Below are 107,376 nucleotides of genomic sequence, written 5' to 3'. Positions count from 1 at the left end.
GATATTCCCGGCCACAAGGACTACCAGGACTCATTGAAGAGCAAGCTACGCGATCTACGGGACAAAATCGACGAGGCCCTGGATCAAGGCAAACATCCCAAAGACATCAAGAAGATGATCACCCGCCGCCTCGACGACCTTTCGGGCATCCTACTGGACAAGACCAAGCGAATGAGAGCCGGCGAGAAGCTTCAAGCAGTCAATTGGAATTCACCATGAACCATACCTATTACACCTTCAAGAACAGCCACGATCCACGCGCAGCCGAGATTGTGGAACTACCCGACAAGGTTGAAAAATACTATTATTTAAAGCGGGGCAGAACCATGAAACCTCATTTCCCTCCTTCGACAGCGCTCTGTCTGTACGAAGAAGCAGGGGACATGCTCACGGACTTCATCAGTAACCCCGATCGTGTGCTCTACGTGTCTCGTCGCACCCAGGAACTCCTGGTTCGCAACGGACTCCCGGACGACTCCATCGAGTACCTCCCCTTTGTGCTCCACGACAAGCGCGGCCGGGTCGTCCGGGAGCAGTATTATATCGCCAATCCGCTCATGTGCATTTCGTGCTTCGACCTCAAAAGCTCACGCTATTGGCTCGAATCCGATGAGCCACCCGAGATAGGAGACGTCGAACAACTCCGCCTGCGAGAGGACCAACTCCCCGCTGATGCCAAGCTCTTCCGTGTCGCCGAGTTCCCGAGGCTCATGGTCATCCGCTCCGATCTGCTGGAAGCCATGCGCCGAGAGGGGCTGACGGGCCTCAACGTCCAACCCGTGGGTGAGTCGCTGAACTGAGCCCTCCTTCTCCCTCGCAGGCCCCGATGATGGACAGCATTCTCGACGGCATTGCATTCCTCCTGAGCGAGCGGCTCCCTCTCCTGAGCAGGGGGAAGCCAGACGCCAGGCTAACACTGGAGACCGCACGGCTCTTCAGACAGTACGGCTGTGGATTGCTGTTGTCCGGACTTGACGAGGACGGATTCCGGGACAGCCTGCGTCAAGCCGCTACAACATACTCGGAACTCCTCAAGCGCAAGCAGGAGTGCTCCGAGTACGACCAGTACTATCTTGCGCGTAGCAAGGGGGAGCCGCTCTTCGATGCCATCGCAGCGGGAGAGTCAGAGCTGGCCCGAAACATCGCCTCGCGGATGTCCACTCATTGGATGGAACGGATGGAGCCCGAGGAAGACTTCCATTACATTGGTGCCCTTATCGGGTTGCTGCAGGAACGCGGCACGGAAGGCGAGCTTGCCGCCTTCGAGCGCTGCTTGCAGGGGGGCGAGTCCTATCGCTTGGAGGCGGCGCGGGCACTCGCCACTCGAGATGCTGAAAGATTCGAGCAAGGTTTATCGGGGATGATTGAGGAACAAATAAACTGGCGCGAGCGGCAACGGCGCTCCGGGGTCTTCGACCCCTATCTTCACAAGACGGAGGCCTTCATTTTCGTGGAGGGTGTAGCGCTCATCCATCTGGCCAGGGCTCGTGGCATGAGCACTCGCGAACGCTACCCGCTGATTCCCGAAGCAGCCCTGGGAAGCCCGACCTCGCCAAGCGCGGGCTGATTTCCGCGCTCGCGCCGCCTGCCTGCTACTCCTTCTCGACGTCGCGATCCCACAGCTGCACGCGGGGGTGGTCGCCCACGAGGCGCTTGCGCAGCTCCTCGGCGATGGCCACCGAGCGGTGCTTGCCGCCCGTGCACCCCAGCGCCACCGTCAGGTACGCCTTGCCTTCCTTCTGGTAGCGCGGGAAGAGGAAGCGGCAGAGGTCCACCACCTTCTCCACGAACTGCTGCGTCTCCTCGCGCTCCAGCACGTACGACGCCACCCGCGGATCCTTGCCCGTGAGCCCCTTGAGCTCCGGGACGAAGTACGGGTTGGGCAGGAAGCGCACGTCGAACACCAGGTCCGCCTGCGGCGGCACCCCGTGCCGGAAGCCAAAGGACATCACGGACAGGGACGGCCCGCTCGCCGGCTCCGGGTTGAAGCGCGCCTGCACCATGCGCTTCAGGTCGTGCACGTTGAGCACCGACGAGTCGATGACCTGATCCGCCAGCTCGCGCAGGTCCTTGAGGGCCTCGCGCTCGGCTTGAATCCCCTCGGACACGCTGCCGGTGGGCGCCAGGGGGTGACGGCGGCGCGTCTCGCTGAAGCGGCGGATGAGGCTCTCGTCGCTGGCGTCCAGGAAGAGCACCTCCACGTGGTGCCCCGCCCGGCGCACCTCGTCGAGCACCCGCGGCGCCTCGTGCAGGAAGATGCCCTCGCGCGCGTCCACCACCAGCGCCAGGTGGGAGAACTGCCCGCCTCCGGCCAGCTCCGTCAGCTTGGGCAGGAGCAGCACCGGCAGGTTGTCGATGCAGAAGAAGCCGACATCCTCCAGCGCACGGATGGCGGTGGACTTGCCCGAGCCGGACATGCCCGAGATGATGACGATGTGCTTGGCAGGGGCCGTGTTCACTCGACTTCCTCACCCATGGAGCGGCGCATCGCCCCTTCGGCGATGGCGCGGTTGAGACGCTCGGCGAACTCCCTCGCCGAGTGGTGACCCTGCTGCTTGAGCAACTGGTTGCGCGCGGCCACCTCGATGATGGTGGTCATGTTGCGGCCGGGGCGCACCGGCACCACCGACAGCGGGATGTCCACGCCCACGATGTTCATGAACCGGTCCTCCACCCCCAACCGGTCATACTCCTGTTGCGGGTCCCACTCGTGCAGTTCAATCACGAGCTCGATCTTCTTGCGCTCGCGCACCGAGGCCACGCCGAACAGGTCCTTGATGTTGATGATGCCCAGGCCGCGGATCTCCATGTGGTGGCGGATGACGGGGTTGCCCGCGCCATACACCACGCCGGGCCGGCGCCGCGTCACGTCCACGATGTCGTCCGCCACCAGCCGGTGGCCCCGCATCACCAGGTCCAGGGCGATCTCACTCTTGCCGATGCCGCTCTTGCCCAGCAGCAGGATGCCCACGCCGAACACGTCCATCAACACGCCGTGCAGGCTGCTGGCCTCGGTGAGGGCCTCCTCCAGGAAGGCCTGCACCTGCTGGATGAACTGGCTGGAGAGCAGCGGGGTGCGCATCAACGCCAGCCCGGCCTTCTCGCACGCCTCCCGCAGGGCCGGCGGCGGGATGATGTCCTTGGTCACCACCACGCAGGCCAGCTCCTCCTGGAAGAGCGAGTCCAGCACCTCGCGCTGCCGCTCCTCGGGGAGGGTGAGCAGGTAGGACACCTCCGTGTTGCCGAACACCTGCACCCGGTGCGGATGGAGGTGCTCGGTGAAGCCCGTGAGCGCCAGCCCTGGCTTCTGGATGCGCGAGGAGTTGATACGGTGTTGCACCCCACGCTCGCCCGCGACGAGGGTGAGCCGGAGGTCGTACTCGCGATCCTCGAGAAGCTGTGAGACCCGGATTGAGTTCATCGGCACGTGTGGAATATCACCCGCCGGACTTTTTGCGTGGTGATCCCTCATGTCCGCTTCCCCGCTCCCCTCCGAAACGCCCGCCGAGCGGCTCCTCGCCCGGGCCGTCCTCGTCCTGCTGCTGGGGGTGGGAGCCATACTGCGAGTGTGGTTGGCGCTCGGGGATGACGGCGTGGCCTGGCCGGATGAAATCTACCAGAGCCTGGAGCCGGCCCACCGGCTCGTCTTCGGCTACGGGATGCAGGCCTGGGAGTTCCTCGAGGGGGCCCGAAACTGGACCCTGCCGGGGCTGGTGGCCGCCCTGTTCAAGCTGTCCGGCCTGCTGGGCCTGGAGGAGCCGCGAGGGTACCTGGGCCTGACGAAGGGGGCCTTCGGGCTGGTGGGGGCCGCCACGGCCTGGGGAAGCTGGAAGCTGGCCCGGGCGTATGGTGCCTCGCCGCTGGCGGCCAGCGCGGGGGCCTCGCTCTTCGCGCTGGCGGCCGTGCCGCTCTACTTCGCCCCCCGGGCCATGAGCGAGAACGCCTCCGCGCTCCCGGTGGTGCTGGGGCTGGCGTTGGCGCTCGCGCCGGGAGCCTCGCGCCGCGCGGGGGTGGTGGGGGCCTCGCTGCTGGGGCTGGCCGTGCTGCTGCGCCTGCAGAATGGCATCTTCTGCGTGGGCCTGCTGGCGGTGCTGGCGGCACGGCGCGACTGGCGGGCCGCACGGGACGCGCTGGCCGTGCTCGCCGGGTGGGCCTTCCTCTTCGGACTGCTCGACAAGCTCACCTGGGGCCGCTGGTTCCACTCGGCCCTGGTGTACCTGGAATTCAACTTCGTGAAGAACGGAGCCGCTGGCTGGGGCACCGAGCCCTTCAGCTTCTACAACCGCGTCCTGTTCCGGGCCATGGGCGGCGTCACCCTGGTGATGGCGGGACTGGCGCTGTTCGCGGCGCGGAGGGCCCCGGGCCCGCTCGGGGTGGCCGCCGCCTTCTACCTGCTCCACGCGCTGCAACCCCACAAGGAGCTGCGCTTCCTGGTGCCTGTCCTGCCCGTGTTCGCCGCGCTCGCCGGCGTGGGACTGGACACGGTGCTGCGCCACCTGCCGCCCTCCCCCGTCCGGCTCGCCCTGCCGCTGGCGGTGGTGGCGGTGGCGGGCGTCTCCGGCCTGCGCGTGGGAGGGCTCACCTTCCGGGACATCGGGCAATACCCGGGGCCGAAGTCCCTCCAGAACGCCTGGGATGACTTCGGCCCCGCCAACCGCCTGCTCATCACCGCCGGCAAACTCCCGGACGTGTGCGGTCTGAAGGTGGAGGCGGCACACCTGGCCTGGACGGGTGGCTACAGCTACTTCCACCGCGACGTGCCGCTCTACTCGCACCTGGGGCCCGGGCGCGAGTCCCAGCGCTACAGCCACGTGCTCACCGGGTCCGGCGGCGTGGCCAATGGCGAGGTGGTGGCCTCCGAGGGATCCTTCGTCCTGGTGCGTCTGCCGCACGGCCGCTGCACGCCGGACCCGGCCTGGTCCTCGCGCCTTCCGTGAGCCAACGCTTTCCCACCGGGAGCATTTCCCCCCGGACACGGCGCTGCTAAGCCGGGCCGCCTATGTCCGACTGCATCTTCTGCAAGATTCGCGACGGTCACATTCCCGCGAGGCTCGTCCACCGGGATGACCACTGTCTGGCCATCGAGGACATCAACCCCCAGGCCCCCACGCACCTGCTCGTCATCCCGCTCGAGCACATTCCCACGATGAATGACGTCACCGTGGAGCATCGCGAGATGGTGGGCCACCTGCACCTCACCGCCGCGAAGCTGGCGCGCCAGCGAGGGCTCGCCGACAGCGGCTACCGGCTCGTCCTCAACACCCGCCGCGACGCCGGCCAGACGGTGTTCCACATCCACCTGCACCTGCTCGGTGGACGCCCCATGGAGTGGCCGCCGGGGTAGTGGCGTCGGACCCGGGTGTCACCGCGTGACTCACAGGTCCGGGTCACACGTCCAGGGGTATTTCTCGGAGTAGCGGTAACACTTGTAATGGGGTCCGCAGGCATCGGGCACGGCCGGGTCACAGGACTTCCTGCAATAGCTCATCTCGCAGACGAAGCCCTCGGGGCATGCAGGCGTGTGTTCCTCACCACAACGGATGAGACACGTCCCCCAGGCCTCGCGCGGATGGCTGAAGACATTGCTCATGTAACACTTCTGCCCCATGGGACAAGGCGTCTCCTGGCAATTCTGGCCATGAACCTGTGCACACACCGACACGTCCTCATTGAGATCGGGCCGGATGCAGTGCTGGCCCTCGGGGCACGCGCGGCCCTCACACGTGGGCAGACAGGAAGGGCCATTGAGGCCCTCCCGGCAGAAGAATCCCTCGGGGCAACTCCCGGGCTCTTCCACCCGGCACGGCCGTCCGCACCGGTAACCCTGGCACAAGAGACCGCGTTCGCATGCCGCTTCACGCAAAGGAGACATGTCTGCGCAAGGCTCCCCCTCCTTCCGCACTCCCACGAGCGTACAATAACGGATGTGAGGCCCCGCTCTCGAGGCCTCCAATGTACGGCACACCATGTCTTCCGAGCATTGCTGATCCGTCATGCACCTGCTGTCCGTGCAGTACCTCCACATCGACCGCGCATTGAAAAAGCACGCAAGCGGTGGCTCGCAGTCCTTGCGCCCAGAGCACGGGCGCTCATAGGTCATCAAGCGCTGGCGCTCTCCGGGCGAAAGCATTGGGACAACCTTCGCTTCTGGCGGCGGACGCAATCCTCCCAACATGGCCATATAGAGGACCCAAGCCAACGGCAGGAGCAGGAAGAGACCCAGCAAAACGGCAAGGGGGGTGCGCCAACGCATCACAGGTCAATCCTTGAACTGACACGCATGGGGGCAACCGGAATCTTCCCACTGCTCAGAAGGAACATTGCACTTTGCTACCCACTCCTCCTTGCTCAAGGGGCAGTCGTGCCGGTGCAGTTCCTCCGCGAGGTCCTTCGCCATCGCCCGATCGATGGTGCCCCCTTCCCGCCACGTCTCCGGGCATCCCGTCCCCACCGCCAGCACCACCGTGAACGCGAACACCCGTCGCCAGTGCATGTGTCCTTCCCGTGGAGGAGGTATCGCTCCCACGCGCCGGCAGCATAGCCCTTCACTTCACCCCTAACGCGGAATCTCCGTCGCGGAGACAGGGGGCTCCACATGGAGCTTGCGCTGCTCCCTCCGCAGGAAACGCTCGAGCCCCACGCGCGTCACCACCCCCACCTGCCCATCTCCCCGCACCGGCAACGCGTCCACCAACTGGATGTCCATGGCCGCGAGCGCCTCGCCCACCGTCGTGTCCACGGACACCGCGGGGGCCTGGTCCGCCAGCGCCGCCACCGTGGACTCGTCCCCCACCTGCCGCCAGCGCTCGCCCAGCGTGCTCGCCGTCACCACGCCCACCAGCCGCCCTCCCGCGTCCCTCACCGGCAAGGCCGCCACGGGCGCCGTGAGCAACCGCTCGCGCAACGCCGAGGCTCCCAACTCCGGCCCCACCGGCTCCATCCACACCACCAGCGCCCCCACCGGCGCTCGCCGCAGCGTGTGCGGATCCACTCCCGACTTCCGCTCCACCAGCGTGTGACACAGCGCCGAGGCGATCGTGCACGTCACCATCAGCGGCAGGATGATCGCGTAGTTGCCGCTCAGCTCGTACACCATCATCAACCCCGTGAGCGGCCCACGCGTGAGCGCCGCCACCGCCCCTCCCATGCCCACCATCGCGTAGGCCCCGCTCGGCGCGGTGATGCCCGGCATGGCCGCGTGCAGCACCTCCCCGAACGCGCCTCCCGCCAGCGCCCCCATCACCGTCATGGGGAAGAACGTCCCTCCCGAGCCTCCCGAGCCCAACGTGAGCGCCGTGGCCACCAGCTTGAGCGCGAAGCCCGAGGCCAACATCACCAGCGGCAGCGCCCGCAGCGCCGCCTCGTTGATGGACTCGTGCCCCGTCCCCCACACCACCGGGTGCACCAGCGCCAGGCACCCCACCAGCAGTCCACCCAGTGCCGCCCTCAAGGGCAGCGGCTGCCGTCCCAGGAAGGCACTCACCCGTCCCGGCTTCTTCCCCTGGAAGAAGTCCTCCACCCCGTGCATCAGCCGGATGAAGACGTACGCCAGCAGCCCCATCACCAGTCCAAGCACCGCGTAGAAGACGATCTCCCAACCGCTCACCATGCTGTAGGACACGCGTTGAATCATCGCCGCGTTGCCCATGACGCCCCGGCCCACCATCGTCGCCGTGACGCTGGCGAGGATGATGGGAGAGAAGACGCGCAGCTGGAACTCGCGCAGGATGATCTCCATCGCGAAGATGGCGCCGGCGATGGGCGCGTTGAAGGAGGCGGCGATCCCCGCGCCCGCTCCACTCGCCAGCAGGATGGCCAGCTCGCGCCGGGTGAAGCCCAGCGTACGCCCCACCGTCGAGCCGAACGCCGCTCCTCCAAATACGATGGGCCCCTCGCGTCCGGCCGAACCGCCCGTGCCGATGGTGATGGCGCTCGCCACCAGCTTCAGCACCCCGTCCCGCCCGGACAGCCAGCCCTCGCGCTCCACCGCCTTCACCACCTCGGGCACGCCGTGGCCATGGGTCTCGGGCCGGTTGCGCAGCACGTGCCCCACCACCAGCCCTCCCACCATGGGCAGCAGCGGCACCAGCCAGGGCTGCACATGCGCGAAGCTCAGCTCCCCGCCCCGCATGTGGCCCACCACCGAGTTCACCGCCGCCACCGCCACCAGCGGGTAGTAGAGCGACAGCGCCCCCAGCACCAGCAGCCCCAGGACCTTCAACCGCCGCTTCACCTCGTCCCGAGGGCCCCCGGGCAGGATGAGCCGCGCGAGCACCAACGCGCCCATTGCCAGGGGGACGCCCACGATGAGGTACTCGAAGTGCCAGCGCGCCTCGGCGAAGGCCCGGGTCAGCGCCTCCCGCGTGCCGGACTCCGGCAGGAACGCGTTCAGCACCCGGGGGAAGCCCAGGGCCACCCCGCTGACGAGCGCGATGAGGTTGGCGAAGAGGCCCGCGGCCAGTCCGCTGTAGAGGCCCACCACCGCGCCCGCCACGGGCAGCACCGAGGGCCCCGGCAACCGCAGACGGTTGGTGGCCGCCAACAGCCTCAACACCAGGCGCTCCAGCCTGCCGCGCACCGTCCTGCCCGACTGCGTAGAAGAGTCCATCTCCGCGACGCCCACCTTCGAGTCAAAGCCATCAGCGTCGCACGCCCCCTCACCTCGAACACCTGTTCTGGTGTCCCGGTGTGGAGTCTTCGACGCAGGACAGGTGAGCTCCTAACGCCCCTCGGCCGTCCACCGCGCACGCGGGGCGAACAGGCGCGCTCCCGAGGGCGCGCTCGCCATCTCCATGGGCACACCATAGAGGGCCTCGAGCCGCTCACGCTGGAGCACCTCCGGCGCGGGCCCCCGGGCCAGCACGTGCCCCTCGCGCAGCAGCAACACGTGCGTGGCGAAGGCCGCCGCCAGGTTGACGTCGTGGAGCACCGCCACCGCGCCCAGGCCCGCGTCCACCCGCGCACGCACCCGCTCCAACGCCCCCACCTGGTGCGCCACGTCCAGGAACGCCGTGGGCTCGTCCAGCAGCAACAGCTTCGGTTGCTGGACCAGCCCGCGCGCCAGCAGCAGCATCCGGCGCTCTCCTCCCGACATCGCCTCGCAGGAGCGCTCCGCCAGGTACGCCACCCCGAGCTCCTCCAACACCTCGCGCGCCACCGCCTCGTCGCTCGCCGAGGTGAGGCCCCACAGGCCCAGGTGCGGACTGCGCCCCATCAACACCAGCTCCAGTCCGCTGAAGCCCTCGGCGGGCTCGAAGCCCTGCGGCACCCACGCCACGTTCCGGGCGAGCGCCCGCGCCTCCCACTCGCTCCGCTCGCGCTCCAGCAGGCGGATGCGGCCGCGCGTCCAGGGCATGGCGCCCAACACACTCTTCAGCAGCGTGCTCTTGCCGGTACCGTTGGGCCCGAGCACCACCCACAGCTCTCCCGCCCGCACCGCGCAGTCCACGTCGCGCAGCACCGGAGCCGGCCCATAACCGGCGCTCAGACCCTGGATGTCGAGGAGCGTGTCCACGGCGCGTCGGAAGGGCCCCGCCTCAGGAGCCCTTCTTCCTTCTCTGGATTTCCCGCTGCAACGCCCGCACCTTGCCGAGCAGCTCGGCGCTCTCGACATCCCCCATGCCCACCACCTCGGACTCGAGGTCCTCGTAGCGGCTGCACAGCAGATCGAGGCTCTCGCACGCGTAGACGCGGGTGAGCGCCTTGTAGGCCGTGCGCGTGCGGACCCACTCCTTCTGCAACAAGGACTGGCGCGAGGGCGGACGCTTGCGCTGGACCTGACGCTTGCTCGAGGCCGAAACCGTGGCGTTGGACGGAGCGAGCGGCGCGAGCAGCGCCTCGTCCGCGGACAGCTCGCTCTCGGGAGAGCCCGTGTTCCCCGTGGGAGCCGCGGCGAGCGCCTCCACCGGAACAGCGGCTGGAGCCTGAGCTTGAGCGGCCGTGCCAGGGTTCTCCGTGTTCGCGGAAGCCGTCCGCGCGGAATCGGCCACGGCGGCGGGCTCCCCGGCCGCGGGAGCCGGAGCGGACGAAGGCGCGGAAGGTGTCGGGGTCTGGGCCGGCTTCTTCCCCTGGAAGAGCGGACGCGCGGGCGGAGGTTCCACCGGCACTTCTTCGCGAGGCGGCTCCAGGAAGACGGCGGCGCTCAGGCCACCGCCCACCAGCAGCAGGAGCACCACCACGGCAAGCAACCCCCACGGGAATGGCCGTGCCGGCACGGACGTGCGGCGGGTGATCTCCGGCCGTGCCGGCGGCTCCGCCTCGCCGCGCCAGCCGCTCGAGGCCTCGCGCTCCTCCTGATTCCGGGCGGTGACGGCCATCGTCCTCGACGTGGAGGTGGTCGGGCGCGGGGGCACCACGGGAGTGCCCGTCGACGTCACGCGCCGCCGGGGCCGCCGCGTCTTGCCCCCTTGGGACACCTCGTCGTCCGGGTCGCGGGTCAGCGACTCATCGAGCACCACGCGCGGCTGGGTGTCCTGGCGATACACGTCCTGCAGGACCACGCGCGGCTGGGTGTCCTCGTGACCCGAGGGCACCTGCATGCGCGGATTCGTGTCCGCCAGGCCCACGTCCACCTCGTCCCCGAGCGCATCTCCGGTCTCGGAGGCGGAGGCACCCTCCTCCTGCTCGCCCGTCTCGTAGGACAAGGGAGGCGCCGGGCGGGAGTCCCGCGGCTCCTCGATGGCGCTCAGGTCCTCGTCCGAGCGGAGCGGCTCGGACCACATGGGCGTGTCCTCGATGGGCACCGGCGCGAGATCCTCCGGAGGCGCCTGCTCCAGCATCGGCACGGCCTGCGGTGCGCCCGGCCCGGAGGACACCACCAGCTCGCGCGTCGGGGCCATGGACCCGGAGACCGGGATGGCCGGTGTGAGCGGGACACGGGGCGAGGACGGCACCGCTCCCATCTGCACGGAAGGCCGGAGAGCCGGGGCCCGGGCCGCACCCGAGCCGGGCTCCGGGGAGAGCACCGGAGGAGCGGCGGAAGCACGGACGGGAACCGGAGCGGGCGCGGGACTCCTGGGCACGACCGGCGCCGTGAGCCCCGAGATGTCCACCGTGGGCGAGCCTCCCGGTGGCGAGTGCCGCTCCTTCCGCGACTCCTCGATGGCCTCCACGGCGACGGCGGGCCGGGTGGGCTCGTCCAGGGCCGAGGCGGGCACGGCCGGGCGCGTCTCGCCGTCATCGCGCACCGGAGCCCCCTCGCGCGTGCGCGGCGTGGGACGGAAGGAGAGCGGCTCGAAGGCCCCCTCCGGCCGGCCCGACTTCGACGACGGCTCGGCCGAGAGCCTCGGCGCGGCACCCTCGGGCGTGCCCACCCCTCCGGACTCCGGCTCGAGCGGACGCGCCGCTTCCCGGAGGCTCGCCAGCAGCCGCCGCTCGCCCTGGTACTCCGGGCCGAACAGCTCGTGCATGTACCGGCTGACGTTCTCCGGACCCGAGGAGGGATCCAACTCCAGCAGGCACGCGTTCAGCTTGCCGCGCAGCTCCTCCGCCGATTGGAAGCGCTGGGCCGGGTCCACCGCGAGCGCCTTCATCACCAACTGCGTCACCGCGGGCGGCGCGGACGGCACCACCTCGCCCAGCGGCTGCACCTCGGGCTGGGCCACCGCGGACATCAGCTCGCCCGGAGGCAGCAAATCGAAGGGGTTCTTCCCCGCGATGAGCTCGTACAGACACAGGCCCACCGCGTACAGATCGCTGCGGCGATCCACCGGCTGGTGCCGCGCCTGCTCCGGCGACATGTAGAGGAACTTGCCGAGGATGATGCTCGGGTTCGTCTTCGCCGCGCTCAGCCGGCTCTTGGCCAGGCCGAAGTCGATGACCTTCACCTCCCCCTCGTAGGAAATGAGGATGTTCTGCGGCGAGATGTCCCGGTGCACGAGGTTCAGCTCGCCCTCGTCATCTCCCTTCTTGCGGTGCGCGTAGGCGAGCGCGTCCAGCACCCGGCCCATCACGAACAGCACGAAGGTGAGCGGCAACGGCTTCTGCCTGTCCCTCGCCCGCGCCGCCACCTTGCGCAGATCCTTGCCGTCCACGTACTCGAGGGCCATGTACGCATCGCCCTCGTGCAGCCCCATGTCCAGCACCTGCGCGATGGAGCCGTGTGACAGCTTCACCAGCGTGCGCGCCTCGCCCACGAAGCGCTCGACGAACTCCGGATCCGCCGCCAGCTGCGGCAGTATCTTCTTGATGACGCACAGCTTCTCGAAGCCCTGGGCGCCCTCCAGCCGTGCGAGGAAGATTTCTCCCATGCCGCCGGTGGACAGCTGGGTCAGCAGCGTGTAGCGGCCGAACGGCACGGGCCGGAACGGACGCAGTCGAGCGGTCGATGACGACGGGTTCATGCCGGACGCTGGGCGCTCATGCTCGCAAGGGGGGCGCACATGCTCGCATTGTTCCGGGTCCGAGTGCGAGTCTCCGCCGAACCATGATTACCACACTTCCACACTTCAGCGCACACCGGGATTGGTGAGCTGGGGGATGTCCTCGTCCACGACCTCGAAGGCGGCGACCTTGTCGCGGGGGGAGCGGATGAGGCGCTCGCCGAGGGGGACGACGTCGAAGCGGGCGCCGATCACCGCGAGCGTCTTGCCGGTGATGAGCACCTGGCCGGGCGAGGCGGTGGCGGCCAGCCACGAGGCCACGCTCACCCCGTCGCCCACGGCGGAGAAGGAGGGGCGGGAGTCGGGGCCCACGAAGCCCGCCAGGACGCGGGCGGTGTTGATGCCGATGCGCAGCTCGCAGCGCTCCTCCGCGGGGCGGCGGGCCATGTGGCGCTCCCAGTCCTCGCGCAGGGCGAGCGCGGCCCGCACGGCGCGCACGGCGTCGTCCGGCTTGGAGGCGGGAGTGCCGAAGAGGGCGCGCAGCGACTCACCGAAGAAGGTCTCCAGGGTGCCCTCGAAGCTGAAGACGAGCCCACCCAGGCGCGAGTGGAAGTCGTTGAGCAGCTCGGTGGTGCGCAGGGCACCGAGCTTCGAAGCCAGCGCGCCGAAACCGACGAGCTCGGCGTGGACGATGGTGAGGTTGCATTCCGCCAGCGCGGGCAACCTGCCACCGGTGCGCTGGACCTCGGCCGTGCGCCGCTCGGCGACCTCGGGCCCGAGGAAGCGCTCCAGGTGGTGACGCAGCGGAGGGGCTCCACTGCCCGAGGCGGCGGAGAACTTCTGCACGCCGGTGGCCACCAGGTGCGCCACGGCGGTGCAGGTGTCGAGCATGATCTCCAGCTCGGTGTCGTTCTTCGCGGAGGTGTTGACGTAGAGGACGCCGGAGAAGGGGGACTCGAGCCCGATGGGGATGCAGAGCACCCGGTCCACACCATAGAGGATGACGCTCTCGCGGCTGGCGAAGCGGCGGTCATCGCGCACGTCACCCACCACGAGCGCGCGGCCCTCGCTGAGGGCCTGCTCGATGATGCCATCGGAGACGGGCACCTCGCCCTTGGCGAGCTTGCCGCGGTGGCGCACGGCGGCGGGCACGAAGACGCCGGTGGGGTGGCGCAGCAGCACCACGGCGGTGGTGGCGTCGATGCGCTCGAGCACCCGGTCCATGGTGGCCTCGAGGAAGTCCGTCAGGGTGGCGGAGGTGGCGAGCGCCTCGGCGGTGTGGAAGAGGAGGAGGAGCGTCTCGTAGGCGCCCCGGGGAGCGGTGGGCGCCGCCGGGAGGATGGGGGCGGCGGTGGCGGGAACGCTGTCGAAGGGGCTGGAGAAGTTGTCGAGCGCCCGCAACAGGTCCACGTTCTTGATGTTCTTGGCGAGGATGACGGAGGCCCCCACGTCATCGCCATGGCCGAAGCGGCGCACGCCTCCGGCGCCCAGGTCCACCATCTCGGTGGCGGCGTTCTCCACCTGGTTGGGCTGGCGCACCGAGAGGGTGTTCTCGCCCAGGGAGATGGTGTCGCCGGGGAGCAGGGCGATGCTGCCCTGCAGGGGCGTGCCGTTGACGCGGCTGCCGTTGCGGCTGCCGAGGTCCTCGATGCGCAGGGTGTCGCCTTCGGCCACGAGCCGGGCATGCCGGCGCGAGACGAGGTCCCCGCCGAGAACGATGTCGTTCTCATCCGCGCGGCCGAGGTGCGTGACGCCCTCGGGAAGCTCGTAGGCAGTGTCGAAGTAACCCGGGCCGTTGATGATGATCTGCCACATCGCGGCGGGGAGATTACACGACCCGGGCGCGCCATTCGCCTGGAGGCGGCGATTGACACCCGGAGTCAAATCCGCCCCAGGGTGGGTGGAACCACGCCGTCAGCGGGGCCGGTGGATCCACACCGAGTCATCCACCCGCGCCACCCGGAAGCGCTGCAATGGACGGGTGGCGGGACCGAGCAGGACCCGGCCATCCTCGCCGAAGCGCGAGCCGTGGCAGGGGCACTCCAGGAGGGCCTGCCCGGGGACGTGGGTGACGTGACAGTCCCCGTGCGTGCAGATGCGCCAGACGGCGGAGAAGCAGCCCGACGCGGTGTGGAGGACCACCACGTCGAGCAGGGCCTCGGGGACGCGTACCGCCGCCGAGCCCCCCGGACGCCTCAGCGCCGGGTACTCCGAGAGCTTGACCTCCACCCAGCCCTCCTCGGGACGGCCGGGGGTGACGCCGCAGGCCTCGGCATCGGAGAACGGGAGCACGGTGGCCTCCCGCCACTCGGGAGCACAGCCGGAACAGAGCGCGGCGAGGGCACAGGTGCCGTGCAGCAGCGAGCCGAGCACGGCTCGCCGGTCCATTCCGGGGGTCTCGGGAGGCGGGGGCGCGTCCATCACTTCCACTCGCAGATGGGAGAGCCGTTCACCACCGCGACGGCGTCCAGGTCGAACCCGCCGGAGGTGAAGCCGTAGCCGTTCTGCCCGCTGTCCCGGATGCGGATGAAGCGGGCCCGGGCCACACCGAGGGTGGACAGGTCGAAGCCGTCCCCTCCCGCCACGGACGGATCCGTGGGGCTGATGCCGTTCTCCGGCGTGGAGAACACGGGCTTCACGCCCGCGCAGCCGGGGTAGCCGTGGGTCCCATCCGAGGGGTCACAGGGGAACCGATGCCACGCCTTGCCGTCCTCGCTCACCTCCACGAAGGCCGTCTCCGCGTAGTTGCTGAAGGCGTTCTCGAAGACGAGCAGGTCCACGCCGGGCCCGTCCTCCACGCCGATGTCGGTGAACTCGAGGACGATCTCCCCCCGCTCGCCGAGCGAGAGCACGTCCAGCGAGCCCATGCCGGAGCCGCCACCACGGGGCGGTCCGAGCACGATGATGGGGAAGCCGTCCTGGCCGAAGCCGGAGGAATCACCGGGCGTGAAGGAGACCACCTTGTCGGCGAACGGGTTGTTCTCACTCGCGCAGACCACCGGGGCCGGGGGGTCCTTCTCCTCCTCGGAGGGACCCCCGCAGCCCGCGGCGAGCAGGCACATGACGAGACAGGCGCGCCAACGCGCCAGGGTGCCGTGCGTCTTCATGGCCCTTAGCGCTGCTGCAGACGGACGAGCCGGCGGCCGTTCTTGTCCTTCACGCCGACGAGCAGATCCTCACCCATGGGCGCCATCGTCACCACGTTGGTGCAGGTGTTGCTGGTGGTGAGGACAGGAGTGAGGTCACCCGCCGTCACGGTGCTGGGGGTGATGCCGCCCACCGTCAGCTCGATGCGCGAGACATCCTGGGTGGCCGTGAAGGTGCCACGGTGCAGCGCCACACCCTTGCCGAACCCCGCGACGCCCTGGAGGTCGTTCTTCGCGTAGAGCTCGATCGCGTTGGGGTTGGTGAGCGCGAAGGTCGTCTCGCCCGAGATCGCCGGCGAGTACACCGCGGGAGCCACGGCGGTCAGGTAGTTGATGCTGTCGTACGGATCAGACGTCGAGGTATCGGAGGCCGCGTAGCCGAGCACGGCCACGTTGTCGCTCGTGACGGCCGAGTAACCGCTGAAGGCACCCGAGACCGGGAAGGTCGCCAGCTTGGAGCCCTGGAAGGGCCTGGTGTCCGTCCGCAGCGCGTAGATGGCGGTGTCACTCCCAGCCACGCCCTCGAGGCCCACGCCATTGATGAGGAAGGCACCGGGGACGGCGGCGGCGGAGAAGTTGCCCGCGGCGGAGACGTAGCGGGTCTCGGCCGGAGTGACCGTGTCGTAGACGAGGACATTGCCGGGGAAGCCTTCCCCGAATTTGGTGTAGCCGGTCAGCAGCCGGGTGCCATCGTTGGTGAGGTACCCGCTCGGGAAAGCACCCTTGTCCGCCTCGGGAATAAGGGCCTGGAGGGGCGTGGTGCTGGAGGCGATGACCGGCCAGTTGCCAAGCGCGTAGAGGCTGTCGTCAGCGCCATTGAAGCCGTACAGCTTGAAGTCGCTGCCACTCGGCACGGCGGTCAGCGCACCGATGCCATCCGGGAGGGTCACGGACTCGGCGGTGGTGAAGCCCGCCTGGAGCTGCAACGTGCCGAGCTTCGCGTCATGCGGCAGGTCCGCGCACGTGACGCCCGCGTCGGTGCCGGCATCGGTCCCCGCATCGGTGCCCGCGTCCGTCCCCGCGTCGGTGCCGGCATCGGTCCCCGCGTCGGCGATGTCCCGCTGCACGCAGCGGTTGTCCACGCACTCGTAGCGCTTGCCCTCGGCGGGAGCGCCCTGCTTGTTCGCGCAGTCGGTCTGGTCGACGCACTCCTCTTCACAGCCCGTGACCAGCAGCCCCAGCGACAGGGTGCCCAGCACCACCACGAAGCGGCCGAACCGGCCCGAACCCATCGTTCCCGTCTTCATTCGCGTCCTGCTCCTCGCCCCCTCGGGCGGAATGCCTTCGCGAGGAGTGGGAGCGGGATACGAACCAGGCACGGCCTGACAGAGGACGCACACGGCGGCGCACCCGCTGCCTCCCCTCGGAGGCCTCGGTGTTGTCCGTGCCACCGGCACGGGTCCTCGGCAGGTTTTCGGACTCACGGGCGGCGTGGCCTCGTGGAGAGGCCACCTTGTCTACTGGCCGTCGCTTCCCAGTCCTCGGGAGAGGACCAGTGCATCCTGACGGTTTTCGTTCCCGTTCACCGCTGCGGGGCAGTCCCGGACTCGCACCGGGTTCCCTCGAATCCCCACCCAGAGGTGGAAGAACCGAAGACGGTGGGCGGGATATGGCGGCGGGGCATCTCTTGTCAACTGCGAGTACCGCGGACTGCGAAGAGCGGTCGGCGGGAGTCGAACCCGCGTTCTCCTGAGTGGCGCTCAGGGGCCTCACCTCTCGGCCACGGCCGCATGTTGCTGGAGCGCTCCTGCAGGGAATCGAACCCTGTTCACACGGTAGACGGCCGTGCTGCGATCCAATCGCATCCAAGAGCTTGTGTCGCGGAAGCTTCAGAGTCCGGGCGGTAGACCACCCTCCAACTCGAGGCCGGAGAGGTCCAGAGCGGCATCCAGACCGGGACGCGAAAGCGCGTCGATGCCAGCGTCAGTATCGTTCAGGGACTCGAGGTTCATCGGGCTCTGCTTCGTCACCGTCGTCATGGTCACCGCTCCTTTCACCTAGAAAAGACGCTGCACGAATCCATTCCTGACAACGCCGGCTCAAACCTGGAGCGATTGACAAAACGGTCTGCCCCCACTACCGCTCGGGCGAAGGGAGATCTCTTGCCGCAGCGTTCGCAGCACTTCGCCGTTCTCGCTTCTCCAGGGTGGGTTGCCCTGCTCGTCGCGTGGTCGCTCCTCGGCGGCACGGCGTGGGCGCAGGCCACCGTCGTGCAGGCGCCCATCGGGGGCCACTCCCTGCTCCTTCCCAACCGGGTCGTCTGCGGCCAGGCGTCGGAGGGCTGGACGGTGGGCGAGGATTCACGCTCCGTCCGCCCACCCCGGGCAGGCAGTGAACGCGTGGGCCAACCGGTGACGCTGCAGGTGGCGCCCGCCGCGAGCGGCTGCACGGGCCCCCAGGAGACGCTCACGCTCGTGGCGACAGGGGCCTTCCCGGAAGTCGAGCCGGCGAGCGTACTGCTGGCCGCGGACGAGGGGCGGCTCGAGCTGCGCGGACGAGGGCTGGCGGGAGCGCAGGTGTTCTGGCCGGGCCCCACTCGCGACGCGCGAATGGAACACGAGACCTGCCTCGGCACCGGGCCCTCGGAGGCTCCGCAACCCTGCGTATTGCCGGTGCGCCGCGGTGTGCCAGCGGACGTGTCCCTCTTCCTGCTTCCGGCGGGGGCGCGCTTCGGTGAAGGCGTCCTCACCTTCAATGCCTCGGGCCGGCGGCTCGAATCCTCGGAGCTGCAAGTGCGCCCGAGCCGCGTCATCCTGTCCTCGGTCCTGCCGGGAGTGCCCGCCCTGGATCTCTCCACGGGAGAAGGCCGTCTGGCGCTGCCACACCCCGAGGCCATCGCGTCCGTCGACTGTGGCCCCGCCCGCTGCGAGCTGAACGAGGGCGGCGTCTCCGTGCGCGCCGTGCCGGGCCTCGTCACGAGTCTGGGCCTCCGGGTACGCCTGGTGCCCCGGGTGTTCGTCGCGCGAGGCGAGGCACTCGACAGCAGCGCCTCCGCGGTGCTGCAACTCCTGCACTGCCCGGTGGAGCTCGTGTCGGGACCGCCGCTGAGGAGCGCGGAGGACATGCGGGTGGTGGTGCGGGTGGACCCGCGCTGCGCGTCCGAGGCGCGGACCTTCCACTGGCGCGCCAACGGCGAGCCCGTCGGGGTGACCCAGGTGGTCCGGGAGGACGAGGCGGCCTTCATGCTGCTGCGGGTGGGGCGCCTGGGGGCGGACCGGCTGACCCTCACGGCCACCCGCTCCGAGGTGGACCCGACCGTGATCGCCACCACCGCGGCGGACACCGTCACGGCCCCCTCCCCTCGCGCACGTCTCGAGCTTCCCGGTTTCGGTAAGATCGACTTCATTCCCACCAACCGGGAGGCGGACCTCTCGGTGGCGTCTCCCGGTGATCGCACGAGGCTCGTGCCGCTGTCCGTCGAGGGGGCCTACTCGGTGCGGACCGAGCAGGGGCGCTTCCGGGTGCGCGGGGATGAGAACAACAGCGGCTTCGTCCCGCTGCGCTTCGGCTACCGCGTCGAGGGGTTGCCGCAGGCCTTGCGCTCGGTGGACCTCGCCGTCGTGTACGAGCGGACCCAACGGGCGCTGCGGGAAGCCTCGGTGCCCGCGCAGCTCAGCGCATCGGCCGAGTCCGAGGAGCCACTCATCGAGTTCCTGTGTGCCGACAAGGACGGGAACTCCCAGCGCATCCATCCTGGCAAGCCGACGCGCATCCCCTTCGAGGCGCGTGACAGTTGCCGCATCATCATCCACCGGGAGCGGCTGCGGCCCGAGGATGGCTTGCAGGAGATCATCCTCGAGGTGGACGTCACGTCCGCCAGCGGCTCGGCGCGAGAGGCCGCGCGGGTGAACGAGCGCATGGTGCTCCAGCCAGGCGGCGAGCCCCGGACGTTCTGGCTCAAGAACGTGCTCGAGCAGTTCGATCGCATCGTCGTACGCGTCAGCCACATCGTGGACGAGTCGCGCTACCTGCTCGCGGCGCCCTCGTCACGGGCCAGCCTGCCCTCGGTGCAGTGGTCGGCGACCGTCGAGGGCTCGCGGCTGCGCCTGTACGCCACCGCCACCATCCCCAGCGGCCTCTACCGGCTGAATCAGCCGACGGGGCAGCTCACGCTGAACTTCGGCCTGCTGTCCCGGCTCACGTTGTTGGACGAGCAGGGCAAGGAGGGACTGCTCGGACTGGAGTTGGGACTGATGGGCGTGGGGCTCGTGCAGACGGGAGGACTGTTGAACGACTATCCCCCCACGCTGGCCGCCGTCGCGGGATTGGGCATCCGCGTCCCGCTGGGAGGAGGCTCCACGGGTGGGCAGGCCGCCTTGAGCATCCACGTCTGGGGAGCCTACGAGTTCCGCGAGGCCTACTTCATCAAGCTCCCGGACGGCTCCGTCGGAAGGGAAGTGGGCCGATGGGCCCTCATCTTCGGACCCAGCATCTCGCTGGGAAACATCGGCATGAACCTCTGAGTACCGCGGGCGGGAGTCGAACCCGCAACCTCTGCGTTCTGAACGCAGCGCCTCTACCAGGTTGGGCTACCGCGGCATGTGCTTCCACTGCTGGACTGTGTGTGCCGGAAGCGGGAGTCGAACCCGCAACCTCCAGACTCTCGATCTGGCGCCTCTACCAGGTTGGGCTACTCCGGCATGGGACTGCTGGGACTGCGAAGAGCGGTCGGCGGGAGTCGAACCCGCGTTCTCCTGAGTGGCGCTCAGGGGCCTCACCTCTCGGCCACGGCCGCATGTTGCTGGTGTTGCGTGTACCCCGTACGGGAGTCGAACCCGTCTTTCCGCATTGAGAGCGCGGTGTCCTCGCCGATAGACGAACGGGGCAGCAGAGCAGGACCCGGAACGACAAGAGGCCGGGTCCCTTTCTGGGAGCCCGGCCCCTGAGTCCCACGCCTCGTCTGGGACGAGGTCGCGGAAGCTTCAGAGTCCGGGCGGTAGACCACCCTCCAGCTCGAGGCCGGGGAGGTCCAGAGCGGCATCCAGACCGGGACGCGTCAGCGCGTCGATGCCAGCGTCAGTGTCGTTGAGGTGCTTGAGGTTCATCGGGCTGTTCTTCGTCACCGTCGTCATGGTCACCGCTCCTTTCATCGAGAAAAGACGCGGCGAAAATCCGTTCCTGACAACGCCCGCTCACCCGCCTCGCATGCCCCTCAGCCCGCCGTGAGCCGCCCGCTGCGGTACAGGAGCGCCAGGAAGAGCGGTCCGCCAAGCAGCGCCGTGACAGCGCCCACGGGAATGGACTGGTTGAACACGGGGTAGAGCAGCCGCGCCAGCAGGTCCGCGAGCGTGAGAAACGCCGCGCCCCCGAGTGCCGAGAGCGGTACGAGGAGACGTTGGTCGGGCCCGAGAGTGAGCCGGAGCAGGTGGGGCACGAGCAGTCCCACGAAGCCAACGAGCCCCGAGAGCGTCACGACCCCCGCCACGCTGGCGCTCGCCGCGAGGAGCAACCACCGCCGGGTCCGGACCACGGGCACTCCGAGCGAGGCCGCGTCCTCATCTCCCAGGGTCAGCAGGTTGAGCCGCCCCGAGAGCGCGATCATCACCCCGATGGCCACGGCCTGGAGGAGCGCGGACAGCACGAGCGTCCCGGGTTCCTCCGAACCGAGGTCACCGGCGAGCCAGGAGAGGATCGCCTCCAGCCTGTCCCGGCCGGCGAGGGTCTTGATGAGGGTGATGGCCGCCGCGGCGAAGGTATTGAAGATGACGCCCGTGAGGAGCACCGCATGGGGAGCCCGGCCACCGTGCCCCCGGCTGATGGCGAGCACGAAGAGCATGGCCGACACGGCTCCGAGAAAGGCGAACAGTGCGGGCGCGGAGAGGCGGGCCAGTCCCCCTCCCAGCCCCGGGGCCACATCCTCCACGTTGGCCAGACCCAGGGCCAGGGCCAGGGTGGCCCCGAGCGCCGCGCCTCCCGAGACGCCGAGGATGAAGGGATCCGCCAGGGGATTGCGCAGCACGCCCTGCAGCGTGGAGCCGGAGGCGGCGAGCCCCGCCCCGACGATGGCCGCCAGCAGGACATGCGGCAGCCGGACGGACCAGAAGACATGGCTGTCCGTGGAACCAGGGTGGGCGAAGACCTTGACGAGGGACACGGGCCACTCCCCGAAGGAGACGGCCGGCACGAACGTGGCGAGCAACAAGACGAGGAACGCACCGCACAGCCCGAGCGCCCGGGCGGGAGTGAATCCCCTTCTCATGATGTGGCGCTGACCCATCCCTCGTGCTCCACGTTCAGCGCGGGGTGCCCGCGTCGGGCTTCTTCGCCGCCGGATGCAGCAGCGCGAACAACTCCTCCAGCCCGCGCCCCAACGAGGGCCCCGGCTGTAGCAGCGCCATGGATGGCAGCTCCACCCACCGGGCTTGTGAGAGCGACGGGAGTGCGGCCACCTTGTCCTTGCCCACGTCCACATCCGCGGCATCCACCACCACCTCTGGCCGCGAGCCCACCGCGCGCTCGAGCGAATAAACGGCGTACGCCGAGCCCGCTTCGGAGGCGACGTTGATGGCTCCGGCATCGCGCAACAGCTCGTCCGCGAAGGAGCCCGGCCCGGCGACGACGAGCGGCTCGAAGCCATAGACGAACAGGACTCGGGGCGCCTGGGAGCCCTTCGCCCGCTCACGGATGCGGGCCCGGGTGGACTCGATGCCCTGGACGAGGGCCTCGGCCTCCTTCTGCTTCCCCAGGGCCTTGCCCACCGCACGCATCGCCTCCAGCGTGTCCGCGACGGTATGGAGTGGCAGCAACAGGATGGGCACTCCCACCCGGGCCATCGTCTCCACGGCGCGCTGATTGCCAGGACCAGGCTGGACGAGCACGAGGTCCGGCTCGAGACCCACCACCCGCTCGATGGATGGATTCACGAAGCCTCCCACCCGGGGAAGGCCGGCGACCTCCTTCGCCTCATCGAAGGTCGAAACGCCCACCAGCGTGCTCCCGGCGCCCAGGGCGATCACCGTCTCCGTGAGCGACGGAACGAGCGTCACCACGCGCTTCACCTTCTCGGGGGGCTTGGGGCCCAGGAAGCGTGGCCCTCCCTGGGTAGGAGCCGCGTGCACGGCGGTGACGAGGCACAGCGCGGCGAGCAGGACGAACGGAGCGAGACGGGTCTTCATGGGGAGGCTCAGGGAATCGCGACGACATCACCGACGAGGGAGGGCCCACGGCTGCGCGGACAGGCGAGGATGGGGGGCTCGGCACCGGGCCCCAGCCCGCGCCGCTCCACGAGCGAGTCACCCACCACCTCGACGACGAAGACGCGGCCCGCGTTGTTATCGCCCACGTAGGCGCGGCTGCCCACCACGGAGAAACGGCCCGCGGACGGGAGCGGACACGAAGTCCCCGCCGGGCACCGCAGCGCGAGCGAGGCCACCACGCGGCCGTCCGTGCCGAGCAACACCAGGCCCGTGCCCTGAACGTCGATGAGGTTGAAATTGCGGTCATAGACGCCCGCGCCGCCGCAGCTCACGAGCAGCCGCTCGCCCACGGGGACGAGCCAGAACGGGTTGAGGCAGCCCGTGCCGAGCTCGATGGGCTCCACCGCGCCGGTGGCGGGATCGATGCGGGCCAGGAAGCCGGGACCTCCGACGGAGTAATCCCGCAGGTCCAGGTTGCCGAGCGCGGCGTACACCCGGCCCTGGTGCACGGCGATGCCCGCGGGTGAGGGAGCGGTGGTGCGGCCCGGGAAGGGCTTCAGGGCCTCGCCCGTGGGCAACTGGAAGGTGTTCGTGAGGGTGGGCGCGGTGGGGTCGGCCACCGAGACCCGGGCCACCTTGCCGCCCGCGGACGCATCCGTCTGCAGGTTGCCCAGCAGCGTGACATAGACGTCCGAGCCATCCAGCACGAAGCCATACGGGTTGGTATTCGCGCCGAAGTTCACGCTGCCCACGTCGGTGAGCGGGATGCCATTGGGGAAGCGGGGGCCCGTACCACCGGCGGGCTCCCCGTCGCGCCGGAGCACCTGCAGCGTGTTGCTGGTGGAGTTGAGGACGAAGACGTAGGGCTCGCGCACGAGGAGGTGGTTGGGAACCAGACCCGTGACGTTCCAGGCGGGCAGCTCGCCATAGTCGGAGAGCCGGGCCTGGCGCAGCCGCATGGACGCATCCAGCACCAGCAACACGTCCTGCATGCGCGCGACGGTCTGGGGACTGGTCCCCACCGCCACCGAGGGCCCCTTCACGTCCGGCCCGGCCTGGATGCCCACCACCTGCCCGGTGTTGAAGCACGCGGCGATGACGTCATAGGTGCAGGTGCCGCCCCGGCAGCTCCGCGAGTCCGCGCACACGTTGCCGCAGGCACCGCAGTGGAAGGCATCCGTGTCCAGGTCCACGCACGAGCGGTCACAGCGCTCGGAAGTCGCCAGCGAACAGGCCGCCTTGCACTGCCCCTGCTCACACACCTGGTCCGGAGCGCAGGCCGTGCCCCCCTCCCCCGCGCAGCCGCCACAATGAGCGGGGTCCGATGCGGTGACGACACACTCGCCACCGCACGACGTGGCGCCCGAGCGGCACTGACAGCCGCCCTCGACACACACTTCCGTGGAGGAGCAGACCACGCCGCAGGCGCCACAATGGGACGAGGTGCTGGAGAGGTCCACGCACGTATCGCCGCAGCGCGTCTGCCCCTCGGAACACAAAGCCCCTTCGTCCGGACACCCCATCAACAACAGGGACAGTGTCACCAGGAGTAGCGCCGTGTATGCCCCCTCTCCCTCTGGGAGAGGGCTGGGGTGAGGGTCTTTCCTGCTCATGGTGTCTCCGTCCCGGAGAAGTTCCCGGCCACCGACAGGTACACGGCGCGGCCGGGGAGGGGGTAACCAACGAAGTCCTCGGCGCGAGCATCGAAGAGGTTCTTCACCTCGCAGGAGACCGTGAGCTCCGGGCGCGAGCCAAAAGTGCTGGCCAATCCGGCATGAACGAAGGCGCGCCCGGGCAGCGACATCGAGCCATCCCGGGTGAGCGAATGGGCCGACTGGGCCACCACCTCCATGCGCCCCGTGAGCCACCGGGGCCCGCCCATCACCCGGGCCGCCAGCTTGTGCCGGGGCCGGTAGGGCAGCTCACGCAGGTAGAAGCGCTCATCCCGCTGCAGGTCGCTCGACACGGTGAGCGTGTAGCTGAAGGCGCCGGAGAGCAACGGATGCGGGCGCCACTCGCCCTCGGCCTCGAGCCCCACCACCCGCGCGCTGGCGAAGTTGTACGGCCTGGCGGCGCCGGGCGGGTAGGCCTCGTAGGAGATGAGATCCTCGTAGAGGCTCGCGAAGCCGCCCACCGAGGCGAAGGACTCGTCCGAGCGGTGCACCACCGCCGCGTCCGCGTACAGGGCGCTCTCGGGGCGCAGGTCCGGGTTGGGCAGCAGCGTGCCCTGGCGCACGTACAGCTCCAGGAACGAGGGAGCACGGTGGGCCCGTCCGGCGTTGGCGCGCAGCTCGAAGTCCGCGGGCAGCTCCACGGTGACACCCACCTTCGGGGACAGCAGCGTGTACGGGCCCGCACGATCCACGCGCAGCGAGGGCGCGACGGTGAGCTGCCCGTCCCACAGCAGCACCTCGTCCATCGCCATCACGCTCGCGCGCAGCCACGACGGCTCTCCCCCGGAGGCCTCGTTCGTGTCGGCGGCGGTCACGGACTCACCGCCCACGCTCACCACCGCGGACAGCGCGTGCCATCCGCCCAGCAACACCTGCCCCTCCAGCTCCACCCCGCCCAACTGCTGCACCTGCGGCTCCGACTGGCTCCACGAGCCACCCGCCAGCGCGATCCGGTCCCGGCGGTAATACGCACGCGCGTTCGTCCGCACGCCACCCGGCAACGTGCCCATCACCCGCAGGCTCGCCGAGCCACGTCCTCCCGACTGCCGCGCATCCACGCTCGGATTCTGCGAGGTGCCCGCGAGGCCACGCTCGTCGAAGGACAGCTCCCCCAACAGGTCCGCGGAGAACCCCCCACCCAGCTCGCGCCGCAGCCGCAGCAGCCCCCCTGCCCCGCGTGCGTCGTTGTTGGTGCGCCGCTCCTCGACGAGCGCATCTCCGGGCAGCGTGGGGCTTGGATCAAAGAGGTACGGGAAGCGCCCGCTGGAAGTGCCCCCATGGACGAGCACCAGCGCCTCGCCGCCCGCGAGCGGCCCCGAGGCGGACAGCCACCCGAGCGCCGTGTCCCAGCTCCCGTACGAGAGCTCACCCGACACGCGCGCGTCCACACCGGGACGGCGGGTGATGATGTTGACGACGCCGCCCAGTCCTCCCGAGCCGTAGCGTGCTCCCGCGCCGCCGCGCAGCACCTCGAAACGCTCGGCCATGGCCGCGGGCACGCGCGACAGGTCCGCGATGCCTCCGGGCCCATTGAGGGGAATGCCATCGAGCAGCACCAGCGTCGCGTTGGAGGACGCGCCCCGCACCACGAGGCTCTTGCTCTGCCCGTAGCCGCCCACGTCCTGCAGCGTGACGCCTGGAGCGGTGGACAGCATCGCCGCGGTGTCCCGGGCCGCGCCGCCGAACTCGTCCACGCGGATGACGGTGAGGGCGCCGCTCGGGTCCCTCCGTGACGCCGAGTCCGGGGGCGCGGGAGCCTCGGCCGTCTCCACCACCTGCACGGTGGGAACGCGGAAGGGCTCGCCCCCAGGCGCGTCCGGGGCCGGTGGGGCCGGAGTCTCCTGGGGAGGCGGCGCCGCCTGCTGCGCAAGCGCGGAACCGCTCGTGCTGAGCGCCAGGCAGAGCAACCGCCCGGCGAGGTGCGACCGCCGCATGTACCCGCCTTCCGCTCTCTCCGTCGAAGAGAGAAGGCCAACGCGGGCAGCTCGCGCCCACACCCCTGGGCAGGTCTCCTGGCTTCCGGGCTCCGGCCGAGACGCACGCCGCGTCTCCCAGAAGGGCTCCTCCACCTTCCCCCGGTTGGAAGGCCGGAGTGGCGACTGCCGAGGATCCCTGCCCTGACCTCAGGGCTGCCCGATCACAGTGGCGGGACCGCGCCGGACTCGCACCGGCTTCCCTCTTGAAGGCCCGGCATGGGCACCCAAGGGCAGGCCCTTCCTAGGGGCTCAACCCCCGCGCGTCAAGCCACCGTCGGTGACGTGCGGGGTCGCCCGGGCCCCGCGGGAGTGACGCGCCAGCCAGTCGAGGATGAACTGGTTGAAGGCGGAGAAGTCGACGAAGGTGGCCAGCACGTCGCCGAAGCGCAGCGAGGCCCGGTCGAACAACGGCGTGGGCCGGCCAGGAATCAACAGCGTGCCGTTGTGCCAGGTGCCGTTGTGGCTCCCGTCGTCGGCGACGTACCAGACGCCCGTGTGCTTCTCCTCGCTGAAGGTGGCGTGTACCCGCGAGACCGTGGGGTCCTCGACGACGATGTCGTTGTCCGGTGTACGCCCCAGCGTGATGCCCGGAACCGGCGAGGTGAGGCCCTGTGGCCGCTTGCGCACCTCGAGCACGAGGGGCTCGGCGAGCGTGGGCCGGCGCAGCGAGAGGCCCGTCATGGTGCTTCGGGTGAAGAGAGGACGCACTCCCATGGGAGGCGCCTCCCACACCAACACCGGCCAACGCACGGCGTGGCGCACGGAGTGCGGGTCATCGAGGAACTGAGAAGCGAGGGCGGAGAACTTCAGATGCACGGGACAGCCCTCCAGCACGCGAGGGGATACGCGAGAGGGTGTGCATGGAGGGTGATCCGAGCCAGTCCCCCCTCGGCCGGTGAACACGAGCGGGACAGCCACGCTGGAAGTGCGCGCCCGTCCCGTACTTCGGACACATGAGGCGTTGCTGTACGCCTCGCGCGAACGCGCCCCGAGGAAAACACCGCTGGCACGGCATCTGCTCTGTGCAGCGGACAACCGCGCCATGGAGGCGCGAAGGAGAAGGACAAAGGTGGTCGAGATGCTGACGGCGGGGAAGCGGTTGGCGGTGTTCTCCATCCGCGAGGGCAAGGGCGGGAGCATCTGGGTGCGGGCGGGGAGCGCGTTCGTGAACAAGGACGGCTCGCTCAACGTGCTGCTGGATGTGCTGCCGCTGGACGGGAAGCTGCACGTGCGCGAGGCGGGGGACAAGAAGGACACGATGCAGGCGGGGGGTGGTGGGCGCTACGGGCTGGACGGCGGGCTGGACTCGCTGCCGGTGGGAGGCCACTCGTGAGCGGAGGGGTGATGCGGGTGGCCGCGGTGCTCGGGCTGTGGCTGTGGCTGGGGCCCGGGAGCGCGGAGGCCGCTCAGGCGAAGACGCGGACGCAGTACACGGGGGTGGTGAACCTCAACGAGGCGACGGTGGCGCAGTTGGATCTGCTGCCGGGCGTGGGCGAGAAGGCCGCGCAGCGCATCGTCACCTGGCGCGGGAAGCGGGCCTTCAAGCGCATCGAGGAACTGGTGCGGGTGAAGGGCTTCGGCAAGAAGCAGTTCCTGAAGCTCAAGCCGTACCTGACGCTGCAGGGCCCGACGACGCTGAAGGTGGAGAAGGTGCCGGTGCGGGCCGACGAGGTCCGCATCACCGGCTCCGTGGCGAAGCACTGAGGGTACGGAGAGGGAGGGTGCCCGTCCCCCGGGCATCCTCCCTCCCGTGCGTTGCTCACCGGCCGGAGGCGCGGGGCAGCGAGATGACGTCGGCCTTCTCGGTGAGGGCCATCTCGGGCGTGAGTTGAAGGGGCTGGACGGGCGCGGAGGTCAGGGTGGTGGCCTCGCGCATGGCGCCGATGAGTTGCTGCCGGCCATGGGGATAGGGCGCTTCCGGACCGGTGAGGGACATCAACTGGTCCTGCAACACCTCACCCGCGGGCGTGCGCAGTTCCCGGTCATGCTGGAGCAGTCCCATGATGATGGCGTCCAACGCGGGCGAGATGCCGGGCACGAAGTGGGAGGGCGGCAGCAACTGCTGCCGGGTGGAGGCGAGCATCAGCTCCGCGTCGTTCTCGCCCCGCAGGACGCGCTGGCCGGTGAGGGCCTCGTGGAGGGTGAGGCCGAGGGCGAAGAGGTCCGTCCGGCCATCCAGGGGTTTGCCGTAGGCCTGCTCCGGCGCCATGTAGCCCGCCTTGCCGCGCACCGTCTGTGCCTGGGTGAGGGCGAGCTGGTTGGCCGCGCGCGCGATGCCGAAGTCCGACACCTTCACCTCGCCGATGCGCGAGAGCAGGATGTTGGGCGGGTTGAGGTCGCGGTGCACCAGGCCGAGCGGCTCACCCTTGGGGCCGGTGCGGCCGTGCATGTACATCAGCGCGGCGGCGACCTCGACACCGATATAGGCCACCGCCGCGGGAGGCAGCCGCGTCCAGGACACGCGCCGCAAGAGCGAGCTGAGCGGCATGCCGTCCACGTACTCCATGGCCAGGAAGACGGTGCCCTGGTGCCGTCCCAGGTCGAGCACCTGGACGATGTTGGGGTGGATGAGCAGCGAGCCCAGCTCGGCCTCGCGCCGGAAGAGGCCGAGGAACTCCTCGTTGTCCGCGTACGCCGGGAGGACGCGCTTGATGGCCACCTGCTTCTCGAAGCCACCCTCGGGGCTGTAGGTGGCGCGAAACACCTCGGCCATGCCGCCCACGCCGAGCCGCTCGTGGAGGAAGTACTTCCCCATCACGTCCTTCTCACGGATGGCGCGCAGGGCGTCCTCGGCCTTGCTCACGATGAGGCTGGCCAGCGTCGCCGCCAGCGGCCCGTAGCAGAAGAGGAACACGCAGCGCAGCAGCACCATGGGGAACGTCAGGGTGCTCAGGGGTTCGGCCGGGAGCCGGGGCAGGGCCACCAGCAGGTAGAGCGCCATGTACTCCAGCGCCACCAGCGCCGCCGCCGCGTAGGCCAGCTTCCGTCCCGCGCGGAGCGCACACACCACGATGAGCGCGCCCCAGGCCGCCAGCGGTGGCGCGGTGAGCGCGTACACGGCGCCATGGGAGTACACGTCCATGACGAACACCGCCGCCGGAATGGACACGGTGATGGCGCTGTCCACCCACTGCATCGCCGGGTGGAAGCCGCCCCGCCGCAGCTCCCGCAGCATGAACGTGTAGTAGAGGCTCAGTCCTCCCGTCAGGCCCGCGATGCCCAGCGACAGCCGCCAGCCGATCACTCCGACGAGCAGCAGCGCGGCCACGCAACTCAGCAGGGTCATCGCCCGCATGAAGCGCGCGATGGACATCTCGCGGGGGACGACGTCCTGATCCAGGTACTCCTGCAGCAGACGTGCGGAGTGCGATGCGCGGGGGGCGGCGGCTTCCATTGAAGGCCAGTCTAGCCGACTTCCCGGCCCACCACCGACGCGCCCCTTCTCCCTCCGAGCAAGCCCATGCCCTAACCGAACGTCACGTTCATCAGCTTCACGATGGGCTCGTCCCCATAGAAGTCGATGATGTTCACCGACGCGTATCCCTGCTCCATCCGGAACAGGTTGGCGTCCGGCATGCCCAGCGCCTCGGCCAGCAGCGTCCGGTTCACCCCGCCGTGCGACACCAGCACGAACGTCTCGCCCGCGTGCCGCGTCCGCAGCTCCCGGCCCGCCGTCAGCACCCGCTCACGCATCTCCGGGTAGCTCTCCCCTTCGGGGAAGCGCACCCGCGTCGGATGCGCCATCCACTCCGCGTACACCTGGGGGTAGCGCTGCTCCGCCTCCTCGTAGCTGAGCCCCTCGAAGAGACCGAAGTCGATCTCCCGGAACGCCGCCTCCGTGTCCACCGTCATCCCCTTCAGCTCCGCCAGCGGCGCCGCGCTCTCCCGGGCCCGCTGCCGGGGGCTCGTGTAGATGCGCAACAGGGGCGCCTCGGCCAGGAACCGCGCGGCGCGCTCGGCCTGCAACCGGCCCGCGGACGACAACCCCACGTCCAGCCGCCCGTAGCACCGGCCCCGCATCTCCTCCACGGGCTGCCCATGGCGCACCAACACCATCCGCGTCATTCCCTTCGGAAGCCGCCAGTCCATCACCCCTCCCCCAGCCCGAGCAGCACCACGAACACCCACGTCCCACCTACCTCCGTGTTCGTTCCCATCTTCTTCTCCCGTCATCCCCCCATCCGTTGCATGCACCAGGCGCCCTGGATCGCCCACTCCACTGTCACCCCACCCAGTATCACGCCTCCCTGCCCTCCGGGCACACCCACCGCCCATGCGGACATCAATCCGCCGGGGCCACACCTACCCTCGCCGACACGTTCGTCCAGGCGGCGACCGCCCCCCGCACCACGGCCATCAGGGCTGAATCCACCCCGCCCCAGGGCACCAGCCTCCCCGCCACCAGCCCCAGCACGAACGTCAGCGCCAGCATGCGGATCCCCCACACACGGCGCCCCCGGGCCTTCGGCGCCGGTCCGCCCCCCGCCACCGCCCGCTTCAGCGCGACGCCCTCCTCGTCCAGCACCAGCACGCGGACCTTGATGCCGCCAGAGAGCAACGTCTCCACCAGGGTCTCCAGGAAGCCCTCGTAGTGCTCCGGCGACAGGTCCAACTCCATGCCGTGGTGGGACGCGTAGCGCAGGGCCACCGACTCGTAGCAGCGCAGCTGCGCCTCCTGCTTCGCGGTGTCCACCCAGCCGCAGACGATGGAAGGCGCCGACCCCTCTCGCGCCACGAGCGAAATGGACTGCCGGGCCAGGAGTCCTCCCGCCGTGCTGGGCCCCTCGGGCTCGTCCACCCGGAGCACCCGGTAGGGCGCGCGGCCGAAGAACCGCCGGGAGAACGTGTCCCTCAGCAGGTCCGCGATGAGCACCGCCTTCGTCGAGAACACCGTGCGCAGCTCCGGCTCCTCGTCGACCGGGACATCGACCGGGGCGATCAGCCTGCCCGTCGTGTCCTCATCGACCACGGGCGGAGCCGTGCGCGTCGCATCCGTCAGCTCCAGCTCCGGATAGCGCCAGGGCGCTTCCCCCGTCTGCTCCAGCGTGGAGAAGTCGAGCTTCCGCTCGCGTCCGAGGTTCATCTTCCTGTCCGCCATGGGCTACCCCCTTGCTGTCCCTGGATTCCGGGCGCGGCAGGATACGAGGAAGACCCACCTTTGGGTACCCGCCGGGGCTCCATCCGCTATAACGGATACACTGCTTGACAAACGGAGGGGTGCCGGGCACTTTGTGAATCGTTCATGCCCGCCCTCCGAGCCCCGCACATGAAGGTGTGTTGCCGCCGGTCCACGGGGGTGGGTGCTCGCCCGCCGGAAGCCTGAGGGCCGCCGGTCACGAGTTCTTGGAGAGCCCACCACCCCGCGGGGGACGGTGGGCTTTTGAATTTCATGGGGTACCTCGATGAAGTCGCCATCCGCTCGCAGGCTCACCGCCGCCCTGCTGTCGCTGCTGCTGTCCGCCGTGCCCGCGCTGGGAGGCTGCTCGAAGCCGGGGGCCGCGCAGGGCGAGCCCATCACCCTGCTCAACGTCTCGTATGACCCCACGCGCGAGCTCTACACGGACCTCAACGCCGCCTTCGCGAAGCAGTGGGAGGCGAAGCACGGGACGAAGCTCGTCATCAAGCAGTCCCACGGCGGCTCGGGCAAGCAGGCGCGCGCCGTCATCGACGGGCTGGACGCGGACGTGGTGACGCTGGCGCTCGCGTACGACATCGACATGCTCCACGACAAGGGGCAGCTCATCCCCGCGGACTGGCAGAAGCGGCTGCCGAGCAACAGCTCGCCGTACACGTCCACCATCGTCTTCGTGGTGCGCAAGGGCAACCCCAAGGCCATCCGCGACTGGGAGGATCTGCTGCGCGAGGGCGTGAGTGTCATCACCCCCAACCCGAAGACGTCCGGGGGCGCGCGCTGGAACTACCTGGCGGCGTGGGGCTACGCGCGGCGCAAGGCCGGCGGTGACGACGCGAAGGCGCGGGAGTTCATCTCGAGGCTCTTCAAGAACGTGCCGGTGCTGGACTCGGGGGCGCGCGGCGCCACCACCACCTTCGCCGAGCGTGGGCTCGGGGACGTGCTGATCGCCTGGGAGAACGAGGCGTTCCTGCTCACCGGGGAGGTGGGCAAGGACGAGTTCGAGATCATCGTCCCCTCGGTGAGCATCCTCGCCGAGCCGCCGGTGGCGCTGGTGGACAAGAACGTGGACCGCAAGGGCACGCGCGCCGCGGCCGAGGCCTGGCTGCAGTACCTCTACACGGACGAGGGCCAGGAGCTGGCCGCGAAGCACCACTTCCGGCCCCGCTCGCAGAAGGTGGCCGCGAAGTACGCCCACCGCTTCCCCACCGTGAGCCTCTTCACCATCGACGAGGTGTTCGGCGGCTGGAAGCAGTCGCAGAAGCAGCACTTCGACGATGGCGGTTCCTTCGACCAGCTCTACGTCCCCCAGGCGCAGTAGTCCGGAGCCGCGCACGCCATGCACAGCAGCGCACGACGCCGCGTCCTGCCGGGCTTCGGGCTGACCCTGGGGCTCAGCTGGTTGTACCTGGGCCTCATCGTCCTCCTTCCGCTGTCCGGACTCTTCCTCAAGACGTTCTCCCTCTCCTGGGCGCAGTTCTGGGACACGGTGGCCGCGCCCCGGGTGCTGGCCGCGTACCGGCTCAGCTTCGGGGCGGCCCTCGCCGCCGCCCTGCTCAACGCCGTCTTCGGCCTGCTGGTGGCCTGGGTGCTGGTGCGCTACCGCTTCCCGGGCAAGGCGCTCGTGGACGCGCTGGTGGACCTGCCCTTCGCCCTGCCCACCGCCGTGGCCGGGCTGACGCTCACCACCCTCTACTCGCGCAATGGCTGGTACGGGCAGCACCTGGAGGCGCTCGGCTTCCAGGTGGCCTTCACGCCGGTGGGCATCGTCATCGCGCTCACCTTCATCGGGCTGCCCTTCGTGGTGCGCACCGTGCAGCCGGTGCTGGAGGACATCGACGCGGACGTGGAGGAGGCCGCCGCCACGCTCGGCGCCACGCCCTGGCAGGTGTTCACCCGCGTCCTCTTCCCCAGCGTGATGCCCGCCCTGCTCAGCGGCTTCACCCTCGCCTTCGCCCGCGCCATCGGCGAGTACGGCTCCGTCGTCTTCATCTCCGGCAACATGCCCATGAAGACGGAAATCGCGCCGCTGCTCATCATCACCCGGCTCGAGCAGTACGACTACGCGGGCGCCACGGCCATCGCCGGGGTGATGCTGGCGGTGTCGTTCGCGATGCTGCTCGCCGTCAACCTGCTGCAACGCTGGACCCATCGCCGGTTCGAAACCCGGCCGGGGACCGGATAGGACGCGCGCCCCATGCACCCCACCTCGCACGCTCCCCGCCGCAACCGGCGCCTCGTCTCGGGGCCCGCCCCCGTGCGCTGGCTGCTCATCGCCGTGGCGCTCGCGTTCCTCGGCTTCTTCCTCGTCGTGCCGCTGGTGGCCGTCTTCACCTACGCCCTGCAGAAGGGCGTGGGCGCCTACTTCGACGCCATCCTGGAGCCCGAGTCCTGGAGTGCCATCCGCCTCACGCTGCTGGCCGCCGCCATCGCCGTGCCGCTCAACCTGGTGTTCGGGCTGGCCGCCGCGTGGCTCATCGCCCGCTTCCGCTTCCCCGGCCGGGACGTGCTGCTCACGCTCATCGACCTGCCCTTCAGCGTCTCGCCCGTCATCGCGGGGCTCGTCTTCGTGCTGCTCTTCGGCAGACAGGGGTGGCTGGGGCCGTGGCTGGCCGAGCACGACATCCACATCATCTTCGCCGTGCCGGGCATCGTGCTGGCCACGGTGTTCGTGACGTTCCCCTTCGTGGTGCGCGAGGTGCTGCCCATCATGCAGGCGCAGGGGCACGACGAGGAGGAGGCGGCCCTGTCGCTGGGCGCGAGCGGCTGGCGCACCTTCCTGCACGTGACGCTGCCCAAGGTGAAGTGGGGCGTGCTCTACGGCGTGCTGCTGTGCAACGCGCGGGCGATGGGCGAGTTCGGCGCCGTGTCCGTCGTGTCCGGGCATGTGCGCGGGGTGACCAACACCCTGCCGCTGCACGCGGAGATTCTCTACAACGAGTACAACCTCGCTGGTGCCTTCGCCGTGGCCTCGCTGCTCACGGTGCTCGCGCTGGTGACCCTGGCCGTCAAGAAGTACGTCGAGTGGAAGGCGGAGTCCGCATGAGCGTCGTCGTCGAGCAACTCACCAAGCGCTTCACCTCCGGGGGCACGCCCGCCGTCTCGGACGTGTCCTTCCACGCTCCGTCCGCGGCCATCACCACCCTGCTCGGGCCCTCGGGCGCGGGCAAGTCCACCCTGCTGCGCCTCATCGCCGGGCTGGAGCTGCCGGACTCCGGCTCCGTGCGCATCGAGGGCGTGGAGTGTACGCACCTGCCCGTGCAGAAGCGCGGCATCGGTGTCGTCTTCCAGAGCTATGCGCTCTTCAAGCACATGACGGTGCGGCAGAACATCGCCTTCGGGCTGGAGACGCGCAAGCTGCCGCGCGGAGAAATCGAAGCGCGCGTGGACGAAATGCTGAAGCTCGTGCAGTTGGAGGAGCTGGGCAAGCGCTACCCGGGACAGCTCTCGGGAGGACAGCGGCAGCGCGTGGCCTTCGCGCGGGCGCTCGCCATCCAGCCCAAGCTGCTGCTGCTGGACGAGCCCTTTGGCGCGCTCGACAGCCGCGTGCGCGTCGAGCTGCGCGAGTGGCTCCAGTCCCTGCACGAGCAGACGGGGGTCACCACCCTGCTCGTCACGCATGACCAGGAGGAGGCGCTGGAGATTTCGCAGCACGTGGTGGTGCTCTCGGATGGGCGGGTGGCCCAGGCGGGGCCGCCGGAGGAGATCTACGACCGGCCGGCGACCCCGTTCGTCGCCTCGTTCGTGGGAGGAACCAGCGTCCTGCGCGGGCGTGTGCGCTCGGGCCGGGCCGAGGTGGGCACGCTCGTGGTGGAGGCGCCCCAGAGCGCCCGCGAGGGCGAGGCGGTCCAGGCCTTCGTCCGTCCGCATGACATCAAGATCGCCAAACCCGCGAACGGGAGCAACGAGCTCACCACGGGCCGGGTGGAGCGGCTGAAGTCCGTGGGCGGCTACGTGAAGGTGCTGCTGAAGCTGCCCTCGGGAGAGACGGTCACCGTCGAGGTGCCGCGCGCCGAGTTCGATGACCTGGGCGTCGTCGAGGGAGACCACGTCCACGCGGACGTGCGCATGGCCAAGGTGTTCCTCGGCGACTTCGCCATTTGAGCCTTTGCATCCACCGGTCTCCTCCCGGCTGGCCGGACTCGTCGGAGGTGCCTCCAGAATGGGAGTTCACCATCGGAGGCACTGATGACATCCACGCTGTGGGAGATGCCACTGCGCTCATGGGTGGAAGGGCCCGTGAAGCCGTGGACGGGGCTGCTGCTCACCCTGACCCTGCTGTGCAACGCCTGTGCGGCGGTGCGGCCGCCGGGCCGGGAGACGCACCTGTGCTACACGCCGCACGAGACCGCCGCCCCCTCCTGGGTACAAGGACCTGGTGAGCCGTCCGCGCCCGGGCCCGGGGGGCCGCACCACCGCCAGGGCGCACACGAGGCATTGAAAGCGCCAAGCCCTGGCGGCGTGATGATGGGCACGCGCCTCGTCGTTTCCGCCGAGTGGGTGGAGATGATGCGGCGGCTGGTGCGCACGGGCGTCCTCTCACTGCCCGCCGTGAGCGCGGCGGTACGGATTCAGGCCGGCCTGGCGATGAAGGCGCACGGCGAGCTGCCGCGCGGCGTGCGAGAGGCGTTGGGCGAGGGGCCCGAGGTGCGGGCCATCCGCGTGACGGACAGAGCGGGTGCTGGCATGGCAAGGCGCCCCCGGCACCATGTGCTGCCCAAGGAGTTCCGCGAGTGGTTCGAGAAGCGCGGCTTCACCGGCGAGATGGACATCGACCAGTTCTGCGTGAAGCTGGAGCGGGCGCACCACGAGGCCATCCATGGCGGCGGCAACTGGAAGCTGGGGCGTACCTGGCCCGGTGAATGGAACCGGATGATCATGAAAGCGCTGCGTGATGCCGAGGTCGACGCCGGACGGATGTTGACGCGGAACGAAGTCCTGAGTCTCGCCGCGAAGCGGATGAAGGACTACGATATCCCAGTGAACTTCATCCGCTGGAGAGGGCCATGAGCGACGGACGTGCGTGGCAGGGCAACGTGAAGGCACGTCTGTACGAACGGGTCCGCGCGCTTGGCTACGATTCGCTCACCGCCTTCGCGGATGCTCGTCCCGCTGTCCCGCTGTACTTGCTGGCCAAGGAGCTGGGCAAGGACGACGTCGCCGGAGTACAGGTATTGAGCGGTCTGCTCGCCGAGGCAGAGAGGCGCAAGCAGGTCACACGCTTCGTGCGCGATGTGCTCGTGCGCATGTTGGCCCAAAGCGTCCCCGACGGTTGGCCAGCCGTCATGGATGACGCCAACCGTTTCAATGTGGCCGAGGCACTTGGCTCGTGGTCTGCCTACACCCCGGAAACCCATGAGAAGCGCGTCGAGCAGGCCAGGGCGGCGCTGCGCGCCACCCCCCCACCGCCCGGGTGGCGCCCGCTCGGTCCCGACGACGAGCTGCTCCTCACGCTCCTGCCCGACGAGGAAGCCTGAACTTCCCCTCCGCGCGCGAGCGCGACTTCGGATAGGACAGGCCCATGGAAACGGGATTGCTGACTTCCCTGGGACTCTTCCTGGGCGGTGTCGTGCTGCTGCTGCTCGGGGGGGACTTGCTCGTCAAGGGCGCGGTGGCCCTGGCGGAGCGCCGCGGCGTCCGGCCCCTCACCATCGGCCTCACCCTGGTGGCCTTCGGAACCTCGGCCCCGGAGCTCGCGCTCAACGTGGCGGCGGCCGCGGGGGGCGACACGGCGCTGTGCTTCGGCAACATGATGGGCTCCTCGCTCACCAACATGGGCCTGATTCTCGGCCTGTCGGCGCTGCTGCGGCCCGTGAAGGTGCAGTCCTCCCTGCTGCGGCGGGAGCTGCCCGCGCTGCTCGGCGCGGTGGTGGTGGTGCTGGCACTCGCCCTGCCGCCGCCCCTGCTCGAGGGGGAGCGCCCCGGCCTGTCGCGCCTGGAGGGACTGGTGCTCATCGCGGGCTTCGGCCTCTTCCTGGCCATGCTGCTGCGCTCGGCGGGGAAACCCGCGCGGGTGGGCGCCGAGTTCGCCGAGGAGCTCCGGGAGGTCGCCAGGCACGAGCCCGTCGTCTCGTGGCAGCTCGCCTCCACCATGGTGGCCGGCGGCCTCGCGCTGCTGGGCTTCGGGGGCAAGCTGGGAGAGATGGGCGCCGTCGGCGCGGCCCAGGCGCTCGGCATGTCCTCGCAGCTCATCGGGCTGACCGTGGTCTCGCTGGCCACCACCATGCCCGAGCTCTTCACGAGCCTCATCGCGATGCACCGGGGCCAGGCGGACATGGCCCTCGGCAACATCATCGGCTCGAACATCTTCAACCTGCTCCTCATCCTGGGGACGGTGGCGGTGATGACCACCGTGCCGCTGCCGGCGGGAGGCATGTCCATCCTCCTGGTGCTGCTGGGCTTCACCCTGCTGCTCTTCCCCCTCTCCGTCTCCTTCGACTGGACCATCACCCGGCCCGAGGGGCTGCTGCTGCTCGTGCTCTACCTGGCCTTCATGGCCTGGCAGGTGTGGATGGGGCTGAGCGCGGCCGGGTGAGCGCTCCACCCGCCCCTCCCCGCCCGCCCGGCGCCGAACAGGTCCGTGAGGCTTCGGGACGTGGCCCCTCCGCGCGGATGCGCTGGCCTGGCGCGTCGGCGTCCAGGGGGTGAGGGACCGACGCACCCGGGAGGGGCAGCCTGGGGAGATACGATGGGGAGGACGGTCCGTCCCCGGAGCCCCGCATGTGTCTGTCTCCACTTCCCTCGTCCCCTGCCGGGCGGGGGCTCGCCCACTGCGTGCCGCTGACGCTGGCGCTGCTGATGCTGGGCGGGTGCGCCATGGGCACGCCTCTCCCCGGGCTGCTCACCAGCCCCCGCGCCCACCGCCTGACACCGGCCCTCTCCACCCCGGCGCGCCCGCCCGGGCCCGTGGACGACTCCGTCCGTACGGCCGTGCCGCCCGGCGACGCCCCTGGGCTCGACGAGGACGATGACCCGGAGGACGACGTCGACGAGCAGGCGCCTGGTGCCCCGGCCCTGACGGCGGACATCCCCGGGGACGAGTCCGGCTCGCGGGGACGCCGCCCGGTACGAGGCGAGGACGAGCAGTTGGAGGACGAGAGCCTCGTGGGCTGGAGGGATGGGGTGGGGGAGGGACGCCCCTGGCCGGTGCCCTTCAGCGTGGACCATTTCCAGGGCCTGCTGGTGCAGGTGGGCGTGTCCCCCGAGGTGTTGCCGGGGGACGGCGGCACCCTGTCGCCTCAACAGGCGGCGCAACTGCTGGCCCACCTGCTGGAGGCGGAGGCGGGACTGGGGGAGTTTCCCCGTCAGCGCATGGCGGCGCACCTGCTGCTGGAGGTGGCCACGGCCGCGGAGCCGGTGACGCGCGAGGAGTTGCACGCGCGGATGGACCGCTACGAGGTGGGCCCCTTCTACGCGGCGGAGGACGGGCAGTTGTGGCCGGTGGACACGGGGCTGGAGGTGCCCCGGGGCGCCATGCCCCTGGGCCCCTACGTGCCGGATGACGGCGTGGTGCTACCGGCGCTGGAGGGAGCGGGGCTGGCGCTGGGAGACACACTGGAGGGCCTGGCCCACCTCGTCTTCCACCCCGGCGAGAGCCTGGAGGGCCTGACGCGGCTGCCGGGCGCGGTGCGCGTGCTCTTGCAGAACGCGCCCGAGTACTGGGAAGCCTTCCGCCACAAGCCCCGGGGCGAGCGGGTGCGTGAGGGCTCGCGACTGCTGGCCAACGTGCTGCTGACGGTGGGCACCTCGGGGGCGGGGGCGGTGAAGGCGGTGGGGTGGGGCGAGAAGCTCGGCCGGCTCTCGGTGCCCCTGCTGACGCTGACGAAGCGGGGCGAGCTGGTGCTGCGGCTGGTGGCGGTGCCCGGACGGGCCGTGACGGTGGCGGGCCAGGGGCTGAGCGTCGCCTGGGGCCTGCACCTGGCCAAGGTGGGCTCGGGTGGCGGCAGCGGCTGGGTGCCGCCGGTGGGGGGGCCGGGACAATGGGTGCCCAAGAACGAGCGGATGTCGCCGCGCTCGCGCGCCTTCCAGCACAAGGTGTCGAAGGCCCCGGCGGGCTGGGTCTACCGCGTGTGGCGCAACGGCGAGAAGGCCGACTTCGACGGCTTCGAATTGGAGCAACGCCTGCTGCAGGAGACCAAGGGGCTGGGCTACGACAAGCACTTCGACGCGAACCTCGAGCCCAAGGAATATTTCAAAGGTGCAGCCAGACTCGTCAAGCAGGCACAGCGGCAATGGCGGGTGGCCAACGGCATTGCCATCCGCTGGCACGTGGCGGAGCCCCGCATGGTGCCCATCCTGCAGAAGCTGTTCAAAGCGAACAAAATCACGGGTATTGAGGTGGTGTTCACTCCACCTCCCTGAGGCGAAGCACGCATGAGAGAGACCTACTACGCGGGCATCTACTGGGGGGGCCGCAAGGACTCCGCCGAGGAGTGTGCCCGGCGGGCGGAGGCGTTCTTCCACCTGCTGTCCCAATGCGACCCCATCTACACCCGCTGGTTCGAGCAGGCCGACTCGCGCAAGAAGGCGCTCCAGCTCCAGTTCGAGCCCACCGCCAACACCTTCCTGCGCTTCTTCAAGAGGAGGACGTACCAGGAGGGCCGGGATGGCTTCATGCTCTGGGTGTGGACGGGGCACGAGGAGGGACACGGGGGGCTGGCCACCTTGCGCTGTGGCTCCGCAGCCGAATTCGTGCCAAACAACTGCCTGCTCTACCTGCCGAAGGAGGAGCCGGAGAGGGAGCGCGTCCTCCAGGCGGACGTGCTCGCCGGGGTGCTGCGCGCCATGGTGCTGGCGTGGGAACCGGACTGCGGAGTCGTCACCTCCGACGATTTCCGGGACAGCCTGTCGCCGCAAGGCGATGTGGACCTGGGGTGGTGGACGTACTTCTCTCGTCGCCGTGGGGAAGTGCCGCCCCTGCCGGAGCCGGTGCGGGTGCAACCCGTGGAAGACAAGGGCACGCTCATCCTGCTCACCCCCGAGCGCCTCACCGCCTCCAATCCCGAGCACCTCGCCCTGGGCCGGCATGTCCAGCAGGTGCTGAGCGCCAGGGGCCTGTTGGAGCCGGTCGTTTCCAGACGGCCCGCCACCTGAGACGCAGCCCCCACTCATTGCCAGACACCGGCAGGGGCCCGGCGGGCCCGGGGCCACCGCTCGAGGAGCGAGCGGCCTTCAGGGGAAGCGCACGCCGCGCACGGTAACGGTGCGCGCTCCGCCCGCCTCGTGCAGCTTCAAGAGGAAGGTGCCCCCCAGCTGCGCCTCCTCCGGGGCCTCCGCCTCCACCCCGAGCCGCGCCACCTCTCCCGGTACGAGGGGCCCGGACTGCCACACCCGCGTCACCCGCAGCCGGACACCGTCCATGCTCACCCGTTCCGCCCCCTCCGTCCTCCAGGACCGGGCGCTGGTGTTTCCCTCGCCAACGCGGCCTCGCACCGCTCGACCCGCTCGCGCTGCTGCCGGGTGCTCACGCGGCAGGCTCCGTGGCCGGCTGCTCCTCACGGCGCAGCCGCGCGTCGAGCACGAACGTCCCGAAGGGCACCAGCGACGCGATGAACGCGCCCAGGACGCGCACGAGCGGCCAGCGATGCACCACGGCCACCTCCACGAGGAACAGGAGGTAGAGCACGAACAGCATCCCGTGTGCCCAGCCGACCACCTTCACTCCCAGGGGCATGCCAGCGAGGTACTTCAGCGGCATGGCGATGAAGAGGAGCAGGACGAAGGAAAGTCCCTCGAGCAGGGCGATGGCGCGGAAACGGCCGAGGGACGTGTTCTTCAGCATGGGGGGCCTCGTTCTTTCCCCCCTCGCTTCGCATCGCCGGACACCCGGGTCAACGTGACAACGTGACGCAGCCCTCCGCGCCTCCAGCCGGGCCACCCCGCCTGCCCGTCAGCGCGGCGAACCAGCGGGCCAGCCCCTCCCCCCCTCCCCGGCTCCAGCTTTTCGTCCAGAACCGCCTGACGCCGCTTCGCCGCCCTGGTATCCGGCCCCGGAATCGCGGAAAGTATGGCGTCAAACGAAGGCATGGCGTCTCCCCTGGTGGGAGCGCGCGCGCCCTGGCCCGCCCAAGCTCGCCGGGCCATGGATTTTCCAGGCAGGTAAGGCCTGGATGTACTACCTGTCCAAGATGGAGTAAGCGACAGGAAGGTAGAATTTGGGGGACACTGTACAGATGAAACCCACTGAAGAGGCCACCGACCCAACCCACGCGGACAAGTCCAAGGGCACTCCACTTGGTGAAGTACTGGAATTCATGCGCCTGCTGTGGGCGGTGGATCACGGCCTGCAGTCCACGTCGAAGCGCATGGAGTCCACGCTCGGACTGACGGGTCCGCAGCGGCTGGTGCTCCGGCTCGTGGGGCGTTTCCCCGGCATCACCGCGGGGCGGCTCGCGCAGATCATGCACGTGCACCCCAGCACGCTGACGGGGGTGCTCAAGCGGATGGAGAAGCGCGGGCTGATCGAGCGCAAGTCGGATCCACTCGACGGACGCAAGGCGCTCTTCTCCCTCACCGATGCGGGCCGCGCGATGGACGTGCCCTCCGAGGGCACCGTGGAGAGCGCCGTGGAGCGGGCCATCTCCCGCATGCCGCGCCCCCGCCTGCAGAACGCCCAGGAGGTGCTGATGGCGCTCGCCCAGGAGCTGGGCGCCAGTGAGCCCCAGCCGGACCACCCCAACGGCGGCATGGCCCGGGACCACGAGCACGTGGCGGCGGGCAGCGAGGGGGAGACGGCCTCTCCGAAGACCGCCAGCCGCTGAACCCCGCGGCCTCCTGGTAAGCCGTCAAGCTTCCACCGGCGGACACCCGGCACCGGAAGCCCCCCCCCGGAGACCGGGGGGACGCGCCGCGCGCTCGGGCCTGCTACAGATTTGGGAAATAGGCGGCCCGGCCATGGGTTGCCACGCGACCGAGCGGACCTGACAGCGTGAACCTCGAATCCCCGCAAACCCCAGGCGCGGAGCTCCCGCCTCCGCCTCCCCCGCAGCCCCCTGCTCCGCCTCCGGCGCCCGAGGTGGAGCCGCGCTCGCCGGGCGTGGAGCGGCTGCTCGCCGCGGTGCGTGCCCGCCAACGCCGCCAGCTCTGGCTGCGAGGCGCGCTGCTGGGCACCGCCACCGTGCTCATCCTGGCCGTGGCCGGTGGCTTCCTGGCCCTCGCCGCCCCGGCGGCCGGCCGCTGGGTGCTGCTGCTGTCCCCGGTGGCGGGCGCGCTCGTGGCGTGTGCCTTCGGCGTGTGGCTCTCCCTGCGCACCGTGGGCGATGACCAGCGCACCGCGCGCCTCATCGGCGAGCGCCAGCCGCAGCTCTCCCTGGACGTGCTCGCCGCGGTGGAGCTGAGCCGCGAGCGGGGCCAGCAGCCCCAGCACTCGGCGGAGCTCGCCGAGGCCTTCCTGCGGCAGATGGACCTGCGCGCCGCCCAGGTGGACCCGGGCACGGTGGTGGACTCCGCCCGCCTCAAGCACACGGCCCTCGCGGTGGGTGGCGTGGCGCTCGCGCTGGGGGTGGTGCTGGGCCTGGCCGGCTCCTCCTGGCGCGCCGGGTTGGACAAGGCGCTCGCCTCCGCGCGGCAGATGGTGCGGGCCGAGCAGCGCGAGCCCATCACCGGCGACATCGAGCTGACGTACCGCTACCCGGCCTACACGGGGCTCGCCCCGCGCACCGTGCCGGGCACCAATGGGGAAATCAGCGCCCCGGCCGGCACCGAGGTGCAGCTCGAGACACGCTCGGACCGCGAGGTGGAGCGCGCGGAGATCGTCGTCAATGGCGAGACGCTCCCGCTCACCGTCCAGGACAAGCGCGAGCTCACCGGCAGCTTCGTGACGAAGAAGAGCGGCAACTACCACTTCGTCTTCTACGGCCCGGGCCGCAAGGCCATCGCCACCGGCCCGGACATCCCGCTCAACGTGGAGGCGGACACCCCGCCCCAGGTGACGCTGCTCACGCCCGCGGCGGAGATTGAAATCGACCCGGGCCAGCAGGTGACGCTCAAGTACGAGGCCAGCGACGACTACGGCCTCAACGGCCTGTCGCTCGTCTTCCGCACGCCGGGGGCGAAGGAGGAGTCGCGCCTGCCGCTGCCCCGCGAGGATGGCCGGCGCGACAAGGGCACCTATACGTGGGACCTGGGCTCGCTGAAGGTGGAGGCGGGAGACCGCATCTCCTACTACGTGGAGGCCAGGGACAACGACGCGGTGGAAGGCCCCAAGCGGGGCGTGAGCCGCACGCAGGTGCTGCGCGTCTACAGCGCCGCCGAGCACCGCCGCGCCGCCCTGCAGAAGGCCGAGGCGCTCTGGGGCCGCATGGTGGACCACCTGGCGGACCGGCTGGAGGGCCCGGACCGGGACAAGACGAAGGACGTGCAGAAGGTGACTGCGGCGCAGACGGTGGACACCAGCGGCCAGACGCTGGTGTCGGACATCCGCGCGCTCGCCCAGGAGCTGGCCCGCGAGCGGGACAACCCCGCCGAGCTCGTCGCCGCGCTCTCCAACGTGGCGCAGACACTGGGCCCCAAGGTGCGCGCCACCGCGGACCTGCGCCGCATCTACCTGCGCACCCAGCAGCGCCGCACGGGCGGCGATGACTTCGGCACCGGGGCCCGCCTGGGCGTGCTGGTGGAGGAGGAGGTCGCCGAGCTGGAGAAGGACATCCTCTACCTGGAGTCGCTGCTGGACCGGCAGAAGCTGGAGGCGCTGCAGGAGCTGGCCAGACAGCTGGCCTCCGAGCGGCGCGAGCTGGCCAACCTCATCGAGCAGTACAAGCAGAACCCGGATGAGCAGGTGCGCGAGCAGGTGATGCAGCAGATCCAGCAGGTGCGCAAGCGCATCGACGAGCTGATGCAGCGCATGGCGGAGATGCGCCAGGGCATCCGCGACGAGCACCTCAACGCCGAGGCCCTTCAGGAGATGATGAAGGACCAGGACATGCAGAGCGCGCTCGACGAGGTGGAGCGGCTGATGCGCGAGGGCAAGACGGACGAGGCGCTCGCGAAGCTGCAGGAGCTGTCCATGCAGATGGACGAGATGCTCAACGGCCTGAACGACGCGCAGGAGGAGTTCGGCAACGAGCAGTACCCGGAGCTGGCCAGGAAGTTCGGCGAGTTCATGGACGAGCTGCAGAAGACGGCGCAGGAGCAACAGCGCGTGGCGGACGCCACCAAGGCGCTGCGCGACCAGGCGCGGCAGCAGAACAAGGATCGGCTGGCGGAGAAGGGCCGGGCGATGAAGGAGGAGCTGCAGCGCCAGCTCGAGCAGGTCCAGAAGGACTACCAGGAGCTGAGGCCGGACGAGCTCAACAGCCGGGCATCGCGGCCGCTGGAGGAGGCGCAGGCGGAGCTGGAGAACGCGAGGAACGCGCTGAAGGTGGACGACTTCGACCTGGCGGCGGAGGCGGCGCAGCGGGCGTCGGAGGCGGCGCAGCAACTGGCCAGCTACGGGGAGCAGCAGCGCGCGCTGGACGAGCTGTACGGCAACCCGGACGAGGTGCGCGAGCAATCGGCGAAGCTGGCCGAGAAGCTGGAGAAGGACGCGAAGACGGTGGAGGACGTGAACCGCAAGCTGCAGTCGCTCTTCCCGTCGCCGGGCTCGCAGATGGGGCCGCAGGAGAAGCAGCAGCTGCAACAGCTGGCCCAGCAGCAGCAGTCGCTGGAGCAGAAGGCGCGGGAGCTGCGCCAGCAGATGCAGGACATGGAGCAGATGGCGCCCATCTTCGGCCAGGAGGCGGGAGACCAGATGGACGAGATTGGCCGGCGGATGGGCGAGGCGGCGCAGCGGATGCAGGGCAAGGACGCGAACCGGGGCTACGGCGAGCAGCAGGCGGCGCTGGAGGGGCTGAAGCAATTCCAGCAGCAGATGAAGGAGAGCCAGCGGGGCCGGGGCAAGGGACGCGGACTGCCGTTGCCGATGGGCATGGGCCGCCAGCAGGGCAACGGGACGGACCCGCGCGACAAGGTGGAGATTCCGGACGAGGAGGCCTACCAGGCGCCGAAGGAGTTCCGGAAGGATCTGCTGGACGCGATGAAGGAAGGGACGCCGGAGAAGTACCAGGACCAGGTGAAGCGCTACTACGAGGAGCTGGTCAAGTGATGAACCGGGTTGCAAGCTCCCTCTCCCTCTGGGAGAGGGCTGGGGTGAGGGTCTTCGCCCTGCTGTCCCTGTTCCTCGTCACGAGCGCCCAGGCCCAGGACGCCCTGAAGGCGGAAGCCAAGGAGCGGCTGGGGAAGGTGGAGGCGGCGCTGGACGCCTGGGACGTGCCGGGAGCGCGCCGGGAGCTCCAGGCGCTGGAGGGAATCGTCCCGGAGGACGTCGAGCCGCTCAAATACTTCCAGGGCCGGGTGGCCTTCGAGGAGGGCCGCTACGACGAGGCCATCGAGCTGTTGCAGGCGGCGAACATCGAGGACAAGCCGGGCAGCTACCTGCGGCTGGCGAAGGACACGCGGGCGATCGTGAAGGACTACGCGCGCGCGGAGAGCGAGCACTTCATCTTCTTCTACCCGAAGGGGAAGGACGAGGTGCTGGTGCCGTACGCGCTGGAGACGCTGGAGTCCATCCACCGCGCCCTGGCCGAGGACCTGGGGCACCGGCCGCCGGGAGGCAAGATTCGCGTCGAGGTCGTCAACAACGCGCGCGAGCTCTCCAAGGTCAGCACCCTCACCTACCAGCAGATTCAGACGACGGGCACCATCGCCATCTGCAAGTTCAACAAGCTGATGGTGACGAGCCCCAAGGCGGTGGCGCGGGGCTACGACTGGCAGGACACGCTGTCGCACGAGTACATCCACCTGGTGGTGAGCCAGATGAGCCGCAACACGGTGCCCATCTGGCTGCACGAGGGACTGGCCAAGTTCCTCGAGTCGCGCTGGCGGGGCGAGCCGGGGCTGGCGATGACACCCTCGACGCAGGCGCTGCTGGGGCGGCGGGTGAAGGAGGACAAGCTCATCCCCTTCGAGAAGATGCACCCGTCCATCGCGATGCTGCCCACGGCCGAGGACGCGGCCACGGCCTTCGCCGAGGTCTACTACGCCATCGACTACGTGCACGAGACGCAGGGCAACAAGGGCCTGCGGGAGATCATCCTCGGCCTGCGGGATGGGAAGCCGGACCGCAAGGCGGTGGAATCCGCCACGAGCATGTCCTTCGCCCAGTTCGAGAAGAACTGGCTGGCGCACATCAAGAAGCAACCCTTCCCCCAGGAGCTGCTGCCGCGCGAGGAGGTGGTGCTGAAGGAGAACGCGAAGGACCAGGACGAGAAGAAGAAGGGGCGGGAGATCTCCTTCGGGGACTTCGCGGAGGTGACGGAGCTGCCGGCGCGCAAGTTCGCGCACCTGGGCGAGCTGATGCGCGAGCGCAACCGCATCAAGGCGGCGGCGGAGGAGTACTCCAAGGCGCACCGGCTGGTGGGCGACAAGTACGAGTCCGTGTCCAACAAGTACGCGCTGGCGCTGCTGGAGCTGCGGCGGCTGGACGAGGCGGAGAAGGTGCTGCGCGGCTCGCTGCGCGTGCACCCGGGCTCGCCGAGCACCAACGTGCACCTGGGCCGCATCCTGCTGTTCCGCAAGGACTACCCGAAGGCCAGACAGGCCTACCTGGAAGCGCTGGCGGCGGACCCGTTCGACCCGGAAATCCACATCGCGCTCATGCGCATCCACGGGGCCCTGGGCGAGACGGCGCTCGTCACGCGCACCAAGGCGGCCAGCGTGGTGCTCACCGGCCTCAAGCCCGAGGACGTGGAGCAGGTGTCCCGCGAGTTCATGCGCGAGGACAAGGAGCTCGTCGAGACGGGAGACGTGGGTGCCTCGGCGAGCAAGAACACCGCCCCCGCGCCCGAGACCCCCGCGAAGGACGGCGGTAGGTAACCGACAGCGGAGCACGAAGGGGCACGAAACCGTTCCTCCCTGCGTGCGGGTCCTCTAGTGTCCCGCCGCATGAATACCCGGCCCTCGACCTTCGCCCTCGCCGCCGCCGTGTTCCTCCTCGCTTCCACCGTGGAGGCCAAACCCTACCGGGCCATGGTGACCCGCACCGCCGAGACGACGCGGAGCGGGAACCTGGAGCTCGGCCTGCGCTACCAGGGCTTCTTCGCCCTCGAGTCCGAGCGCTCCCTGCCCTACCAGCAGCTCTCCCCGAGCATCCGCTGGGGCATCCTCGACAACCTCGAGGCCAACGTCTATTTCGAGGTGCTCGGGCTCGGCCTGCCCGGCGACAGCGACTTCCAGCTGGCCTTCGGTGACATCCCGCTCGGCCTGCAGTGGACGTTCCTGGAGACGCGCCCCTTCGCCCTCGCCGCCTACGCGCGCGTCACCTTCCCCACCGGCCCGAGCACCGAGGACGCCATTCCCCCCAGCCTGTCCGACGGCACCTGGGACTACGAGGGGACGCTCGTCGGCGAGCTGCGGGTGAGCAAGGACCTGCGCTTCATGCTCAACGCGAGCTACCTGCACCAGGGAACGCGTGACCGGGGCGCGCTCGCGGACTTCGACGTCCCGGATGCCGTCCAGCTCGGCCTGGCGGGCACGTACAACATCGACAACCTCACCCTGGTGGGCCTGGAGGTCATCGGCCGCGTCTACTTCGAGCGCGCCATCACCCCGGTGTGGACGGACAACGCCAACCAGGTGGAGATCATCCCCGTGGTGCGCCGCGAGGTCTACCCGGGACTCGTGCTGGAAGCCGTGGCCGGCATCGCGGTGACGCCGGACCTCTCCGACATCTACCGCTTCCGCGCGCTGATCGGCGGCACCTACGAGTTCGACCTCGCCTCGGGCCCGCGCCTGCCCAAGGACGATGACAAGAACGGCAAGAAGCCCGCGCCGAAGAAGAAGCCCTCGACGCGCAAGCGCTGACTCAGGCCTCGACGCCCACGCCCACCAGCGAGCCCGGCTTGGGAGCGGACGCCTGCGGAGCCCGGACCCGTCGAGGCTCCGGAGCACGCCGAGGCTCGCGCCAGTCGAAGCGGCCCTTGAGCTTGATGAACCAGCTCTCGAAGTAGCGGTGGCTCAGCGTGGCGGCCACCACGCTCACCGCCAGCGTCAGCACGAAGTAGACGGCCACGCCCTGCCCCGGCAGCGCCTTGCGCACCCCGTTGAGGGCCAGCATGTGCAGCAGGTAGACGCCGTAGCTGACCGTGCCCACGTAACGCACCCAGGCGTGGCCCAGCACTGGCGCCAGCGGATGCTGCTCGCGGATGCAGGTGGCCACCACCAGCGCCGTCATCACCAGCGAGATGAGCCAGTGGGGCGCCTCGTGCCACACCACGACGCCGGCCAGCAGCACCCCCATGAGCGGCACGCTCCACACCTGCCCCAACACCCGCGACACCCAGGCGAACCCCTTGGGCGAATGCGTCAGGTGCGCGGCCAGACACCCCATGCAGATGGACGCCGAGATGCTGGTGAGCACGCGCACGCCCAGGTAGCTCGCGTCCAGCAGCCCCGCGGAGACGGCCCACGGCGTGAGCAGCGACACCCCGAGCAGCCCCCCCATGAAGAGCACCGGCGTCCACGTGCGCCGCGACAGCGCCATCACCAGCGGCCACAGCAGGTAGAACTGCTCCTCGGTGGCCAGCGACCAGGCGAAATAGAAGATGACGCGCTTGTCCGCGGCCGGCGGGACGAACCAGTTGGACGTGTACGTGAGGAAGGCCGGCAGGTTGGCGAAGAAGTCCCCGCGCACCACCGCGTCCTTCTCCGACACGAACACCAGCGCCGCGTACAGGCCGAGCACCGTGTAGTACAGCGGGAAGATGCGCAGCGCGCGCCGGGCGAAGAACCCGCGCAGCGAGATGTGCCCCGCCTTGTCACGCTCGCGCAGCAGCAGCGTGGTGATGAGGAAGCCGCTGATGGCGAAGAAGAGCGAAACGCCCAGGTAGCCCCGGCCCACCAACCCCTGGTGGCTCCCCGCCACGTGGTAGGCCACCACCGCCACGATGCTCAGACACCGCAGTCCGTCCAGTCCGGCGAAGAAGCGGGCGTTCAGGAAGTCGTTGTGGGCGGTTCGCATGGAGTTCCTGTTTCGTTGGTTCTCCTTGTTTAGCAGCATTGCCAGATTCTGGAAGAGTGGAACTCAAGCCCAGGTACGAAATTTCAACTGAAATACATAGGTGTACATACGACACCTGCTCCGGTGCACCGACTCAGGGCTTCGAGACACCGACCTGGAGCTGCTGGCCGGAGGCGAAGGTGCTCCAGTCCGGGCACCGCACCTGCCGGGGCGCGTAGCGCTCGTGCCGGGGGCCCTGGGGGGAGTGGTACGCGAGCTGCGCCTCGAGCTGGGCCGTCAGCACCTGGAGCAGCGCGGCCGGAATGGGAGCCTCCGGCGAGTAGAGGTCGCGCACCTCGCCCGGGTCCTCCTCGAGGTTGTAGAGCTCGTAGTGGTGGGAGGACCTGTCCAGCGTGAGCTTCCACGGCCAGCACACCACCCCATCCCCGAGCCGCAGCCCATGCAGGGTGAAGAAGATGCCCGGGTGCGGGGCGCCCGGACGCTCCAGCTCCGTCAGCGGCCGGCCCTGGAAGGACGGGTGCGGCTCGAGGCCGAGCAGCTCCAGCACCGTGGGCATGACGTCCAACTGGGAGAGCGGCACGTCCACGTCCCGGCTCGCGACGCGCCGGGGCCAGTGGATGAGCAGCGGTACGCGCAGCTGGATGTCCGTCAGGGACTTGCCGTGGGTGATGCGGCCGCCCTCGTAGAAGTGCTCGCCATGGTCCGAGGAGAGGATGATGAGCGTGTCGTCCAACTGGCCGCTGGCCTCGAGGTGGCTCATGAGTCGGCCCACCTGCGCGTCCACGTACTCCAGGGCGTTGTCGTAGCGGTTGAGCACCACCTCGAGCTCCTCGCGCGGGTAGTGCAGGAAGCCGAAGGTGCTGGGGTTGGGCTCGGAGGGCTGGTGGCGTCCGGTGAAGCCCGGCGGAAGCGCGTACGGGAAATGGGTCCGCTGGAAGTTCACGTACGCGGCCCAGGGCGCCTTCGACTGCCCGCGCAGCCACTCGAGGAAGACATCCACCGTGAGGTGATCCGGAAGCTTGCGCTCATCGCCCTCGCCCATGTGCGGGCCGGGATGGTCGTTGGAGTCCCGGTAGAAGGTGGGCGTCCCCGTGTTCTGGAAGCGGCGCATGCCCTGCCAGTTCTCGTTCTGGCTGGAGACGGTGGCCGTGTCGTAGCCGAGCGAGTGGAAGGTGTCGTGGAAGAGCATCCGCGGGTAGTTGATCCGCTCGTACTGCTCCAACCATGGCCGGCGGCGCGGGAGCAGCGAGGACAGCAGCGCCATCTGCGAGTAGCTGGACGCGGGGGCGGTGCTCCACACGTGGCGGAAGCGCAGGCTCCGGCTGGCGAGGCGATCGATGTTCGGCGTGGCGGCCCGCGAGTAGCCGGCGTAGCCCAGGTGATGGGCCGGCACGGACTCCAGGAGGAGGAGGAGGACGTTGGGCCGGGGTCCCTTCCACGCCCGGGCGGACGCGAGCCACGCCTCGCCCGCCGAGAGCGGCGGACCGGGCGGCACGGACGGAGGAGGCCGCGCGCCCTTCCGCGCGGAGGCACTGGCGTCACCGGCGTCACCGCCGAACGAGCTCAGGAGCGTCAACTCCGGGCAGGAGTCCCCCACGGACCGGAAGCCCGGCGTGGTGGCGAGCACGAACAGGACGGCACCGCCGCCCAGGCCCACGGCCGCGAGCAGCGCGGGCGGGTACGGCCGCTGCGTCGCGGAGCGCCGGACGAGCAGCAGGAACAGGAGCGCCGCCACCACGAGGGCGGACACGCCGAGGGAGTAGACCTCGGCCCGGTGTCCCACCAGCGCGGCGTGGAAGAACTGCGAGGGGCTGGCGAGGAACATCTCCAGGCCGGAGAACGTTGGCAGCGCGCCCGTCAGGACACGCACGCCCGTGGCCATCACGTGGTGCGCGGTGGTGAGCGTGAGCCCCGCCGTCACGAGCCCCGCGGCCACCGGGCGGCCGCCCCGCAGGGGGAGCCAGGGAGACGTGAGCACTCCACCCAGCAGGCCCACCAGCGCGAAGAAGCCCGTGGACACCAGCACGGCCGCGGCCCCCGCCTCCTGGCCCATCCACGCCACGATTCCCTGCCCCAGCACCGCCAGGACCAGCCCCAAGCCGGCCCCCACCTGGAACGAGCGCGTACACCACACCGCCCGGGAGGGCCTCTCGGATGCGAAAACCGTCTGGGTCGTCATCGCGTGGAAACCAAACCAGTATGGCCCATGGGCACGTCGGATACCATCCGCGCCCATGACCGAGCGAGTCCTCAAATGCCCGCAGTGCAATGCGCCGATCGCACCTGCCCGCTTCGCTCGCTCGGTCGTCTGCTCCTTCTGCGGCGCCACGGTGCAGGTGGACCCCACGGCGGTCTCCACCGCGCGATTCCGGGAGGCCCTCCAGGCGTGGAACCAACCGTCCAACCATGGCTACACGGCCTGGTGGACCCTCGGTGATAGCCATTGGGCGCCCGGACAGCTCATCGCACGCGGTGAGATTTCGACGGTCTATGTCGCGGAGAGGGCTCGCTGGCCCACCGAGCGGGTTCTGCTGAAGGTGCTGCGCGACCGGGACGACGCGCCCTTCTTCGACCACGAGTGGGACATCCTCGAGGAGCTCCAGCGGAGCACCGCGGCGGGTGCCTCGACCTTCACCACCCGCCTCCCGCAACCGGTGGCCCGGGGAGTGCTGCGCGATGGGCCGCACGCCGGCTCGCGCGCCATGGCCCTGCGGTGGCATGGGAGCTTCGTCCACACCTTCGAGGCCGTACGGAACGTGTACCCGGGAGGTGTCGACCCGCGCGTGTCCGTGTGGATGTGGCGCCGGATTCTCGAGACGCTCTCGTTCCTCCACGGCTCGGGCGTCGTGCACGGCGCGGTGCTCCCGCAGCACCTGCTGGTCGAGCACGGAGAGCATGGAGTACGGCTCGTGGGGTTCAGCTGCGCGGGCCGCGCCGGGGCGCAATCGCGCGGGGTGTGCACCCGCTTCAAGGACTTCTACCCCGCGGACCTGCTGCGCTCGGAGACGCTCACCCCCGCGGCCGACCTGAAGATGAGCGCGCGCTGCATCGCCGCGGTCCTCGGGGGAGATCCCTCGCGAGGCTCGGTACCGGGCTCGGTGCCGGGTGCGCTGGCGGCGCTCATCCGGCGCGTCGCCGCGGGGGACGGGGTCGAGGAAACAGGGCAGGACGCCTGGACACTTCGCGAGCGCGTTGGTGAAGTGGGACACGCGGTCTTTGGCCGCCCGAGCTTCAATCCGCTCATGATGCCGTGAGGGCGAGGCCGCTCGCGGAAACGAAGGAGCACTGACGATGGGACACGGCAATTACAGCAACGAGGCGCACGAGGCACTCCTTCGCGGACGCGCCCAGCTTCCGACGCAGCAGGTCTTCCAGCAGAAGTCCTGCCACCCGCTGATGAACCCGAAGGGTGTCCGCCTCCGTGAGAGCCGCGACAGCGCCGAGCATCCCAACTCGCTGGGCATCGTCTTCGCGCTGGATGTCACGGGCTCGATGGGGACGATTCCCAAGCTGCTGGCCACGCAACTGCTGCCAAAGTTCATGAAGGTGCTCACGGACTGCCGGGTGCCGGATCCGCAGCTGCTCTTCATGGCCGTGGGCGATGCGACGAGCGACAACGCGCCGCTCCAGGTGGGTCAGTTCGAGTCCACCGCCGAGCTGATGGACCAGTGGCTGACGTGGAGCTTCCTCGAGGGAGGTGGTGGAGGAACGGGCCACGAGACGTATGAGCTCGGCCTGTACTTCCTGGCCCAGCACACGGAGATGGACTGCTGGGTGAAGCGGAAGAAGAAGGGCTACCTCTTCATGACGGGCGACGAGCTGCCGTACCCGAGCCTGTCCAAGCACATCGTCGAGGGAATCGTCGGGGACAGGATGGACGATGACCTGAAGACGGAGGCGATCGTCGCCGAGTTGCAGAAGACGTTCGTGCCGTTCTTCGTCATCCCGGACCTGGAGCGCCGCAAGAAGTGCGAGCGGCGGTGGAGGGACCTGCTCGGAGACCATGTGCTGTGCATGGAGTCGCCGCAGGACATCTGCTTCGTGACGGCGGGAGCCGTCTGTCTCTACGAGGGGCTGGTGAAGGACGTGGATGGACTGAGCAACGTCCTGCGGGAGGCGAACGTGCCCGGCGACCGGCTGGCGGCGACCCTCCGGGCGCTGACGCCCCTGGCCGAGGCGCTCGGACGCTCGGGGGGCCCCGCCCTGTCCGGCACGCCGTCGGAGGGAGGGGGCCTGCAGAAGCTCATCCGTAACGTCTTCAAATGAAGGCGCGGAGCGGACGGCGGGCCTCCATCGTCATCGACCTGGGTTTCGGTGACTGCGGGAAGGGGCTGCTGACCGACTTCCTGGTGCGACGGACGGGAGCGTCCGTCGTGGTGCGGTACAACGGCGGCGCGCAGGCGGGACACAACGTCGTCACGCCCGATGGCCGGCACCACACCTTCGCGCAGTTCGGTGCGGGGACGTTCGTTCCGGGTGTCCGGACGTTCCTGTCCCGGTACGTCGTCATCCACCCCACGGCCCTGCTCGTGGAGGGCGAGGCGTTGCGTACCAAGGGCGTGGGGGAGGTGTTCTCGCGCATCCGCATCAGCGAGCGCGCACGCGTCATCACACCCTTCCATCAATCCGCCAACCGCCTGCGCGAGCTCGCCCGGGGTGAGTCGAGACACGGCAGTTGCGGTGTCGGCGTCGGGGAGACCGTCCAGGATGCACTGGAGCATCCGGAGGAGACGCTCCACGCGGGGGACCTCCGCGATGCGGCACGGTCGCGCAGGAAGCTCCAGCGCATCCGCGAGCGCAAGAACGAGGAACTGCGTGCGCTGTGGACTGCCCTTCCCGCCGGAGGCCCGGCTGGGCGCGAGCGCGCCATCTTCGAGCACGAGGGCGTCATCGGCGCGTGGCTCGAGCAGGCGACGCACCTGGTGAAGCTCGGCCTGGTGGTGCCCGATTCGACGCTGAGGGACTGGATGACGGAGTCTCCGGCCACGGTGTTCGAGGGGGCACAGGGCGTGCTGCTCGACGAGTGGCACGGCTTCCATCCGTTCACGACGTGGTCGGACTGCACCGCCGCGAACGCGCTGGCCCTGATTGCCGAGAGTGGGCTGGACATCGAGGTGGAACGGCTCGGCGTGCTGCGCAGCCACATGGCCCGGCATGGCGCGGGGCCATTGCCGACGGAGACGGAGCTCCTGCGGCCCGTACTGTCCGAGCACAACGTCCACAATGCATGGCAGGGAAACGTCCGCTACGGCTGGTTCGACGCGGTGCTGGCCCGGTACGCGCTCGACGTGGTGGGCGGGGTGGATGCGCTGGCCATCACCCACATGGACCTGCTGAAGCAGCTGCGCACCTGGAAGGTCTGTGCTGGCTATCAGCGGGAGCCGATGCCCGGAGACTCCGAGCTCATCGCGCACCGTGGCGGGGCCGGGCTCGTCACGCGGCTGGCCGTTGCCCCAACATCATCACTCGACAGGCAAGCACGGCTGGCCGGGTGGCTGGGGGACGTGACGCCATCACTCGAGGAATGTGCCGCGAACGAGGGCGCCGTCCTGGAGCACCTCGAGCGGCACCTGGGGAGGACCGTGGACCTCGTATCGCACGGCCCCCGGGCCAGAGACGTTTCGCTCCGAATCCGAAACCGTTCCGCCTGAGAGCAAAATGAGCGAACTACCACCCATGAATAAAGCAGTAGTCATCGTTCTCGCTGTTCTATTCGGGCCTCTGACCGCACCTGCGCAGCCCCAGCTCTCCTGGGGTGGGCAGCACGCTGGCGCGCGCACTCAGTTCCACCAGTCATGTGGCGCGGCATGTGGCGCCCCAGTCAATGCGAGTACCGGGGAGCTCCTCGCACCGGGTGCGGTCCGGGCAGGACAGGTACTCAAGAAGGTTATTCAAGCCACCGAGGCCCTCCAAGGATTCATCACCGTGAGCAGGTTCCTCGACGAGGCCCAGAAGAAAGCCGTCGAGGAGATCCTGGTCGCATGCGCCAAGGAGGCCAACACCCAGGTGGATGATGAGCTCTTCGGAAAAGGGCGCTCCCTGCCTGATTCCGAGTGCAGCAAAGAACCCACCGTCAGTGAGAAACTCGCCCCCACCTGGCGAAGACATCTTGGAAAGCTCAAGCACGCCACCGCTTTCGAGTGCATCCAGCGCCGACTCTCGGAAAAGTTCCCCGACAACGTCTCCATCGAGCCACGCCTTCGGAAAGACGACCTCACCAAAGAGGTGCTGCTCACCGACAGGTGGGAAGGCTCGTTGCAACCGGACATCGTCATCCACTTCACCCGGAACATCACCCGGCTTCAGTGCATCTACGATCTCAAGTTCCCCTGTGGCTACGATGTGGGTACCAATCCGTGGACCGCCGAAGTGGTGGCACAGATGACGTCCTATGCACGCCTCGGCGGTGAGTGCCTTCCGGCACTCATCACTCCTCAGCGTGGCATCGTTCTCCAGTAGATGAGCCCATGACGTCATTCCGCCCGCGAGTCCGAATCCCAGGGCCCATCCCCTATACGTCCTGGTCCCCCGAGACAGGGGAGGTCACGAATCACTGGGAGCGCCTCATCGCCCGAGATGTCGTGCGCATCGTCTTCTTCGTGCCCCGCGACCACTTCGATATCGCCGCTGAGGTGTCCCACGCGCTCGACAGCTACCTGCGCGCTGTCAGCGCCTACCCGGCCGCTCTGTCGCAATACACCTGCTGTGATTGGGAACCTGGCGAGCTGGATGACAGAGGCTGGGAGCAGATTCGAGCCACCCTGAATCCGAAGGAGCAGCGATACGCGGAGGACTACACGCGCGATGAGGCCTCCCAGCTCTTGAAGGATGGTGCGGATCCCTACTTCGGCATCCATGGCACACAGGACAGCGGCTTCTCCTTCGAGTACCACGCCCGCGTTCCCTGGCGACAAGCCTCACCCGATAGAGCGAGCGTCCTCCGTGTCACCCTGCCCACGGAGTATCTCGATGAACGCAGTGCCAGTTCCGTACGGGAGCTCGCCCTCGAGTTGGCCGCTCGCCTTCCCTTCGCCTCTGGGCACGCCGGGCTCGCGTTGGACGTCGCGTATCCCAGACTCGGCCGGCTCGACACCCTGCGCCCTCTGATTTTCCGGCACCCTGGCTTCGACGTTCGCGATGCCGGAATTCGTGACGAACTGGGCGTGAAGGTGGATGGCGTCCACTGGATGAATTTCCTCGGAGAGCCAATGCTTGGCGAGTTGGGAGGAGCCCCGGGCCTCCGCGCCCGGCTCCACTCCCCTTCCACGGATGTGCATGCGTTGGACAGAGAGCGAGTCCTCGTGACCCTGGGGCCAGAGCCTGAAGCGGGAGACACCGCTCACGGCCAGTCGCTCCCCGCATATCGCGAGCTCGCACGGGTGTTGGAGCCCTGGCAGGAGCCATTTCCCTGGGACCACCTCGGAAACCAGGGCAAAGCCGCTGATGAAGAGGAGTGGCGCCGCTGGTGGCGCCGGTTCCTCGACTGAGACGCCCGCCCACACCTGGGAGCACTCGCGCTCGTGTACAGTGCGCCGCCATGCGCTCCGCACCACAGCCCACCGACCTGATTGGCCTCATCGGAAACACCCCCATGGTGAGGGTGACCCAGCTCGACACCGGCCCGTGTGAGCTCTACCTCAAGCTGGAGAGCCACAACCCTGGCGGCTCCATCAAGGATCGCATCGGCCTGTCCATGGTGACGGCCGCCGAGCAGGCCGGCCAGCTCGGTCCCCACCAGAAGCACCTCGTCGAGGCCACCGCCGGCAACACCGGCCTGGGCCTCGCGCTCGTCGCCGCCCAGAAGGGCTACCGGCTCACCCTCGTGATTCCGGACAAGATGAGCCAGGAGAAGGTGCTCCACCTCAAGTCGCTCGGCGCCGAGGTCGTCATGACCCGCTCGGACGTGGAGAAGGGCCACCCGGACTACTACCAGGACATGGCCGAGCGCATCGCCCGCGAGCTGGGAGGCTTCTACGTCAACCAGTTCGCCAACCCCGCCAACCCCCTGGCCCACGAGACCACCACCGGCCCGGAGATCGCCGCCCAGCTCGACAACCGCCTGGATGCCATGGTGTGCGGCGTCGGCTCCGGCGGCACCATCGCGGGCCTCTCGCGCTACTTCGCCAGGGCCATCCCCTCGTGCGAGATGGTGCTCGCGGACCCCGAGGGCTCCGTGCTCACCGAGTACGTGCAGACGGGCAAGATGGGCAAGGCCGGCTCCTGGGTCGTCGAGGGCATTGGCGAGGACTTCCTCCCGCCCAACGCGGACCTCACCCGCGTGAAGAAGGCCTACACCATCTCCGACAAGGAGAGCCTCGAGACGGCGCGCCTGGTGCTCAAGAAGGCCGGCATCCTCGCGGGCTCCTCTTCCGGCACGCTCATCGCCGCGGCGCTGCGCTACTGCCGTGAGCAGACCACGCCCAAGCGCGTGTGCACCTTCGTCTGCGACAGCGGCAACAAGTACCTCTCCAAGATGTTCAACGACTTCTGGATGGCGGACCAGGGCTTCCTGCCCCGCCAGGCCCACGGCGACCTGCGCGACGTCATCACCCGCCGCTATGCCGAGCGGGCCGTCGTCACGCTGTCCCCCCATGACACGCTGCTCGTCGCCTACGGGCGCATGAAGCTCTACGAGGTCTCCCAACTGCCGGTGCTCGAGGGCAACAAGGTGGTGGGGATGATCGACGAGTCGGACCTGCTGCTCGCGGCCATCGACGACGAGACGCGCCTGCGCCTGCCGGTGCGCGACATCATGACCACGCGCCTGCAGACCGTGGACGTCCGCACTCCCGTGCGCGAGCTGCTCCCGCTGCTCGACAAGGGCTTCGTGCCCATCGTCGTGGATGGCGAGGATTTCATCGGCCTCATCACCCGCATCGACCTGCTCAACCATCTGCGGCGCAAGCTGCGCTGAGCGGGCCGTACGAGGTACCTCGTACACGGCGTCAATCCTGGTGACGAAGGAGCCCGCTCTCACAGAGAGCGCGTGGTCCTCCTCAACGCGTGGGTGGTATGTGCTCCGCCCTTTTCTGGAGGAGACACCCCATGCGACCCCTGAGCATCGCCCTGCTCGCCCTGGCCATCACCGGCTTCGAGACGACGTCGGGCACTGACGTGATGGTGGGGCTGGCCACCGTGCCCAACGCGGAGACCCTCGCCATCGGCACCTTCCGGCCCGGACTCGGCGTGACGCTGTATACCGAGTAAGGCGTGTCATACTGACCGCTCCCCATGCTCTCCCGGCCGCTCGAGAATGGAACCCGGACGTGGACGTCCCCCAACGGGGAGCTGCGTCAGTGGAACCCCGCTCCCCATGTCCTCGTGTTGAGGTTCCGCGGCGCCCTGTTCGACGCGGAGTTCTGCCGGGTCGCCGTGGCGGTCATCAATGAGTTCGCCGCCAGCAACCTGGGGAAGATGGACATCTTCCACGACTGGGAGGGCATGGTGCTCTACACCACCGAGGCGCGGACCGAGCTGACCGAGCTGGGCCTGCGCCTCATGCCACGGCTCAACTCCCTCAATGTGCTGTTCAGCACGAGCTTCGTCGAGATGGGCGTGACGATGGCCAACATCACGTTGGGGGGCATCCGCATGTTCGCCCAACGCGAGGAGTTCGAGCGGGCCATCCGCCAGGCCGTGGAGTCCCGGGGCGGTACGTACACCCCGCTGCCGCCCGGGTGACCCACCGCGGCCGAGGCCGGGATGCCGTGCGGAGGAGAACGCCATCGCCGCCGTCCGCCGGGCGCGGCCCTCGTGGCATGTCGGGCAGTCAACCCTCACATCCCCGGCATGTGCGGCCACCGCTCCCTGGAAGCCACGTGCGGCACCAGCCTCCCGCGCATGAATCGAATGCTCGGGAAGCGGGCCGTCGTATTGGGGGGAGCGGGATTCCTCGGATCGCACCTGTGCGAGCGGCTGCTCGCGGATGGCGCCTCCGAGGTCATCAGTCTGGACAACTTCATCACCGGGGATGAACGCAACCTCGCCGGGCTGCGGATGAACAAGCGCTTCATCTCGTTGCACCACGACATCACCGAGCCATTCAGCTTCGACGGGCCAGTGCACTACGTCTTCAACATGGCCTCGCCGGCCTCGCCCATCGACTACGCGCGGTGGCCCATCGAGACGCTGCGCGTGGGCGCGCTCGGCACGGAGAATGGTCTGCGGCTGGCGCACCAGCAGAACGCGGTGTTCCTCCAGGCCTCCACGTCGGAGATCTACGGGGACCCGCTGGTCCACCCGCAGCGCGAGGAGTACTGGGGCCATGTGAATCCCATCGGCCCGCGCTCCTGCTACGACGAGGCCAAGCGCTACGGCGAGGCCCTCGTGGCGGCGTACCGCCGCGTGCACCAGGTGCGGACCCGCATCGCGCGTATCTTCAACACGTATGGGCCGCGCATGCGGCTCGATGATGGACGCGTGGTGCCCACCTTCGTGGGGCAGGCGCTCCGGGGCGAGGACTTCACCCTCTTCGGAGATGGGAGCCAGACGCGCTCGTTCTGCTACGTGTCGGATCTCATCGACGGCATCGTGCGGCTGGCGATGTCGGACGTGGAGGAGCCGGTGAACATCGGCAACCCGCGCGAGATGACCCTCCTCCAGTTCGCCGAGGCGGTGCGCGATGCCATGGGTGGAAGCAGCCGCATCACCCTCGAGCCGCTGCCCAGGGATGAACCGAAGCAGCACCGGCCGGACATCACCCGGGCGCGAAAGCTGCTCGGCTGGGAGCCACGGGTGCGGCTGGAGGATGGCCTGAGGGAGACGCTCCGGTACTTCCGAGACCTGGCGGAGCGTCCGAGTGCTCCGTACACGGCCCATTCCCTGTCGGACGCGGCTTCGGCCATCTGACACACCGGGCGCGCACTGCATGACACTGAAGGAGCCCATACGGCTCCGGGCCGCTCGCCCGGGCATGACCGCTTCGCGCAGAGTATGAAGCTCGAGAATAACACTGCGCTCGCGCATGGGCCACGAGCCTGGCTGCCCTCCGGGCACCGAGAGCCAAGACTGAGAGGCGGGCATGGACTTCACGGCGTGGATAGCACTCTCGGCGCGCCTCTTCGAGGGCGCGGGCGTGGCGGTGATGGTGGTGGGCACGCTCGTGTCCATCGTGCTGGTGCTCGCCCACTACCGCCGCGGGGGCGGTGAACAGGCCTTCCGCAGCTTCCGGGAGAAGGTCGGCCGCGCCATCCTGCTCGGGCTGGAGCTGCTCGTCGCCGCCGACATCATCCGCACCGTGAGCGAGGAGCCCACGTTGCGAGGTGTCATCGTGCTCGGGCTCATCGTGCTCATCCGCACCTTCCTGAGCTTCACCCTCGCCGTGGAGCTCGAGGGGCACTGGCCGTGGAAGAGCGCGGAGCTCCGCGGGGTACAGCAGCAGGGGCGGCTCACGCCTTCCGGCGCACAGCCCCCCTCCGGGCAGGAGGCCCGGACTTCCGAGCCACGGCCACCCCAGGAGCCCTGAGGTCTCCGGGCATCAGGCCGCGGACCGGGCGGCCGAGGCGCGAGCGGCGGCCACGGCGGCCTCGAGGTCCAGCTTGCCGCTGGTGCTCACCTTCCCCTTCAGGTCTGGATCCACCTCCACCGTCTTCACCAGCAGGTCGCGCACCTCGGCGGCCGTGAGGTCCGGGTTCTCGGCGAACATCAGCGCCGCGGTGGCCGCCACGCGCGGGGTGGCCATGGAGGTGCCGCTCATCTCCTCCCAGCGGTTGCCGGGCACGGTGCTCAGCACGTCCTCGCCCACCGCGGCCAGCTCCACCACCTTGTCGCCATGGGACGAGTAGCTCGCGAGCTTGTCGTTGTTCTTGTCCATGGACGCCACGGTGATGACGTTGGGCAGGTCCACGTTGGCCGGGTAGTCCGCCACCTTGTTCATGTTGCTGCCGTGGCCGTTGGCGGTGGCCGCCACCAGCAGGATGTCCGCGTCCGCCAGCTTCCGCACCGCGCTCGTCCAGCGCTCCTGCGAGGCCGCGTCCCGGAACTCGTCACCGAAGCTCGCGTTCACCGCGCGGATGTTGGCGCCCTTGGACTTCATGTCCACCACGTAGTCCACCGCGCGCTCGAAGTTCGTCAGCAGATCCTCTCCGTCGTAGAGGCCTCCCACCGACAGGATTTGCGCCTTGCCCGCGGCCACGCCGGTGTTGCCCTCGCCGTTGTCCTCGGCGGCGATGATGCCCGCCACGTGCGTGCCGTGATCCGTGCCCGCGCCCTGCATCGGATCGCCCGAGCCGAAGCCCACGTTGAAGCCGTGGATGTCGTCCTCGATGCCGTTGCCGTCGTTGTCGAGGCCGTCTCCCGCCACCTCGCCCGGGTTGGTCCACATGGATCCGTCCAGGTCCGTGTGCTTCGTATCCACGCCGCCGTCGAACACGGCGATGACGGGCGCGCCCGTCGGCGTGGGCCTGGGCTCCACCGGGCCGGTGGGCTCCGTCTTGCGCGCGGTGGACGCCGGCACCACCAGCGCGTCCCCCAGCAGGTGGAGCGGCCGCGAGCCCGGGCGCTGCCCCGTGGGACGGTCCACGAAGTTCGAGCGGGCGGGTGCCGGCTCGAATCCATCCACCGGGCGGCGCACCTCCGCGCGCGCGGCCACGGGAGCCGCCGGGGCAGCCTGGGGAGACGTCACCTCGGAGGAACGCGAGGCCTTCACTGGAACGGACGGGCTGGAGATCTTGGAGAGCGTGGTCATGGAGTGTAGGCCTTTCAGCTGAATTATCGGCGCATGACGCAGGGTGTTGCCTTTCCCCCTACGAATTCTCCGTTCCCACCACACGGCTGATCCCCAAGAAAATCAGGGAGCTTCTCAATAGTTGGGACTTCAAGGAAGGCGTACTGTCTAGAATTGGAAACTTCCGCCCGACAGAGGCCGCATCATGCCGTTCTCCCTCCGTCCCTCTTCCTCCCTGTCGCGCTCGACGCTCCTGCAGATGGGGGCGCGGATCGCGGGAGTGGTCGCCCTGGCCACGCTCTTCAGCTACCTGCACGTGCTGCAATCGGTGCGGGCCGAGAACCTCGCGAGGCTGGAGCGGTACGTGGTGGAGCGCAGCCAGCGCGAGCAGGGCATCTTCGTGCTGGCGCAGGACAACCACGCCGTCCTGAAGAAGGCCCTGGAGGAGAGGCTGCGCGCCCTGTCTCCCGAGGAGGTGGGCGCGCGTTTCGACAACCTCTTCGTCCGGCTGTCCGACGGCAGCGTCCGCAACCGCCCCGAGCTCTTCGACGGCACGAGGATGCCGGGCCTCATGGTTCCCCAGGGGGTTCCGCTCGACGAGGGGCTGCGCCGGAGCATCCTGGCCGCATATGACGTGCTCGCCCAATACGGGCCCGCCCTGCACACGCGCTTCACCAACACCTACGTCGTGCTGCCGGAGAACGCGCTGGTGCTCTACTGGCCGGAGCGCCCCACGTGGACCCAGGACGCCGAGAGCACCCAGTCCTTCCTCGGGCTCGAGTTCTACGAGCTGAGCGAGCCCGGGAAGAACCCCCAGCGGAAGACGGTCTGGTGCGGCATCTACCCGGATCCGGTGGACAAGAGCTGGATGGTCTCGGTCTCCACGCCGCTGGACCTGGAAGGCCGGCACGTCGCGACGATCGGCCACGACGTGCTCATCCAGGAGTTGATGACGCGCACCATCAACGACCATCTCCCGGGCGCGTACAACCTGCTCTTCCGCGATGACGGTCAGCTCATCGCCCACCCGCGGTTCACCCGGGAGGGCGACACGGGCGTCTATTACCTCCCGGGCAGCGCCGGGCGGAACAGCGAGGACGCCCCCAGCGTCACCGAGCAGCAGCAGCGCGACCTGCGGAGCATCTTCGAGCGGGTGCGCCACGGCCCGGCCGGACAGACGGTGGCGGAGCTGCCGGAGCATGAAGTGTACATCGGCATGTCACGGCTCGAGGGTCCCAGCTGGAACTTCGTCACGGTGCTGCCCGAGCGTGTGGTGTCCCAACCCGCGCTCCGCGCCGCGCGCCAGGTGCTGGTGGTGGGCCTCGTGGCGCTGCTGGCGGAGCTGGCCATCATGTCCTGGGTGCTCCGGCGGCACGTCACCCGCCCGATGCTGGCCTTCACCCAGGCCGCGGAGCGGGTGGCCGCCGGTGACTTCCACGTGGAGCTGGACACCTCCCGCGAGGACGAGCTGGGGCAGCTGGCGCGGGCCATCCGGTCCATGGCCGACAAGGTCCAGCATCGCGAGGAGGCGCTGCGCCAGGCCAACGAGCACCTGGAGCAACGGGTGGAGGAGCGCACGCGAGAGCTCCAGGACGTGCATGACCGGCTGGTGCTGACGGCCCGGCGCGCGGGCATGGCGGAGATCGCCACCAACGTGCTGCACAACGTAGGCAACGTGCTCAACAGCGTCTACACCGCGGCGCAGCTCGCCCGGGAGCGGATGGGCCAGATGCGGCTCGAGCAGGTGGGACGGGTGGCGGGCATGCTCCAGGAGCACCAGGCCGATGTTGGCACCTTCCTCACGCGGGACGAGCGCGGCCGGCATGTGACGCCCTTCCTGAGCAAGCTGGGAGAGACCCTGCTGAGTGACCGCGAGGAGTTGCTCACGCTGCTCGAGGACGTGGGCCGGTTCACCGAGCACATTGGCGACATCGTCAAGGTGCAGCAGAACTACGCGCGGACGCCCCGCATGCACGAGCCCGTGCACCTGGAGGAGTTGCTGGAGGACGCGCTGCGCATCAACACGGCCGGTCTCAATCGGCAGGGAGCACGGGTGGAGCGGCACCTGACCGCCCTACAGCCAGTGCTGACGGACAAGCACAAGCTGCTCATGATCCTCGTCAATCTGATCAGCAACGCCACCCATGCCCTGGAGCGGGCGGCCCCGGGCGAGCGGCGGTTGATCGTGACGTTGGAGCGCGGCCCCGGCGACTACGTGCGCATCGAGGTGCGGGACACGGGCGTGGGCATTTCACAGGAGATGCTGGTGCGCATCTTCCAGTACGGCTTCACCACCCGGGAGGAGGGACATGGTTTCGGACTGCACTCCAGTGCCCTGGCGGCGCAGGAGCTGGGGGGCTCGCTGAAGGTCCACAGTGAGGGGCCGGGACGAGGGGCCACGTTCACGCTGGAGATTCCCTGTCCCCTGGCCGAGCCCCAGGGAGGCGCGGCCTGACGGGGCTCCAACCCCGTGCGGATGGCTTCAGGGAAGGTTGCCCAGATCCCTACCCAGAAGGGCTTCGAGCAAAGAGGGTTCTCCTCCATTGAAGAAGTAGACGCATCGACCGGGGACAGGCTCGTTGGCCAACTCGAGCGGAAATGGCTGGTAGCCGAGTTCCCGCTCCAGGTGCTGCACGAGCAGCTCCGCGTGTTGCCTGATGTCGTCCGGTGGATGCAAGAAGAACCGCGGCCGGGTCCATGTGTCATCGGCCCTGATGTGCTCCACCGTGGCGTAGACGTGATAGAGCGGCGCGAGCACGCTCACGGCGCCCGCCAGACGAGTCAGAACCCTCCCTCCCTCCGGGAGTGGCTCCTCCAGGTAGACACAACACCGGAGACAGGCGGACATACCAGGTTGCGTCACGTTCCCGACAGGACGGCCGGGAAATGCAGCCCTGAGTTCATTGAGAAGAGAGGCCCAGCGATCCCAGGCCAGCGCTTTATCCCAGGCCTCGGACCATCGCTGGAATTCGGGAGTGGACCTGTCAATGTCGATGAAGACGGTGCTTCCGGGAGGATAGTGCTGGAGCGCGATGCGGATGAGCTCCGCTTTCGTGAATGCCCTCATTGCAACCTGGGAACCTCAATACCCTCACCCCGTCCCTCTCCCGGAGGGCGAGGGGTTGTTGGAACAGATAGGTGATTGGTTACGCCTTGCCCACGACCTTCTTCAGGAAGCCCCAGAAGCGGCCCGAGCGCTCCTTCAGGTCCTGGCCACGCCGCTCCTCCGCCGCCCGCGCCGCGTCCGAGGCCACACCCAGCCGCTGCCGCAGCTCCTCCGGCGTGTAGCGCGTCGCCAGGGTCGCCTTCATCTCCTTGCGCGTCGAGTACTCCTGTGCCGTCACGTGCAGCACGCACTCGGAATCCAGCCGCAGCGTCACCGCCACCCGCACCGAGCCCTTCGGACCCTTCGGCAGGCCCTCCAGCCGCACCGTCCCCAGGTACTCGTTCGCCGAGATGTGTGTGTCCTCTCCCTGGAAGATGGACAGCTCCATCACCTCTTCGTTGTCCCGCGTCGTGGAGATCGCGAACGAGCGCTGCGCCGGCAACGCCGTGTTGCGCTCGATGACCCGCGTGAACGCCCCCCCGGGCATCGCCACGCCAATCGTCATCGGCAGCACGTCGATGAGCACCACGCTGCTCACCTTGTCCACCGCGTTCGAGTACAACGCCGCGCCCAACGCCACCGCCTCGTCCGTGTTCACTCCCGCGTGCGGCGGCTTGCCGAACACTTCCTTCAGCTTCTCGCGCACCAACGGCATGCGCGCCTGTCCGCCCACCATGAGGATGTCGTCGATCTCCCCCGGCTTCATCTTCGCGTCCAGCAGCACGTCCCGCACCACGTCCAGCGTGCGCATCACCATCGGCACGCACGCCCTCTCCATCTCCGCCCGCGTCAACGTGACGTGCAGATCCCTCGGCTGCCCCGACTCGTCCATCATCAACATCGGGATGTGGACCTCGTAGGTGTTGGCCTCCGACAGCGCCACCTTCGCCCGCTCGGCCGCGTCCGTCACCCGCGACAGCGCGATCCGGTCTCCCTGGAAGCTCACCTTCTCCGCCTGCTGGAAACGCTCCAGCAACAGGTCCACCAGCACGTTGTCGAAGTCCATGCCGCCCAGGAAGATGTCTCCTCCCGTGGCCAGCACCTCGAACACGTTCCGGTCGATGCGCAGGATGGTCGCGTCGAAGGTACCGCCGCCCAGGTCATAGACGAGCACCTTCTTCGTCACCTCGCGGTTCAGCCCGTACGCCAGCGCCGCCGAGGTGGGCTCGTTGAGAATCCGCTCCACCTTCAGCCCCGCCATCCACCCCGCCCGGCGCACCGCCTCGCGCTGCGGCTCCGAGTAGTACGCCGGCACCGTCACCACCGCCCGCTCCACCTTCTGCCCCAGGTGCTGCTCCGCCAGCTCCTTGCACTCGCGCAGGATGATGCCCTGCACCTCTTCCAGCGACAGCACGTGCTCGCCCATCCGCACCGCCGCCCGGCCTCGCGCGTCGGGGATGATCTCGTAGTGGAAGCGCTCGCGGACCTGGTTCACCACCGCGCTGTCGAAGGGACGCCCCACCAGGCGCTTGGCGCCGTAGATGGTCTGCTCGGGGCGCAGCAGCACCTGGCTCTTCGCGCGGTGGCTCACCAGCAGCTTGCCCTGCGACGAGAGCGACACCACCGAGGGGATGGTGTTGTAGCCCTCGCGCGAGCGCAGCACCATGGGCTTGTTGTTCGTCACCACCGCCACGCACGAGTTGGAAGTGCCCAGGTCGATGCCGATCACCGGGCCCTTGCTCTCGAGGTTCGCCGGCGGCGTGAGGAAGACGGTGCGCACCTGCCCCGGTGAGCTCTTGGGCTCGGGAGGAAGCGGGGCCGCCGGTTTCGCCGCCACCGGCGCGAGCTGCGGTGCCGCCTGCTGCGTCTGCGGAGCCTTCTGCGGTGCGGGAGCGGGCGGGGCCGCCGGAGCCGCGGGGCGGGCAACGGATGGCGGCGCGGGCTTCCTCGCTGGAGGCCGGTGTGGCTGGCCCGCGACGGGCCTCGCGAACTCGAGCGGCTCGTCATCGTCGGACGACTCCAGCTCCAGCTCCACCGCGCTGCTGGCCTGGCCGGCGCGCGCGGGTGGGGGCGGCGTGGCCGGACCGGGCGTGGCCGCCGCCGAGAGGTCCGCCAGATCGAACTCCTGCATGCTGTTGCTCTGGCGTGCGGGAGGCTTCGCGGCGGGCGGCGGCTCGGCCCGCTGTCTCTCCGGCGGGAGCGTGGCGGCAATGAGCTCATCGAGCGGAATGTCGACGGCGGTGATGGGCGGCGGGGGAGGCGGGGCGAAAGGCTCGGGCGGGCGGGCCATGGGAGCGGGCCGCGAGCCGGGTGCGACAGGCGCCACGGAGGGCATCCCCCGCACCGGCGCCACTCCGGGAGCGGCTGGCGGCCTCGCGGCTGGCGGAGCGCTCACGGGTGCCGCCGGGGCAACCTCCCCCTTGCGCTGCAGCATCCTGTCCACGAGGGACTGGGAGGGCGCGTCCAGCTCCGTGAACTGGATGCCCATGCCGGGAGGCCCGGACAGGTCCTCGGGCGGCCGCACCCAGCGCACCACCGCCGAGCCCTTCATCACCCGAAGGCCATCGGCGATGCGCACCTCGAACTTCACCGGGGTGCCCACCGGCTGCGGCTCGCGCGAACGGATGAACATGCCCCCGGGGCTGATGTTGACGGCGAACTCCTCGACAAAGCTGCCGATGTCCGTGTGCTTGAGCTTTACCAGCAGACCCACGGCCTTGCGGTCCGCGGCGCGCCGTCCCTGATCCATAGCGTCTGACTGTCGCGGGTAAGACCGGCCCGCTCAAGTCTTTCTCTCCGCCTCCGCTCCCCTGCCTGCTGCCTTCCCGCTCCAGGTACGCCCATGGGCGACCCACGCCCACGCCTCCCACCCGCACGAGACGCACCGGGTAGGGCCTCCAGACGGGAGACCCGCCGGGTTCTTTCCGTTTTCTGGGGAAACAGGGGACGTGGACGGCTCACGGAGCGAGCAACCGCAGGAAGGCGTCCTGGTCCCACGCGCGCCCCGCGCTCGAGCCGCCGTGGCGCTGGTGGCCCACGAGGGTGAAGCCCTGCCCCGGGACGAAGTCCAGCGTGGTGCCCGCCACCGTGCAGCGGCCCTCGGGGCACTCGCCAGGAGACAGCGTGCGCTGGTCCCGCTGTGCGCCCTCCGGTTCGTACGCGCTCAGCGTGCCGCCACAGACGGCCACCACCTGCCCCGCGTCATCCAGTGCCACCGTGGGCGAGGCCGGCCGCGTGTCACAGACGAGCGGTTGGGCCCAGCGCTCGGCGCCGTCCGGGCCCGCGGCGAGGACGAAGGACTCGGAGTCCGAGAGCCGCGAGCCGCCCCAGGCGAGGGGACCGCGCAGCTCGCCCACCAGCACCACGCCCCCGTCGCGCTCCGGCCTCAGGCCGGTGACGTCGCCGTCCACGCCCCGCAGCTCCTTGCCCCACGCGAGCCGCCCATCCCGCTCGAAGGCGAGCAGCAACAGGGCCCGGCCCCCGGCGCTCCCGAAGGCCCGTCCATCCACCGTGAGCGCGCCCACGAGGCGGCCGGCGAGCAGCGTCCGGCCCGAGGGCGCGAGCGCCAGCGCGTGCAACCGCGACCCCGGCTCCACCCGCTCCAACTGCCGCGTCCAGAGGAAGGCCCCCTGCGCGTCATGGTGGGCGAGCACCGGCACGGGGCCCTCCGGCGTCCACTCCTCGGCCGTGACGAGCACCCCGCCCTCACCATCCGCCGCCATGCCGTACACCTTCTGCCCCGCGCGCCGCTGCCAGAGGGGCTGGCCCTCGCCGGAGAACTTCACGAGGAAGCCATCGGTGGCCGCGCCCAGGCCGAAGTCCAACGGGTACAGGAAGGCATTGCCGGAGAGGAACACCTCCCCCGAGGGCGAGGCCGCCACGCGCGGCGAGGCCACGCGCATCCGCGAGAAGTCCCGGGCCCAGCGCTCCGCCCCATCCGGGCCGTACTTCGCCAGCGTGAGGCCCCGGCGCTGACCGGGCACGGACTCGCGCTCCTCGTCCTCGCGCGGCGTGGAGAGCCACACCATGGCGATGTCCCCCCGCCCATCCACGGCGAGCCCCGTCCCGGTGTCGTCCTGCGGCCCGCCGAGCCGGTGGAACCAGGGCTGAACGCGAGGCGGCACACCCGCCTCCGGAGGGAGCGGCGTGGAAGGCGGCTCGGAGGGCGTCGAGGCAACCGGACTGGTGCCGGTCCCTTCCCCACCCGCCAGGGTCTCCTCCCCCCCCGCGCCTCCACAGCCCGTGGCCAGCGCCATCAGCGCGGTGGGGACGAACCACGTCCAAGCACGGTGGGTGTGTACTCCTGACTCTCGGTGCATGCGCTTCTCCCCCATCCCTCCCGGCCCGAGCGGCCCGGAGTGACGAACCGGGGGAAGGTAAGGGGGTCATTCCCTCCGGCATCCCCCCGGCCTCGGGTCCGCCGGAACCCCCCTGGGGGGGTAGGGAACCGGACTCAGGGTGTCCTGGAGCGGACGAACGTCCTGTGGCAGGAATACCCGCCCTCTGGAACGGTTGGCATCCCACGTTCGCGCCGGGGTCCCCCTGAGAACCCCTTGGACCGCGCGCCGCCCGAGATTAAGAGAACCCTCCTCATGGAAAACGCCGCCCCCATCGCCCCGACACCACCGGAAGCCACCAGCGAGGACCTTCAGGCCGTCGAGGAGCTCGCCCGGGCCAAAGCCCAGATTCTCGGGCAGATCGAAAAGCGCGTCGTGGGGCAGCGCGACGTGGTGGAGCACCTGCTCATCGCGCTCTTCGCCCGCGGCCACTGCCTCTTCGTGGGTGTGCCCGGCCTGGCCAAGACGCTGCTCATCTCCACCCTCGCGGACGTCCTCAACCTGTCCTTCAACCGCATCCAGTTCACCCCGGACCTGATGCCCTCGGACATCACCGGCACGGACATCCTGGAGGAGGACAAGGCCACCGGGCACCGCGCCTTCCGGTTCCTCAAGGGGCCGCTGTTCGCCAACATCATCCTCGCGGACGAGGTGAACCGCACCCCGCCCAAGACGCAGGCCGCCCTGCTGCAGGCCATGCAGGAGTACCGCGTCACCGCCGGCGGCCGCACCTACCCGCTGGAGCTGCCCTTCCTCGTCTTCGCCACGCAGAACCCCATCGAGCAGGAGGGCACCTACCCGCTGCCCGAGGCGCAGTTGGACCGCTTCATGTTCCTGGTGGACGTGGGCTACCCCACCGCCGAGGAGGAGGTGGAGATCGTCAAGTCCACCACGGGCGGCTCGCAGCCCAAGCTGGAGAAGATTCTTTCTCCCGAGCGGATTCTGGCGCTGCAGGAGCTGGTGCGCCGGGTGCCGGTGCCCGACCACGTGGTGCGCTACGCGGTGGAGCTGGTGCGGCACACGCGGCCCAAGGAGCCGGGAGTGCCGGAGTTCATCGCGAAGAACGTCTCGTGGGGCGCGGGGCCTCGCGCGAGCCAGTACCTGGTGCTGGCGGCCAAGGCGCGGGCCATCCTGAATGGACGCTTCGTGGCCTCGGTGGAGGACGTGAAGGCGGTGGCCCGTCCGGTGCTGCGCCACCGCGTGCTGCCCAACTTCACCGCCGAGAGCGAGGGCACCACCTCGGTGAAGCTGGTGGACCAGCTCGTCGCACTGGTGAAGGGATAGCGCCCGCGCATGCTGCTGGACGCCCAGACACTGGCCCGGCTGCAGGGCGTGAAGCTGCGCGCCCGCGCGGTGATGGAGGGGGTGCTGTCCGGCCTCCACAAGAGCCCCCACCAGGGCCAGAGCGTGGAGTTCGCCGAGCACAAGGAGTACGCGCCCGGCGATGAGCTGCGCCACCTGGACTGGAAGGCCTACGGCAAGTTCGACAAGTACTACGTCAAGCGCTTCGAGCACGAGACGAACCTGCGCGCGGTGATGGTGGTGGATGCGTCCGCCTCCATGGGCTACCGCAGCGGCGCGCTCTCCAAGCTGGAGGCCGCCACCACCCTGGCCGGTGCGCTGTGCTACCTGCTGGTGCGCCAGCAGGACGCCGCCGGCCTCGCGGTGATGACGAATGGCCGCTTCCAGGACGTGCCCCCGCGCGCCTCGGCCGGCCACCTCAACGTGCTGCTGGACGCGCTCGAGAACACCGCGCCCCACGGCGGCACGAATCTGCTCTCCGCCGCGGACCACCTCGCCGAGGTGCTCCCGCGCCGCTCCTCCGTCGTCGTGCTGTCGGACTTCCTCGACGAGAACCAGGACGCGCTCAAGCGGATACTCGCGCTGCGGCAGCGCAAGAACGACGTGTCGGTGTTCCACCTGGTGGACCCGGCCGAGCTGACCTTCCCCTTCGATGACCCCACCCTCTTCCTGGACATGGAGGGCGAGGGCCGCATCGAGGTGAACCCGCGCGAAATCAAGGAGAGCTACCTGGAGGAGTTCGGGGCCTTCCTGACGAACGTGAAGTCGGCCTGCGCGGAGGCGGACGTGGACTACGAGCTGGTGCGCACCGACGAGCGGTTGGACGAGGTGCTGCTGCGCTTCCTGGGCAAGAGAGGGAGGCGCCGGTGACCTTCGCACACCCGTGGATGCTGCTGGGCGCGCTGGCGGCCTTCATTCCGCTGCTCATCCATCTCTTCGACCGGCGGCGGCCGAGGCCCCACCCCTTCGGGCCCCTGGCCTTCGTGCTGCGCAGCCAGAAGCGCACCGCGAGCCGGCTCAAGCTCAAGCGGCTGCTCCTGTACGCGCTGCGCACGTTGATTCTGATCGCGCTGCCGGTGGCGCTGGCGCGGCCGGAGCTGAAGCAGGACGCCGAGGCGGCCGCGGTGGTGAAGGGCCCGGCGGCCACGGCCATCGTGCTGGATGCCTCGCTGTCCATGCGCTGGTCGGATGGGACGTCGCTCTTCGAGCGCGGCCGGGACGAGGCGCGTGACGCGCTGGCGGACCTGCGGCCCGAGGAGCCCGCGACAGTGCTGGTGTGTACGGGCTCACCCCTGCCGCCCGCGGCGCCGGGCTTCGACCGCTCGAAGCTGCGCCAGATGATTGACGAGGCGCAGCCGACGTACGAGGCGGCGGATTTGTCGCGATGCCTGGACCTGGCGGCGCGCTCGCTGGAGGAGAGTCCCGTGGCGGGCAAGCGTCTGGTGGTGGTGTCGGACCTGACGGCCGGCTCCATGCGGCTGGAGGCGCCGGTGCCCACGGTGAAGGGTCCCACGGGCGAGGCGGTGCGGCCCGAGGTGGTGCTGCGCGACGCGGCCAACGGGAAGGACGCCCTGCCCAACCACGCGCTGGTGGACCTGAAGGTAGAGCCCGCGCTGCAGGCCGGCCCGCGTGCCTTCCTCTTCACCTTCACGGTGAAGAACTTCTCGGACCAGCCGTTGAAGGATCTGGAGGCAGCGGTGCGGGTGGGCGAGAGCACGGTGGGCAAGGGCTTCGTGGACGTGCCGGCGAATGGCACGGCGCAGAAGTCGCTGACGGTGCGCTTCCAGCAGGGAGGCACCGTGGTGGGCCAGGGGACGCTGACGCCGGATGGGCTGGCCGAGGACGACCGGCGGGCCTTCGTGCTGGCGGTGCCGAGGCCGTTGAAGGCGCTGGTGGTGAACGGCGCTCCCCATGCGACGCGCTACCGGGACGAGGCCTTCTTCATGGAGGCGGCGTTGTCGGCGCCGGGCTCGCCGGTGCAGGTGGCGGTGCGGGACGCGGCGGCCGGGTGGCGCGAGGAGCTCGCGGGCTACGACCTGGTGTACCTGCTGAACGTGACGGCGCCGGAGGAGTCGGACGCGGAGAAACTGCGCGCCTTCGTGGAGAACGGTGGAGGCCTCTTCGTCAGCGTGGGAGACCACGTGGACCCGGAGGCGTACAACACGAGGCTGGGCGCGTTGCTGCCGCGCAACCTGCGGTTGGTGCGCACCAGCGTGGAGCGAGACGACCCGGACGCGGAGGGCAAGGCGGCGAAGCTGGCGCAGGTGAAGGTGGAGCATCCGCTCTTCGCGCCGTTCACGGGCCGCGCCGAGGAGGGCCTCGTGGGAGCCCGCTTCTACCGGTACATGCTGCTGGAGGCGGACGGGAGCGGAGCGGCGCAGGGCGCGAGCCAGGTGCTGGCCACGTACGAGGACGGTGCTCCGGCGGTGGCGGTGGCGCGGAGGGGCAAGGGCCGGGTAGCGCTGTTCACGAGCACGGTGGACCGGGACTGGAGCGACTTCCCCATCCGCACCAGCTTCCTGCCGTTGATGCAGCGTTTCGCGGCGTACCTGGCGGGCTCGCTGGAGGAGCGCGAGGAGCAGAAGGTGCGCGTGGGCGAGACGCTCTCACTGCGGCCCGAGGGCACGCAGACGGTGTCCGCGGTGAAGGCACCGGACGGCAAGGAGGTGCCACACAAGGCGCAGCCGGACGGCACGGTGCTGGTGGGTCCGGTGGAGCAGCCGGGGACGTTCTCGGTGTTGGGGGCGGACGGCAACGCGGTGCCCGCGCTGGCCTTCGCGGCGACGGTCGACCCGGCCGAGAGTGACTTGAGCCGGCTGCCGCAGGACACGCTGTCCGCGCACTTCGGCGAGGAGACGGTGAAGGCATCGAGCTCGGACTCGGAGCGCCCGCCCGTGCCGCTGTGGACGTGGCTCATCGTGGCCGCCGCGCTCGCCTTCTTCTTCGAGGGCACATTGCTGCGCAAGTAGCTCCCTCTCCCTCTGGGAGAGGGTTGGGGTGAGGGTCTACCGCACACCGAATCACGGAACCCGTTACAGTTCCGGGCTCCCGTGACCAGACCGCGCCTGCTCCCCTTATCCGTTGCTGTCGTCCTGTTGCTGTCCGCGTGCACCGCTACGTCCCCGGCGGTGCATCCGAGGGAGGACAAGGAGCAAGCCGGCCCCATCGCATGCGAAGCCCCGAGCGCTGACCAGTGCGTCGTGCTCGCCTGCGACGAGGGTGAATGCGGCGTCTTCAACTGCGAAGACGTGGACCCGGAAGCCGTGGCGTATGCGCCGCTGGCACATGGTGCGGAGTTGGCGCGCTATCGCCCTCCCATGCGCAGTCCCAGTACGCATCGCAATTGGAGACGCGCGGGGCTGAGGGAGGATGCACGGCCCCGGATGACGTTCCACTTCCGTTACAGGCAGGGATTCCTCCCAGCCTTTCCGCGGCTCGAAGGAAAGCTGATCAAGCACCACCTGTTCCCCCAGGCGCAGGAGTTCAGGAAGTGGTTCACGGACAGTGGCATCGACGTCCATGCTTGGACGATGGCCATCCCGGAGCAGGTACACCTTCGCGTCCATCGTGGCGCGAACGGCGGCCTGTGGAACACGGCATGGCGACAGTTCATGAACGCGAACTTCGGCCTCAGAGTGCCTCGGGAGGAGATGATGCGCAAAGCATTCGATCTGGCCTATCGCTTCGACATCGTTGGTCCCATCGTGCCTTATGGTCACCAGGTTGTATCGCCGGGCCCCCAGCTCTTCGCTGACTGAAGGCTGAGCGGGTTGGAGGAAGAAACGCTTGAAGTTCTATGCAGTCACAGGCGACGAAGCTCCTCGCTACACGGGAAACCTCAACGCCGGACACAAGTGGGGCCTGCCCGGCGTGGACTGGTCCCACCCGTGTCCGACCTGCCGCCTGGGGGGCGCGCTGGGAGGGCTGCACTATCCCTGCGTGGACATCTCCGTACTCTCGGAGCGCGAGAAGTTTCATGAACCCGAGCCGGTCCCCTACGAGGAGTTCGTCCGGCTGCGTGAGCTGGTGCGTCCACTCGCTCCCACGTGGGCCATGCTGGAGCCGGGGGCGGCTTTTGGCCCGGTAGAAGGCTCAGGGCTGGGGTATTTCGGCCAGCTCTTCATGCAAAACCCCTGGACACTCTACGTGCGCCGCGAGGCACTGGAGCATTTGCATGCGGCTGGCATCCGCAGACTCCAGGGCTGCCCCGTCAAGGTCCGATTCCGGCAGAAGAACCATCCGGACCTACTGGAACTGCAACTGGAATTGCACGGCCAGTTCCATCCCGAATGCATTCCGCCAACGCACAAGCCCCCCTGCCCCACCTGCGGCAGCCACCAGAACCCCCTCCCGAAGAAGTTCTGGCTCGACGCCTCCTCTCTCCCCCAGGGCGTCGACGTCTTCCGCTTCCGCGATGCGCCGGGCTTCATCTTCGCCAGCGAGCGCCTGGTCGAGGCGGTGAAGCGCCTGGAACTGGACGGCGTGGTGTTCCGGGAAGCCGAGATCCGCTGAGCAGGCCGCTCGAATCAATCCACCTGTCATCTCAGTGCTGGGCCCCCAAGGAACTCTCCAAGGGATTGAGAGGAGGCATCGCCTCGCCGGTGCTCTCGTCGATCACCTGGGCCACGGCATCCTCGAACTCGTTCAACGGGCAGCTCTTGGAGAGCGTCATGCGGACACCCGGAATCCGAGGGGCCCGCCGGGAGCTGTGAAGGATGATGGGCACCCCCTCGAGCCCCGGCTCGTGGAGCAGGTGATGGCACAGCTCGACGCCATCCATGCGAGGCATCATCCAGTCCGTCACCACCAGGTCCGGACGCTGCTGGCGGGCCTTCTCCAGGGCCTCCAGGCCATCGTGCGCATGGATGACCTGGTACCCCATCACCTCCAACACGTCGGTATAGAGCTCTTGGAGATCTGGTTCGTCATCGACCAGGAGAATCGTGCTCACGGTGGCATCCTCTCTTTCCGGAGCGACTGACCTGGAATGCAATCTCGCGCCCCTCACTAGAGAGGAGTCGCCCTCATTTCAGGTGTGATGCGTCCAAGGCCGAGGTGCAATCATGAGCGGCCATGACCCTCGCCAGCCGCTTCCTCGCGCGTCTCCTCACATTCCCTCCCGCGGACACCCATGACGTCCTCGTCGAGCGGGATGTCGAAGTGCCCATGCCCGATGGCGTCAAGCTGCTCGCCGACCGCTACTACCCCCGCCAGGGTGGCAAGCTTCCGACGATCCTCGTGCGCTCGCCCTACGGCCGGCGGGGCTTCTTCGGCCTCCAGTACGGCCGGCTGTTCGCCGAGCGCGGCTTCCAGGCGCTCGTCCAGAGCGTGCGCGGCACCTTCGGCTCGGGCGGACAGCTCGACCCGTTCCGCAACGAGCGGGACGATGGGCTCGCCACCGTCGAGTGGATGAAGCAACAGCCGTGGTTCTCGGGCGAGTTCGCCATGCACGGCCCCAGCTACCTGGGCCTCGTGCAGTGGGCGGTGGCCCGTGAGGCAGGTCCCGGCTTGAAGGCCCTGGTGGCCCATGAGACCGCGTCCGAGTTCCAGAGCCAGACCTACGCCGGTGGCGCCTACTCTCTCGACACCACGCTGTCGTGGGTCCATCTCGTCCGCACCCAGGAGAAGAAGGGACTGGGCGGCCTCATGGCCCGGCTCGGCGCGGCCCGCCAGCTCAAGCCCCTCTTCCAGCACCTGCCGTTGAACGAGGTGGACACACTGGCCACGGGCGAGCGGGTGCCCTTCTTCCAGGACTGGCTCGAGCACAGCGCACCGGATGACCCGTGGTGGAACCGCGCCAACTTCAACGGCGCGCTCTCCGAGGTCACCGCCCCGGTCCATCTGATTGGCGGCTGGTACGACATCTTCCTGCCCTGGCAGGTGAAGGACTACGCCGCGCTCCACCGGGCCGGGCGCGCGCCCTACCTGACCATCGGGCCCTGGACCCACGTCTCCGTCGAGGGCATGGCGGTCGCCGCGCGCGAGTCGATGATCTGGCTCAAGGCCCACCTCCAGGGAGACCGGAGCCACCTGCGCGAAGCCCCCGTCCGCGTCTTCGTCATGGGGGCCAACACCTGGCGCGACTTCTCCGAGTGGCCTCCGCCAGGCATCCAGACGCGGCGCTGGCACCTGCAAACGGACCGGGGCCTCTCACCCGCCACACCCGCGGCCTCGGGGCCCTCTCGCTACCGGTATGACCCCGCCAACCCCACGCCGTCCCTCGGAGGCGCGCTCCTGACGAAGGAGGCGGGGCCACGTGACAACCGCGAGCTGGAGTCGAGACCGGACGTCCTCACGTACACCAGCGCGCCCCTGGAGCAGGACCTGGAGATCATCGGCCCCGTGCAGGCCGAGCTCTTCGTCCGCTCCAGCCTCCCGCATACCGACTTCTTCGCCCGGCTGTGCGACGTGGAGCCCTCGGGCAAATCCGTGAACATCTGCGACGGGCTGCTGCGCCTCACCCCCGGCAAACCCGCCGCCGAGCCCGACGGCACCCTGCGCATCACCATCGACCTGTGGCCCACCGCCCACCGCTTCCTCGCGGGTCACCGCATCCGGCTCCAGGTCTCCAGCGGGGCGCATCCCCGGTTCGCCCGCAACCCCGGCACCGGCGAGCCGCTCGGCACCGCGAAGACGCTCGCCGCCGCCGACCAGGCCGTCTTCCACGACCCTTCACATCCCTCCGCCCTCCTGCTTCCCGTCATGGGCGGGTGAGGGTGTCCCCCAGGGTTGAGTTCCGGCCTCAACACCTTCCCGCCACGGTGGTTGCCGGAGCTCCAGGCAGGAGAAAAAGCTCCTGCCCCCGTGGGGCGACGAGCCTCCAGGCAGGCCCTCCCTTCCGGGGGCCTTCAGCGATGTGTTTCCTCCTCGCCGGACGACTGGCGTGAGAAGGTACGGCCCTATGAGCAACGCTCTCTACCGGGATTGTGCCCGGCTCTTCATGGTGGGCTTCCCCGGCCCCCGCATCGACGATGACTTCGCCGCGCTGATGAAGGACGGCATCTTCGGCGGCATCCTCTTCAAGCGGAACGTGGGCACCGCGCGGGAGACGGCCGCCCTGTGCCGCGACATCAAGACGCGCGCGGGCCGGCCCTTCATCCTCTCGGTGGACCAGGAGGGCGGACGCGTGGCGCGGCTGCGCGGCGAGCCCTACACCGCCCTGCCCCCCATGCGCGAGCTCGGCCAGCGCGGCGACGTGGCCCTCGTGGAGCGCGTGGGCCGGCTGCTCGCGCACGAGCTGCGCGCCATCGGCTTCGACTGGGACTTCGCGCCCGTGCTCGACGTGGACACCAACCCCACCAACCCCGTCATCGGCGACCGCAGCTTCAGCCGCGACCCGGACGAGGTGGCCCGCCTGGGCGTGGCGTTGGGACGTGGCCTGGAGGCTGGCGGCGTGGCCTCGTGTGGCAAGCACTTCCCCGGACATGGCGACACCACCACGGACAGCCACCTGACGCTGCCCCGGCTGCCCCATGACATGGAGCGTCTGCGCCGCGTGGAGCTGGTGCCCTTCCGCGCCTTCGCCCAGGCCGGGCTCGCCTCGCTCATGACGGCACACGTGCTCTTCGACGCGCTCGACCCGAAGGTGCCCGCCACCATGAGCCACCGCGTGCTCGACGGCGTGCTGCGCAAGGAGATGGGCTTCGACGGCGTGCTGGTGAGCGATGACCTGGAGATGAAGGCCATCGCGGCCCACTACTCGGTGGAAGAGGCCACGGTGCAGGGCACCCTCGCCGGCGTGGACCTCTTCCTCGTCTGCCATCAGGTGGACGTGCAGCGGCGCTGCATCGAAGCACTCGTGCGCGCGGTGGAGTCCGGCCGCGTGCCCCGCGCGCGCATCGAGGAGGCCCACCGCCGCCTCGCCCGCCTCGAGGCGCGCTTCGCCCACGGTCCCGAGGACCGGCTGGCCACCCTCGGCGACGCCGAGCACCGGTCGCTCGCCGAGGGGCTCGCCAGCGGCTTCAATGGGAAGGACCCCACCGAGGTCATGCTGGCGTCCCGGTAGTTCCTTCCCGGGCCTCGCGCCTACTTCTTGGGGACGTCTCCGGGCGCGTCATCCACGTCCATGCCGGCGCCACCCGTGCCCGCGCCTGTCGGGCCCGGCGTTCCCGCGTCTCGGGCCATGGTTCCGCCGCCCTTGGCGCCATGGGTTCCCTTGTGCGTCTCCGTGCCGCTGGTCCCGGAGCCGCCCAGGCCTTCCTGGCCCTCCATGCCCATACTGCCCGCGCCGCCAGTACCCATCTGCTCCTGGGTGGCGGTGTCCGCCCCCTGGTTCGTGTCCGCGCACGCCGGGAACAGCAGCGACGCCGAGGCCACGGTCCCCACCACCAACCACTTGCGAATGCTTCCGCGCATGTTCGTTCCTCACTCACGGGCGGACGTCTCCGCCGGCCCGGGGTCCATGAATGAATGGGTGTGAAGCCAATGCTCGCGCCGGGGCGCTCCCGAGGTGCCCATCCCATCCGGCACCGCGAGGATGCTCCTGACGCGAGATGGTCTACTTGCCGCCCGAGTCGCGTCTGGCGGGGGGCGTGTTGGGATTCGTCGGCCGGTCATTGCCCACGTTGCCCTGCGAGGCGGGAAGCTCCCGCGACGGAGCGATGACGCTGCCCTCCGTTCCCAGCTCCTCGTACAGCGGGCCGCCCTCGGGGCCCTGGGCGGGCGGAGTGGAGCCGCTGCCACCCATGGCACCTCCCTGCGCCTCGAGCAGGGCCCGCTCTCCGGGGTCTATCAGCAGGGAACGGCCCTGGGTGCCCTGCGCCTCGGGCGTCCGGGGATCGATGCTGGTGGGGATGTCCTGGATGGTGCCGTTGTAGCCACTCTGTTCCGGGCTCCGCGCGAAGCCGGGAGCGACCTCGTAGGTCCCCTGCTGCGGAAGAGAGCCACACGCCGAAACCAGCCACGAAGCCGAGGCCAGCACCCCCCACACCATCCACCGTCTGAAACCGCTGTCGTGCATGTCCGTCTCCCGGGAACACGTCTGGCGCTCGCGCCGCTCGCGGGGTGCGAGGGCGGAGCAGCCGCGCCTTCAGGGATGGGCACCCGGAGGCTTCCGGGCTACCAAGCGGGTCTCTGTCGAGCGCCCGCCCGCCCGGCTGGTCTCCAGCGTGGGCACCGGGCCCGCGCTACTGGTCATCCGGGGCCGGAGGCTGTCCGATCTGCCCCTTGGGGGCCTGCTGGCCTTCGCTCGCGGGCTCGTTGGGGAGCGACGGAGCGGACCCTCGCCGCTCCTGTGGCGCGTAGGAGCTGGCCGCGGTGGAGACGGACGTGGCACGGCCGGAGCCCAGCTCGACGCTCTGAATGCCCTGAACCCAGACGCCTCGGACGGCTCGCAGCGGCTTGCCCGTCCCGAGCTCCATGGCCACCTGCGCATCGAGCCGGGGCGGCGGGTATGGGACGCGCATGTCCTGCTGCAGCCAGAGGTTCTCCTGGTTCTGCTCGGACCCCTGGATGGTCGGCTGCTCGTTGTCCCCGGACCGGGCTTGCGCTTCACCGGCTCCGCCCGTGCCCCGCTCCTGCTCGGTGGTCTCGAACAGCGTGGCGCTCGTGCCGATGTTGGAATGCGCCTGGGCCGCCGCGTCCTGGTCCTGCGCCTGCGCGGGGTAATAGTCCTCCTGGGCCGTCAAGGACCACACGCGTCCGTAGTCGTAGGGGTTGTTCCCGCACCCGGCGAGCAGCGCCGCCCCGGCCAACCCGCCGAGCAGCGCCAGCTTCATCCCCGTCTTCCGCATGACCGCCTCCCTGTCGTCGTGCCTTGCCTAGGACAGGGGTGGGCATGCACGGGGAAGTCGGGTAGCCGCGAGCAGGCCGCCAAGGGCTGCTTGCTCGCGTGCACACGGACGGAGGCACCGGCTCGAACTCGGGGAGCGTGGCACCCTCACCCCGTCCCTCTCCCGGAGGGCGAGGGGAAATGTGCTCGCTCCGTCGCCAGGGGACTACCGGCGCGCGGCCGTCTTCTTGGACGCGGCCTTCTTCACCGCGGGCTTCTTCACCGCGGCCTTCTTCGTCACGGCCTTGCCCGCCGGAGCCGCCTTCTTCGCCACGACCTTCTTCGCGGCGCTCTTCGCTGCCGCCTTCTTCGCCGGAGCCTTCCCGCCCGCCTCGGTCTCCCCGGAGGCGCCGCCCTTCAACGACTGGAGGATCTCCTTCACGTGGCCATCCACCTTCACCTTGGGCCACACCCGGGCCACCTTGCCCTCGGTGTCGATGAGGAAGGTGGCGCGCGTCACGCCCAGGAACTTCCGGCCGTACAGCGACTTCTCGCCCCACACGCCGTAGGCGTCGCACACCTGGCGCTCGGTGTCCGCGAGCAACGGGAAGGTCAGCGAGAACTTCGTGGCGAACTTCTGGTGGCTCTTCGTGTCGTCCGGTGACACGCCCAGCACCACCGCCCCGGCCGCCTCCAGCGCCGAGTGCTCGTCACGGAAGTCACACGCCTCCCGCGTGCAACCCGGGGTGTCATCCTTCGGGTAGAAGTAGAGGACGACGTTCTTGCCCCTCAGCCGCGAGAGCTTCACGTCGTTGCCGTTCTGGTCCTTCAACTGGAAATCGGGAGCCGGGTGGCCTGTCTGGGGAATGGGCATGGGTGCCCGCTTGGATAACCCATCCATCCAGCTTCGCAAGCCCCACTTTTCCGGTCACCTTCCGCCGTCCGTCTCCCCAGGGTGTCCCGAGTGGTCATGCGGGTGGAGCCCCTGCTCGTCCAGCGAGTGGGACCCGCCCTCCGGCACGCCGGGCCTCGACAGCGGCCGGCGCGGCAACGGGGTGGTCCGCAGCTCCTTCAGCCGGGACAGCCTCCGCTGGGCCTCGGCGAAGACCTTGGAGTCCGGCGGCACCTTCTCCAGCTCGCCGATGACGGCGTCCCAGGCCGGGTCCTTCGGAGGGACGCCGCGCTCGACCAGCTCGGCGTGCTTCGCCTCGGCGCGCGCGAGGTGCTCCGGCCCCTCGTCCCGTTTGCAGGCCCCCAGGGTCAGCAGGACGCCCAACAGCACGGGAACCACGGCCCGGCGGCTTCGGTAGATGGGAGACACGTGCAACCCTCCTCCTGCTGGCCTCGGACACGAAGGGGGGCTAGGGTGCTCCCCCGTGTCGCCCCTCTTCTTCGCATTCCTGTTCGGTCTGGGCCAGGGCCTGCTCCACGCGGTGGGGCCGGACCACTGCGCCGCCATGGCCACGCTCGGCACCCTGGGCCCCTCCCGGCGCCGTGCCACCTTCCTCATCGCGCTGCGCTTCGCCATCGGCCACGCGGCGGTGCTCGGCGGCATCGCCACCTTCTGCCTCCTCGCGGGCGTGGGCCTCTCCGAGACCTTCGAGCGCTGGGCCGAAATCCTCGGCGGCGCCGTGCTGGTGGCCCTCGCCGTCACCGCCTTCCTCTTCCCCAACGTGCTGCGCCATGGCCACCCCCACCTGCCCGGCCACACGCATGAGCCCCACTCCCACATGCACGACCAGGTGAGCACCGCCGCCGGTGCCCTCATGGCCGTCAGTGGCGTGCGCCCGCTGCTGCTCGCCCTGCCTCCCCTGCTCGTGGGCGGCAGCATGCAGTCCTCCGGGTGGACGTACCTCCCCGGCTTCGCGCTCGGCATCCTCGTGGGCATGGGCGCGGTGGGCCTCGTCTTCGCCGAGAGCCTCGCCCGCATGGGCACCACCGTGGCCGAGCGCCTCCAGCGCCTCGTGGCCGGCGCCTCCGCCGTGCTCGGCATGTTCTGGATCGTCAGCCGCCTCTGAGGCGGGCGACGACCCTCACCCCCCGCCCTCTCCCAGGGGGAGAGGGGGCATGCGCAACCCCTACTGCTGGGTGCGGTGCTCGAGGATGCCCAGCGACATCATCGACACCAGGAAGCCGTAGACGATCTGCTCGGGACGGTTGGCGTACGCCAGCAGCTCGCCCACGGTGCGGTTGCCGTCGATCTTCGGCAGCAGCTCCGCCTCCCACCGCTCCAGCTCCACCTCGTGCAGCTGGTAGGCCGGGGCCACCGCGGGGATGAGCCGATCCTCGGGCCGCAGCATCCGCCGCAGGCGCTCGGGCTTGTAGAGCTTCTTGATGCCGCGGACGATGAGGTTCGCCGGGTGCACGTCCAGCTTGATGGACTCGGCGGCGGCCTTCTCCTTGAAGCTCATCACGTAGGTGCCGTCCTCCCACGAGAAGAGCGAGTAGATGATGGCCTTCACCTGCTGGCCCACGTAGTACAGGCGCTCGGTGTCCTTGAGCAGGCTCCGCTCCACCAGGATGTCGCCGGTGCGCCGGTTGTTCGCCGTGGCCACCGCCGCCGCGTCCTCGAGCTGCTCGGGTTTGATCTTCCCCACGCGCACGAGGAACTGGCCGAAGCGGTCCGCCAGCAGGTTGGAGAGGGCGAACACCGGCATGCCGCGCTCGAAGTAGACGACCTTGCGCACCTTGCCGCGCTGCACACCCAGCTCTCCCGTCTCGCGCGACAGGTAGAAGGCGGTGAGGAGCGAGGGCAGGTTGTCCTTGAGCTCGCCGCGGCGATGGCCGGGACCACCGGCGCCCACGGGCAGCGGCTCCGGCGGACGGCCCGGCACGGGCGGGCGCACCAGGGTGGCCGCCACCTTGTGCAGCGGGGTGGCCGTGAGGTTGGCGCCGCGGATTTCCGCGGTGAGGTTGTCGCCGCCCGTCACCTTGATGCGGCCCGTCAGCTCCATCGCGTCCTGGGGCCCCTCCTCCTCGACGTCGATGTCGAGCTCCACGTCGAAGGCGTCCTCCATGGAGGAGGCGGAGGGGGCCTGCTTCTGGACGGGCACCAGCTTCTGCACCGCCTCCAGCAGCTTGGCGGCCTCGAAGGGCTTCTCGAAGTAGCCGGCGGCCGCGTACTTCTGCCGGGCCTCCATGGCGTGCTTGCCGCCCTTGAAGACGCCGGTGATGAAGATGAGCGGGAGCTGGGGCTGATCCTTCCGGAGCGCGTCCGCCAGGTGGTAGCCCATCATGTCGGGCAGAAGGATGTCGAGCACGGCCACCGCGGGGGGTTGGGCGCGCGAGACCTCGACCGCCTGCTTGCCCTTGGTCGCGCCCACCACCTCGTAACCCGCATCTTCGAAGAGCTGGGTAAGGAGCGTGAGGAGCTCCTGATTGTCATCGACGACGAGGATTCGGGGAGCCATCGCGCGCACACCCTAGCCAAAAGCCCGCCACTTCGTAAGAGCTTGATGAAGCGGAGGATGCATCCCGGCGTCCGGGCGGATAGGTTGGAGCGCCCCCTCCGCGCCGGAATCCACCCCATGAAGTCCTCCCACCCCACCCGTCGCATCGTGTCGTGCCTCGCCCTCGCCCTGGCCCTGCTCGTCCCCCTGGGAGTCCACGCCCAGCAGGACGCGGGCACCCGGGACGCGGGCAGCGTGTATGACGTCCCGGACGCCTCGGTGGGAGGAGGCGGCGCGGACCGGGACAACCCGGAGGGGGATGACTCCACGGGCCGGCCGGGAGGCGCCTGCCGCAGCGGCAATGACTGCGCGGCGCGCTTCAGCTGCACCCAGGGTACGTGCCGCTACACGGGCATCCGCCAGGCGGACCGGGTGGGCTGCCTGTTGGGCCCGGAGGACTCCCTGGCGGTGGTGGGCCTGGGGCTGGGACTGGTGCTGGTGGCGCGGCGGCGCCGCCGGGAGGAACGATGAGGCTCGGACTCAAGGCGGACAACCTGCTGGAGCGGGTGGCGGACTGGTTCAACCTGGCGCCCCAGCCGCTGGCGCACGCCTTCTTCGGGATGATGGCCTCGCGCACGCTGATGGCCGGGGAGCGGCTGGGCGTGTTCGCGGCGCTGGCGGAGGGCTCGGCCACGGTGGAGGAGCTGGCGGCGCGGCTGAAGCTGTCGCCCGAGGGCACGCGCGCGCTGCTGGAGGCGCTGGAGGCGTGCGACGCGGTGGAGCGCAAGAAGGGCCGCTACCGGATGGCGGACCGGGCCCGGCGCTGGTTGGACCCGCGCTCGCCGCAGTACGTGGGTGGCTTCCTGGACTTCAACTACACCCAATGGGAGTGGTGGAGCCATATGGAGGAGGCCGTGCGCACGGGCGAGTCGGTGGACATCCACCGCTTCGCCCCGGATGACCCGCGCTGGAAGTCCTACATCCACGCCATGCACCAGATGGCGCGGCTGTCGGCGCCCGAGGTGGTGCGCGCCATTCCGTTGCCCCGGGGCGCGCGGCACGTGCTGGACCTGGGAGGGGCGCACGGCTGGTTCGCCGCGGAGCTGTGCCGCCGCAACCGGGGGGTGAAGGCCACGGTGCTGGACCTGGAGGGCAGCGTGCGGGTGGGGCGCGAGCTCATCGCCCAGGCCGGCCTGTCGCACCTGGTGACGCACCAGGAGGGGGACATCCTCACCTCGGAGCTGGGGGGGCCCTATGACGGGGTGCTCCTCTTCCAGGTGATGCACCACCTGTCGCCCGCGCAGAACGTGGCGCTGCTGCGCCGGGTGCGCACCGCGCTCACGCACAAGGGGACGCTGGCCGTGCTGGAGTACCTGCGCGAGGACGAGGAGACGCCGCCGAGCGCCGCCCCGCTCATCGGCCTGCACTACTTCCTCACCTCGAAGGCGGCGGCGTATACCCCGGCGGAGATGGAGGGCTTCCTGGACGACGCGGGCTTCCGCATCGAGAGCACCCGGCCCATGCGCCACGTGCCGCTGCAGACGCTGGTCATCGCCCGGCCCGAGTGAGCATGGCCTCGTCCACCCCTTCCCCGGACACGCGCCCCCTCGCCGTCGAGCTGGACGGGGTGCTGGTGCGCACGGACACGCTGCACGAGGGCCTGCTGCGGCTGCTCAAGCTCCAGCCGTACCTGGCCCCGGCGGTGCTGGCGTGGAGCCTGCGGGGCCCCTCCTTCCTCCGGGCCGAGGTGGCGCGGCGGGTGGAGCTGGACGTGGCGCTGCTGCCCTATGACGAGGTGCTCCTGTCGCACCTCTCCGAGGAGAAGGCGCGGGGCCGCCGGGTGGTGCTGGCCACGTCCGCGGACCGGAAGGTGGCGGAGGCGGTGGCCGCGCACCTGGGCCTCTTCGACGCCGTCCACGCCCGGGGCGAGCCCTTCACCGAGCCCCACGAGGAGGCACGCCGCACCGCGCCCTCCAAGCCGCTCGGACGCACGCTGCTCAAGGCGCTGCGGGTGCACCAGTGGGCCAAGAACATCCTCCTCTTCGTCCCGCTGCTGGCCGCGCACAAGGCGCTCGACGCGCCGCTGCTGGTGCGGGCCGTGCTGGGCTTCGTCTCCTTCAGCCTGTGCGCCTCGAGCGTGTACGTGCTGAACGACTTGTTGGACCTGGACTCGGACCGCAAGCACCCCACCAAGCGGCGGCGGCCCTTCGCCTCGGGGGACCTGCCGGTGAGCGCGGGCCTGTGGCTGGCGCCCCTGCTGCTGGGCTCCGGCGCGGCGGTGGCGCTGCTGCTGCCGCGCACCTTCCTGGCCCTGCTCGCCACCTACTACGCGGTGACGCTGGCGTACTCGTTCCACCTCAAGCAGGTGATGATGCTGGACGTGCTGGTGCTCGCCGGGCTGTACACGGTGCGCATCTTCGGCGGCTCCCTGGCGGTGGGCGTCCCCACCTCGAGCTGGCTCTTCTCCTTCTCCATGTTCCTCTTCCTCTCGCTCGCGCTGGTGAAGCGGCTGAGCGAGGTGCGGCGGCTGCGGCAGGCCAACGAGTCCGCCGCGCCGGGCCGGGGGTACGTGGCCGGGGACTACGAGCAGCTCGCCGTCCTCGGGGTGTCCAGTGGCTACCTGTCCGTGCTGGTGCTCGCGCTCTACATCACCAGCAAGGAAGTGACGGTGCTCTACCTGTCCCCGGAACGGCTGTGGCTGCTGTGCCCGGTGATGCTGTATTGGGTGGGCCGGGTGTGGCTGCTGGCCCACCGCGGCCTCGTGAATGAAGACCCGTTGGTCTTCGCGTTGAAGGACAAGGTGAGCTACGTGGTGGGGCTCATCGCCATGGGCGTGCTGCTGGCCGCGACATGAGGGAGTCCATGAAGAAGGTCATCGTCCTCGGCGCCACGAGCGCCATTGCTCAATCCACGGTGCAACTGCTGGCGGCCCGGGGCGCGTCCCTCTACCTGGTGGGCCGCAACCCCGAGCGGTTGCAGGCCACCGCCCACGAGGCGCGCGCGAAGGGCGCCGCCAGCGTGCACACCGAGGCGCTGGACCTGGACGACCTCGCCCAGCACGAGGCGCTGGTGGAGCGCGCGGCCACGGCGCTCGGAGGCCTGGACGGGGCACTGCTCGCCCACGGGATTCTCGGCAACCAGGAGGCCGCCCAGCGCTCGTACGCGGAGGCGGAGAAGGTGCTGCGCACCAACTTCCTGAGCGCGGTGTCCCTGCTGACGCCGCTGGCCAACCGCTTCGAGGCACAGAAGGCGGGCACCCTGGTGGTCATCTCCTCGGTCGCGGGAGACCGGGGGCGGCAGAGCAACTACGTGTACGGCGCCTCCAAGGGCGCACTGAGCGTGTTCCTCCAGGGGCTGCGCAACCGGCTGGCGCGCTCGGGCGTGGCGGTGGTGACGGTGAAGCCGGGTTTCGTGGACACGCCCATGACGGCGGACATGAAGAAGAACGCCCTCTTCGCCACCCCGGACAAGGTGGCCCGGGGCATCGTCCGCGCGGCCGACGCGCGCAAGGACGAGGTGTACCTGCCCGGCTTCTGGGCCCCCATCATGTTCGCCATCCGCGGCATCCCCGAGCGTGTCTTCAAGCGCATGAAGCTGTGACGCCCGGCGGGGCCTCCCGGCCCGGGTGACGGGCGGGCAGGCGGCCCCCCCTACCTCTCACGGCGGGCCGGCGCCTCCACCTCCCTCCCTCCTCCCGGGCCGTCCCGCCACGGGGGGTGGAAAGGTGATAGCGTCCAGGTCTCGAACATGGCGATCTTCAAGTCGTCGAGCAACAGCTCCCTGCCCAGCCGCATCGACGCCCTCATGCGCGCCTGCGCGCTGCCCCTGGCCCCCTTCGTGGCCTACCTGCTGGGCATGGTGCTCGGACTCGAGGGCGATCAGGTCTCGCGCGCGCTCTTCTGGCTGCTGCCGCCGACGCTGCTCCTCTTCGCCGTCCTCTGCCCGCTGATCATCATCAACACCTTCGTTGGCACCGCGCTGCGCGTGAACCCCGGGGAGCGGCCCGGGCTGCGGCTGGTGCGCATCCTCAAGCTGCCCTGGCGCCTGGCCTTCTACAACCTGGTGGGCACCTACGCCGCCGGCGCCACCTTCTTCAGCACCGGCGTCTGTCTGTGGTTCGGCAAGGCTCTCAAGCTGGCCGTCTGGGGCGGTCTCGTCGGCCTCGCCGTCGGCGTCCTGCTGGCCTTCCCCGCCGGCATCGTCATCGAGCGCTGGGTGCAGCCGCTGGCCCTCGAGGAGCAGCAGCGCCACCCCCACCTGCGCGTCATCAGCGGCGGCTTCTTCTGGGTGCGCCAGTCCTGGTTCCTCCCCTACGCCTTCGCCGTCTGCGTGCTCTCGCTCATCGTCCTCGGCGGCGTGGCCGTGGCCGTGCAGTCCAACAACGTGCAGCGCCGCTACATCGAGGACCTCCAGGCCGCCGGCCAGCACCAGGCCGCCCTGATGATGGAGGGAATGTCCTCCTCGCTCCTCGAGGAGCTGAGCGTGCCCGTCGCGGTGCTCGCCCTCCTGTTGCTCACCATCCCCACCGTCTCCGCGTGGATGCTGGCCCGCCGCCAGGAGCGCGGCTCCCTCTCCGTGCTGGAGGCCATCGAGGGCCTCTCCGTGGGCAAGGTGCGTCCGCCCCAGTGGGTGTCCACGGATGAGATCGGCGACCTGGCCTTCGGCCTCAACTCCATCGTCCTGCAGCTGAGCGCCCTGCCCCGCAACCTCCAGCAGTCCGCCAACCAGCTCGTCGAGGCCGGCGCCACCCTGCGCAACGCCAACGAGGCCCAGCGCCGCGCCCTCACCACGCAGGCCACCGCCATCCAGGAAACCAACGTCACCGCCCAGGAGATCAAACAGACCTCGGATCTCACCGCCCAGCGCGCCCAGGAGGTGCTCAACGTGGTGCGTCACGCCGAGGAGCTCAGCCGCGCCGGCACCCTGGCCATCGAACAGACCATCGCCGGCTTCAGCGCCATCCGCGACTCGGTGTTCGCCATCCGCGGCAAGATGGAGCGCCTGCAGGCCAGCGCCGTGCAGATCGGCGAAATCACCCAGACGGTGAAGGACCTGGCCGACCAGTCCAACATGCTCGCGCTCAACGCCGCCATCGAGGCCGTGCGCTCCGGCGAGCACGGCAAGGGCTTCGGCGTGGTGGCCCGCGAAATCCGCACCCTCGCGGACCAGTCCATCCGCTCCACCACCCGCATCAGCAACATCCTCGACGAGGTGGGCAACGCCATCGGCGACGCCGTGGCCATGACGGACGTGAGCGCCGCCCAGGTCGAGGGCGGCCTCGGCAAGGTCAAAACCTCCGGCGACAGCCTCCGCCAGCTCTCCTCCATGGTGAACGAGAGCGCCTCGGCCGTGACTCAAATCACCGTCGCCGTGAGCCAGCAGAACGCCGGCTTCGCTCAAATCTTCAACGCCATCGCCGACCTGTCGCGCAGCATGGACCAGGCCATGGAGCGGCTGGAGTCCACCCAGGAGGCCGCGGACACCCTCCAGAAGGTCTCCCACCAGGTCAGCCAGGTCGCCGGCCAGTACCACGTCGAATAGCCCCTCCCCGGAGTACAGGTCTTCCCGGGCTTTTCGTTCTTTCCCGTGATGCACAGGATGCTTCTGTCTACACCGGACTACCCCCGCCGTTGGGACTCCGAGGGTGACACATCGCGTCAGCTTTTCTTATTCCAGGCTTGCACGAAAATTACAGGTTGACCAAATACCGTAGCACCCTGTAATCTGTTGTCATCGTCGCAAGGGGGGCCACCAGCTGACTCGCCCTGAGCGGGAGGTCCACATGCACCGGCAGGAGATTCTCGACAACGTCCGCAACATCATCCTGGCGACCAACCAGGGCCTGTTCCCGGACGACGTGAGCGAGTTCGCATCCATGACGTATGATCTGGGCATGGATTCCTTCCATCTCGAGTCGATGATCTCCCGGCTCAAGGACGAAGTGGCCGACATCGAGTTCACCCCCTGGTACATCAAGGCGTCGCGCCGCGGGCACGACACGGTGGGCAGCCTGGTGGACTTCATCGACGAGCGGATGGTGCGCCACGTTCCCGCCGAGCTGCCCGAGGGCCGCGCCACGCACCTCTCCAACGCCGGGCCGGCCGGGCTCGAGGTGGAGGTCGCATGAGCCGGGCAGCACCCTTGCGTCCCACGCTGCTGTCCATCGCCTCGGCCACGCCGCCGCTCTCCCTCACCCAGGAGGAGATGTACGAAGGGCTGCTCAAGCACTGGTACAAGGACCTGCCCAACTCCGAGCGGATGATCAAGAACACGGGCGTGCGCCGGCGCCACTTCGCGTGGGACCCGCGCGTGGAGCTCAAGGACGGCAACCGCGGCATCAGTGATCGCATCCGCGTCTTCGAGCGCGTGGGCCTGGAGATCACCAGCGAGTCCGTGGAGAAGGCCCTGGGGAACCTGGACCGTTCCAAGGTGGGCGCCTTCACCATGACCACCAACTCGGGCTACTCGGGCCCGGGGTTGGATCTCTTCACCGCGAAGAAGCTGGGACTCAAGTCGAGCATCCGCCGCACCTTCGTGGGACACATGGGCTGCTTCGCGGCCTTCCCGGTGCTGCGCACGGCCATGGACAGCATCGCCGCGCGCCCGGACGAGTACGTCATCGCCAACGCCTCCGAGTTCAGCTCGCTGCAGTTCCGCAATGACGCGGATCCGGAGCAGGCCGTCATCATGGGCCTGTTCGGGGACGCGGTGTGCTCGCTGGTGATGGGCAGCGCCCCGGACGGCGAGGGCGTCCAGTTCATCCGCTCCCACACCGAGCAGCTCTACGAGACGAACGAGCTGATGGGCTGGCACATGTACACCGACGGGTTCAAGATGACCCTGTCGCCGTACGTGCCCTTCGTGCTGGCCGAGCACATCGACGCCTTCCTGGAGAAGCTGCTGGGCCCGGAGAAGCTGGGCAAGGCGGACATCAAGCACTGGCTCATCCACCCGGGCGGACCGAAGATCCTCGAGGCCATTGCCCGGCAGCTGAAGCTGGACAAGTCGGCCATGCGCGCGAGCTGGCACGTGCTGAGCGAGTACGGCAACTGCGGCTGCGTCACGGCGCTGCTGGTGCTGGAAGAGGCGTTGAAGACGGACAAGCCCCAGCGCGGCGAGTACGGCGTGATGATGGGCTTCGGCCCCGGCCTCACCGTCGAGGGCATGCTGGTCCGTTTCTGAGTCCAGGCAGGATCTCCACCGCCGGTTCTTCACCACCGGTTCTCACCGGGAGTCAGACAGCGATGAGCCAGGAACCGCTGCGCCGCCAGACGGGGTCCGTGCAACTGGGCCCCGGCGTGGGACGCCACCCCAGCCGGGAGATTTCCCAGCGGGGGCCCACCCGCGCCCACGTGGCGCCGGTACAGACGCTCGCCGAGGCCGTGGCGCACTGGGCGCGCACCCGCCCCTCGCAGCCCCTCTTCTACTTCGCGGACCTGGAGGAGAAGCTCACCGTCCTCACCGCGGCGGACCTGCACCACAACGCGCTGCGCATCGCCGCCCACCTGCACGCGCGCGGCGTGCGGCAGGGCGACAAGGTGGTGCTCTCCTTCGACACCAGCCCCGAGTTCCTCGAGAGCTTCTTCGCCTGCGGCCTGGTGGGCGCCACGCCCTGCCTCATCGAGCTGCCCTCCTCCAAGGTGTCCGTGCGCGCCTGGGGCGAGCGGCTGCGGGTGAAGCTGCGCCTGCTGGAGGCGCGGGCCATGCTCATCGACCCGGACTTCGCGGACCTGGCGCACGAGGCCCTGTTGGATCCGGCGTCCGACGGAGCCCTCTTCGTGGCCACCGTGAAGGAGCTGTCCGGCGAGGCCGCGCCCTTCGAGCCGCCCACCTCCAACGCCGACGACACCGCCTTCATCCAGTTCACCTCCGGCACCACGGACGCCCCCAAGGGCATCCAAATCTCCCACCGCGCCCTGTTCGCCAACTGCGCGGCCATGGGGGAGATCAGCCAGTGGGACTCGGATGACCTGATGGTGTGCTGGCTGCCGCTGTTCCATGACATGGGACTGGTGGCCTCCACGCTGGCCTCCTTCGTCCACGGGATTCCCACGGCGCTGCTGCCGCCCTTCGGCTTCCTGCTCAAGCCGGCGCGCTGGCTGTGGGCCATCCACTACTTCCGCGCCACCTCGTCCTTCGCGCCCAACTTCGCCTACCAGCTGTGCGTCAAACGCATCAAGGACGCGGAGCTGGAGGGCCTGGACCTCAGTGCCTGGGAGCGGGCCTACAACGCCGCCGAGTTCATCCACGCCGACACCGTGCGCCACTTCACCGAGCGCTTCCAGCCCCACGGCTTCGAGCCGGACACCTGGCGGCCCGCCTACGGCATGGCGGAGATGGTGGTGGGCATCTCCATCCGCGACCGGAACGACCCGGTGCGCCTGGAGACCCTCTCCCGCTCGGCGCTGGCCTCCAGGCGGCAGGCCGTGCCCGTGCACGAGGGCGGCCCGGACACGCTCACCGTGCTCAGCGTGGGCCGGGTGCTGCGCGGCATCGACATCCGCATCGTCGACGACGAGGGCCGCGCCCTGGGCGAGCGCCACGAGGGCGAAATCCTCCTGCGTGGCACGTCCCTCTTCGGCGGCTACTTCAAGAACCCGGAGGCCACCGACGCCGTGCTGCGCGACGGCTGGCTGCACACCGGGGACCTGGGCTACCTCGCCGACGGCCAGCTCTTCATCTGCGGGCGCAGCAAGGATCTCATCATCAAGGCGGGCGAGAACCACCACCCGTACACCATGGAGAGCGCCGCCGCCCAGGTGGCCGGGGTGCGCGCCGGCTGCGTGGCCGCCGTGGGCGTCAACAACCTCCAGACGGGCACCGAGGACATCGTCATCCTCTGTGAGAGCACCGAGACCCGGCCCGACGTGCTCCGCCAGCAGTGCAAGCACGTGGAGGAGATGGTCTACCAGGGCTCCGGCGTGCGCCCCAACCGCGTCGTCCCCGTGGCCCCCCACACCCTCCCCAAGACGACCAGCGGTAAAATCAAACGCGCCTACATCCGGCAGAACATCGAGGCCTTCGAGAACCTCTCCCTGCTGGTGACGCCGCCCGCCCGTCAGTCCATCGTCCACTGACCCCCACCCCACCTCCCCGCCAGGCCAACGCCGGTGCGCCTCGAGCGCTCCGGCGTTTCGCTTTTCGTGCGGCCTCCTTCACCCCAGGTCGCGCGTCTCCCCCGAATTACCTCTTCCTCCCGGCTCGCGGATACCTCCCCACATCCATGGAGCCAGAACATTCCAGAAAAGCCGCTTGCTCCCTTGCTTTCCTCGTTTTCTTTGAATATAAGACTGGAGAACTTTTCCCGAGGAGCTGGAAATGTCCCGTAGCGTCGTCTCGATGGGTGGCAAGTTCGCGGTCGTCGTTGGCGCGGTTCTCGCCCTGGGTGGTTGCACCAGCGCCGAGCAGAAGCCGGCCGAGGAGCAGCCCGCGCAGCAGGCCACCCGGAGTGGCTGCGCTACCGTGGACCTCACGGAGACCGAAAAGGCCACGGTGGAGCAGGCGATTTCCGGCCGCGTGAAGGCCGCCGCCCGCGCCAACGGCTCGGTGAACATCAAGGTCTACTGGCACGTCATCAACAACGGCACGGGCATCGCCAACGGTGACATTCCCCAGACGCAGATCGACTCGTCGATCGCCGTGCTGAACGACGCCTACCGCAACACCCCGTTCACCTTCACCCTGGCGGGCGTGGACCGGACCACCAACTCCACCTGGTACGGCTGCGCCGGTGGCGGCTGCGAGACGAAGATGAAGAACGCGCTGCGCATTGGCGGCGCGGGCGACCTGAACGTCTACTCCAACAACATGGGCCGTGGCCTGCTGGGCTGGGCGACCTTCCCCTCCAGCTACGCCTCCAGCCCGAAGATGGACGGCGTGGTCATCCTCTACAGCTCCGTGCCCGGCGGCACCGCGGCCCCCTACAACCAGGGCGACACCCTCACCCACGAGGCCGGCCACTGGCTGGGCCTGTACCACACCTTCCAGGGTGGCTGCACCGGCTCGGGTGACTACGTGAGCGACACCGCGCCCGAGGCCTCCCCCGCCTACGGCTGCCCGTCCGGCCGCGACTCCTGCTCCGGTGGCGGCCTGGATCCCATCACCAACTTCATGGACTACACCGACGACGCCTGCATGAACACGTTCTCCGCCGGCCAGGCCGACCGCGCCGACGCGCTGGTGGCCCAGTACCGCGGCCTGTGATTCACGCCTGAAAGTCCCGAGTCCCGGAAGTCCGACGCCGGAGCGCCTCCAAGCGCTCCGGCGTTCTGCTTTTTCGTGCGGCCCCCTTCACGCACAGTCCCGGTTTTCACCCGGATTCCACGCTCGGCATGTCCCACTCTCATTTCCTCATTTCCTGATGAGAGGAACATTTCAGTAAAAGCGCAGGGCCCCTTGCTTGGTCCTTATTCTTGAGATAGAAGAAGCAGCAACTATTTCCGAGGAGATGGAAATGTCCCGTAGCGTTATCTCGAAGGGTGGAAAGTTCGCTGTGGTCCTGGGTGCCATCGTCGCGCTGGGGGGTTGCACCAGCGCCGAGCAGAAGCCGGCCGAGGAGCAGCAGCCCGCGCAGCAGGCGACGCGTGACGCGCACGGTTGCGCCACGCCGACCCCGTCCGAGAGCGAGACCGAGTCCGTGCAGGCGATGCTCAGCCAGTATCGCGGTGCGATGGCGGCCGTTGGCTCCATCAACATCAACACCTACGTGCACGTCATCAACAAGGGCACGGGCGCGTCCAACGGTGACATCTCCGACACGATGATCGCCAACCAGATGGCGGTGCTCAACGCGGCCTACGCGAACACCCCGTTCCGCTTCACCCTGGTGAGCACGGACCGCACCACCAACTCCACCTGGTACACCGCCGGCCCGGATACCACGGCCGAGGCGGCCATGAAGAACGCGCTGCGCCAGGGCACCGCGGACGACCTGAACATGTACTTCAGCAGCCCCGGTGGCGGCCTGCTCGGCTGGGCGACCTTCCCCAACTGGTACGCGGGCGCCCCCAAGGATGACGGCGTGGTCATCCTGAACACCTCGCTGCCCGGCGGCTCCGCGGCTCCGTACAACCTGGGCGACACGGCCACCCACGAGGTCGGCCACTGGCTGGGCCTGTACCACACGTTCCAGGGCGGCTGCGCCAAGTCGACCACCAACGGCGGCGACTACGTGAGCGACACCCCGGCGGAGAAGAGCGCCGCCTTTGGCTGCCCCACCGGCCGCAACACCTGCTCCTCGGCCGGCCTGGATCCCATCACCAACTTCATGGACTACACCGACGACGCCTGCATGAACACGTTCAGCGCCGGCCAGATCGCCCGTATGGACTCGTTCTGGGTGACCTACCGCCAGGGCAAGTAGTCCGCGCCTGAAGTCCTGAAGTCCCGACGCCGGAGCGCCTCGAGCGCTCCGGCGTCTTGCTTTTGCGGGGGCCGCGCGATGCTCCCTCTCCCCCTGGCCGAGGGCGGGGGGTGAGGGTCGTCACCTTCGTGTGCCCGACCCCGGCGCGCATCGCGGCTCGCCACCGCCCTCACCCGGCTTCCCGTTCGAGTTCCCATCCGCGCGAACGGGCGGAAGACCCTCACCCCAACCCTCTCCCAGGGGGAGAGGGAGTCTCCACGGGCGCCCGGTGCGCGGCACCGCTCGTGACCCCCACCCGCAAAGACAAACAGCGGGCCCCCACTCACGTGGGAGACCCGCTGCTCGAGTCCGGGACGAGAGCCGTCTCGGAGTAGGGCCGACTACCGGCCCGAGCGGTACGAGGTCCACATGCTGTTCATGCGGCTGTTCTGGCCAGCCGTGAACTTGTTCATGCAGGCGTCGTCGCTGTAGTCCATGAAGTTGTCGATGGGGTCGTTGCCGGCGGTGGAGCAGGTGTTGCGGCCCGTCGGGCAGCCGGAAGCGGGCGAGGCCTCATCCGGGGTGTCGCTCACGCTGTCGCCAGGGGCCGCGCAGCCGCCCTGGAACGTGTGGTACAGGCCCATCCAGTGGCCGACCTCGTGCGTGCCCGTGTCACCCAGGTTGAAGGGGGACGCGGAGCCGCCGGGCAGCGAGCTCTGCAGCACCACCACGCCGTCCATCTTGTTGGTGGCGTTGTAGCTCCAGGGGAAGGTGGCCCAGCCCAGCAGGCCGCCGCCCATGTTGTTGGTGTAGAAGTTGAGGGCCGTCGCCGTGCCCTTGCGCAGCGCCTGCTTCATCTGCGTCTCACACGAGCCACCGGTGCAGGTGTACCAGGTGCCGTTGTTCGTGGTGTCCGTGCCGGCCAGATAGAAGCTGAAGCCAGCCGCCGCGTAGGCGTTGTTGAGGATGGTGATCTGCTGGTTGATCTGCGTGGACGTCACGCCGCCGGCGCCAGTGGAGCTGCGGATGATGTGGAAGTACACGGGGATGGAGACCGCCTGGGCGTGCACCGTGCCACCCATCGCCTGACGGGCCTTCAGGGCCTCGAAGCGGGCCTCGATCTGCGCCACCTGCTCGGAGTCGAACTCCTCGGCGCCGCACTGACGGCCCGCGGGAACCGCCTGGGTGTCCACGTTCTCGGCGGCCACCTGCTCCGCCTCATCCACGGGGCCGCAGCCCGTCATCGCCGCGATCGCGCCAAACGCCAGAACCGTCTTGATCATCCGCATGTGAATCCACCTTTCCCAACCGGGGGTGCCAATTGAAGGGGACTCGTCTTTTAAAGTGATCCGATAAAATGATCAAACCCTTTATTCTTTTTTAAGCCGGTTTTACTTGACTACGCGCGGCATTTGTTGAAGCCACAACCACTACCTTCCGCGTCAAAATTTGTATGCCCAATGAATTGTCCGGCGCGTCAATAGTTGCACTCGCAACTACTTACATTCCATCCGGGTGCCGGGGAGGAAGGGCCAGGAGCCGGGACCGGATGCGGAAGAGTCTGGCGTAGCATTCGAGGCGCCACGAAGGGCCCCAGGCCCGTGCGCGTGCGAGGAGAAGAAGTGAAGGCGCGATTCTCATGGATGGTAATGGCCGTGGTGCTGCTGATGCCCCTGGGGGCGATGGCGGCACCCAAGCGACTGGTGCTGCTCTTCACCGGAGACAACCGGGGAGAGATCGCCCCGTGCGGCTGCAAGCAGGAGCCACAGGGAGGGCTGTCCCGGAGGAAGACGGCCATCGCGGCGGAGCGGGCGCGGGGCCTGCCCACGGTGCTGATGGACTCGGGCAACGCGCTGTTCCGCGACACCAGCCGCCGGGCGGATGAGCTGCTCGAGCAGCGGGCGGAGCTGGTGCTCGAGCAGATGGAGGCGCAGGGCACGGTGGCCATGGCGGTGGGAGAGCGCGACCTGTCGCACGGACTGCCCTACCTCCAGAAGGCCACGAAGGGGCGCAAGATGAAGCTGCTGTCCGCCAACCTGGTGGACAAGGCCGGCAAGGCGCCCTTCCCGGCCACCCTGGTGGTGGAGGCCGGGGGACTGAAGGTGGGCGTGGTGGGCGTGTCCCCCGAGGGCACGGTGACCGGGGAGCCCGGGTTGAAGGGCAAGCCCGCCGTGGAGAGCGCGCTGGCCGAGGCCCGCAAGCTGCGCAAGACGAAGAAGGTGGACCTGGTGGTGGTGCTGGCGGCGGTGCCCTACCAGGAGGCCGTGAAGCTGGCCCTGCTGGCCGAGGACGCGGTGGACTTCGTGGTGCAGTCCCACGACGCCAAGGGCATCGGCATTGGCGAGCTGGTGGGCAGCCACGCCGCCGTCTTCCCCGCGGGAGGGCTCGGGCGGCAGCTCACCCGGCTGGAGCTGAGCGTGGAGGGGCCGGGGCCCTCGAAGGACCTGGGCTCGGGCTCGCGGGCGCGCCAGCAGTTGGTGGTGGTGGAGGGCAACCTCCTCAAGGCCCACGAGAAGCTGGCCAGCGCGAAGGACGAGCGGACGCGCGGCGAGCTCACCCAGACCATCGTGGAGTTGGAGGGCCGGATGCGGCAGCTCGAGTCGGAGCTGGACGTGAAGCCTCCCGCTGGCGGGCGCGCCCACCAGCTCTCCTACATCACCCTGGGCGAGGCGGTGGCGGATGATCCGGTGCTGAAGCGGCGCGTGGAGCAGATAGAGCCGAGCGGCTCGGCCAACGCCCAGCCCTGACGAGCGAGCCGCGCTCGAAGCCCGAAGCCCCGACGCCGGAGTGCCCACCGCGCTCCGGCGTCTGGCGTTCCGGGCTCACCTGGAGCTGAAAAAAGCGGGTGCCCGTCTCCGGGCACCCGCCTGGGTCTTCTACCTTCTATGAAGGATGCCGGGCGTTACGGGCACTCCGACGGCTTCACGAATGACTCGATGATCGACGGCTGCGACACGCCCTTCACGCGCTTGATGCTCCCCTGCGCGCCGACGCCGACGCCGTACTTCGCGAACGCGTCCCACACCAGGCAGCGGTGCACGTTGCCGGCGTTGGCCACCGACTGCAGGATGCCATCGCGCATGTGCTCGTAGTACGGAGCGGCCGGCGTGTAGTTCATGCCGTCCACCAGGTAGGTCATCAGCGTGTCCTTGGACACGCCCGCGGCCTGGAAGTTGAGCCACAGCTGCCAGCCAATCGCACCGTACACCTCGCCATCGAAGTGCACCCCGGTGCCCGCCACGTCACCGTAGCTGCGCGGGTAGTTGGTGTACGGCGCGCTGCGGATGCCGAGGTCGCTCGAGGCCGAGTACTCACCCACGCGGTCGTTGTCGTTGAGGATGACCGCCAGCACGTCGCTCATGCCCTCGCCGATGGCGCCGGAGATGGGGCCGCTCATCGAGCCGATCATGCGCCAGGTCAGGCCGTGCCCGTACTCGTGGTAGACGACGTCGGAGTCCACCGACGAGTCACGCTGCAGCGGCGCCGACGGCGACTTGCGGATGGTGCCGTACACGCCGGTGACCGAGCGCAGCGTCGCGCCCGTCGTCTGGCCGACGAACACGGACGGGATGGTGATGGTGGTGTCCGCGCCACCCATCGTCATCACGCCATCGCCCGCGTTGTTGGCGATGATGGCCCCCTTGGCGCCCGCGAGCTGCGCGTTCTTCACCTTCACCGAGAAGCCGCAGACGCCGCGGTCGATGAGGGCGATCTTCCCGGTGAGCGAGCCGGACGCCATGGCCTCGCAGCCGTCGCTGGTGGTGCCCACCCCGTCATTGACGAGCACGATGTCACCGGTGACGCCGGTGGTGGTGAGCGCCGGGCCAAACTCACCGTCGCCCTGCGCCACGTAGTTGCCGGCGATGGACGTCGGCAGCTGCACGTTGACCTGGTGGGTGCCCACCCCCGTCCACAGGTACATCTGCATGCGCGGGTTGGAGCCGTCGGCCGGCGTCGAGAAGTTCGCGTTGTCGGTGCCGCTGCCGTCCTGCGCCTCGGCGTCCACGGAGTCGCTGCCCGCGCCGCCCTTTCCGAAGTTGTTCTCCTGGAAGTTCAGCGCCGCCTCGTTGAAGCCGTAGCGGTAGAGCGTGTCGTGGATGACGTTGTTCAGGTAGAACAGGTTCTGCACCGACACGTCGCGGTTGAGGTTGGTGGTCGGCGCCTGGGCCAGGTCCGCCACGGCGAGGAAGTCCCCGTTCGACACCGAGGTGCCACCGGTGTCCGGGGCGTTGTTCGCGTCCGTGTCCAGGTAGGCCCGGACGTTGTTGCCGGCGATCAGCCGCGTGGTGACACCCGAGGTGTTGAGCCAGCCGAGCGGCGACTGCGTGTTGCCCGTGCCCGCGCCGGTCATGATGGCCTGCGGGGTCTTCATCGGATCATTCGTGAAGACGTTGTACCGGTCGTTGGCGGTGCGCGACTCGGTGGAGAGCACCCGGCCCTCGCCGCTGACCAGCGTGTGCATGAGCTGATTGCTCCTGGCCGTCCAGGTCTCCACCAGGAAGCCCGTGCGGAGCATGCCGTTGGCCGCCACGTAGGCGACGCGCTCGGCCGTCGGGTTGCGGTGGAAGAAGACGCCACCCGAGAAGGAGACGGTGTTGCCCTCGCGCGACTGCTCCGCCGGCTGCGTGTCGCGCAGCTCGGGGTAGAGGTGGCGCAGCGCGAGGCCCACCGCGTCGGACTCGGACACGCGCGCCGAGACCACCGGGCCCGCGGCCGCCGTGCCGTCGATGAAGTGGATCAGCTCGCCCTGGCCGTTCACCGCCGCCTTGGCGTAGGCCCCGTGAACGCGCAGGCCCCCCACGTACTGCTCGAAACGGACGTGGGTGATGTCACCCTGGCGCGCCTCGCTCGCGCGCAGGGAGCCCACGGTCACCTCGGAGGCCCCCCGCGAGCGCAGGAAGCCGGACGCGATCGCGCTCGCCCCGGAGCGCGACGGCGCCGTCAGGGCTCGCTCCGACCGGAACACCCGCGCCCGCGACTCCGCCACCTCGTCACCCGAGGCGGGGGCGGCGCTGGCCACACTTGAAAACGTCACAAACCCAATCACTGCGTTGCGCAGACGCATCTCTTCTCCCGGTGAGCACTCGGTGGACGAAAAACGCGAACAACTCTCACTTTATAAGAAACTGGGAAACGGAAAGAAAGCCGGATTGCGTCATCTCCGTACCTTTTCGTCAGGACCGGAAATTCGACACCCGAGCAAAAGGGGAGACCCCGCCCCGCTGGCACCGGCCACGGCGCCGTGCGGGTGGGGCTGGAGCGCTGACGAGAGCCAGGCGCGCTTACACGATGGCGTGGGCGAGGATCCGCTCGAAGACGCGCGGATTCGTCCCCAGCCAGCGCACCAGGGGACGGCGCAGCGCGGGCCTGCGCGCCAACATCAGCATGGCCCCCGTCAGCCACGCGTACTTGCGGAACGCGCGCTGGAAGACCCGCTCGTAGGGCAGCAGGGACTCGCGCGAGCCGCCCTTCGCCAATGCGTCCGGCAGCAGGTTCCCCAGCGCCTCGGCGCACGTGAAGGCCAGGGACAGCCCCTCCCCCGTCACCGCGTCCACGTACCCCGCCGCGTCTCCCACCAGCGCGAAGCGGTCCGCCACCCGCGCCCGCGCCGCCCTCGCCAGCGGCCCCGCGCCCCGCGCCTTCGAGTCAGGCTCCGCGCCCTCCACCCGCTCCGCCAGCGAGGGAAAGCGCGTGAGCAGGGAGTCGAAGCCGATGCGCCCCGGCAGCCCGTCCGTCCACAGGAAGGCCACGCCCACCCGCTCCTCTCCGGCCGGTGTCACGTACGCTTCCACGCCATCCGACAGGTGCACCTCCACGAAGGGCGCCCACGGCTTCATCCGGAAGTGCCGCCGCAACCCGAAGCGCCTCGGCCCCGCCACCTCCAACTCCAACCCCTCGGCGCGCCGCAGCGGCGAGGCCAGCCCGTCCGCCGCCACCAGCATCCGCGCCCGCAACGGCCCGGCCGCCGTCTCCACCTCCCACCCGTCCCCCGTGCGCCGCTGGCCCACCACCGCGCAGTGCTCGCGCAGCTCCACGCCGAGCACCCGGGCCCTCGCGGCCATCGCCGTCACCAGCGCCACCCGCCGCACCCCCAGGCCCCCGGGCGCCGGCAACCGCCCCTCCGCGCCGCTCCCGTCCTCCTGCACGTAGCGGATGCCCACGAACGGGGCACACTCACGCCGGTCCAGCAGCGCGAGCGCCCCGAAGCGCTCCAGCGCCGCCACCCCCGAGGGCATCAACCCCTCGCCACACGCCTTGTCCGGCGGCACGGCGGCGCGCTCCAGCACCACCGTGTTCAGCCCCCGCTTCGCCGTGGTGAGCGCCACCGCCAGCCCCGCGGGCCCTCCGCCCACCACCACCACGTCCCAGGAGGCACTCACCCGTCGCGCCCCGAGCGGGCGAAGGCCAGCGCGCTCTTCGCCATCTCCACCACCAGCCCCACCGTCCCCACCTTCTTCGGCGCCGTCAGCTCCTCCGCCAGGTAACGCCGCAACGCCTCGCTCCGGCGCAGCTTCCCGCTCGAGGTGCGCGGCAGCGTCCCCGGCTCCACCACCCGCACCGTGTGCGCCTTCACCCCCGTGCCCGCCAGCACCGCCTCGCGAATCCGCTCCTCCAGGCCCTCCACCTCCGCGCCCGGCGCATGCTCGGCCAGGAGCAACAGCGCCTCGTCGTTCTCCCCCTCGGGCGTGAAGCCCAGCGCCACCGCGCAGCCCGTGCGCAGGCCCTCCACCGCCTCCAGGCACTCCTCGAACTCCTGCGGCGCGTGGTTGGCCCCCCGGATGATGACCAGGTCCTTCGCGCGGCCCGTGAGGAACAGCTCCCCCTCCGCCTCGAAGCCCAGGTCTCCCGTGTCCAGCCAGCCCTCGGCGTCCAGCGCGCGCGCCGTCGCCTCCGGGTGGCCCACGTACTCCGCCATCACCGACGGCCCTCGCGCGAACACCCGCCCCACCCGCCGCTCCTCCAGGACGTGGCCCAGCTCGTCGCGCACCCGCACCTCGAAGCCCGGCACCGGACGCCCCACGGACACCACCTCGCGCGAGCCGTCCACCACGCGCCGCTCCGTGGCCAGCACCCGAGCGTCCACCCCCAGCGCGCGCGGCCCCCGCCCCGCCGGCGGGAAGGTGACGGCCAGCGTGGCCTCGCTCAACCCGTAGACCGGCCGCAACGCCCCGGGCTGGAAACCCCACCGGGAGAAGCGCTCGGAGAAGAGCCGCAGCGTCTCCACCGACACCGGCTCCGCGCCGTTGAGCGCGTGCGTCCAGCCCGAGAGGTCCACCCCCTCCAGGTCCGCGTCCTTCACCCGCTTGAGACACAGCCCATAGGCGAAGTTGGGCGCGGGCGAGACGAAGCCCCGGTGCCTCGACAGCGCACGCAGCCACAGCGCGGGCCTCGCGAGGAACACCTCGGGGGGAATCAGCACCATGCCGCCCGGGTAGTACACCGCCGACAGCAGACAGCCGATGAGGCCCATGTCGTGGTACAGCGGCAGCCAGGACACGCCCACCGGCGTCCGGTCCACCGGCGGCGGCAGCTCCGCCTCCAGCGCCGCGAGCTGCGCCATCAACTGGCCCTGCCGCAGCCCCACCGGCTTCGGGTCCACCGTCGAGCCCGAGGAGAACTGGATGAGCGCGAGCGACCCGGGCGAGACGCGCTCGGCCAGGTCCCCCTCCTCGCGCGCCACCTCCTCCACCGTGTGACAGCCGAGCCTCGGGCGCGCCGCCGCCACGGACTCGCCCAGCAGCAGCCGCACCTTCGCGTCCGTGAGCACCACCGCCGCGGCCGACACCTCCAGCATGCGCGCGGTGGAGCGGTGGTACTCCTCCAGCCGTCCCAACCGCACCGGCGGGTAGAGCGGCACCGGCACCGCGCCCGCCAGCAGCGCGCCGAAGAAGGCATCCATGAAGCCCGGCGAGGTGGGCAGCACCAACGCCACGCGCTCCCCCGGAGCCACGCCCAGGCGCCTCAGGCCCGCGGCGAAGCGGCGCGCCCGCCCATACACCTGTGCCCAGGGCAGGTGCGTCTCGCGCTCGCTGGTGTCCACGAAGACGAGCCCCCGCGGTGTCCGGGCCGCGGCGGCGAGGGCCTCGTTGACGGTGGCATGCTTCAGCGCCGGCAGCGCAGGGCCCTTCACGGGGCACCTCCCGCGGCCGCCCGAGGCTCTCCGGCGGCCCGCGTGGCCACCAGGCGCATCAGGTCCCCCACGGTGTTCACTCCCACCGAGTCCTCCGCGGACAGACGGATGCGGAAGTGATTCTCCAGCTCCACCGCCAGCACCGTCAGCCCCATGCTGTCCAGTTGCAGGTCCTTCAGCAGGTGGTGCGTGGGCTCCACCTCCCCCTCCCACTCCAACTCCTGGGAGACGATGCGGCGAATCTCCCGAAGCACGGCGAGCTCGTTCTCAACCACGGGGCACCTCCGGAATGAAGCGAGGCTTGTCGGCGAAAGCCTCGGCATAGAGCGCGCCCATCGCCTCCTCCTCGGCGCGGATGCGCACGCGGAGCAGCAGGGCGTTGGCCAGCGAGAAGACGAGGGCCGTCACCCAGGCCCCGTGGATGAGCGGCACCGCGGCCAGCTCCAGCACCACCGCCACGTAGTTGGGGTGGCGCAGGAAGCGGTACGGCCCGCGCGTCACCGGCTCCAGGCCGGGCACCACGATGATGCGCGTGTTCCAGCGGTCTCCCAGCGAGGCGATGGCCCAGTAGCGCAGCGCCTGCGCCACCAGCGCCACGCCCAGCGCCCCGAGGCCGAGCGCCCCCGGGAACGGACGGGAGAGCCCCACCCCCTCGGCCACACACGCCACGAGGAAGAGCGAGTGGAGCACCACCATCACCCGGTAGTGCCGCTGTCCCGTCTCCACCCCGCCGCGCGCGAAGGCCCGCGCCGCGTTGCGCTTGGAGATGACGAGCTCCACCAGGCGCTCGGCGCCGAGCAGCCCCAGGAAGCCGAGATATCCCCCGAGCGTGCTCACCATCGCAGCAGCACCAGCTCGGCGCAGAAGCCCGGGCCCATGGCCATCATCACACCCCAGTCCCCGGGCCGGGCCTCGCCCGACTCGAGCATCTCCCCCAGCACGAAGAGCACCGAGGCCGAGGACAGGTTGCCCACCTCGCGCAACGAGGCCCACGAGCGAGCGAGTGCTTCCGGCGGCAGCTCCAGCGCCTCCTCGAAGGACTGCAACACCTTGGGGCCACCGGTGTGCGCCACCCAGTGCTTCACGTCCTCGCGCGTGAGGCCGTGCTCGGCGAGGAAGCCGTCCACGTCCCGGCGGATGAACTCGCGCGCCAGTTGCGGCACCTTCGCCGACAGCACCACCTTGAAGCCCGTGTCCACCACGTCCCAGCCCATGATGCGCTCGGTGTTGGGGTACATCACCGAACGCGTGGCCACGACGCGCGGGCCGGCGTCCGGGCACTCCCCGCCCCGCAGCACCACGCACGCGGCCCCATCCCCGAAGAGTCCCGAGGCGATGATGTTGGGAATGGACAGGTCCTCGCGTTGCAGCGTCAGGGAGCACAGCTCCACGGAGATGAGCAGCGCCGTGTGGCCCTTCCACGCCCGGAGGTAGTCCGAGGCCCGCGCCGTGCCCGCCGCGCCCGCCACGCAGCCGAGCCCGAAGATGGGCGTGCGCTTCATGTCCGGACGCATGCCCAGCCGGTTCATCAACCGGGCCTCGATGCTCGGCGTGGCGATGCCCGTCACGGTGACGAAGAAGACGTGGTCCACGTCCTGGGGAGTGAGCCCCGCGCGGTCCAGCGCCTTGCGCACCACCTGCTCGCCCAGGTCCGTGGCGACTTGTATCCATGCGTCGTTGCGCTGCTGGAACGTGACGAGCCCGGGGTACCGCTCGATGGGCAGCGCGAGGAAGCGCCCGTCCACCCGCACCGAGCGATGCAGGTCCTCCAGCCGCTCGAGGTTGTAGTGGCGAGTGGCCCAGAGCTCCCGCAGGGCACCGATGATCTGGTCCTGACGGGCGTAGTGGGGAGGAAGCATTCGCTCCACCGCGCGGATGACTGGAAGAGAGTCCTGACCTGATGCGGAGTTCATCGGCGCCGTCCCTGAAAGGGTAGAGAGCGACGGTTGCTCACCCACGAGGGTGCGAGCAATGGGGAAAAGCTCGAAAGCGGCGAGGGCACGTGTCGTCTGGTTCACAACACCTCGCCCCGAACAGGAGGAAGGCTCAGCCCACCTGCCGTGCGCGCTTTTCACGAACTTGTCCAACTGTTGGACAAGTTCTAGAAGACCGCGCCCGGAGGCGCCCCTCCTGCGCTCAGAGCTGAGGACAGACCCCTGCACGGACTTACTTCAGATGGCTTGGGTGCATACGAACTTCATCCGCTGGAGAAGGCGATGAGCGACGGACGTGCGTGGCAGGGCAACGTGAAGGCGCGCCTGTACGAGCGGGTCCGCGAGCGTGGTTACGATTCACTCACCGCATTCGCCGAGGCTCGCCCTACGGCCTCATTGGTGGAGCTGGCCGAGGAGCTTGGTCCGGACGATATCGCCGGGGTGCAGGTGTTCAGTGGCTTGCTCGCCGAAGCTGAGCGGCGCAAGCAGGTCACTCGTTTGGTGCGCAGTGTGTTCGTGCGCATGTTGTCCCAGAGCCTCCCCGCGGGATGGCCGGCCGTGATGGATGACACCAACCGCTTCAAGGTGGCCAAGGCAATCGGCGCGTGGTCCGCTTACACCCCAGAGACCCATGAGAAGCGCGTCGAGCAGGCCAGGGTGGTTCTTCGCGCTTCTCCGCCTCCTGCCGGTTGGAGGCCACTCGGCCCCGACGACGCATTGCTGCTCACCCTCCTGCCCGACGAGGAAGTCTGAGCCCGGGAAACAACTCAGCGCAGTGGCAGCGCCCGGATGTCGACGTCTTCCAAAGCCAGGCGCCGCACGGCATCCACCAGACGCTCGGTGCCGATGAGCATCGTCTCGAAGTCGGTCAACCGGAACAGGTCGGTGTGCGTCGGGAGCGAAGCCTCGTCGAGGATGGGGTCAGCCGGGCGGGTGAAATAGTCATGCCCGCATTTCGGACAGGGCGGGGGCCGCTCCGGCGTGCAGTCCGGATGCAGCCGGCCATGGGGCAGGATCTCCAGTTCGAGCAACTCCGGGTGATTCTTCTGCCGGAAGCGCAGTTCGGTGGGAAAGCCGCGCAAGCCACGCACTCCCTCCGCCTGCAACCGCTCCAAGGCCTCACGCTGTACCAACGGCATCTCGGCGAAATAGAAGAAGAGAGGGCTGAAGGTCCCAGTGGCCGTGCCCACCAGGGGCCCCAACTCAGCGCCTGGAAGCAACTGGGCTCCCGGCGGTACGAGGGGCCGCTCCCGCTCGCGAAGCCGGACGAATTCATCGAACGGCTCTGGCCGTGGCTTCTCATACGCCTCGCGTTCCGGCAGGGAGGACAAGTCGGCGCTCGGATAGGCCGTTGCACTTCCGGCCCATGTGGCTCCGCATTCCGGGCAACGGAGCCCGGGCAGTGCGCCCCACTTGTGCCGGGCACTGAGGTTGCCCGTGTAGCGCGATTGCTCGGGAAACCGGAGCCAATAGAACTTCGTCATCCGCTCACCTTCCCCCTCTGGCATACGGCACGACGGGCCCGGTCAACTCGAACCGGAACATCAGCTCTCCTGCGTGGCGGTAGATGGCCTCTGCCGGCGCACTCGGGTTGGCATCCTTGAACTGTTGCCATGCCATGTTCCACAGGCCGCCACGGGGTCCTCCACTGTGAATGCGGATATGAACGTGCTCGGGAATGAGAATAGTGAAATAGGACGGCCCCTCCACCCGCGCGGAGTGGATGAAGGACCCGGTATGTAGAGGGGCGCCCCGCCCCGGGATGCCAGCAGCACCTCATCGCGGGGCACCACTTCCCGGCAACGAAAGAAGCCGCACTCCTCTCCATCCTCGCGACACAGCAGAACAAGACTGTGCTCGTCCTCACAGCCCGCTTCCCAGGAGGCCACCACTTCCGGCGTCTCGTTGCTCTCGGGAACGGTGGAACTCGAGGTCGCACACGCGGCCAGCAACCCGACCCACAATAGACAGATTCTCGACAGGTTCCCCATGGAACACGGACTCTAGAACACGTCGCCCGGGAAACAGGCTGGGCAGTTCTCTTCCACGTGCGTGACAAAGAAGGGGACCCAGCCGTCGCCGGGTGGACAGCACACCCGGGAATCGTCGGAGGCACGCCGGTTGCTGAGGTGCCTCGGCCATGCACCGT

General features: G+C 69.4%; 95 protein-coding genes, 5 tRNA genes, 2 pseudogenes and 2 riboswitches. Of the genes and pseudogenes, 52 read left to right on the top strand and 50 right to left on the bottom strand.

The genetic code is table 11. The features are described 5' to 3' along the window. The 3 genes from Q664_RS59775 to Q664_RS48415 form a co-directional block, all read left to right on the top strand. A partial coding sequence (locus Q664_RS59775) for a hypothetical protein (RefSeq protein WP_425117489.1) occupies positions 1–219 on the top strand: 219 nt, incomplete at its 5' end. Further along, positions 216–800 (top strand): imm11 family protein, encoded by a 585-nt coding sequence (locus Q664_RS48420; protein ID WP_043413272.1) that lies wholly within the window; start codon positions 216–218, stop codon positions 798–800. The genes Q664_RS59775 and Q664_RS48420, both read left to right, overlap by 4 nt. Before the next feature lie 26 nt (positions 801–826). Next, positions 827–1,567, top strand: coding sequence for an Imm49 family immunity protein (locus Q664_RS48415; protein ID WP_235217170.1), 741 nt, complete (start codon positions 827–829; stop codon positions 1,565–1,567). 25 nt (positions 1,568–1,592) lie between these two features. Here the strand turns inward: Q664_RS48415 and rapZ are convergent, their stop codons facing one another. After that, positions 1,593–2,459, bottom strand: a complete 867-nt coding sequence (rapZ, locus tag Q664_RS48410; protein ID WP_043413269.1) for an RNase adapter RapZ — start codon at positions 2,457–2,459, stop codon at positions 1,593–1,595. After that, entirely contained in the window at positions 2,456–3,421 is a 966-nt protein-coding gene (gene hprK / locus Q664_RS48405; protein ID WP_043413268.1) for an HPr(Ser) kinase/phosphatase, read from the bottom strand. The genes rapZ and hprK overlap by 4 nt, the downstream gene beginning before the upstream one ends. 49 nt (positions 3,422–3,470) lie before the next feature. On the opposite strand from hprK, the gene Q664_RS48400 reads away from it, so the two are divergent. Beyond that, positions 3,471–4,937: a glycosyltransferase family protein gene (locus tag Q664_RS48400; protein WP_043413265.1), complete on the top strand. Its 1,467-nt coding sequence runs from the start codon at positions 3,471–3,473 to the stop codon at positions 4,935–4,937. A 62-nt stretch (positions 4,938–4,999) separates the two neighbouring features. After that, positions 5,000–5,344, top strand: a complete 345-nt coding sequence (locus tag Q664_RS48395; RefSeq protein WP_043413263.1) for a histidine triad nucleotide-binding protein — start codon at positions 5,000–5,002, stop codon at positions 5,342–5,344. Between the two features lie 30 nt (positions 5,345–5,374). Here the strand turns inward: Q664_RS48395 and Q664_RS58640 are convergent, their stop codons facing one another. The 11 genes from Q664_RS58640 to Q664_RS59770 form a co-directional block, all read right to left on the bottom strand. Further along, on the bottom strand, positions 5,375–5,608 hold the full coding sequence (locus Q664_RS58640) for a hypothetical protein (protein ID WP_152622792.1): 234 nt from the start codon (positions 5,606–5,608) through the stop codon (positions 5,375–5,377). Between the two features lie 651 nt (positions 5,609–6,259). Next, positions 6,260–6,493 (bottom strand): hypothetical protein, encoded by a 234-nt coding sequence (locus Q664_RS48390; protein ID WP_043413260.1) that lies wholly within the window; start codon positions 6,491–6,493, stop codon positions 6,260–6,262. 63 nt (positions 6,494–6,556) lie between these two features. After that, entirely contained in the window at positions 6,557–8,608 is a 2,052-nt protein-coding gene (locus Q664_RS48385) for a chloride channel protein (protein ID WP_052519638.1), read from the bottom strand. A gap of 111 nt (positions 8,609–8,719) precedes the next feature. Next, complete coding sequence (locus tag Q664_RS48380; RefSeq protein WP_043413256.1) at positions 8,720–9,514, bottom strand: ABC transporter ATP-binding protein; 795 nt, start codon at positions 9,512–9,514, stop codon at positions 8,720–8,722. A 22-nt stretch (positions 9,515–9,536) separates the two neighbouring features. Further along, positions 9,537–12,248 (bottom strand): serine/threonine protein kinase, encoded by a 2,712-nt coding sequence (locus tag Q664_RS48375; RefSeq protein WP_043413345.1) that lies wholly within the window; start codon positions 12,246–12,248, stop codon positions 9,537–9,539. Between the two features lie 198 nt (positions 12,249–12,446). Then, positions 12,447–14,135 carry an adenylate/guanylate cyclase domain-containing protein gene (locus tag Q664_RS48370; protein WP_043413253.1) on the bottom strand — a complete coding sequence of 563 codons (1,689 nt, stop codon included), beginning with the start codon at positions 14,133–14,135 and terminating at the stop codon, positions 12,447–12,449. Positions 14,136–14,234: 99 nt separating this feature from the next. Continuing rightward, the gene (locus tag Q664_RS48365; RefSeq protein ID WP_084610970.1) at positions 14,235–14,708 is read right to left on the bottom strand and encodes a QcrA and Rieske domain-containing protein; all 474 of its coding nucleotides are present in this window, start codon (positions 14,706–14,708) and stop codon (positions 14,235–14,237) included. A gap of 32 nt (positions 14,709–14,740) precedes the next feature. After that, complete coding sequence (locus tag Q664_RS48360) at positions 14,741–15,427, bottom strand: cell surface protein (RefSeq protein WP_152622791.1); 687 nt, start codon at positions 15,425–15,427, stop codon at positions 14,741–14,743. Between the two features lie 5 nt (positions 15,428–15,432). Then, on the bottom strand, positions 15,433–16,713 hold the full coding sequence (locus Q664_RS48355; RefSeq protein ID WP_043413250.1) for a hypothetical protein: 1,281 nt from the start codon (positions 16,711–16,713) through the stop codon (positions 15,433–15,435). 141 nt (positions 16,714–16,854) lie between these two features. Then, positions 16,855–17,075, bottom strand: a riboswitch (cobalamin riboswitch). A gap of 49 nt (positions 17,076–17,124) precedes the next feature. Then, positions 17,125–17,196, bottom strand: a tRNA-Gly gene (locus Q664_RS48350). Between the two features lie 99 nt (positions 17,197–17,295). Next, complete coding sequence (locus tag Q664_RS59770; protein ID WP_160174666.1) at positions 17,296–17,445, bottom strand: hypothetical protein; 150 nt, start codon at positions 17,443–17,445, stop codon at positions 17,296–17,298. A 123-nt stretch (positions 17,446–17,568) separates the two neighbouring features. Here Q664_RS59770 and Q664_RS48345 point away from each other — a divergent pair, with 123 nt between their 5' ends. Then, positions 17,569–19,929 carry a hypothetical protein gene (locus Q664_RS48345; protein ID WP_052519636.1) on the top strand — a complete coding sequence of 787 codons (2,361 nt, stop codon included), beginning with the start codon at positions 17,569–17,571 and terminating at the stop codon, positions 19,927–19,929. A 1-nt stretch (position 19,930) separates the two neighbouring features. Here Q664_RS48345 and Q664_RS48340 read toward each other — a convergent pair. From Q664_RS48340 to Q664_RS59760, 10 genes are all read right to left on the bottom strand, one after another. Then, positions 19,931–20,005: transfer RNA gene (locus tag Q664_RS48340), tRNA-Leu, on the bottom strand. A 26-nt stretch (positions 20,006–20,031) separates the two neighbouring features. Continuing rightward, positions 20,032–20,106 (bottom strand) — tRNA-Leu (locus Q664_RS48335). Positions 20,107–20,129: 23 nt separating this feature from the next. Continuing rightward, positions 20,130–20,201 (bottom strand) — tRNA-Gly (locus tag Q664_RS48330). A 19-nt stretch (positions 20,202–20,220) separates the two neighbouring features. Next, positions 20,221–20,292, bottom strand: a tRNA-Glu gene (locus Q664_RS48325). Positions 20,293–20,388: 96 nt separating this feature from the next. Then, the gene (locus Q664_RS59765; RefSeq protein WP_160174665.1) at positions 20,389–20,538 is read right to left on the bottom strand and encodes a hypothetical protein; all 150 of its coding nucleotides are present in this window, start codon (positions 20,536–20,538) and stop codon (positions 20,389–20,391) included. An 80-nt stretch (positions 20,539–20,618) separates the two neighbouring features. Beyond that, on the bottom strand, positions 20,619–21,665 hold the full coding sequence (locus tag Q664_RS48320; RefSeq protein WP_052519641.1) for a FecCD family ABC transporter permease: 1,047 nt from the start codon (positions 21,663–21,665) through the stop codon (positions 20,619–20,621). Between the two features lie 34 nt (positions 21,666–21,699). Further along, positions 21,700–22,581, bottom strand: coding sequence for an ABC transporter substrate-binding protein (locus tag Q664_RS48315; protein ID WP_052519635.1), 882 nt, complete (start codon positions 22,579–22,581; stop codon positions 21,700–21,702). An 8-nt stretch (positions 22,582–22,589) separates the two neighbouring features. Beyond that, on the bottom strand, positions 22,590–24,146 hold the full coding sequence (locus tag Q664_RS48310) for an MXAN_6577-like cysteine-rich protein (protein ID WP_235217169.1): 1,557 nt from the start codon (positions 24,144–24,146) through the stop codon (positions 22,590–22,592). Between the two features lie 65 nt (positions 24,147–24,211). Then, complete coding sequence (locus Q664_RS48305; RefSeq protein WP_043413241.1) at positions 24,212–26,209, bottom strand: TonB-dependent receptor plug domain-containing protein; 1,998 nt, start codon at positions 26,207–26,209, stop codon at positions 24,212–24,214. A 51-nt stretch (positions 26,210–26,260) separates the two neighbouring features. Then, positions 26,261–26,494, bottom strand: a riboswitch (cobalamin riboswitch). A 6-nt stretch (positions 26,495–26,500) separates the two neighbouring features. After that, positions 26,501–27,067 carry an FHA domain-containing protein gene (locus Q664_RS59760; protein ID WP_052519634.1) on the bottom strand — a complete coding sequence of 189 codons (567 nt, stop codon included), beginning with the start codon at positions 27,065–27,067 and terminating at the stop codon, positions 26,501–26,503. Positions 27,068–27,329: 262 nt separating this feature from the next. On the opposite strand from Q664_RS59760, the gene Q664_RS48295 reads away from it, so the two are divergent. Continuing rightward, positions 27,330–27,584: a hypothetical protein gene (locus Q664_RS48295; RefSeq protein ID WP_043413331.1), complete on the top strand. Its 255-nt coding sequence runs from the start codon at positions 27,330–27,332 to the stop codon at positions 27,582–27,584. Then, the gene (locus tag Q664_RS48290; RefSeq protein ID WP_235217168.1) at positions 27,581–27,955 is read left to right on the top strand and encodes a ComEA family DNA-binding protein; all 375 of its coding nucleotides are present in this window, start codon (positions 27,581–27,583) and stop codon (positions 27,953–27,955) included. The genes Q664_RS48295 and Q664_RS48290 overlap by 4 nt, the downstream gene beginning before the upstream one ends. 55 nt (positions 27,956–28,010) lie before the next feature. On the opposite strand, the gene Q664_RS48285 is transcribed toward Q664_RS48290, so the two are convergent. The 3 genes from Q664_RS48285 to Q664_RS53800 all read right to left on the bottom strand — a co-directional run bounded on the left by Q664_RS48285 (position 28,011) and on the right by Q664_RS53800 (position 31,349). Further along, entirely contained in the window at positions 28,011–29,645 is a 1,635-nt protein-coding gene (locus Q664_RS48285) for a serine/threonine-protein kinase (protein WP_043413236.1), read from the bottom strand. A gap of 71 nt (positions 29,646–29,716) precedes the next feature. Beyond that, entirely contained in the window at positions 29,717–30,340 is a 624-nt protein-coding gene (locus tag Q664_RS48280) for a histidine phosphatase family protein (protein WP_043413234.1), read from the bottom strand. A 193-nt stretch (positions 30,341–30,533) separates the two neighbouring features. Beyond that, positions 30,534–31,349 carry a hypothetical protein gene (locus Q664_RS53800; RefSeq protein ID WP_052519633.1) on the bottom strand — a complete coding sequence of 272 codons (816 nt, stop codon included), beginning with the start codon at positions 31,347–31,349 and terminating at the stop codon, positions 30,534–30,536. A 304-nt stretch (positions 31,350–31,653) separates the two neighbouring features. Here Q664_RS53800 and Q664_RS48270 point away from each other — a divergent pair, with 304 nt between their 5' ends. The 9 genes and pseudogenes from Q664_RS48270 to Q664_RS48230 all read left to right on the top strand — a co-directional run bounded on the left by Q664_RS48270 (position 31,654) and on the right by Q664_RS48230 (position 40,475). Further along, positions 31,654–32,703 (top strand): sulfate ABC transporter substrate-binding protein, encoded by a 1,050-nt coding sequence (locus Q664_RS48270; protein WP_043413231.1) that lies wholly within the window; start codon positions 31,654–31,656, stop codon positions 32,701–32,703. Between the two features lie 18 nt (positions 32,704–32,721). Continuing rightward, the gene (gene cysT / locus Q664_RS48265) at positions 32,722–33,567 is read left to right on the top strand and encodes a sulfate ABC transporter permease subunit CysT (protein WP_043413229.1); all 846 of its coding nucleotides are present in this window, start codon (positions 32,722–32,724) and stop codon (positions 33,565–33,567) included. Between the two features lie 12 nt (positions 33,568–33,579). Next, a complete protein-coding gene (gene cysW / locus Q664_RS48260) occupies positions 33,580–34,428 on the top strand; it encodes a sulfate ABC transporter permease subunit CysW (RefSeq protein WP_043413226.1) in 849 nt (282 codons plus the stop codon). Then, positions 34,425–35,486, top strand: a complete 1,062-nt coding sequence (locus Q664_RS48255) for a sulfate/molybdate ABC transporter ATP-binding protein (RefSeq protein ID WP_043413224.1) — start codon at positions 34,425–34,427, stop codon at positions 35,484–35,486. Before cysW ends, Q664_RS48255 begins: the two co-directional genes overlap by 4 nt. Positions 35,487–35,840: 354 nt before the next feature. Further along, positions 35,841–36,392 (top strand): annotated as a pseudogene (locus Q664_RS48250) (DUF2380 domain-containing protein); the annotation flags it as partial. Next, on the top strand, positions 36,389–36,859 hold the full coding sequence (locus tag Q664_RS48245) for an NUDIX hydrolase (RefSeq protein ID WP_043413222.1): 471 nt from the start codon (positions 36,389–36,391) through the stop codon (positions 36,857–36,859). The pseudogene Q664_RS48250 and the gene Q664_RS48245, both read left to right, overlap by 4 nt. Before the next feature lie 44 nt (positions 36,860–36,903). Then, positions 36,904–37,917, top strand: a complete 1,014-nt coding sequence (locus Q664_RS48240; RefSeq protein ID WP_084610967.1) for a calcium/sodium antiporter — start codon at positions 36,904–36,906, stop codon at positions 37,915–37,917. A gap of 185 nt (positions 37,918–38,102) precedes the next feature. Further along, positions 38,103–39,743: a Tox-REase-5 domain-containing protein gene (locus tag Q664_RS53795; RefSeq protein WP_152622790.1), complete on the top strand. Its 1,641-nt coding sequence runs from the start codon at positions 38,103–38,105 to the stop codon at positions 39,741–39,743. 12 nt (positions 39,744–39,755) lie between these two features. Beyond that, positions 39,756–40,475: an Imm52 family immunity protein gene (locus Q664_RS48230; protein ID WP_043413219.1), complete on the top strand. Its 720-nt coding sequence runs from the start codon at positions 39,756–39,758 to the stop codon at positions 40,473–40,475. 78 nt (positions 40,476–40,553) lie between these two features. Here the strand turns inward: Q664_RS48230 and Q664_RS60355 are convergent, their stop codons facing one another. Both Q664_RS60355 and Q664_RS48220 read right to left on the bottom strand, forming a co-directional pair. After that, positions 40,554–40,748 (bottom strand): DUF2381 family protein, encoded by a 195-nt coding sequence (locus tag Q664_RS60355; RefSeq protein ID WP_200883878.1) that lies wholly within the window; start codon positions 40,746–40,748, stop codon positions 40,554–40,556. A 97-nt stretch (positions 40,749–40,845) separates the two neighbouring features. Further along, positions 40,846–41,163, bottom strand: coding sequence for a DUF3817 domain-containing protein (locus tag Q664_RS48220; RefSeq protein WP_043413213.1), 318 nt, complete (start codon positions 41,161–41,163; stop codon positions 40,846–40,848). A gap of 391 nt (positions 41,164–41,554) precedes the next feature. On the opposite strand from Q664_RS48220, the gene Q664_RS48215 reads away from it, so the two are divergent. From Q664_RS48215 to Q664_RS48200, 4 genes are all read left to right on the top strand, one after another. Further along, complete coding sequence (locus tag Q664_RS48215) at positions 41,555–42,142, top strand: MarR family winged helix-turn-helix transcriptional regulator (RefSeq protein WP_084610965.1); 588 nt, start codon at positions 41,555–41,557, stop codon at positions 42,140–42,142. Positions 42,143–42,309: 167 nt separating this feature from the next. Continuing rightward, positions 42,310–45,462, top strand: a complete 3,153-nt coding sequence (locus tag Q664_RS48210; protein WP_084610964.1) for a DUF4175 family protein — start codon at positions 42,310–42,312, stop codon at positions 45,460–45,462. After that, positions 45,462–47,231, top strand: coding sequence for a peptidase MA family metallohydrolase (locus tag Q664_RS48205; RefSeq protein ID WP_043413209.1), 1,770 nt, complete (start codon positions 45,462–45,464; stop codon positions 47,229–47,231). The genes Q664_RS48210 and Q664_RS48205 overlap by 1 nt, the downstream gene beginning before the upstream one ends. Before the next feature lie 69 nt (positions 47,232–47,300). Further along, entirely contained in the window at positions 47,301–48,218 is a 918-nt protein-coding gene (locus Q664_RS48200) for a hypothetical protein (protein WP_152622788.1), read from the top strand. Between the two features lies 1 nt (position 48,219). On the opposite strand, the gene Q664_RS48195 is transcribed toward Q664_RS48200, so the two are convergent. Then, positions 48,220–49,374: an acyltransferase family protein gene (locus tag Q664_RS48195; RefSeq protein ID WP_063934899.1), complete on the bottom strand. Its 1,155-nt coding sequence runs from the start codon at positions 49,372–49,374 to the stop codon at positions 48,220–48,222. A 133-nt stretch (positions 49,375–49,507) separates the two neighbouring features. After that, a complete protein-coding gene (locus Q664_RS48190; RefSeq protein WP_152622787.1) occupies positions 49,508–51,472 on the bottom strand; it encodes a sulfatase family protein in 1,965 nt (654 codons plus the stop codon). Positions 51,473–51,608: 136 nt separating this feature from the next. Between Q664_RS48190 and Q664_RS48185 the strand changes: the two genes are divergently transcribed. The 10 genes from Q664_RS48185 to Q664_RS48145 all read left to right on the top strand — a co-directional run bounded on the left by Q664_RS48185 (position 51,609) and on the right by Q664_RS48145 (position 60,838). Next, complete coding sequence (locus Q664_RS48185) at positions 51,609–52,628, top strand: hypothetical protein (protein WP_052519630.1); 1,020 nt, start codon at positions 51,609–51,611, stop codon at positions 52,626–52,628. 37 nt (positions 52,629–52,665) lie between these two features. Further along, positions 52,666–53,640, top strand: a complete 975-nt coding sequence (locus Q664_RS48180; protein ID WP_043413201.1) for a hypothetical protein — start codon at positions 52,666–52,668, stop codon at positions 53,638–53,640. Then, positions 53,637–55,025, top strand: coding sequence for an adenylosuccinate synthetase (locus Q664_RS48175; RefSeq protein ID WP_043413199.1), 1,389 nt, complete (start codon positions 53,637–53,639; stop codon positions 55,023–55,025). Before Q664_RS48180 ends, Q664_RS48175 begins: the two co-directional genes overlap by 4 nt. Before the next feature lie 274 nt (positions 55,026–55,299). Continuing rightward, positions 55,300–55,833: a hypothetical protein gene (locus Q664_RS48170; protein ID WP_043413197.1), complete on the top strand. Its 534-nt coding sequence runs from the start codon at positions 55,300–55,302 to the stop codon at positions 55,831–55,833. Between the two features lie 8 nt (positions 55,834–55,841). Beyond that, positions 55,842–56,861: a type VI immunity family protein gene (locus Q664_RS53790; RefSeq protein ID WP_052519629.1), complete on the top strand. Its 1,020-nt coding sequence runs from the start codon at positions 55,842–55,844 to the stop codon at positions 56,859–56,861. Positions 56,862–56,911: 50 nt separating this feature from the next. Continuing rightward, positions 56,912–58,288, top strand: coding sequence for a pyridoxal-phosphate dependent enzyme (locus Q664_RS48160; RefSeq protein WP_043413194.1), 1,377 nt, complete (start codon positions 56,912–56,914; stop codon positions 58,286–58,288). A gap of 131 nt (positions 58,289–58,419) precedes the next feature. Further along, positions 58,420–58,581 (top strand): hypothetical protein, encoded by a 162-nt coding sequence (locus tag Q664_RS59755; protein WP_160174664.1) that lies wholly within the window; start codon positions 58,420–58,422, stop codon positions 58,579–58,581. 24 nt (positions 58,582–58,605) lie between these two features. Next, positions 58,606–59,055 (top strand): hypothetical protein, encoded by a 450-nt coding sequence (locus Q664_RS48155; protein ID WP_043413191.1) that lies wholly within the window; start codon positions 58,606–58,608, stop codon positions 59,053–59,055. Positions 59,056–59,223: 168 nt separating this feature from the next. Then, positions 59,224–60,222, top strand: a complete 999-nt coding sequence (locus Q664_RS48150) for a UDP-glucuronic acid decarboxylase family protein (RefSeq protein WP_052519628.1) — start codon at positions 59,224–59,226, stop codon at positions 60,220–60,222. Between the two features lie 172 nt (positions 60,223–60,394). Beyond that, positions 60,395–60,838, top strand: a complete 444-nt coding sequence (locus Q664_RS48145; protein ID WP_043413189.1) for a DUF1622 domain-containing protein — start codon at positions 60,395–60,397, stop codon at positions 60,836–60,838. Between the two features lie 12 nt (positions 60,839–60,850). Here the strand turns inward: Q664_RS48145 and Q664_RS48140 are convergent, their stop codons facing one another. Next, complete coding sequence (locus Q664_RS48140) at positions 60,851–62,059, bottom strand: S8 family peptidase (protein ID WP_043413187.1); 1,209 nt, start codon at positions 62,057–62,059, stop codon at positions 60,851–60,853. Positions 62,060–62,243: 184 nt separating this feature from the next. Here Q664_RS48140 and Q664_RS48135 point away from each other — a divergent pair, with 184 nt between their 5' ends. Then, on the top strand, positions 62,244–64,493 hold the full coding sequence (locus tag Q664_RS48135) for an ATP-binding protein (RefSeq protein WP_235217167.1): 2,250 nt from the start codon (positions 62,244–62,246) through the stop codon (positions 64,491–64,493). A gap of 27 nt (positions 64,494–64,520) precedes the next feature. Here the strand turns inward: Q664_RS48135 and Q664_RS48130 are convergent, their stop codons facing one another. The 3 genes from Q664_RS48130 to Q664_RS48120 form a co-directional block, all read right to left on the bottom strand. Continuing rightward, positions 64,521–65,105: a hypothetical protein gene (locus Q664_RS48130; RefSeq protein WP_043413184.1), complete on the bottom strand. Its 585-nt coding sequence runs from the start codon at positions 65,103–65,105 to the stop codon at positions 64,521–64,523. Positions 65,106–65,184: 79 nt separating this feature from the next. After that, the gene (locus Q664_RS48125) at positions 65,185–67,833 is read right to left on the bottom strand and encodes a TIGR02266 family protein (protein ID WP_043413181.1); all 2,649 of its coding nucleotides are present in this window, start codon (positions 67,831–67,833) and stop codon (positions 65,185–65,187) included. 208 nt (positions 67,834–68,041) lie between these two features. Next, positions 68,042–69,403, bottom strand: a complete 1,362-nt coding sequence (locus Q664_RS48120; protein WP_063934901.1) for a hypothetical protein — start codon at positions 69,401–69,403, stop codon at positions 68,042–68,044. A gap of 273 nt (positions 69,404–69,676) precedes the next feature. On the opposite strand from Q664_RS48120, the gene Q664_RS48115 reads away from it, so the two are divergent. The 5 genes from Q664_RS48115 to sitI6 (Q664_RS48095) all read left to right on the top strand — a co-directional run bounded on the left by Q664_RS48115 (position 69,677) and on the right by sitI6 (Q664_RS48095) (position 75,235). Next, entirely contained in the window at positions 69,677–70,705 is a 1,029-nt protein-coding gene (locus tag Q664_RS48115) for an AAA family ATPase (RefSeq protein WP_043413179.1), read from the top strand. 9 nt (positions 70,706–70,714) lie between these two features. Next, complete coding sequence (locus tag Q664_RS48110) at positions 70,715–71,593, top strand: DUF58 domain-containing protein (RefSeq protein WP_043413176.1); 879 nt, start codon at positions 70,715–70,717, stop codon at positions 71,591–71,593. Further along, on the top strand, positions 71,590–73,692 hold the full coding sequence (locus Q664_RS48105; RefSeq protein ID WP_043413174.1) for a BatA domain-containing protein: 2,103 nt from the start codon (positions 71,590–71,592) through the stop codon (positions 73,690–73,692). The genes Q664_RS48110 and Q664_RS48105 overlap by 4 nt, the downstream gene beginning before the upstream one ends. A gap of 81 nt (positions 73,693–73,773) precedes the next feature. Beyond that, complete coding sequence (sitA6, locus tag Q664_RS54305) at positions 73,774–74,481, top strand: SitA6 family polymorphic toxin lipoprotein (RefSeq protein ID WP_063934898.1); 708 nt, start codon at positions 73,774–73,776, stop codon at positions 74,479–74,481. Positions 74,482–74,509: 28 nt separating this feature from the next. Continuing rightward, positions 74,510–75,235, top strand: a complete 726-nt coding sequence (gene sitI6 / locus Q664_RS48095; protein ID WP_043413171.1) for a SitI6 family double-CXXCG motif immunity protein — start codon at positions 74,510–74,512, stop codon at positions 75,233–75,235. Positions 75,236–75,266: 31 nt separating this feature from the next. On the opposite strand, the gene Q664_RS48090 is transcribed toward sitI6 (Q664_RS48095), so the two are convergent. Next, positions 75,267–75,674 (bottom strand): response regulator, encoded by a 408-nt coding sequence (locus tag Q664_RS48090; RefSeq protein ID WP_052519625.1) that lies wholly within the window; start codon positions 75,672–75,674, stop codon positions 75,267–75,269. Positions 75,675–75,796: 122 nt separating this feature from the next. Between Q664_RS48090 and Q664_RS48085 the strand changes: the two genes are divergently transcribed. Together Q664_RS48085 and nagZ are read left to right on the top strand one after the other, a co-directional pair. Continuing rightward, positions 75,797–77,437 (top strand): CocE/NonD family hydrolase, encoded by a 1,641-nt coding sequence (locus Q664_RS48085; RefSeq protein WP_043413169.1) that lies wholly within the window; start codon positions 75,797–75,799, stop codon positions 77,435–77,437. A gap of 187 nt (positions 77,438–77,624) precedes the next feature. Continuing rightward, entirely contained in the window at positions 77,625–78,728 is a 1,104-nt protein-coding gene (gene nagZ, locus Q664_RS48080; protein WP_043413167.1) for a beta-N-acetylhexosaminidase, read from the top strand. A 20-nt stretch (positions 78,729–78,748) separates the two neighbouring features. Here the strand turns inward: nagZ and Q664_RS48075 are convergent, their stop codons facing one another. The 5 genes from Q664_RS48075 to Q664_RS48055 all read right to left on the bottom strand — a co-directional run bounded on the left by Q664_RS48075 (position 78,749) and on the right by Q664_RS48055 (position 81,753). Next, positions 78,749–79,078 (bottom strand): hypothetical protein, encoded by a 330-nt coding sequence (locus Q664_RS48075; protein ID WP_043413165.1) that lies wholly within the window; start codon positions 79,076–79,078, stop codon positions 78,749–78,751. Positions 79,079–79,220: 142 nt separating this feature from the next. Then, entirely contained in the window at positions 79,221–79,682 is a 462-nt protein-coding gene (locus tag Q664_RS53785; protein ID WP_152622785.1) for a hypothetical protein, read from the bottom strand. A 166-nt stretch (positions 79,683–79,848) separates the two neighbouring features. Then, a complete protein-coding gene (locus Q664_RS48065) occupies positions 79,849–80,454 on the bottom strand; it encodes a hypothetical protein (protein ID WP_043413163.1) in 606 nt (201 codons plus the stop codon). A gap of 204 nt (positions 80,455–80,658) precedes the next feature. Next, complete coding sequence (gene bcp, locus Q664_RS48060) at positions 80,659–81,306, bottom strand: thioredoxin-dependent thiol peroxidase (RefSeq protein WP_063934897.1); 648 nt, start codon at positions 81,304–81,306, stop codon at positions 80,659–80,661. Between the two features lie 54 nt (positions 81,307–81,360). Next, the gene (locus Q664_RS48055) at positions 81,361–81,753 is read right to left on the bottom strand and encodes a hypothetical protein (RefSeq protein WP_152622784.1); all 393 of its coding nucleotides are present in this window, start codon (positions 81,751–81,753) and stop codon (positions 81,361–81,363) included. A gap of 55 nt (positions 81,754–81,808) precedes the next feature. Between Q664_RS48055 and Q664_RS48050 the strand changes: the two genes are divergently transcribed. Then, on the top strand, positions 81,809–82,450 hold the full coding sequence (locus Q664_RS48050; protein WP_043413161.1) for a hypothetical protein: 642 nt from the start codon (positions 81,809–81,811) through the stop codon (positions 82,448–82,450). Positions 82,451–82,510: 60 nt separating this feature from the next. Here Q664_RS48050 and Q664_RS48045 read toward each other — a convergent pair whose 3' ends face one another. Beyond that, the gene (locus Q664_RS48045; protein ID WP_043413159.1) at positions 82,511–83,842 is read right to left on the bottom strand and encodes a response regulator; all 1,332 of its coding nucleotides are present in this window, start codon (positions 83,840–83,842) and stop codon (positions 82,511–82,513) included. Positions 83,843–83,959: 117 nt separating this feature from the next. Here Q664_RS48045 and Q664_RS48040 point away from each other — a divergent pair, with 117 nt between their 5' ends. The 10 genes from Q664_RS48040 to Q664_RS47995 all read left to right on the top strand — a co-directional run bounded on the left by Q664_RS48040 (position 83,960) and on the right by Q664_RS47995 (position 95,183). After that, complete coding sequence (locus Q664_RS48040; protein ID WP_043413285.1) at positions 83,960–84,352, top strand: MXAN_6627.5 family MYXO-CTERM protein; 393 nt, start codon at positions 83,960–83,962, stop codon at positions 84,350–84,352. Further along, positions 84,349–85,389 carry a class I SAM-dependent methyltransferase gene (locus Q664_RS48035; protein ID WP_043413157.1) on the top strand — a complete coding sequence of 347 codons (1,041 nt, stop codon included), beginning with the start codon at positions 84,349–84,351 and terminating at the stop codon, positions 85,387–85,389. The genes Q664_RS48040 and Q664_RS48035 overlap by 4 nt, the downstream gene beginning before the upstream one ends. A gap of 2 nt (positions 85,390–85,391) precedes the next feature. Continuing rightward, on the top strand, positions 85,392–86,675 hold the full coding sequence (locus Q664_RS48030) for a UbiA family prenyltransferase (RefSeq protein ID WP_043413155.1): 1,284 nt from the start codon (positions 85,392–85,394) through the stop codon (positions 86,673–86,675). A gap of 8 nt (positions 86,676–86,683) precedes the next feature. Continuing rightward, positions 86,684–87,421 carry an SDR family oxidoreductase gene (locus Q664_RS48025; protein ID WP_043413152.1) on the top strand — a complete coding sequence of 246 codons (738 nt, stop codon included), beginning with the start codon at positions 86,684–86,686 and terminating at the stop codon, positions 87,419–87,421. A gap of 147 nt (positions 87,422–87,568) precedes the next feature. Beyond that, positions 87,569–89,362, top strand: coding sequence for a methyl-accepting chemotaxis protein (locus Q664_RS48020; RefSeq protein ID WP_052519622.1), 1,794 nt, complete (start codon positions 87,569–87,571; stop codon positions 89,360–89,362). A 241-nt stretch (positions 89,363–89,603) separates the two neighbouring features. Then, positions 89,604–89,948: an acyl carrier protein gene (locus tag Q664_RS48015; RefSeq protein ID WP_043413149.1), complete on the top strand. Its 345-nt coding sequence runs from the start codon at positions 89,604–89,606 to the stop codon at positions 89,946–89,948. Then, complete coding sequence (locus Q664_RS48010) at positions 89,945–91,003, top strand: type III polyketide synthase (protein ID WP_043413148.1); 1,059 nt, start codon at positions 89,945–89,947, stop codon at positions 91,001–91,003. Before Q664_RS48015 ends, Q664_RS48010 begins: the two co-directional genes overlap by 4 nt. Positions 91,004–91,065: 62 nt before the next feature. After that, positions 91,066–92,898 carry a fatty acyl-AMP ligase gene (locus Q664_RS48005; RefSeq protein WP_052519621.1) on the top strand — a complete coding sequence of 611 codons (1,833 nt, stop codon included), beginning with the start codon at positions 91,066–91,068 and terminating at the stop codon, positions 92,896–92,898. Positions 92,899–93,139: 241 nt separating this feature from the next. Beyond that, on the top strand, positions 93,140–94,024 hold the full coding sequence (locus tag Q664_RS48000) for a zinc metalloprotease (RefSeq protein WP_043413146.1): 885 nt from the start codon (positions 93,140–93,142) through the stop codon (positions 94,022–94,024). Positions 94,025–94,274: 250 nt separating this feature from the next. Then, a complete protein-coding gene (locus Q664_RS47995; RefSeq protein ID WP_043413144.1) occupies positions 94,275–95,183 on the top strand; it encodes a zinc metalloprotease in 909 nt (302 codons plus the stop codon). 380 nt (positions 95,184–95,563) lie between these two features. Here Q664_RS47995 and Q664_RS47990 read toward each other — a convergent pair whose 3' ends face one another. Next, positions 95,564–96,451, bottom strand: coding sequence for a zinc metalloprotease (locus Q664_RS47990; protein WP_043413141.1), 888 nt, complete (start codon positions 96,449–96,451; stop codon positions 95,564–95,566). Positions 96,452–96,784: 333 nt separating this feature from the next. Here Q664_RS47990 and Q664_RS47985 point away from each other — a divergent pair, with 333 nt between their 5' ends. Then, on the top strand, positions 96,785–97,909 hold the full coding sequence (locus Q664_RS47985; RefSeq protein ID WP_235217166.1) for a bifunctional UDP-sugar hydrolase/5'-nucleotidase: 1,125 nt from the start codon (positions 96,785–96,787) through the stop codon (positions 97,907–97,909). Between the two features lie 155 nt (positions 97,910–98,064). On the opposite strand, the gene Q664_RS47980 is transcribed toward Q664_RS47985, so the two are convergent. From Q664_RS47980 to Q664_RS47955, 6 genes are all read right to left on the bottom strand, one after another. Beyond that, positions 98,065–100,197: a M36 family metallopeptidase gene (locus Q664_RS47980; protein ID WP_235217165.1), complete on the bottom strand. Its 2,133-nt coding sequence runs from the start codon at positions 100,195–100,197 to the stop codon at positions 98,065–98,067. A 247-nt stretch (positions 100,198–100,444) separates the two neighbouring features. Next, complete coding sequence (locus Q664_RS47975) at positions 100,445–101,542, bottom strand: NAD(P)/FAD-dependent oxidoreductase (protein WP_043413139.1); 1,098 nt, start codon at positions 101,540–101,542, stop codon at positions 100,445–100,447. Next, entirely contained in the window at positions 101,539–103,293 is a 1,755-nt protein-coding gene (locus tag Q664_RS47970; RefSeq protein WP_043413137.1) for a fatty acyl-AMP ligase, read from the bottom strand. Before Q664_RS47970 ends, Q664_RS47975 begins: the two co-directional genes overlap by 4 nt. After that, complete coding sequence (locus tag Q664_RS47965) at positions 103,290–103,568, bottom strand: acyl carrier protein (RefSeq protein WP_043413134.1); 279 nt, start codon at positions 103,566–103,568, stop codon at positions 103,290–103,292. Before Q664_RS47965 ends, Q664_RS47970 begins: the two co-directional genes overlap by 4 nt. Continuing rightward, positions 103,561–104,133 carry an isoprenylcysteine carboxyl methyltransferase family protein gene (locus Q664_RS47960; protein ID WP_043413131.1) on the bottom strand — a complete coding sequence of 191 codons (573 nt, stop codon included), beginning with the start codon at positions 104,131–104,133 and terminating at the stop codon, positions 103,561–103,563. The genes Q664_RS47965 and Q664_RS47960 overlap by 8 nt, the downstream gene beginning before the upstream one ends. Beyond that, positions 104,127–105,206, bottom strand: coding sequence for a type III polyketide synthase (locus Q664_RS47955; RefSeq protein WP_043413129.1), 1,080 nt, complete (start codon positions 105,204–105,206; stop codon positions 104,127–104,129). The genes Q664_RS47960 and Q664_RS47955 overlap by 7 nt, the downstream gene beginning before the upstream one ends. A gap of 303 nt (positions 105,207–105,509) precedes the next feature. Here Q664_RS47955 and Q664_RS47950 point away from each other — a divergent pair, with 303 nt between their 5' ends. Continuing rightward, on the top strand, positions 105,510–105,980 hold the full coding sequence (locus Q664_RS47950; RefSeq protein WP_043413126.1) for a hypothetical protein: 471 nt from the start codon (positions 105,510–105,512) through the stop codon (positions 105,978–105,980). A gap of 14 nt (positions 105,981–105,994) precedes the next feature. Here Q664_RS47950 and sitI6 (Q664_RS47945) read toward each other — a convergent pair whose 3' ends face one another. Together sitI6 (Q664_RS47945) and sitA6 (Q664_RS63240) are read right to left on the bottom strand one after the other, a co-directional pair. Beyond that, complete coding sequence (gene sitI6, locus Q664_RS47945; RefSeq protein ID WP_043413124.1) at positions 105,995–106,711, bottom strand: SitI6 family double-CXXCG motif immunity protein; 717 nt, start codon at positions 106,709–106,711, stop codon at positions 105,995–105,997. 4 nt (positions 106,712–106,715) lie between these two features. Beyond that, a pseudogene (gene sitA6, locus Q664_RS63240) lies at positions 106,716–107,218 on the bottom strand (SitA6 family polymorphic toxin lipoprotein). Positions 107,219–107,376: the final 158 nt, after the last annotated feature.

This window comes from Archangium violaceum Cb vi76, from assembly GCF_000733295.1.
Taxonomy (GTDB): domain Bacteria; phylum Myxococcota; class Myxococcia; order Myxococcales; family Myxococcaceae; genus Archangium; species Archangium violaceum.
The sequence above is the reverse complement of the archived record's forward strand: the minus strand, read 5'-3'. Positions and strand labels throughout refer to the sequence as shown.

Bases quoted from the DNA above. Each gene is read 5' to 3' on its own strand.
- Q664_RS48420 (WP_043413272.1), top strand. From the start codon at position 216: ATGAACCATACCTATTACACCTTCAAGAACAGCCACGATCCACGCGCA.
- Q664_RS48415 (WP_235217170.1), top strand. From the start codon at position 827: ATGATGGACAGCATTCTCGACGGCATTGCATTCCTCCTGAGCGAGCGG.
- hprK (WP_043413268.1), bottom strand. From the start codon at position 3,421: ATGAACTCAATCCGGGTCTCACAGCTTCTCGAGGATCGCGAGTACGAC.
- Q664_RS48400 (WP_043413265.1), top strand. From the start codon at position 3,471: ATGTCCGCTTCCCCGCTCCCCTCCGAAACGCCCGCCGAGCGGCTCCTC.
- Q664_RS48395 (WP_043413263.1), top strand. From the start codon at position 5,000: ATGTCCGACTGCATCTTCTGCAAGATTCGCGACGGTCACATTCCCGCG.
- Q664_RS58640 (WP_152622792.1), bottom strand. From the start codon at position 5,608: ATGGGGCAGAAGTGTTACATGAGCAATGTCTTCAGCCATCCGCGCGAG.
- Q664_RS48390 (WP_043413260.1), bottom strand. From the start codon at position 6,493: ATGCACTGGCGACGGGTGTTCGCGTTCACGGTGGTGCTGGCGGTGGGG.
- Q664_RS48385 (WP_052519638.1), bottom strand. From the start codon at position 8,608: ATGGACTCTTCTACGCAGTCGGGCAGGACGGTGCGCGGCAGGCTGGAG.
- Q664_RS48375 (WP_043413345.1), bottom strand. From the start codon at position 12,248: ATGGGAGAAATCTTCCTCGCACGGCTGGAGGGCGCCCAGGGCTTCGAG.
- Q664_RS48370 (WP_043413253.1), bottom strand. From the start codon at position 14,135: ATGTGGCAGATCATCATCAACGGCCCGGGTTACTTCGACACTGCCTAC.
- Q664_RS48365 (WP_084610970.1), bottom strand. From the start codon at position 14,708: ATGGACCGGCGAGCCGTGCTCGGCTCGCTGCTGCACGGCACCTGTGCC.
- Q664_RS48360 (WP_152622791.1), bottom strand. From the start codon at position 15,427: ATGAAGACGCACGGCACCCTGGCGCGTTGGCGCGCCTGTCTCGTCATG.
- Q664_RS48355 (WP_043413250.1), bottom strand. From the start codon at position 16,713: ATGAAGACGGGAACGATGGGTTCGGGCCGGTTCGGCCGCTTCGTGGTG.
- Q664_RS59770 (WP_160174666.1), bottom strand. From the start codon at position 17,445: ATGACGACGGTGACGAAGCAGAGCCCGATGAACCTCGAGTCCCTGAAC.
- Q664_RS59765 (WP_160174665.1), bottom strand. From the start codon at position 20,538: ATGACGACGGTGACGAAGAACAGCCCGATGAACCTCAAGCACCTCAAC.
- Q664_RS48320 (WP_052519641.1), bottom strand. From the start codon at position 21,665: ATGAGAAGGGGATTCACTCCCGCCCGGGCGCTCGGGCTGTGCGGTGCG.
- Q664_RS48315 (WP_052519635.1), bottom strand. From the start codon at position 22,581: ATGAAGACCCGTCTCGCTCCGTTCGTCCTGCTCGCCGCGCTGTGCCTC.
- Q664_RS48305 (WP_043413241.1), bottom strand. From the start codon at position 26,209: ATGCGGCGGTCGCACCTCGCCGGGCGGTTGCTCTGCCTGGCGCTCAGC.
- Q664_RS48295 (WP_043413331.1), top strand. From the start codon at position 27,330: ATGCTGACGGCGGGGAAGCGGTTGGCGGTGTTCTCCATCCGCGAGGGC.
- Q664_RS48285 (WP_043413236.1), bottom strand. From the start codon at position 29,645: ATGGAAGCCGCCGCCCCCCGCGCATCGCACTCCGCACGTCTGCTGCAG.
- Q664_RS48280 (WP_043413234.1), bottom strand. From the start codon at position 30,340: ATGGACTGGCGGCTTCCGAAGGGAATGACGCGGATGGTGTTGGTGCGC.
- Q664_RS53800 (WP_052519633.1), bottom strand. From the start codon at position 31,349: ATGGCGGACAGGAAGATGAACCTCGGACGCGAGCGGAAGCTCGACTTC.
- Q664_RS48270 (WP_043413231.1), top strand. From the start codon at position 31,654: ATGAAGTCGCCATCCGCTCGCAGGCTCACCGCCGCCCTGCTGTCGCTG.
- cysT (WP_043413229.1), top strand. From the start codon at position 32,722: ATGCACAGCAGCGCACGACGCCGCGTCCTGCCGGGCTTCGGGCTGACC.
- cysW (WP_043413226.1), top strand. From the start codon at position 33,580: ATGCACCCCACCTCGCACGCTCCCCGCCGCAACCGGCGCCTCGTCTCG.
- Q664_RS48255 (WP_043413224.1), top strand. From the start codon at position 34,425: ATGAGCGTCGTCGTCGAGCAACTCACCAAGCGCTTCACCTCCGGGGGC.
- Q664_RS48245 (WP_043413222.1), top strand. From the start codon at position 36,389: ATGAGCGACGGACGTGCGTGGCAGGGCAACGTGAAGGCACGTCTGTAC.
- Q664_RS48240 (WP_084610967.1), top strand. From the start codon at position 36,904: ATGGAAACGGGATTGCTGACTTCCCTGGGACTCTTCCTGGGCGGTGTC.
- Q664_RS53795 (WP_152622790.1), top strand. From the start codon at position 38,103: ATGTGTCTGTCTCCACTTCCCTCGTCCCCTGCCGGGCGGGGGCTCGCC.
- Q664_RS48230 (WP_043413219.1), top strand. From the start codon at position 39,756: ATGAGAGAGACCTACTACGCGGGCATCTACTGGGGGGGCCGCAAGGAC.
- Q664_RS48220 (WP_043413213.1), bottom strand. From the start codon at position 41,163: ATGCTGAAGAACACGTCCCTCGGCCGTTTCCGCGCCATCGCCCTGCTC.
- Q664_RS48215 (WP_084610965.1), top strand. From the start codon at position 41,555: ATGAAACCCACTGAAGAGGCCACCGACCCAACCCACGCGGACAAGTCC.
- Q664_RS48205 (WP_043413209.1), top strand. From the start codon at position 45,462: ATGAACCGGGTTGCAAGCTCCCTCTCCCTCTGGGAGAGGGCTGGGGTG.
- Q664_RS48200 (WP_152622788.1), top strand. From the start codon at position 47,301: ATGAATACCCGGCCCTCGACCTTCGCCCTCGCCGCCGCCGTGTTCCTC.
- Q664_RS48195 (WP_063934899.1), bottom strand. From the start codon at position 49,374: ATGCGAACCGCCCACAACGACTTCCTGAACGCCCGCTTCTTCGCCGGA.
- Q664_RS48185 (WP_052519630.1), top strand. From the start codon at position 51,609: ATGACCGAGCGAGTCCTCAAATGCCCGCAGTGCAATGCGCCGATCGCA.
- Q664_RS48180 (WP_043413201.1), top strand. From the start codon at position 52,666: ATGGGACACGGCAATTACAGCAACGAGGCGCACGAGGCACTCCTTCGC.
- Q664_RS48175 (WP_043413199.1), top strand. From the start codon at position 53,637: ATGAAGGCGCGGAGCGGACGGCGGGCCTCCATCGTCATCGACCTGGGT.
- Q664_RS53790 (WP_052519629.1), top strand. From the start codon at position 55,842: ATGACGTCATTCCGCCCGCGAGTCCGAATCCCAGGGCCCATCCCCTAT.
- Q664_RS48160 (WP_043413194.1), top strand. From the start codon at position 56,912: ATGCGCTCCGCACCACAGCCCACCGACCTGATTGGCCTCATCGGAAAC.
- Q664_RS59755 (WP_160174664.1), top strand. From the start codon at position 58,420: ATGCGACCCCTGAGCATCGCCCTGCTCGCCCTGGCCATCACCGGCTTC.
- Q664_RS48155 (WP_043413191.1), top strand. From the start codon at position 58,606: ATGCTCTCCCGGCCGCTCGAGAATGGAACCCGGACGTGGACGTCCCCC.
- Q664_RS48150 (WP_052519628.1), top strand. From the start codon at position 59,224: ATGCTCGGGAAGCGGGCCGTCGTATTGGGGGGAGCGGGATTCCTCGGA.
- Q664_RS48145 (WP_043413189.1), top strand. From the start codon at position 60,395: ATGGACTTCACGGCGTGGATAGCACTCTCGGCGCGCCTCTTCGAGGGC.
- Q664_RS48140 (WP_043413187.1), bottom strand. From the start codon at position 62,059: ATGACCACGCTCTCCAAGATCTCCAGCCCGTCCGTTCCAGTGAAGGCC.
- Q664_RS48135 (WP_235217167.1), top strand. From the start codon at position 62,244: ATGCCGTTCTCCCTCCGTCCCTCTTCCTCCCTGTCGCGCTCGACGCTC.
- Q664_RS48130 (WP_043413184.1), bottom strand. From the start codon at position 65,105: ATGAGGGCATTCACGAAAGCGGAGCTCATCCGCATCGCGCTCCAGCAC.
- Q664_RS48125 (WP_043413181.1), bottom strand. From the start codon at position 67,833: ATGGATCAGGGACGGCGCGCCGCGGACCGCAAGGCCGTGGGTCTGCTG.
- Q664_RS48120 (WP_063934901.1), bottom strand. From the start codon at position 69,403: ATGCACCGAGAGTCAGGAGTACACACCCACCGTGCTTGGACGTGGTTC.
- Q664_RS48115 (WP_043413179.1), top strand. From the start codon at position 69,677: ATGGAAAACGCCGCCCCCATCGCCCCGACACCACCGGAAGCCACCAGC.
- Q664_RS48110 (WP_043413176.1), top strand. From the start codon at position 70,715: ATGCTGCTGGACGCCCAGACACTGGCCCGGCTGCAGGGCGTGAAGCTG.
- Q664_RS48085 (WP_043413169.1), top strand. From the start codon at position 75,797: ATGACCCTCGCCAGCCGCTTCCTCGCGCGTCTCCTCACATTCCCTCCC.
- nagZ (WP_043413167.1), top strand. From the start codon at position 77,625: ATGAGCAACGCTCTCTACCGGGATTGTGCCCGGCTCTTCATGGTGGGC.
- Q664_RS48075 (WP_043413165.1), bottom strand. From the start codon at position 79,078: ATGCGCGGAAGCATTCGCAAGTGGTTGGTGGTGGGGACCGTGGCCTCG.
- Q664_RS53785 (WP_152622785.1), bottom strand. From the start codon at position 79,682: ATGCACGACAGCGGTTTCAGACGGTGGATGGTGTGGGGGGTGCTGGCC.
- Q664_RS48065 (WP_043413163.1), bottom strand. From the start codon at position 80,454: ATGCGGAAGACGGGGATGAAGCTGGCGCTGCTCGGCGGGTTGGCCGGG.
- bcp (WP_063934897.1), bottom strand. From the start codon at position 81,306: ATGCCCATTCCCCAGACAGGCCACCCGGCTCCCGATTTCCAGTTGAAG.
- Q664_RS48045 (WP_043413159.1), bottom strand. From the start codon at position 83,842: ATGGCTCCCCGAATCCTCGTCGTCGATGACAATCAGGAGCTCCTCACG.
- Q664_RS48040 (WP_043413285.1), top strand. From the start codon at position 83,960: ATGAAGTCCTCCCACCCCACCCGTCGCATCGTGTCGTGCCTCGCCCTC.
- Q664_RS48035 (WP_043413157.1), top strand. From the start codon at position 84,349: ATGAGGCTCGGACTCAAGGCGGACAACCTGCTGGAGCGGGTGGCGGAC.
- Q664_RS48030 (WP_043413155.1), top strand. From the start codon at position 85,392: ATGGCCTCGTCCACCCCTTCCCCGGACACGCGCCCCCTCGCCGTCGAG.
- Q664_RS48025 (WP_043413152.1), top strand. From the start codon at position 86,684: ATGAAGAAGGTCATCGTCCTCGGCGCCACGAGCGCCATTGCTCAATCC.
- Q664_RS48020 (WP_052519622.1), top strand. From the start codon at position 87,569: ATGGCGATCTTCAAGTCGTCGAGCAACAGCTCCCTGCCCAGCCGCATC.
- Q664_RS48015 (WP_043413149.1), top strand. From the start codon at position 89,604: ATGCACCGGCAGGAGATTCTCGACAACGTCCGCAACATCATCCTGGCG.
- Q664_RS48010 (WP_043413148.1), top strand. From the start codon at position 89,945: ATGAGCCGGGCAGCACCCTTGCGTCCCACGCTGCTGTCCATCGCCTCG.
- Q664_RS48005 (WP_052519621.1), top strand. From the start codon at position 91,066: ATGAGCCAGGAACCGCTGCGCCGCCAGACGGGGTCCGTGCAACTGGGC.
- Q664_RS48000 (WP_043413146.1), top strand. From the start codon at position 93,140: ATGTCCCGTAGCGTCGTCTCGATGGGTGGCAAGTTCGCGGTCGTCGTT.
- Q664_RS47995 (WP_043413144.1), top strand. From the start codon at position 94,275: ATGTCCCGTAGCGTTATCTCGAAGGGTGGAAAGTTCGCTGTGGTCCTG.
- Q664_RS47990 (WP_043413141.1), bottom strand. From the start codon at position 96,451: ATGCGGATGATCAAGACGGTTCTGGCGTTTGGCGCGATCGCGGCGATG.
- Q664_RS47960 (WP_043413131.1), bottom strand. From the start codon at position 104,133: ATGGTGAGCACGCTCGGGGGATATCTCGGCTTCCTGGGGCTGCTCGGC.
- Q664_RS47955 (WP_043413129.1), bottom strand. From the start codon at position 105,206: ATGAACTCCGCATCAGGTCAGGACTCTCTTCCAGTCATCCGCGCGGTG.
- Q664_RS47950 (WP_043413126.1), top strand. From the start codon at position 105,510: ATGAGCGACGGACGTGCGTGGCAGGGCAACGTGAAGGCGCGCCTGTAC.
- sitI6 (WP_043413124.1), bottom strand. From the start codon at position 106,711: ATGACGAAGTTCTATTGGCTCCGGTTTCCCGAGCAATCGCGCTACACG.